This is a genomic window from Candidatus Vallotia laricis (assembly GCF_020541325.1).
Lineage (GTDB): Bacteria > Pseudomonadota > Gammaproteobacteria > Burkholderiales > Burkholderiaceae > Mycetohabitans > Mycetohabitans laricis.
The window spans coordinates 1-115,343 of record NZ_CP047399.1 but is presented as its reverse complement, the minus strand read 5'-3'; the positions used below and the strand labels follow the sequence as shown (position 1 = coordinate 115,343).

The window sequence follows — 115,343 nt, the reverse complement described above, 5'->3', positions numbered from 1 at the left end:
AGGCGGCTTTGCCGCCAGGAACATATATCCCAACGCGATCTAGTGGTATCACCTTTTGGCCGAGCACTGTTCCATCCATCTCGGTGTATTGCCAGCTATGGCTTCCACATTCTATTTTTTGTTTGTTGTGATACATACGAACGCGTCCTGCTGCCGCCTCTAACGCTGTTCGGCGCTTGGGCTCTAGCTCATCTAGTGCTGCTCGAAGCCGGGTAGCTGGTAATTCTAAGGATGCAACACTAGCAACATCTAGCCGGTCAAAACGCCTCGTATATTCTAGTACAGCGGCATCGCCACGTAATTTTACGTCAGCCAAAATCTGTACGACCAAACGCTCAATTGATTCATCCTCACCTGCCTCAAATTCGAGCACATTCGCTAAAGCTGTTTTGAAACCAGTATCGGAGGAATTGAGTTTTCGGATCTTGATCGCCATAAAAATCCCTTATATCTTATTGTGAGATATCATTTGCATGGCGTACAAGTATCCTTATAGTGCGCCTATGCTACAGAAGATTACACCTCGGCCTTGCTAGCAAGCTCAAACGCCTCAAGAATAGGTCTGAGTTTTGCTCTCTTGAGCTTAAGTGCCGCTTGGTTGACTACTAGTCGGGATGAGATCTCCATAATTTGCTCGACTTCAACTAAGTTGTTCGCGCGTAGCGTGCCACCAGAGCTCACCAGATCAACGATAGCATCTGACAATCCAACCAGAGGTGCGAGCTCCATCGATCCATATAACTTGATCAAGTCTACGTGCACGCCCTTAGCCGCAAAATGTTCTCGTGCGCTATTTACGTACTTTGTAGCTACCTGAAGTCGTGCACCTTGTCGTACTGCATTCGCATAATCCAAGCCTCGCGGTACCGCAACCGACAATCTGCAATGAGCAATATTTAGATCGATCGGCTGGTATAGGCCATCGCCACCATGCTCAAGTAACACGTCTTTGCCTGCTACACCAAAATCGGCGGCACCGTACTCGACGTAGATTGGCACATCGCTCGCCCGAACAATAATTACGCGCAGGCCTGGATCTGTCGTAAGCAAAATTAACTTTCGCGATGACTCCGGATCCTCTGTTACTGTGATCCCAGCCGCCGCTAGCAGCGGTAATGTCTCCTCAAAGATTCGGCCTTTAGATAATGCTAATGTTAACGGCACATCTGAGCGAACTTCTGGAGTCAAAACTCTTAGGATGTTATCCGTAACCGACACACTCATGTCGTCGCCCCATAGACAACCCCATCCTCAGCTGCAGCCATCGTTGGTCCGACGGTATCTTGCCAAGCTATAGAGGTGTCTTGAAAGACTGTTTCTGCAGCATTCTTCGCGGTATCGACAAACGATTTATTTTCTTTGATACGGCTGACACTTGCTCCCAGTGCACTCAGCTTAATCTCCATGTGTTCATAGCCACGATCAAGATGGTAAATCCGGTCGATTAACGTTTGCCCGTTAGCTACTAGTGCCGCGATTACGAGGCTGGCTGATGCACGTAGATCTGTAGCCATTACTTTCGCACCGGATAGCTTATTTACTCCGATTACTAGAGCGGTATTACCGTCGATCGTGATATTCGCGCCAAGTCGGTTTAGTTCCTGCACGTGCATGAATCGATTCTCAAAGATCGTCTCTACTACGTGTGATGTGCCTCTTGCAATGGCATTTAGCGCCATAAATTGCGCCTGCATATCAGTCGGGAACGCTGGATACTCGGAAGTACGAAATGATACCCCATGCACATGATTCTCCATCCGAAGGCGGATCCAATTATCTCTAGCCGAAACTTGAGCCCCCGCCTCGAGCAACTTATCAATAACGGTTTTCAAGATCAGCGGGTTGACACCGTGCAGCGTTATGTCACCACCTGTTGCAGCAGCTGCACACAGGAATGTGCCAGCTTCAATACGATCCGATATTATTACATGACATGCGCCGTGCAGACGCGACACACCATGTACTACAAGCCGGTTTGTACCAACCCCGTCAATATGAGCACCCATGGCAATAAGAAAATTCGCTAGATCGGAAACTTCCGGTTCGCGCGCCGCGTTTTCTAGCATCGTTTCCCCCTCTGCAAGCACCGCTGCCATCAATAGGTTCTCTGTACCTGTTACGGTAATCATATCAGTCATTACTCGCGCACCCTTCAAGCGTCGAGCCCGAGCATGAATAAAACCGTGCCTAATCGAGATCTCTGCGCCCATCGCAGTTAAGCCTTTAATATGCTGATCGACCGGACGAGCGCCGATCGCACAACCGCCGGGCAGCGATACTTGCGCATAACCGAATCGCGCCACTAGTGGTCCAAGCACAAGAATCGATGCGCGCATCCTTTTGACCAACTCATATGGAGCTACTAGGTTATCGACTTGCGATGCATCTAGAGTTACGGTGTCGCCGTTCATCTCTAAGTGCATTCCCATCTGACCGAGCAACTTTAACGTAGTATGCACATCTCGCAGGTTTGGTACATTTTTGAGTCGCACTGGCTCTGAACTTAACAGGCTTGCACACAAGATTGGTAACGTTGCATTCTTGGAACCCGATACCGAAATCTCTCCATTAAGGCGAATTCCGCCGTCGATCAATAATTTATCCATTATGGTTTACTTCCGAGTTGTACTGCTGGCAGACCCGCTGTATGAATTTCCTAGGCTGCCAGGATATCGTTATCATATCTAGGTAATCTTATTTATCGCGATTAAACCCCACTGCGTAGGCTTAGCTCTTAGTATGAGAGGTTTATCTCAATAAGTGAATATTGCGCACTCTTGATCAACGGTTTGTGGCAAATAATGCTTAGAAAGTTAGGGATCACTAATTTCACTAGCTCATGCGCTTTGGACATATCAAAATCCGGTATTTGCTAAACGACGTGGCTTGGATCGATATCAAGGCGGGCGAGGAAACTGAATTCTAAGTATCTCGATTACATATATCGCACATCAAAGATACTATCAGCTATGCTTGCGATAAATTGCTACATACTCAATCGGCAATTGACAAAGACTCTAGCGCATGGCGTGAATTATAAGAATTAATATGGAGTAGAAAGTAGTAACGCGCAGCATAAGCTCTTATCAAAAGCACTAGAATAGAATATAGAGCTAAAACAGCAGCTGATTGAAACCGCAATATTAGGTACGAAGAAAGGCGGATACATATCGCCTTCACGGCATAGTGAAACGACAAGTTACCTTAACATTATCATCAAATTTTGTTTGTATCGAAAAAAATGTTTTTTCGATATTATGTGCTTGTGTTATTGTTCGAACGATCGCAGCACTGCGCGCACACCGGTATAATGTCTAAGCCACATAAATCTTCCTGGCCTAGATGTACGCCATATGCGTATTCTTTTTAGGCTAGTTTCCAGTAATCATTAATAAACACGCACGCATTTTTATAGCTCCGACCGACTGTAACAGCCCGGCGCACATCGACCTGCAGGCCAGCTAAATTACGCGGATCCTCTATATCAACCTTGCATCCTCTATATCAACCTTGCGACGTAGTTGCACTATACATACTCCTAGTGATAAAAGTCGCTTGATCCAGTCTGCCGTAGGTACCACAGGATATAAACCAAGTGCCATCGGGCACTCAGCGAATGGCCTGTTCGGAGCATTTGGCAACTCTAAAACGCGCGGAAAACGAGACAGGTCAGTTAGCCACGGATCTAGAGCATGCTCATCGCCCGACCTTCAAGCTAGAGCAAGACACGGGCATCATGTGGCTCGTAGCCACAATCGATAAATGAGGCGAATGCCGAAATCCAGTCGTCGCATCGCGACGCTTCCAATATACAAATCGTATCGCCTTGATATAATCGTACAATAGTACGCGCCGACGCATCTAGCACCTGTAGCCCCAGAAGCTACCCAGCACGCTGTATCGGCCGAACTCGGCCGCGTATCAGTCATTACGATTACATCGTGATTTCTGATTGAAAACAGCGGTGGAATAAAACAAATACGCATAGGATGACGTACTCGAGGCCAATCACCCAAGCTTGATCGGATTTGATCTGCTGTCTGCAGTAGTTTATCTGAAGTCGGATAAAAAACCTCTCGCCCTTCCAGGAGAAAATTGCTCATACTCCCCACTAGAGAGTGCTGCTATTACTGGTGAGGGATGATCATCCTTATGATGCCAGAATGGCATTCTGACTACCGGTGTACTTGGATAAGCTCTATCGCGCTTCGGCATTGGCCCGGATAAATATGCTTCACGGGCCCGCATTAACAGCATCTGCGAACGCCCGAGCCATTACCTCGAGCTTGGCCCGCTTGCGATATTGCCGTGTTAAGAAGTACGGCTTCAAATCCCCACTCTATCACTTTACAAGCATGTGATGGGACCCAAGGCCCGAATCGACAATCAGAGGGGCGCCTTTCAAGCGCTCTCGTAGCAGCTTAAGTCCATACGGGTTTATCATACCCCCCTCTTCCAGCTCCAATCGGAGCACCCCACGGCATTAATATCTCGCAACCGATATTGATTAGTCGCTCGGCAACGACAAGATCTTCCGTACAATACGTACAGTACCTTGAAGCCATCCTGTATAAGGATTTTTGCGGCTTTAATCAAACCGACTGGATTAGGCTGCAAGGTATAATCATCTCCTATAAGTTCAAGCTTAATCTAGTCAGTTTCGAACATTTCACGAACCATCTTCGCGGTCGTTACTGACTCATTTACAGCATGATAACCGGCGGTATTGGGTAACAATGCAATACCCTGGCGCCTCAGAGCACCCAAAAAACCAATATCGGCGGGCGTCGCCTTTCATAGCAAACTAGCGTCCGTGGCGCGACAGTTACCATTGCTGGACATGCGGCCTTAATTGAGGCTTCAAGTGCATATAGTGAGGGGTAACGAGCGGTGCCGAGCAACAGTCGACTTGTAAAAAGTTGTCCATACAGGAATAGAACGTCAGCAGTGGCGTGCGAATTCATCCTTGTCTCCGTTAATTTCGGTGACTGATAAATTAGATTATCGCCACCCAAGGAATATTAATAATTTCTCATCCACCTGCTACTGGTTTTATGACGTCAATACAGTCACCCTGCTTCAGGGCGCGCACAGAATACTGTTGTGCGCGCGGCACAAATTCACTATTGATCGCAATTGCGTAGAGGGATAGAGCTGCACCATACGAAACTAACGAGTCAGTAAGGAAGGCATCGTCTGGCAAGGAGAGCGGCTGGTTATTGATTTGAATATTCATTTATGCGTTTTTCTGGCCTGGCTAGATGATAAAGCGTTGGCCAGCGTTAGCTGGCACGCCATGTGTTAAAACCATCTATATCTCTCACCCGCGTATCGAGCAATGCATTAACTAGCTTGACAGTTTCACGCGCTACCTCAGGTGCTATCATATAACCATGGCGGTACAAGTCATTAACGCGCAGAATAGACACGCCATCCCACAACAGCGCGGGGCGATGATCCGGTAGCGTAGGTCGACAATGCGTACTCAACTCAAGGATTCGGCCTTCGCCAAAAGCGGGATGTAAGGAATATGCTGCCGATAATAACTCGAGCGCCGATCGTATACTTACCGGCGACATATCTTCGCCCTCGATCTCAGTAGCTCCAATTACATAGTGATCATCCTGCTTAGGCGCGATATACAATGGATAACGCGGATGTAAGAGGCGTGCTGGACGGCTTAAACCAATGCCGGGCGCATAAACACGAGCAACTTCACCCCGCAAGCCGCGAAGACCGGGACCACACACACTTCGCTCCGAGCCCCCCCGGCAGTCTATTAGTAAACCGGCAATGGGCATAGCATCCTCAGACACGAAAGCATGCCAATATGTATCGACATGCATTTCATCAAGCGCATTAGCCAACGCTCATAGCAACTGCCGATTATCTAATTGCCCCCCCCTCCAACCAGGAGACGCGAATCGTGAAAACGAGTACCAAGCGCCGGCTCAGAATCGGTAACCTCGGAACCATGAAGTACAACGATACCATCGCGCAGTAGCGTAATAGGCGCATTCACGCGCACGCGTCGCTCAAACAAATAACCATTCTGCACGATCAGCTGCATGCCAGGCAACCAAAGTGCCGTTGCGATGAAAGAATACCGGTTGTGGAAGCTGCGGCAACCATTCGGCCAATCGATCGAGAGAGACAAAACTAACTTCCACTAGAAGTTGATCAGAACTAGCCGCCTCAGCTAGTGGCGCTAGCATGGCCGCAGCGACCCACGCTGTACCGCTATGGCCACTCAAGATCGCCCTGCTCATATAGCGCGCAACACGATAGCCGGTGCAGGCGAGGCGCCAAGCAATAAGGCGGGTCTGACAGGCCGCCGCCCAACACCGCAACATCGGGCGTTAGCACAGCATGACATGCTGTTTCTAAATGAGGGTTAGATTGGTGCACGGAAATTATAGACTTTCCTAGATTGGCAATACACGGTTTCTATACATCAACTTATAAACATATATCACCGCCGAGAAAAGCACTTTTTTAACTATCCCTATTAGATCACAAAACTGCTTTTAGCTGCAATGCGTTGCTCTGGCACAATGACGGCTGCTGGAGCGGCCCATCTCAGGCCTTAATCCGGAAGAAGCAGAAGTAGTCCGGGTATTTACTAGAACAAAGTGGCTGCCGTCGCGATGATCACGACACAATTAGACATATCAGTGAATAGATCGATTAAGGACCCACTACCCCATGAGTCAACCAGCATCAGTCGCTAATAAAAGAATTACGACATGGAGCCTAATTAAACCGTATTGGGTATCAAGCGAGAAGTGGATCGCTCGGGGACTACTCTCACTTGTAGTTGCAATAAACATGATCATGATAGCTGTCAATGCGTGGTTTAACACATGGCAGCGCGTATTCTTTGATGCAATCCAGCAGTATAACTATCCAGTGTTCAAGCACTCCCTGTTGCAATTTACTGCGATTGCAATAGCCCTGATTCTTCTTGGTTCATACCGCATGTATTTCCGGCAAATGATTGAGTTCCGCTGGCGTCAGTGGCTTACCACGCAATATATGCGTGAGTGGCTACTAGGCCGCGCTTACTATCACATCGAGCGCGATAAGCTCGTCGATAATCCTGACCAGAGGGTTTCAATAGACCTCCAGGAAATGGCAAGTACGACGCTAACTCTTTCACTCGATTTTTTATCTACATCTGTTACATTGCTTTGGTTTAGTAATGTCCTATGGCACTTAGCTGGCTCACTCAACCTTACCGTATGTGGCATTAATATAACGGTACCTGGATACATGGTTTGGACTGGCTTACTTTACGCGGTAGTTGGTTCATACATTACGCATCGAGTCAATAATCCGCTCGCGTCGATTAACTATCAACAACAACGTGTTGAGGCAGACTTTCGTTTTTCATTGATCCGATTACGAGAAAACGCAGACCAGATTGCCCTATACGAGGGTGAGCAATCTGAGGAGAAGGCACTGCAGGGCAGCTTCGAGCATATCCGCAACAATTGGCGGATGATTATGCGCTATACACGGCGCTTAAACCTTGTCATGGTTAGCTATTCACAACTAGCTATTGTATTCCCATTTATCGCTGCCGCACCGAAATACTTTGCTCAAGTGGTTAGCTACGGCGGTTATCAGCAAACAATCAGCGCGTTCGGTACAGTCAGTAGTTCGTTTTCATGGTTTATTAGCAGCTATCCGACTTTAGCCGCATGGCGCGCAGTGACTAACCGGCTAAAGGAGTTCCAGCGCATTATCCGGCCACAATTACTCGAGTCTGTCTCTAGAGCTAAAGAACACGACGGTATTTACACGCGAATAACCAACACAACTTCGCTTCGAGTACGGGCTCTCCGACTGTTGCGTCCGGATGGAACACCACTATCGACAATCGGTGCGATTGATATCTCACCTGGCTCTCGGGTGTTAGTACGAGGCGTATCGGGCTCCGGCAAGAGCATACTACTCCGCTCTATGGCTGGATTATGGCCATTTGGTAGCGGTACTATCGAGATTCCAGCTAACGCGAGGCTTATGTTTGTGCCGCAGAAAAGTTATGTGCCAATTTGCACGCTTAAGAGCGTTCTATCTTACTCAACTAACTCTAACACCTTTACTAATATAGACTGTATTAATGTTCTACGGGACTGTCGACTTGAAAAATTAATCGATAAGCTTGAGGTGAGCGCTCATTGGGAGCAAATTCTTTCTCCAGGCGAACAACAACGACTAGCTATTGCTCGCGTACTGCTGCAAAAGCCTGATTTCTTATTCCTTGACGAATCTACTAGTGCGCTCGATCTCGACACTGAGGCGGCGCTATACCAGGTGTTAAGGCAATATTTAGCGCACGCAGCTATCGTCAGCGTTGCACACCGAGAGTCAGTGCAGGCGATGCACGACGATAGAATCGAGGTGATTGGCGACGATTGACTATAGTAGCGTGATGTTAATAAATAGCCGGCGTCATTATAAATATGTCTTGGAGTGGATGATCCTCAGCTCCACTTACTCAGCAGAAGGCACCCCCCATCAGAAACGCACTAAAGCTGTTATAAACACATCATTCAATTCAATGTCTATTAGAAACCGACAACTGTTTTACACATACGTCGTATGTAGAAAACACTTTAATCAGATGAGTGATATGGTCTTCTGACCGACGACGCTATTATCGAACGTGACTATATCCGATCTCCATATAACAGTCGGTCTACTATTATTAGGCATAATGCTGAGTGTTTAAGGAGAAAAATCCAACACGTTTGTTGGTGTGTACTTTATTTCGATTTCTGATCTGCATGATCACCGCCTTCTTTCTGGTAATAATGTAGCTAAGGTACATGAGGTTCTAGTCTATGTTAGACTAAAAATCCTCTAGCACTTTAAACTCTATTTCCGAGCTCCTGACGCCCAATAATAAGGGTATCAACACAATAGTCACTTACTTGTGACATTGAAACAAAGCGCTGAATAGAAAATAGATATCTCCAAACATGCAGCCTATTCTTTATTTTAGATCTTTACACAGCTAAGATTATTTCTAGTTGATACTTCTCTCTTAGTAAATCTCGGAGCCTGGTATTATAACGGATCCACTTAAGGCTTAGACAATTTGAACGCGATTCCAGAGCTGTCTGATTAATCGCCTAGACTAGCCATGCGATGTCGACCGATTGTTATCTGTGATATTAACATTGTATCATTCTAAATTCGACGAGTTTATCCGGAGATACCTGATAATGAAGTGAGAATAAGTAGGTATCCAGCACTCTGTCTAAAATCTCTTTGTACGCGTGGACCTAGTAACGCTGAATAAGTATGATCATCCCAATTTCAAACCAGCAATATCGAATTTAGTCGATTTGCTAGCGGTTGATTAATTACACTATGTATTACTAATAATCCGCACCTATTCAGATAGGTTGGGAAGAATTGCGTTGCCTGTTCCGCTATAATTGCAAGTTCGTGTTTTAGTATTTCCATGCAATCGACGACACCTGACGCCCCCTTTCTTTCAGCTAGTACTAAGCATAAGCGCACGTCATGGTGTCGTCTTTTACTTGCACTAGTCAGCCTGCTAGTCGGAACGACCTTAGCACTGGGGTTAATGCTGTACTATGTTGTGATTATTGCTGGTCGTAATCTTCCACCATTAAACGCACTGACAGACTATCATCCTAAAGTGCCGCTTCGCATCTATACAAAGGACCATGTACTAATTGGTGAATTTGGCAAGGAACATAGAAATATTGTACAACTTACTGAAGTTACGGAGACAATGAAAAAAGCGGTACTAGCGATCGAAGACTATCGCTTTTACGATCATAGTGGCGTCGACTTAACCGGCATTCTTCGTGCTGGTATGACCAATTTCACTCGTGGTAGTAATGCGCAAGGCGCTAGTACAATTACGATGCAAGTGGCACGAAACTTCTTCTTGTCTAGCGAGAAAACTTACACTCGTAAATTATATGAAATCCTACTTGCGTATAAGATTGAGTCAGCGTTAACAAAGAATAAAATTCTCGAAGTTTATATGAATCATATTTACCTGGGACAACGAGCATACGGCTTCGCAAGCGCGGCCCGCATATACTTCGGTAAAGATTTAAAGAACTTAACACTCGCTCAGGAGGCTATGCTGGCTGGCTTACCTAAGGCACCATCGGCATATAATCCAATAGTGAATCCTCGGCGGGCTAAGATTCGTCAGGAATACATTCTGCAACGTATGCTTAAGTTGCACTATATCAATACAGATCAATATAATTCGGCGATACATGAGCCAATCGCACTTAAAACGGTAGGTACCTCATGCAGCGTACACGCTGAGTACGTAGCGGAGATAGTGCGACAATTAATATATTCTCAGTATCGCGATGAGACTTATACGCGCGGCTTTAATGTCATAACGACGATTCATTCATCGGATCAGGAAGCCGCATACCACGCCGTACACAAAGGCGTCATAGACTATGATCGGCGTCATGGTTATCGAGGACCAGAGGGGTTTGTTAAATTGCCGAGTAATTCCGTCGAGCGGGAACGGGCGATCGATGACGTATTACTTGAGCATCCAGATAACGGTGATCTAATTGCCGCTGTCGTCACTAAAGCTAGTTTACACGAAGTTAGAGCTTCTTTAATAAATGGAAATACCGTCATCATTCAAGGTGAGGGGCTACGTTTTGCAGCTGCGTCTTTATCTGGGCAGGCCAATCAGAAACAGCGCATCCATCCAGGATCCATTATTCGGATCACTAAAGATGCACATGGTTTTTTTAGTATTATTCAGTTGCCGCAAGTTGAGAGCGCACTTATCTCACTTACGCCCCAAGACGGCGCAATCCGATCGCTCATTGGTGGCTTTGATTTTAATCAGAGTAAATTTAATCACGTTACGCAGGCATGGCGCCAGCCCGGTTCAAGCTTTAAGCCATTCATCTATTCCGCTGCCTTAGATAAGGGTCTAGGTCCGTCAACAATTATCAGTGACGCACCGCTATACTTTGCATCAAGCACTCCTGGCGGCCCGGCTTGGGAGCCGAAAAACTATGGAGGTAACTATTCTGGTCCGATGACGATGCGCACTGCGCTACAGAAATCGCAGAACCTTGTGTCAATCCGAATCCTAGGCTATATCGGTATAAATTACGCAAAACAGTATATTATGTGTTTTGGTTTCGATGAAGATAAACATCCTGCATACCTTCCAATGGCGCTTGGTGCAGGAATCGTCACGCCATTACAGATGGCTGCTGGGTATGCGGTATTCGCCAATGGCGGTTACTACGTCAATCCACATTTAATTTCCGAAGTTACAGATGCACGCGGCCAGCTTATCGCGCAAGCGCGGCCGGTAGTTGCAGAGAAAAATGCGCCGCGTGTGATAGATGCCCGCAATGCGTACATTATGAATAACATGCTAATCGATGTTGCACAGAACGGAACAGGCTCTAAGTCGAATGTGTTGCAGCGTGTTGACATCGGTGGCAAGACCGGTACGACTAATGAATCGCGCGATGCTTGGTTCGCTGGCTACCAACACACTCTGGTAGCAGTCGTATGGATCGGTTTTGACAGCTCACATAGCTTAGGTCCTCGTGAAACCGGAGGTAAACTCGCATTGCCCATTTGGATTGATTACATGGGCCAGGCACTTAAAAATAAGCCTACATACACTATGCCCATCCCACCCGGCATAAAAGAAATTGATAGCGAGCTGTACTACGATAGTATGCTGCCAGGCGCAGGCTTTATTGAAACAGTAGGAATGTCTTCCTCGGTAAAGATTGGGGAATTAACAAGTGATACCCCTGACTTAGGTATCAATACGAGTGTTGATACCTTTGATCGAGTGTTGATAAATCCAAACGATAGTACATCCTAGAACTATTCTGGGACTAGTAAGCACACTTGTCCTGAACGTGATATGATGTATTCGCGGTATGCTTAGCTAATTTGAATTAGCTCTTGTAGATCAACTAAAGTTTTTATCTATCCTGTATTGATGCTGGAGAAAGTTACATCTATGATCACCCAGCATTTATATTTACGTAATTGTCTGTACAGTGCCAATTTAGCTGAGCTCAAAATAATAAATATTCTTCAAGCTAAATAGTTAAATCGAAAAAGTTTTTTATGCGCGTAGTTTTAAGGATTATTAAACATTGTAGTAGTTCTGCGTGTACGCGCTTTTAAGTAGCTTGTTGGGTATGTTTGTCTAGGCGGTTACTATGCGTCTGTGCGCAACGCGCGGCGGGCCTTGATACTTGCCGAGTGTGCACTACTACCTCTTGTGGGCATTATCACATACAATCAGAGTCTACTTGTGTCGTCGTCTAGGACGAGGCATACAACCCGCATCTACGATATCACCCTCCAATTCATTTGTGCTTAGCCATCGAATCATATCCGACCCCCCCTATTCCCCAGCCCACCCCCTCTCAATTGATTGATTATGGTCAATGCCTTTACCTATCTTGATAATCAACTTCATGCTGAAAGAGTCCCTGCTAGCATGCTTGCCGAACAATATGGAACGCCGCTCTATGTCTATTCACGAGCCGCTCTAACAGATGCATATCGCTCATATGCAGACGCATGCACTGGCCGTCGAGCGAAAGTACATTTCGCTGTCAAAGCCAATAGTAATCTTGCTGTCTTGAGTGTATTTGTACGTTTAGGCGCTGGATTTGATATCGTTTCTGGTGGCGAACTAGCTCGCGTGCTTGCTGCAGGTGGAAAGCCGAATGATGTGGTGTTTTCCGGCGTCGGAAAAAGTGCCGCTGAAATGCGTATTGCGTTAGATATGGGTGGATGCTGCTTTAACATCGAGTCTTTAGCTGAACTGGAGCACCTAAACCAAGTTGCTAGTGAATCTGGCCGAATCGCACCAATATCGCTGCGAGTAAACCCTGATGTTGATGTAAAAACTCATCAGTATATTTCAACAGGTTTAAAATCGACAAAGTTCGGTGTTGCCTTCGATGATGCACGAGCAACATATCGTGCGGCGCTAGGCATGAAATACTTGCGAATTACTGGCATTGACTGCCATATCGGCTCTCAAATTACTGAAATTTCGCCTTACCTTAATGCTATTGATAAGATACTCGAGTTAGTTGTCCAAGTAGAATCAGATGGCGCGCTAATCCAACATATTGATATCGGTGGCGGATTAGGGATTCGCTATCACGACGAAACGCCCCCAAATATTGGCATGTTCGTAAAGACAATATTAGACCATTTCACTCAACGCGGACATAGTCATCGTGAAATCTGGTTCGAACCTGGCCGTTCGCTGGTCGGAAATGCAGGAATCTTACTCACCCGAGTTGAATATTTAAAGCCCGGACCAGTTAAGAATTTTGCGATTGTCGATGCAGCGATGAATGATCTCATTCGTCCAGCTATGTATAACGCGTACCATACTGTTGACGCAGTTACGCCACGTAATAACCAGCCTTTGGTGACCTATGACATTGTAGGTCCGGTGTGCGAAAGTGGCGATTGGTTGGCTCGAGATCGTCCGTTTATCTTGGAAACTGGCGATCTGCTTGCAATACGATCGGTGGGAGCATATGGGTTTGCGATTAGCTCAAATTATAATAGTCGCCCCAGAGCTGCCGAGTTACTTGTAGATGGTGCTCAAGTGCATGTCGCTCGCCAACGTGAAACAATTACTAAGTTAATGGATGGGGAATTAGTATTGCCAGACTATATATAAAGTAACCACGTTGATACGTGTATGCAATGTTCACCTTTACTTTAGCGGGCGCAGTATACAGTTAGCACTGACTAGAGTTTGCCGTTGTTATGCAAGGAGATATACCAAGAAAATCTTTAACTATCTCTAGTATACCTATTTAATCTGGCATGACAGTTAATATGGCTAAGCTTCTAATGTGGTTATCGACTAAAGTTAATAACCACTCCCCTACCTCTATAACCAAGTAATCGTATTATTAAACGGTCAGTAATTTACTGTACCATACAATTAACTTTCCGTTCGTAACTACTCGTCTAGGATATCTCATCACTATCTCTTTCCCGCCTTAGTTGATTATTAGCGATCTTATGCACTTTCTATATCAATCCCGTTTTTTCACAACTGTCAACCATCTTCATGATCTTCCAGAAACAGTACAACCAGAGGTAGCATTTGCAGGACGCTCTAACACTGGTAAGTCTACTGTGATTAATGTGTTATGCAACCAGAAGCGGCTAGCATTCTCCAGTAAAACACCAGGACGTACGCAGCATATTAATTACTTCGCAGTTGGGCCATCGAGCATGCCTGTTGCGCATCTGGTAGATTTACCAGGATATGGGTATGCCAAAGTTTCTAACGCCACAAAGAGATATTGGGAAGCACTACTTAGTCAGTATTTGATAACACGGACACAGATCCGTGGCTTGATTCTTGTAATGGATTCTCGACGGCCATTCACAGAATCAGATCAGCATATGATTCGGTGGTTTAGCAAAACCACATATCCGATCCATATTCTGCTAACTAAATGTGATAAGTTATCGCATAGTGAAGGTATAAATGCGCTGCGTACTGCGCAGGAATCTGCGACTGTTTATCAGATTACTGGTCTGCATCACAAAATCACAATACAGCTATTCTCATCCATCAAGCGTATCGGCCTAGACCAAGCGCACACACTATTGAAACACTGGCTAGTGCCTAATATTAATTTATAATCGGACAAATATTTGATTTTCTATAAAAAATATGGATATAAAAACTGGTAAAAATTTAAATTCACTTTACTCAAGTTATACAATAGACTAAATTTTTTGTCAAATGACAGGAAAACACTCTGAAAAAGTAATGGAATTATCAATGATAATAATCCAGAAAATAAATAAGTAAATAAGCGCTTAATAACTTTTGTAATGCAGCCAGAACTGGTATGCATCGCAATAATTTTGTTGATGCATGAGAGTTTCTTAATAGAAGAAATGCTATTTTATAGTATATAGCGTCGAGGTATTTATTTTTTTAATTAGCACTGCTATTATAGACGTAGCACATGCGTTACTAGTTTATTAATTTTATAAGTATAGCTGAACAATAGCAGCATTTTATTAATCGTTGTTTATGGAGATTAAAGTCACAGTAAATATACTAAGATATAACACCGCTCATTCCACAGATTAATTAGCTTAGCTGAAGCATAATAAAATCATATTTAAACTCATTGGCATATATACTATACTAATAAATAGTGCAGTGCATACTACACTATTTATATGGGTGAACTTTTTTAAGTTATAGATACTATATCAACTATATCCTAATATATATTAAATTTAAAAGCTTCCCCGGAACTAGAAAAAACTTAATAATATATATTAAAATAATATACTGTGTTTATTATTGTGACAAATTTTCTAACTTATAAAAGTTAGTATATAATCACTGTTATGAATTTATAGCTAGCCTGAATTTCTCTAATGAAATGCACTTAAATATATTTAATATAAAAATATAGCTTTATATTAGAATATAACTATCAGCACAGATTACATAAAAATGTAATTATTGAAGCAATTTAGTAAATTAATTAAACATGTCAACTAATACTGTATTACCCGAGCGTAATACTCCATGTTAATCTAAAATGCATAGATAGGCGATGATGTATCAGACCAAAACAAAATTTCTGAATAGGGATGATTTTTAGCAAAAAATTTTTTTAACTTAGTGCATATTTTACCGCTACTCTCTTAATAAGAGAGTACTTGATTAGTATATCTAGCCTTTCTTGCTAGTGATAGATTGAATAAAGTGACGCAAGTTGCATCGCAGCTAACCTATTATTTAATACAGTGCTGGAAAGTGTTTCTACGGAATACATGTAATGTATGTCAATATAAGAATATTGGTTGATAACATACAACATTCAATGTTGTGAAAACTTAATGGTGTCTATATATTGCACTACTTTTGTTTTTTCCAAATATAGAGCTTATTTGTTTTCTACGGCTTTTATTGTGCTATTAATAATCGGACTCTCCACTAGCTCAACCAGAGCCATGGGTGCATTATCACCAACGCGAAAACCAAACTTTAAAATCCGAAGATAACCACCTGAGCGCGTTGCATAACGTGGACCCAATACTTCAAACAACTTTGACACAGACTTATCGTCACGTAATCGCGCGAAGACAAGTCGTCGGTTTGCAACGGACGATTTCTTGCTAAGCGTAATCAGTGGTTCAATAACTTTACGCAGCTCCTTTGCTTTGGGCAAAGCCGTCTTGATAGACTCGTGCTTAATTAACGAATTCGACATATTTCGGAGCATTGCTAATCGATGACTGCTCGTGCGGTTTAATTTTCGCAAACCGTGACGGTGACGCATTTTAATTTCCTTAATTCAGAGTTTTTACTCACCAAGAGTAGCTGGCGGCCAATTTTCTAATCTCATGCCGAGCATTAAACCACGCGAAGAAAGCACCTCTTTAATCTCGTTTAATGACTTTCGGCCTAGATTCGGTGTTTTTAGTAGCTCATTCTCAGTACGCTGAATTAGATCGCCAATATAGCAAATATTCTCGGCTTTTAGGCAGTTTGCAGATCGAACTGTTAGCTCGAGATCATCAACAGAGCGCAGAAGAATTGGATTAATCTGTGGTGTACGCAAAGGCGTTTCAGCTATTGCTTCAGTACCTTCAAGTGCTGCGAACACAGATAACTGCTCAACTAAGATGCGAGCTGATTGACGAATCGCTTCCTCAGGCGACATAACGCCATTAGTCTCAATATTCATTACAAGTTTATCTAGGTCTGTACGCTGCTCGACACGCGCACTCTCAACTGCGTAGCTAACCCGACGAACTGGTGAGAACGATGCATCGAGAAGGATACGACCAATAACCTTAGCACTTTCATCGCCATAGCGGCGTATGTTACCCGGAACATAACCACGTCCCCTCTCAACTTTAATCTGTATATCAAGCTTACCACCCTTTGAGAGATGAGCAATAACGTGATCTGGATTTACGATATCGCAATCATGAGGTACATTGATATCACTAGCAGTCACTATACCCTCGCATGCTTTTCGTAAGGTAACAGTAACTTCGGTGCGATTATGTAACTTAAATACTACACCCTTGAGATTTAACAGAAGATTAATTACATCTTCTTGAATGCCATCAAGAGTTGAATACTCATGAACGACCCCAGAAATCATTACCTCAGTCGGAGCATAACCGATCATTGATGATAATAAAACACGGCGGAGTGCATTCCCTAAAGTATGACCATAACCACGCTCAAACGGTTCCATAACCACTTTTGCATGGTTATCGCCAAGCGAATTTACCAAAATAATTTTGGGCTTTAACAGACTAGTTTGCATAGGTTTTTTCAATACCCTCGGCTCGTTACACCGATAAGGCTAGGCCCCGAGTGATAACCTGAAAACGAACAGCTGAAACACCTATATATACAGGTGTAAATAAGCAGCTCTACTATTAAGATGATTAGCGCGAATATAATTCAACAATTAAGCTTTCGTTTATATCGCCAGCAATATCGCTACGCTCAGGTACTTGTTTAAAAGTACCCTCAAATTTTTTTGTGTCAATCGATAACCAGCTTGGAAAGCCATTTTGCTCAGCTAGAGATAACGCTTCTTGAATTCGTATCTGTTTTTTTGCTGGCTCGCGTACAGTAAGTACATCACCAGCTTTTACTCGAAAGGATGGAATATTTACTACTTGAGTATTTATAAGGATTGTCTTATGACTGACTAGCTGCCGAGCTTCAGAACGCGTTGATCCAAAGCCCATACGATATACAACAGTGTCTAAGCGCGACTCAAGCAATTGCAATAGTGTTTCGCCGGTATTGCCTTTTCGGCGATCGGCTTCAGAAAAATAACGACGAAACTGACGCTCAAGTACACCATAAATCCGCTTGACTTTTTGCTTTTCGCGCAATTGCAGACCATAATCAGATGTGCGCGCACCCGACGTACGACCATGCTGTCCAGGCTTGCTATCGCTTTTACATTTATCGGTGAATGAACGACGTGCGCTTTTCAAGAAAAGATCAGTGCCTTCACGACGAGACAGTTTTGCTTTTGGACCGGTATATCGTGCCACTTTGCAATTCCTTAACATTAATTCACGAGGACCTGGTCGATCTCGCTAGTTTGTGCTTTTTAGACAAACGGTGGGCTTATTTAGTATTTATGTTAACAGTCACTTTATACGTAACAGCAAGCTTTTATGAGTCACTTTTTTAGATACGACGCCGTTTCGGCGGACGACATCCATTATGAGGCATAGGAGTTTCATCAGAAATAGTAGTTATTTTAATTCCGAGACCATGAAGAGCTCGAACCGCTGATTCACGACCCGGCCCAGGACCTTTGATCCGAACCTCGAGATTTTTTATACCGTATTCTATCGCAACGCGGCCAGCTGATTCAGCTGCAACTTGTGCGGCAAATGGAGTTGATTTTCTGGAACCCTTAAATCCTTGACCACCAGACGTTGCCCACGCTAGGGTGTTACCCAGGCGATCTGTGATCGTAATAATTGTATTATTAAATGACGCATGAACATGTACTACGCCCTCTGCGATACTTTTTTTGACTTTTTTTCGAACGCGTTGTGCTGTGCTGCTATTTGAAGCTTTAGCCATTAAGTTTTCCTATAACTATCAGTTCTGTCTACTTCTTTAGCGCTTGAGCTGCACGACGTGGACCTTTACGAGTACGCGCATTTGTGCGAGTGCGCTGACCACGCATCGGCAAACCCTTGCGATGACGAACACCTTCATAGCATCCAATATCCATTTTACGCTTAATATTCATCGTCATTTCACGGCGTAAATCGCCTTCGACAATAAATTTTGCAACTTCATCCCGCAGCTTTTCAAAATCTGCATCGGTCAGTTCTTTAACGCGTTTTGAGGTATTAACACCAGATAATGCACAGATTAATCGTGCACGCGAGATGCCAATACCAAGAATTGCCTGCAAGCCAATCACGGTATGCTTATGAACTGGAATATTTACCCCTGCGATACGAGCCATTGTTTTTCCTTAAATAAAAAACACCCAAGCGAAGCTTTAGCCTTGGCGTTGCTTATGACGAGGATTTAAACTACAAATAACACGTACAACACCTTTGCGCTTAATAACTTTACAATTGCGGCAAACGCACTTAACCGATGCCATTACTTTCATATATTATCTTTTTCTCAGTTACTTTGCCCGAAACACAATTCGCGCACGAGATAAATCGTAGGGTGTTAATTCCAGTGTTACTCTATCGCCGGGAAGAATTCTAATATAGTGCATACGCATTTTCCCCGAGATATGCCCCAATACAATATGACCATTTTCGAGTTTGACTCGAAATGTTGCATTAGGGAGGTTCTCAAGAACCTCTCCTTGCATCTGAATAACATCGTCTTTGGCCATATTTTTGTATTCAACGCATCGGAAAGTTACTACTCTTAAAATTAGCTTTCTTGAGTAGCGATTCATACTGTTGTGACATAACATACGACTGCACCTGCGTCATAAAGTCCATTGTTACAACGACAATAATTAGTAGCGAAGTACCTCCAAAGTAAAACGGTACGTTCCAGTGTAGCACTAAGAATTCTGGCAAAAGAGATATAAATACAATGTAAGCTGCGCCAGCTAGCGTTAGGCGAGTAAGAATTTTAGCAATATAACGCGAAGTGTGATCACCTGGACGCACCCCTGGAATAAAAGCACCACTTTTTTTTAGGTTTTCTGCCGTTTCTTTGCTATTAAATACTAATGCTGTATAGAAAAAACAAAAGAAGACAATAGCCAATGAATATAAAATTACATATAAAGGTTGTCCTGGTTCTAACATCAACATAAGCTTATGAAGCCAACGTATACTAGCACTAGTGCTTACCCAGTTAGCAATAGTCGTAGGTAATAAAATAATAGATGACGCAAAAATCGGCGGAATCACACCCGACATATTTAACTTTAATGGTAAGTGTGAAGATTGACTACTATAGACTTTTTTTCCAACCTGGCGCTTTGCATAGTTTACGAGGATTTTTCGTTGCCCCCGTTCGATAAAAACTACTAAATACGTGACTACAGCAATTAGTGCAATAATAATAATTGCAGAAATAATGCTGATTGACCCGGTATTTACTAATTCAAATAAACTAGAAACTGCATTCGGAAAGCCTGAAGCAATACCACTAAAAATAATAATTGAAATCCCATTTCCTAAACCACGCTCAGTAATCTGCTCACCAAGCCACATGAGGAACATTGTTCCTGTTACTAATGTTACTACAGCTGTAAAGCAAAACATTATACCTGGATTAATTACTAAATTTGGTCGACTTTCAAGAGCAAGCGTAATACTAAAAGCCTGAAAGACTGCTAACGCTACTGTAGAGTAACGTGTGTAGTAAGCAATCTTACGTTGACCAGTTTGCCCCTCTTTTTTTAAGGCTTCTAATTTCGGAGATACAATTGTAAGCAGCTGTATAATGATTGATGCCGAAATATACGGCATGATTCCCAGCGCAAATATCGTAAACCGCGATAGCGAGCCACCCGAAAACATGTTAAACATGTCTAAAATACCACCGGACTGACTTTGGAAAAGCTTGGCTAGCTGATAAGAGTTAATTCCCGGAACTGGGATATGCGCACCAATGCGGTAAACAATTAATGTTAGCAATAAAAAAATTAGCCGCCGACGTAAGTCACTAAACCGTTGCTTACCGCGACTAGTTTTTAAAAAAATGGGACTGTTAGCCAAAAACTCTCTCCGTAGTAAGTCTAAATAATCCTGTATTACAAAAAGACTTACTTAGCAAATAATCTGCCCACCTGCAGCTTCAATTGCGGTACGGGCATTTTTTGTGATACTCAGTCCTTTAATTATCACTTTTCGGCTAATTTTACCGGTTGCAATAATTTTTGCGTTTTTGATAAAGGCGCCGACAAGATTGCTTCGTTTCAATTCTAGTAGATCAATTTCTTCAGCCAATAACTTTTCTAGATCTCTTAAACGCACCTCACAAACGTATCTCTTCATCAGTGAAGTAAATCCGCGTTTAGGCAAACGGCGTTGCAATGACATTTGTCCACCCTCAAAACCTACCTTATGGAAGCCACCTGAGCGTGACTTTTGACCCTTGTGACCACGGCCAGCAGTTTTACCCAGACCGGATCCAATGCCACGTCCAGGGCGACGCTTGGCGTTTCTAGAGCCTAGAGCTGACTTGAGATTATTTAGTTGCATACTCACCCCTTAAGCTCGCATAGTACTTAGTCAACAATCTTAACAAGGTATGAGACTTTATTAATCATGCCCCGTATTGCGGGTGTATCCTGAAGTTCACTAACCGAATTTAAGCGACGCAAACCGAGACCGCGCACTGTCGAACGATGCGTATCTCGAGTACCAATTAAGCTTTTTACAAGTCGGACTTTGATAGTTTTTTCAGACATAGTGACTACCTTTGCCTCTTAGCTTAAAATTTCTTCTATACTTTTGCTGCGCTTAGCTGCAATTTCACTTGGAGTAGACTGACGGCGTAAACCATCGAGTGTGGCACGAACAAGGTTGTACGCATTCGTCGACCCGTGACTTTTTGCTACGACATTTGTTACACCCATTACTTCAAACACTGCGCGCATCGGGCCACCAGCAATTACTCCCGCACCTAGCTTAGCTGGTGCAAGTAAAACTTTTGATGCACCATGTTTTCCATCTACCTCATGTTGCAGAGTGCCGTTTTTTAGGGGCACCTTAAACATATTTCGGCGAGCCTGCTCCATTGCTTTTTGGACGGCGACCGGAACCTCTTTAGCTTTACCTTTTCCCATACCTATCCGGCCATCACCATCACCGACTACTGTCAGTGCAGCAAAACCAAGAATTCGGCCACCTTTTACAACCTTAGTTACACGATTAACCGATATCATTTTTTCGCGTAGACCATCATCACGCTCACTAGCCTGAATCTTCGCCTGCATTTTTGCCATAACGAATCTTATCCTTAAAACTTAAGTCCAGCATCACGTGCGGCATCAGCAAGCGCTTTGACGCGTCCATGATAGCGAAATCCAGAACGATCAAATGCAACAGATTCAATACCGGCAGCTTTTGCTTTCTCGGCAACGCGCTTCCCGATTAACCGAGCCGCATCAATATTACCACCTTTACTAGATTTTTCACTTAATTGTTGTCGTACTTCTCTCTCAACGGTTGACGCACCAACAACTACTCGCGTACCGCATGGCGAAAATACCTGAGCATAAATATGCTGGTTAGTTCGGTGTACGGCTAAACGCGCTACTCGTTGCCTTGCAATCTTAATATGTGTTTGACGAGCACGGCGCAGACGAGATTGAGTTTTATCCATAATTTTGCGCACTTTTACTTCTTTTTCGTTTCCTTAAGAATTACGATTTCATCAGCATAGCGTACACCTTTACCTTTATAGGGTTCTGGTGGACGGTATCGACGCACTTCTGCGGCTACTTGGCTGACTTTTTGCTTATCGATTCCTTTAATAATAATTTCTGTTTGTGACGGCGTTTCTACTATTACACCTTCTGGCATGTGATATGTAATCGGATGCGAGAAGCCTAATAATAGATTTAATATATTACCCTGCGCTTGCGCACGATAACCAACACCAACTAGCATAAGCTTGCGTTCGAAGCCTTTTGTAACGCCGATCACCATATTTGCAACGAGTGATCGCATTGTGCCAGATAGCGCTTTTGCCTCCCTAGATTCATTGATTGGGTCAAACTTTAGTTGACCGCCATGATTAGTTATCGTTACTAAAGGATTTAGCTTTTGAGAAATAATGCCTAATTGTCCTTTTAGCATAATCTGTACACTACTAAGCATTACTTCTGTATTGTTAGGCAGAAGAATAGGACTTTTACCTACTCGAGACATATTGTAACCTCCTATCTACCCTTAGGCGACATAGCAAACGACTTCACCACCTACGCCTATAGCACGCGCTTTGCGATCAGTCATCACTCCCTTTGGGGTAGATATTATGGCGATGCCCAGGCCATTCATAACTCGCGGTATCTCGTTATGACGACGATATACACGTAATCCAGGCTTAGAGATGCGCTCTAGATGTCCAATAACTGGTTGGCCGGCATGATACTTTAGTGCGATATCTAATTTTATCTCTGGGACGCTAACTTTTACGACAAAATCACTAATATAGCCCTCTTCTTTAAGAACATTCGCAATTGCGACTTTTACTTTGGATGAGGGCATCGTCACCGCTTCTTTTTCGACCATCTGGGCATTACGGATGCGAGTTAGCATATCAGCGATAGGATCACTCATACTCATTATGTTGCTCCTTACCAGCTCGCTTTTATTAAGCCAGGAATCTCGCCGCGAAATGCAATTTCTCGAATTTTGCTGCGCGCTAAGCCAAATTTACGGAACGTACCGCGTGGACGCCCAGTAATCGCGCAGCGATTACGCTTGCGAGTTGGGTTAGCATTACGCGGCAGTTGCTGCAATTTTAGACGTGCTTCATGGCGCTCTTCCTGAGACTTACTTGTATCATTAATAACAGATTTTAGAGCTTCGCGTTTTGGTGCAAACTTTATCGCAAGATAGGCACGTTTTTTTTCACGCTCGATTAATGCCAATTTAGCCACAGTAACCTCAATTTCTAAAAGGGAACTTAAAGCTGGCGAGGAGTTCTTTGGCTTCTTCATCAGCTTTTGCGGTAGTCGTAATACTTATATTTAACCCGCGCAGCGCATCGATTTTATCGTAATCAATCTCGGGAAAAATAATCTGCTCTTTTACTCCAATATTGTAGTTACCTCGACCATCAAATGCGCGACCTGAGATACCACGAAAATCCCGTACACGCGGCAGTGCAATCGTTATAAAACGATCAAGAAACTCATACATAACTCGACCGCGCAACGTAACCATTGCACCAATAGGATAGCCTTGGCGGATTTTAAATCCTGCGATTGCTTTACGAGCTTTCGTTATAACTGGCTTTTGCCCCGAAATTTTTGCCAAATCACTTACTGCACTATCAATAATTTTTTTATCAGCAACTGCCTCACCAAGACCCATATTTAAAGTGATTTTCGTAATACGAGGCACCTCCATAACAGACTTGTAACCAAACTTTTTAGTAAGTTTAGAAATAATTTGTTCTTTATACACTCGTTGAAAACGTACCATTTTGCCTCCAAACTTAGGCGCTTAGCATAGCACCGGTAGTTTTCAAGAAACGCACTTTTTGTCCATCTTTGACCTTGATACCTACGCGTGTAGCCCGACCATTTGCATCAGCTAATGCAATGTTAGAAACATGTAGCGGCATTAATTTACGTTCTATGCCGCCAGTAGCGTTTTTTATGGAGTTTGGTTTAAGATGTTTTTTTACAAGATTAATACCCTCAACCGTCACATAGTCGCCAGAAATTACTAGAACTGTACCGTGTTTGCTCTTATCTTTACCAGCGATAACGATAATTTTGTCGCCCTTTCGAATTTTATTCATTGCGATTCCTTACAATACTTCTGGCGCTAGTGAAACAATCTTCATAAAACGTTCGCTGCGCAATTCACGCGTAACTGGTCCAAAAATACGTGTGCCGATTGGCTCAAGTTTACTATTCAATAGTACGGCAGCATTATTGTCAAACTTAATAAGTGATCCATCGTGTCGACGCACACCTTTAGCTGTTCGTACTACTACCGCACTATAAACTTCACCTTTTTTTACACGCCCACGTGGTGTAGCTTCTTTAACACTAACCTTAATAAGATCACCAATACGTGCATAGCGACGCTTTGAACTACCGAGCACTTTAATGCATAATACTTCTCGTGCCCCTGTATTGTCGGCTACTTTAAGCCGAGATTCTGTCTGAATCATTATTTATTTTTCCCAACTTAATTCGGTATGTCATTTTTATTCAACCGATCAGTTTTGGTTCTGTCAGTTGATTTACTGACCTTATTATAAACTTATCGAAAGCAAGAACTGATTATGATATGAAATTTAAAATTCTTGCGGCTAAATAATAAATATCTATATGGTAGTGGCCAATTTAATTTTACTACTTAGTGGCTACTATTCTTGAGTATTAAGAAGTACAACTAGATTGTAACAAATAATTATAGTTTTGCAATAATTATTTGTTACACGTAGAATTGTGTTGCTTTTACTTAATTAAGTAACGCTTACTCCTCCAACTAAGTTAGATACAGTCCAAGCTTTTGTTTTTGAAATTGGACGATTTTCCTGAATTTCCACAAGATCGCCTTCGTTATACATATTTGCTTGATCGTGCGCGTGGTACTTTTTTGAGCGTACAACATACTTACCATAGATTGGATGCTTGACGCGATGTTCGACCAGAACAGTGACGGTTTTATTCATTTTAGCACTAATAACCTTTCCCACTAAGATCCGCTTAAGCGACGTTTTAACACTATCGTTCATTTAGTTCGCCTTTTCAGTCAATATTGAACGTACACGTGCGATATCGCGGCGGACTTTTTTAAGCTGACTAGTATTTTGTAGCTGCTGAGTTGCAAAACGCATACGCAACCCGAATTGGGCTTTTAGTAGGTCTGATAACTCTTTATTAAGCAAGACTTTATCCTTGTCACGAAGCTCAAAAGCTTTCATCTCCCAACTCCTTAAGCACCAATCTGTCGAGTAACAAATATTGTCTTTAATGACAACTTAGCTGCCGCCAGACGAAACGCCTCACGTGCTAATTTTTCGTTAATACCATCCATTTCATACAACATCTTACCAGGTTGAATTTCGGCAACGTAATATTCTGGATTACCTTTACCGTTACCCATCCGCACTTCAGCAGGTTTTTTTGAAATCGGCTTATCTGGAAATATACGAATCCAAATGCGACCACCACGCTTAATGTGACGAGTCATTGCTCGACGTGCGGCTTCGATTTGACGTGCAGTTAAACGACCGCGCCCAATTGCTTTCAGCCCAAACTCGCCAAATGATACTGCATTTCCACGTGTGGCAATTCCAGTATTACGGCCTTTTTGCTCTTTACGGTACTTTCTGCGTTTCGGTTGTAGCATATTCTATGCCCCACTTTTTACATCGCCGCTTACAGCAAAACCGCCACGACGTGGGCGACGATCACTTGGCCGGACATTACGACGTGAACGTTTATCTTCTCGAGGCTCTTCAGCAATTAGCGGATCACTGCGATCAAGCATATCGCCCTTATAAACCCATACCTTGACCCCGATAATTCCATAAGTTGTTTTTGCCTCGGAAGTTGCATAATCAATGCTAGCACGCAGTGTATGCAGTGGTACACGGCCCTCGCGATACCATTCTGTTCGCGCGATTTCGATGCCGTTTAAACGGCCTGCACTCATAATTTTAATACCTTGCGCACCTAACCGCATCGCATTTTGTATTGCGCGCTTCATCGCACGACGGAACATAATCCGCCGCTCAAGCTGCTGTGTAATTGAATCAGCAATTAGTTGCGCATCAGTTTCTGGCTTACGGACTTCCTCGATGTTAACGTGAACCGGCACGCCCATGCGGCGCTGCAATTCAGTTTTCAACAACTCAATATCCTCACCTTTTTTACCAATTACAACACCCGGTCGCGAACTAAAGATTGTGAGACGTGCATTTTTTGCTGGACGCTCGATTACAACACGGCTTACTAATGCATTCTTTAGTTTTTTCTTTAGATATTCTCGAACACTGATGTCTTCCTTGAGCATCCTAGAAAATTGAGTATTATTTGCGTACCAACGCGATGCCCAGTTATGGCTAACAGCTAGACGAAAGCCAGTCGGATGAATTTTTTGTCCCATCGTGTGATTCCCTAATTCCCGAGCGTCACAGTGATGTGACAGGATTGCTTTTCGATACGGTTACCACGACCCTTCGCGCGCGCAAAAAAACGCTTCAACGAAGCTGCTTTATCAACATAAATTCTCTTAATCTTTAGACTATCGACATCTGAGCCTTCATTGTGTTCCGCATTAGCAATTGCCGATAGCAGCACTTTCTTAATAATACCGGCCGCTTTTTTTGGTAAAAATGCTAAAATATTTAGCGCTTTGTCAACTGGTAAACCACGGATCTGGTCGGCTACAAGGCGCGTTTTTTGCGCTGAAATACGGGCGCCGCGATGAATTGCTTTTACTTCCATCTTAATTGTCCCTTATTTCCTAGCTTTTTTATCAGCTGCGTGCCCCTTAAATGTACGGGTCAACGCGAATTCTCCGAGCTTATGACCTACCATGTTTTCTGAAACATATACTGGAACGTGTTGGCGGCCATTATGAACAAAGATTGTCAAGCCGATAAAGTCGGGCAAGATAGTTGAGCGACGTGACCAGGTCTTAATTGGTTTTTTGTCACGTAAAGCTACAGCTATCCCAACTTTCTTGAGCAAATGGGCATCGCAGAAAGGACCTTTTTTAACAGAACGTGCCATTCCTACTCCTTAACGCTTATGGCGACGCTGGACGATCATCGTCCTCGTGCGCTTATTGCGACGCGTGCGGAAGCCTTTTGTTGGCTTACCCCACGGGCTTACCGGATCACGACCCGCTGCAGTACGTCCTTCCCCGCCACCATGCGGGTGATCAATCGGATTCATTGCAACACCACGGACTGTCGGACGAATACCACGCCAACGATTTGCACCAGCCTTGCCAATCTGGCGAAGACCATGTTCTTCATTACCGACTTCACCAATCGTGGCGCGACATTCAATATGTACACGTCGAATTTCGCCCGAGCGCAAACGCAGCTGTGCATATGCGCCCTTACGGGCTAACAACATCACTGACGAACCAGCAGATCGTGCAATTTGCGCACCTTTACCTGGTAATATTTCAACACAGTGAATAGTTGTGCCTACTGGAATATTACGAATCGGAAGTGCATTACCCGGCCGAATTGGTGCTTCTGAACCCGATAATAGCTGCGCATGAATTACTACGCCTTTGGGCGCAATAATATAGCGGCGCTCTCCATCAACATAGCACAGAAGAGCAATATTCGCACTGCGATTAGGATCATACTCGAGACGTTCGACTTTTGCTGGAATACCATCTTTATTGCGGCAAAAATCGACTACACGATAGTGATGTTTATGAGCACCACCTTTATGTCGTGTTGTAATGTGGCCATGATTATTTCGACCGGCGATAGAGATTTGCTTACTTAAAAGTGCTGCGTAAGGTTTACCTTTATACAGTTCTTTGTTAGATATCTTTACCATCGCACGACGGCCGGGCGAGGTCGGCTTAAGCTTAATAAGCCCCATAATTACTTAGCCTCCGTTTCAAAGTTAATCTCTTGACCCGGCTGTAGACTTATATACGCTTTACGAATACTTTTTCGATGGCCTATAAAACGGCCAGATCGCTTGATTTTACCCTTTATATTAAGCACATTAACCGAATTTACTACGACTTTGAATAATAACTCTACTGCTGCCTTAATCTCTTGCCTTGTAGCATTTGGCGCAACATCAAATACAACTTGTTTATTTTGATCGGATACTAACGTTGCTTTTTCAGAAATTACTGGCGCAAGCAGAACCTGCATTAAATGATGATCATTCTTATAAATGATACTCATGACAGTAGCCCTTCGATTTGCATAACCGCAGTTTTCGTGATTAGTACTTTCTTGAAGTAGACCAGCGATACCGGATTGGCATAACGCGGCTGAATTACTGCCACATGCGGTAGGTTGCGCGATGCAAGATATAAATTCTCATCAATAACATTAGTTATTATGAGAACTGACTCAAGACTCATCGCTTTAAACTTAGCTAATAGTAACTTTGTCTTTGGTGCCTCGATTTTAATATCTTCGATCACTAATAGACGATTTTCGCGGGCGAGTTGTGACAAAATCGATCGGACGCCAGCGCGAAACATTTTTTTATTGACTTTTTGGCTGAAATTTTCTTCTGGCGAGCTTGGGAAGATACGGCCACCGCCGCGCCATAATGGGCTTGATGACATACCAGCACGAGCGCGGCCTGTACCTTTTTGCCGCCATGGTTTTTTAGTTGTATGTCTAACTTGCTGTCGATCTTTTTGCGCGCGGTTGCCACCGCGTGCATTCGCTTGGTATGCAACGACGATTTGGTGAATTAGCGCTTCATTGTAGGCACAACCAAATACAAGATCTGATACGTTTACGCCCGCATTCTCCTGACCTTCTTCGTTTAGGAGCTTTAGTTCCATTGTCATGCTCCTTTCTTTGCGAGAGCCTTGACAGCTGGCGTCACAAAAACTTTTCCATTTTTTGCGCCCGGTACCGCACCTTTAATAAAGATAAGTTCGCGCGCTATATCTATGCGAGCAATCTCAAGATTTTGGGTGGTAACTGGTATATTACCGAGGTGACCAGTCATGCGCTTACCAGGAAATACACGACCTGGATCTTGCGCCATACCGATAGATCCTGGCACGTTATGCGAACGTGAATTACCGTGCGATGCACGACCTGAACTAAAGTTATAGCGCTTAATCGTACCAGCATAGCCTTTACCAAGAGAGACACCTCGAACATCAACTTTTTGACCCACCTCAAATAAATTATGATTAATTACTTCGCCTAGTAATAACTCAACTGTTTGATCGGTCCTCAACCGAAATTCTCTAAGAATTTCACCAGCCTGAACACCGGCTTTAGAAAAATGTCCTGCTTGCGGTTTAGTTACGCGCGAAGCGCGACGCTTTCCGAAGGCAAGCTGAACCGCCGCATAACCATCTGTTTTAACAGATTTAATTTGCGTTACTCGGTTGTTTGACACGTCTAGCACAGTTACAGGAATTGAATAACCGTCATCCGCGAAAATTCGGGTCATCCCAACTTTGCGACCTATGAGTCCAAGGCTCATTATTTTCTCCATTTCCGACTGCGATTGGTCGGGGCTGACTACTAATTACTAATGACTGACAAATATGTGATGGTTTGAGATATGTGGACTATACAAATTTTTAAAACGCAAATACGGAAGAATTTTAACAGAATTCTCGTTTTTTTAAAATAAAAATTATTTTCGAGCAGCACACAGGACTGCATAAAAAGCACTATACAGTAGTGTTACTGCAGTTTTATTTCGACGTCGACACCAGCAGGCAAATCAAGCTTCATAAGGGCATCGACAGTTTTGTCTGTCGGATCAACAATATCTAGAAGACGCAGATGTGTGCGGATTTCTAATTGATCACGCGATGTTTTATTTACATGGGGCGAACGTAGAATGTCAAAGCGCTGGATACGCCGAGGCAGCGGAATTGGTCCGACGAGAACTGCTCCGGTACGCTGTACCGTCTCAAAAATCTGGCGCGCTGATTGATCAACTAGTTTATAGTCAAAAGCTCTTAGCCGAATACGGATTTTCTGCTTTTGCATGACATTTCCTGTAAAGAGCGAAGCGATATTATATCGCCACAAAAGAACACAAAGCAGCCTCCCGTTTTCCTATTAACGGGAGGCTGCCCCAGACACTACGTATAATTTCTATATTAAAATCCCGTGATCTTATTTGATAATTTTAGCAACAACACCGGCACCAACAGTATGTCCACCCTCGCGGATCGCAAAGCGTAGACCCTCTTCCATCGCGATTGGCGAAATTAACTTGACTGTGATAGATACGTTATCACCTGGCATGACCATTTCTTTGTCGGTAGGCAACTCAATGGAACCCGTTACATCTGTTGTACGAAAATAGAACTGGGGCCTATAGTTATTAAAAAACGGTGTATGTCTCCCACCCTCATCTTTACTTAGCACATACACTTCTGCCGTGAATTGTGTATGTGGAGTAATTGTTCCGGGCTTAGCAAGTACTTGGCCACGCTCTACATCTTCACGTTTAGTGCCTCGTAGTAAGATACCTACGTTGTCACCTGCCTGACCTTGGTCTAGCAGCTTTCGGAACATCTCTACGCCCGTGCATGTTGTCTTCACCGTGTTACGGATACCTACAATCTCTATTTCTTCACCGACCTTGATCACCCCGCGCTCTACGCGCCCTGTGACTACTGTGCCCCGACCAGAAATTGAGAAAACATCTTCCACTGGCATAAGAAACGTACCATCAATCGCGCGCTCAGGTGTTGGAATATATGTGTCTAGCGCGTCAGCTAGACACATCATTGCTACCTCACCTAACTCCCCTTTATCCCCTTCTAGCGCTAGTTTTGCCGAACCTTTTATAATTGGCGTGTTATCGCCAGGGAACTCATACTTAGATAGTAGCTCGCGAACCTCCATCTCTACCAGCTCAAGAAGCTCCGCATCGTCTACCATATCGCACTTGTTGAGGAAAACAATGATATACGGTACACCTACTTGACGTGCTAGTAGAATATGCTCACGCGTTTGCGGCATCGGGCCGTCTGCAGCCGACACAACCAGGATCGCACCGTCCATTTGCGCTGCGCCTGTTATCATATTCTTTACGTAGTCTGCATGACCCGGACAGTCCACGTGTGCGTAGTGACGCTGTTCTGTCTCGTACTCGATATGCGCTGTGTTAATCGTGATACCACGGGCTTTTTCTTCTGGTGCTGCATCAATCTCATCGTACTTCTTCGCTTCTCCACCAAATTTCGACGAGAGCACTGTCGCAAGCGCTGCCGTCAGCGTAGTCTTTCCGTGGTCAACATGACCGATCGTACCTACGTTCACGTGCGGCTTGGTTCGTCTAAACTTGCCTTTGGCCATTTTCTCTTCTTCCAAAAGTGTTTCGTGAATACTTGCTAACTGTTATTTCGCTTTTGCATTAATAATTGCATCAGCCACATTTCTTGGGGCCTCGGAATAATGTTTGAACTCCATCGTATACGTTGCGCGGCCTTGTGTCAGCGAGCGCAGCGACGTGGAGTATCCAAACATTTCAGACATAGGCACCTCAGCACGGACAATCTTACCGCCGCCAGTCATATCTTCCATGCCTTGCACGATACCGCGGCGGCCGGATAGATCACCCATTACATTGCCCATATACTCTTCTGGTGTCTCAACTTCGACAGCCATCATTGGCTCAAGAATTACGGGACTCGCCCGACGCATAGCTTCCTTAAACGCCATCGATCCGGCTATCCGAAATGCGTTTTCATTTGAATCTACATCATGATACGAACCGAACGTTAAGTGTACCGTTACATCGACTACCGGAAAACCAGCAAGCACGCCGCTTTTCAGAGTTTCTTGAATACCTTTATCAACTGCAGGGATGTACTCACGCGGAATCACACCACCTTTTATCTCATCAAGAAATTCATAGCCCTTTCCCTGTTCATTAGGCTCTAGCTTGATTACCACATGACCATATTGACCTCGGCCGCCAGATTGCTTAATAAACTTTCCTTCAATATCGATTGCTGAGCTTCGAATTGTTTCACGGTAAGCAACCTGCGGCTTACCGACTGTCGCTGCGACGTTGAATTCGCGCCTCATTCTATCGACTAGAATTTCTAGATGCAACTCTCCCATACCTGAGATAATTGTCTGGCCAGATTCTTCGTCAGTATGTACACGAAACGATGGGTCTTCTTGCGCTAGGCGGTTTAGTGCAATACTCATTTTTTCCTGGTCGGCTCTTGTCTTTGGTTCGACGGCTTGCGAGATAACAGGCTCTGGGAATAACATACGTTCAAGCACAATTGGGTTGACTAGAGCACATAGTGTGTCACCAGTTGTCACTTCCTTTAGGCCGACCGCGGCGGCAATGTCTCCAGCGCGCACTTCTTTAATTTCCTCGCGCTGATTCGCATGCATCTGCAGAATCCGTCCGATACGCTCTTTCTTGCCCTTCGTCGAATTTAGCACTATATCGCCGGAATTTACTACACCTGAATACACGCGGAAAAAAATCAATTGACCCACAAACGGGTCTGTCATAATTTTGAATGCAAGTGCTGAGAATTTTTCGTCATCGGATGCCTTACGTTGTATACCCCCACCACCCTCCATCTCTCCCGTAACCGGCGGAATATCGATTGGCGATGGTAGGAAGTCAATCACCGCGTCTAGCATGCGTTGCACACCCTTATTCTTAAATGCGGTTCCACACAACATTGGTTGAATTTCACAGGCAATCGTGCGATCTCGTAACGCTTTAACGATCTCAGGTTCGCTTAATGTTTCTCCACTAAGATACTTTTCCATAAGTGTCTCACTGGCTTCAGCTGCCGACTCAATTATTTTCTCACGCCACTTTTGACACATATCTAAGAGTTCTGCTGGAATATCAACATATTCGAACTTCGTTCCTTGCGAAATATCCTCCCAAATAATCGCCTTCATTTTCAACAGGTCCACAACACCCTTAAACGACTCTTCTGCACCAATCGGTACTACAATCGGTACTGGATTAGCTTTTAGGCGTGCCTTTAGCTGATCATATACCTTAAAAAAGTTTGCGCCAGTACGGTCCATTTTGTTAACAAATGCAAGCCGAGGTACCTTGTATTTGTTAGCTTGCCGCCATACCGTTTCGGACTGCGGCTGAACGCCACCAACGGCGCAGTACACCATGCATGCTCCATCGAGCACGCGCATTGAGCGCTCGACCTCAATCGTAAAATCTACGTGACCTGGCGTATCGATAATGTTGATGCGATGTTCTGGGTAGTTATTACCCATGCCTTTCCAGAAAGCTGTCGTCGCAGCGGACGTAATTGTAATACCACGTTCCTGCTCTTGCTCCATCCAGTCCATCGTCGCAGCACCATCATGTACTTCGCCGATCTTGTGATTTACACCAGTGTAAAATAAGATACGCTCTGTTGTCGTGGTTTTGCCGGCGTCAATATGAGCACTAATACCAATATTACGGTAACGCTCGATAGGAGTCTTACGAGCCACTTTAATCTCTCAAGAGGATTGCGCAGCGGGAAAATCGCGATGCGCCTTAATATAAACGGGCGAGGCGCTTCGTAAGCGCACCCGCCCGAAATTTTTCGTTTATTACGGATCGCCAGACTAATGGCTATTAGAAACGGAAATGGGAGAAAGCTCTATTTGCCTCCGCCATTCTGTGTACTTCATCACGCTTCTTCATAGCACCCCCTCGACCTTCTACAGCTTCTAGTAATTCACCCGCTAGACGCAGCGCCATAGACTTCTCACTACGTTTCTTCGCAGCCTCGCGCAACCAACGCATTGATAATGCCATACGACGTGATGGCCGAACTTCAACTGGAACCTGATAGTTCGCTCCGCCCACACGACGACTCTTCACTTCGACTACCGGCTTCACGTTGCTCAGTGCGACTGTAAACACCTCTAGTGGGTCTTTCCCACCTCTTCCCTGTATTTGCTCAAAAGCCCCGTATACGATGCGCTCGGCGACTGATTTTTTACCTGAAAGCATCAATACATTCATGAATTTTGCAACATCAACATTACCGAATTTTGGATCTGGCAATATTTCCCGCTTAGGAACTTCGCGACGACGCGGCATTTTTTTCCTTTAACTATTCGATTGAATCGGTTTTTCTTTTCTCTCGAGGCTATCTACTAAATCTCGATCCATCTTACGATTAACTATATTAATCATCTAAGCGCTTACTCGATAGGGCCGACTAATTTTAGTATTATCGCCCATACATTGGCAGAAATATTACTTACTTACCTGTAATAGCGCGCTTTGCGCCGTATTTTGAGCGCGCTTGCTTACGGTTCTTGACTCCCTGGGTATCTAGGGACCCGCGCACTGTGTGGTAACGTACGCCCGGAAGATCTTTAACTCGGCCGCCACGAATTAGCACAACTGAGTGCTCCTGTAGGTTATGGCCTTCACCACCAATATATGAGATAACCTCGAAGCCGTTTGTCAAACGAATCTTTGCGACTTTACGAAGTGCTGAGTTCGGTTTCTTTGGCGTTGTCGTGTACACACGAGTACATACACCGCGGCGCTGCGGACAGTCTTGTAATGCAGGACTTTTACTCTTCGTATGCTCCGAAGCGCGGCCTTTGCGAACCAATTGATTGATGGTTGGCATCATGATTCCTGGAAGTGGTCAAAACCGGATAACGCTGGCCCGGGCAGCAGTATGCTGAAAATCAGCCGGCTTAGATATTGAATAAGTGGCTAGTAATGTTCGCGCAGCTTCGCCGATAGAATAACCCGCTATTTTATTCTAGACTTTTTAGGTACGTCAATAGATTTCGGAATTTTCTCGCGTCACCAACATAGCCAGTGCTATTATATATTATTTACTCTTGAGTGGTAGTGACTAAAATATATGTACTAACGATATGCTATCTTATACCGTATCGTGTAATTATATTGATATATAAAAGCCGCTAATTAATCTCAGAACATACGCCGGGACGGCGATACTCTGCGGGCTATGTCTAGGCCGTACGCTTACTATGATATGTACGGATATTTATCTTTACTTTACTTAGATACAGTATATTGACGAATCGTAACACTACACTCCCATTAGTGCTAATTTTACTTGGTTCTGTAAGAAGTGGTTCTCCATAGACTTGTAATATCTGGAAAGAGGGACATCGATGAATTTATGAATTTATTGCTATTACACCCCTAACAAGAAGTTAATAATACTAAAAGTTCTCATGGAATTAGATCCTCCTAGCGCTTAATCTATGAGATTATTACCTTATAATATATCGATTAAGTGCTCCCAAATCAAATCTACTAGCCCGATGTGCGCGGTATACTAACGGGATTATTTCAATGCTGCGCTTGTGTTATTAGGGGGTTTTGGCTAGATACGAGCAGGTTAGCTATCTATCTAAGTGGCTAAGCAGCTCTGTACACATTGATATTTAGTGTCTGCACAATACATGCAACACATCTCAAGCTTTCTGCCTATACTTGACTATGTAATTCGTTAGCCATACATAGACTCACGAATCATTCAGCTCCGCTGCATAACATCGTTTAGACAGCGGAATATATATGTATTCAAGGAAAGGTTATTATTAGCAGCCGCTAGTTTTCTAAGAAAGTCTTAATACTCTTAGGAAGAGATGCGGGATAAAATGCGTGCTTAGTTTACTAAGTTTTATTCTAAAGGGAATGTTGATATATTTATAATGCCCGCTCTCTGTTAACAAAGCCGAGTTACTAGCAGGGTGACGCCTGTATTCCCCACTAAATTAGCTAATTATTCATTTTTCCGGGGAGATAGGCGCAATACATAATACGCGAATCAACAGCGCTGTCTGCGTTAGCAGACTAAGCGTGAGTAAAGTATAATTTGTATATACGCATTATTTTTCTCAACGATTTGGTAATCAATGTTCGATCAATTAAAATTCGGAAAAAATACTCGAATATTGTTTGGTACGTTGTTTAGTGCAATAGCCACTTGATGATTATTCTCGTGCAAACGCGTCCTTGATATGGAGGTCTGGACAATGCAGCGTACATTCTAGAAATGCACGATAATATTGCAATATATATGCATACACATGTACTTGCACCGTAAACATAGCCTTACTGAGATATACAGAAGCTTTACTAATTGCAAATAACTTTACTGACTTCTCGTGAGCAGTTCTATGAAGTTCGCTGTTAACAATCCGCCCTAGTCTTTAGTATTACTAGCTCATCGGTCTATCTTTTTTCCTTACCCGCAACAGAAGCAGTGGTAGCAGTTTAAAAACGTCTCGTGTTTTGCTTGTACTTTATTGAAGAGTTGAAGAGCTGCATATAACTCTTCATTGTAAATGATAGGCACTTTAATTATTTGATTAGCATTATCTATAATAACTTATTACTACTTTTGTAAGTTAATCGGCGCTTCATTAGAAGATTTATGATGAAATACCTTCTGCTTCATAGAGTAATTACTCTATGAAGCAGAAGGTATTTTGGTTCTTCGGGGGACAAAAATTTAGTTTTTAACATTACAAAATTAGTATATCCAATTTTCTACCAAACCATTCATATGAATGGTAGCCTATCTGTCTGTGCTGATGGAGATATTGCACAACAGTGTTACTATTGATATTAAAGTTTCTTGTCTTATTTATAGGTTTTATAACCTCAAGTAAGTCGTAATTCTATGCTGCTTAGCAGAGTTACCTGCACTAAAAGTCAGTTATGCGATGAACTATTCTGCTACTGCACTAAGCACATGCATTCAAATAATTTAAGAAAAGTGGTAATAAGACATACTCTAGAAGATACTCTCATAAATTTTATGAGTATTTAGTCGACTAGAAATCTTAAACTACCCCAGTTTTATACTTTGCTTTTCATCATATATGCTGTTCTTATCTAAGACTTTGAATGTAAAACAAGCTAAATATCGGGCGAAAAGTAAAAAAATAAAACTTTTAACTATACAAATCTTTGTCGCTAACTGTTTCAGTCGATTTACATAAAAATAAATCTCACACACTCTTGTACATGTACACAAAAACACTCTTGTACATGTACGCAGAATTTATTGCCGAACTAATATTTGGTGCATAACTTGGCTCTCTAGAATCGTTAATTCTAAACTAGCGGGCTGGAGCATTATTTTTTTTCAGAAAACGGCTGTTCGACTGGTATTTTGGGCATAGTAAAGTCAAATGGACTCGAATTATCTTCCTCTTCTTTAATCTGCTGAAAACGTTCTCTATTAGCCATCTCCTTACTCTTTCTAGCTTTGTGGAATGCAAGCCCTGTACCAGCTGGAATCAAGCGACCAACAATCACATTCTCTTTTAAACCACGAAGATCGTCGCGCTTGCCCATAATCGCTGCTTCAGTCAGCACGCGCGTTGTTTCCTGGAACGATGCAGCTGAGATAAATGAATCAGTCGATAGTGACGCTTTTGTAATACCAAGTAGCACATTTTCATAAGTTGCTGGCCGTTTACTTTCCGCAATAATCCGATCATTCTCGTCAAGCATATCGGAACGCTCTACTTGTTCGCCCGGGATAAACCGAGTATCAGCATTATCCACGATTTGCACGCGTCGCAGCATTTGGCGCACAATCACTTCAATATGCTTATCATTAATTTTCACACCCTGTAAGCGATATACGTCTTGCACTTCATCAACGATATAGCGAGAGAGCGCCTCGACACCCTGCAGGCGCAGTATGTCATGCGAATCTGCCGGACCGTCGACGATCATTTCGCCCTTGTTAACAACTTGGCCATCGTGTACAAGTACTTGCTTTTCTTTAGAAATTAGAAATTCATGTTGATTTCTGTCTAGGTCTGTGATGATTAAACGCTGCTTTCCCTTCGTATCTTTTCCGAATGATACTGTTCCGGTGACTTCTGCTAGAAAGCCCGCATCTTTTGGAGAACGCGCCTCGAATAGCTCTGCAACTCGGGGTAAGCCGCCAGTAATGTCGCGAGTCTTCTGCGACTCAGTTGGAATCCGCGCAAGCACCTCACCGATCTGCACCTTCTGGCCATTCTTAACAGTGATTAATGCACCGACCTGGAAACCAATTTGCACCGCATGCTCTGTACCTGGAATTTTTACTTCGTCACCGGTCTCATATAGAAGCTTTACCTGTGGGCGTACATTCTTAGGTGATTGAGAGCCACAGTGCTTTGAGTCAATAACAACGAGAGTCGATAGGCCGGTTACTTCATCGATCTGTTTAGCGACGGTTACTCCCTCTTCAACATTTTCAAATTTTACCGTACCACCGTACTCGGTAATAATCGGACGTGTCATGGGATCCCACGTCGCAAGCTGTGTACCCGCTTTGATCTGCATGCCATCTAATTGTAGTAGCGTTGCACCATATGGAATTTTGTGGCATTCACGCTCACGACCGTGGTCATCTGCGATAATCATTTCTCCAGAACGAGAAATAACAATCTGCTCGTCTTTTGTGTTCGTAACATAGCGCATTGTTGGGGTAAAGCGTGCAGTTCCATTAGACTTCGCTTCAACACTAGAAGCTACAGCTGATCGTGATACAGCACCACCGATATGGAATGTGCGCATTGTTAGCTGCGTACCAGGCTCGCCAATTGATTGCGCGGCGATTACACCTACCGCCTCACCTACATTTACCAGTGCGCCGCGTCCAAGATCTCGACCATAGCATTTCGCGCATAAACCATAGCGTGTTTCGCAGGTAAGTGGCGTACGTACGCGCACCTCATCAATGCCGAGGCGCTCAATTTCTTCAACCGCAGCTTCATCTAGTAAAGTGCCTGATTTGTATAGCGTTTCCTGGATTTCTGGATTGACTATATCGGATATTGCTACTCGGCCTAAAATCCGGTCGCGTAGCGCTTCGATAACCTCACCGCCTTCGATTAGAGCTTTCATTACTACGCTCTGGCTAGTGCCGCAATCGTCTTCAACCACTACAAGGTCTTGTGTTACGTCAACTAAACGACGAGTTAGATAGCCTGAGTTCGCAGTTTTTAATGCAGTATCCGCCAATCCTTTACGGGCTCCATGCGTTGAGATAAAGTATTGCAGCACATTTAAGCCTTCGCGGAAATTTGCAGTAATTGGCGTTTCGATGATCGAGCCATCCGGCTTAGCCATAAGACCACGCATACCAGCTAATTGACGAATCTGCACTGCTGAACCACGGGCACCAGAGTCTGCCATCATATAAATCGAATTGAATGACTCTTGATGCGTTTTATTGCCATTTCTATCGATTACTGGTTCAGTTGAAAGTCGATGCATCATTGCTTTTCCAACTAACTCAGAGGTTGCTGACCAAATGTCGACTACGTTGTTATAACGCTCCTGGGCAGTAACCAATCCCGACATATATTGTCGATCATATTCCTTGACTTTTTTAGCAGCTTCACCGACGATTGCTCCCTTTTGTACTGGCACAAGCATATCGTCAACACAGATCGAGATTCCAGCTCGAGTGGCTAGCTGAAATCCGGATTGCATTAATTGGTCAGCAAAAATGACTGTTTCGCGTAAGCCGCAACAACGGAAAGCAGTATTAATTAGTCTAGAGATTTCCTTCTTCTTCAAAGGTTTATTTAGGACTCTAAATGGCAGGCCAGGTGGCAAAATTTCTGATAGAATCGCACGACCTACGGTAGTAGCATATAGGGAAATCTTGGATACGAATTTAGGCGAATCATTAGAATGATCCTCATTAGCCACCCTCTCGGTAATCCGTACATTAACGCGCGACGCTAGTTCTACTGTCTTATTCTCATATGCTCGAAGCACTTCTCCTACGCCAGTAAAGACCATTCCTTCGCCCTTCGCATGGATTGCTTCGCGCGTCGCATAGTACAAACCCAAAACGATATCTTGTGATGGAACGATAGAGGGATCACCGTTAGCCGGGAACAAAATGTTATTAGATGCAAGCATTAGTGTGCGCGCCTCCATCTGTGCTTCGAGCGAAAGCGGTACATGCACAGCCATTTGGTCACCATCAAAATCCGCATTAAACGCAGCGCATACGAGTGGGTGTAATTGGATTGCTTTTCCCTCTATTAGTACCGGCTCAAATGCTTGAATCCCTAGACGATGTAGCGTTGGTGCGCGGTTCAGCATCACTGGATGCTCACGGATAACTTCTTCAAGAATATCCCACACAATCGATGTCTGGCTTTCAACTTCCTTCTTTGCTGCCTTGATTGTCGTCGCAACACCCATTACTTCGAGCTTGTTAAAAATGAACGGTTTAAACAATTCAAGTGCCATTAACTTAGGTAAGCCGCACTGATGCAGTTTAAGTGTTGGACCGACGACAATCACTGAACGGCCAGAGTAGTCAACACGCTTGCCAAGTAAATTCTGGCGGAAGCGGCCGCCTTTGCCTTTAATCATATCAGCAAGTGACTTTAGGGGTCGTTTATTAGCACCAGTCATCGCCTTACCACGACGTCCATTATCGAGTAGCGAATCGACTACTTCCTGCAGCATCCTCTTTTCATTTCGAATAATTATCTCGGGTGCTTTTAGTTCAAGTAAACGCTTTAACCGATTATTACGATTAATCACACGACGATATAAGTCGTTTAGATCTGACGTCGCGAACCTGCCACCGTCCAACGGCACTAGCGGACGTAACTCCGGCGGCAGCACAGGCAATACCTCAAGAATCATCCATTCTGGCTTAATCCCGGAACGCTGAAATGCTTCAAGCACTTTTAGGCGTTTTGCGTACTTCTTAATCTTTGCTTCCGAGCCGGTGGTCTTTAACTCCGCTCGAAGTTGCTCAATCTGTGCGTCAATATCGATAGCTCGAAGCAACTCACGTATACCTTCTGCGCCCATTTCTGCTCGGAATTCTTCACCATCTTCTTCGGCTTTATAGTAATCTTCCTCGGTCATAATCTGCCGCGCTTTCAGCGATGTCATGCCTGGATCGATAACGACATATGCCTCGAAATAAAGCACGCGCTCGATATCGCGTAATGTCATATCGAGCACCATACCCAAGCGTGACGGCAGAGATTTTAGAAACCATATATGTGCAACCGGAGAAGCAAGCTCAATATGGCCCATACGCTCGCGGCGTACTTTTGTAAGTGTCACCTCAACACCGCACTTTTCGCAAATTACACCACGATGTTTTAAGCGTTTATACTTGCCACATAAACACTCGTAATCCTTGATTGGGCCAAAAATCTTCGCGCAGAATAAACCATCGCGTTCTGGCTTGAAGGTGCGATAATTGATAGTTTCTGGCTTTTTTACTTCACCAAACGACCAGGACCGGATCTTATCTGGCGAGGCCAGGCCTATCTTGATGGAATCAAAAACTTCTTCTTGTTGGACTTGCTTGAATAGATCGAGCAAAGCTTTCATTGCTTTTCTCCAGTAGTCCGATTAGTTCCGGTCTAGATCGATATCAATACCGAGTGACCGTATTTCTTTTACTAGCACGTTGAATGATTCCGGCATCCCCGCATCGATCATGTGATCACCCTTGACGAGGTTCTCATATACCTTCGTGCGACCCGTTACATCATCCGACTTCACCGTCAACATTTCTTGCAACACATAAGATGCGCCGTATGCCTCTAGCGCCCAAACTTCCATTTCCCCAAATCGTTGGCCACCAAACTGTGCTTTACCGCCCAATGGCTGCTGTGTTACTAGTGAATATGGACCAGTCGATCGGGCATGCATTTTATCATCTACTAAATGATGTAACTTCAGCATATGCATATAGCCAACTGTTACTGGACGTTCGAAGGCCTCACCTGTTCTTCCGTCGTACAGTGTCACTTGGTTCTTCGATTTCGTCATTCCCAATTGCTTCGCTATCTCATCGGGAAACGCTAGATCAAGCATGCGTGAAATCTCTCTTTCGTGCGCTCCATCAAATACTGGTGTTGCAAATGGCACCCCTTCTTTTAAGTTTTTGGCAAGCTCAATAATTTCATCATCAGACATCTCATCAATCGACTCTAGATGACCTGACTCATTATAGATCTTCGTCAAAAATAATCGTAGATCTTGGACTAGCGTTACTTTCTTGGCTTGCAACATTTCACCTATGCGCCAACCTAAGCCTTTTGCAGACCAGCCTAAGTGGGTCTCAAGGATCTGTCCAACGTTCATTCTTGATGGCACACCTAGTGGATTTAATACAACGTCGCATGGACGACCATCAGCCATATATGGCATATCTTCAATCGGAACGATCTTAGAGACGACACCCTTATTACCGTGGCGACCCGCCATCTTATCGCCAGGCTGCAATCGCCTCTTGACTGCCAGGTATACTTTAGCCATTTTTAGTACGCCCGGGGGGAGTTCATCTCCTTGCGTAAGTTTTTTTCTCTTTTCTTCAAATGCAAGGCTAAACTGATCACGCTTTTGCTCGATTGATTCTTTAATTGCTTCTAGTTGCGCTGCCGCCTCTTCATCGGAAAGACTGATGTCGAACCAGTGATAATGATCTAAATTATCTAAGTATTCCTGCGTAATCTTCGCATTTTTTACGAGCTTTTTTGGACCACCATTCGCAATCTTGCCGTGAAGCATACGCGCTAACCGTTCGAATGCATCGCTCTCGACAATACGTAATTGGTCATTTAAGTCTAGTCGATAGCGTTTCAGTTCGTCATCAATGATCTGCTGCGCGCGTTTATCTCGCTGGATTCCTTCGCGTGTAAATACTTGTACGTCGATTACTGTTCCGGTCATGCCCGATGGAACACGCAGGGAGGTATCCTTGACATCAGACGCTTTCTCACCGAAGATCGCTCGTAGAAGCTTTTCTTCTGGAGTCAACTGAGTCTCGCCTTTCGGTGTTACTTTACCAACCAATACATCACTCGATTCGACTTCAGCGCCGATATAAATAATTCCAGATTCATCTAGGCGATTTAGCTGCACCTCAGCTAGATTAGAGATATCTCTCGTAATTTCTTCTGGTCCGAGTTTTGTATCGCGTGCCACAATATTAAGCTCCTCAATGTGAATCGAGGTATATCGGTCATCGGAAACAACGCGCTCAGAAATTAAGAGTGAATCCTCGAAGTTATAGCCGTTCCACGGCGTAAACGCCACCAGCATATTCTGGCCAAGTGCAAGCTCACCCAAATCGGTTGACGCACCATCAGCAATTACGTCACCACGTGCAACACGATCTCCAACCTTCGCGATAGGCCTCTGGTTGATATTCGTATTTTGATTCGAGCGTGTATATTTAATTAGATTGTATATATCAACGCCAACCTCACCAGCTACCGCTTCGTCATCATTTACGCGAATGACTACGCGGCTAGCGTCAACATAGTCAATTACTCCACCACGGAAAACCTGCACTGTCGTACCGGAATCTACGGCAGTTCTACGCTCGATTCCAGTGCCAACTACCGCTTTTTCTGGCCGCAGGCAAGGCACCGCCTGCCGCTGCATGTTTGAACCCATTAATGCACGGTTTGCATCATCATGCTCAAGGAACGGAATCAGTGACGCAGCTACAGATACGATCTGTGATGGCGCGACATCCATATATTGAATGCGATCTGGTATAACCATCAGCGTTTCACCAGCTTCACGAGCCGAAACTAGTTCGTCAATTAGTCTACCTTCATCGTCAATTGCCGCATTTGCTTGAGCGATTGCATATCGCCCCTCCTCGATCGCAGATAGGTAATCAATTTGGTCGGTTACTTTGCTATCGATTACCTTACGATATGGTGTCTCGAGAAAACAATATTTATTCAGATGAGCATACAGTGCGAGTGAGTTAATCAGACCGATATTTGGACCTTCCGGCGTTTCGATTGGGCATACACGACCGTAGTGGGTCGGGTGTACATCACGCACCTCAAAGCCAGCACGCTCACGCGTCAATCCTCCAGGTCCTAGCGCCGATACACGCCGCTTATGCGTAATTTCAGATAGAGGGTTAGTCTGATCCATAAACTGCGATAGCTGCGAGGAGCCGAAGAACTCACGAATCGCTGACGAAATCGGTTTTGAGTTAATCAGGTCGTGCGGCATTAGATTTTCACTCTCCGCCTGACCAAGACGCTCTTTAACGGCGCGCTCTACTCGCACTAGTCCAGCGCGAAACTGGTTCTCGGCTAACTCACCGACGCAGCGTACACGACGGTTTCCTAAGTGGTCAATATCATCTACTTCACCCCTGCCATTACGCAACTCGACTAAAATTTTAATCGCCGAGAGAAGATCATCATCGGTTAAGGTCATTGGACCATGAACTTCCTCACGACCAACACGACGATTAAACTTCATGCGACCAACCTTCGACAGATCGTACGCATCCTCGCTATAAAAGAGACGGTTAAATAACGCCTCAACTGCGTCTTCTGTAGGCGGCTCACCTGGCCTCATCATTCGATAGATTGCAATTCTGGCGGCAGTTTTATCGGTGGTATCATCGATACGGAGTGTCGATGATATGTATGGGCCGTGATCTAGATCGTTCGTATATAGCGTCTGAATTTCTTGCACACGCATTTCTCGGAACTTTTCAAGTAAAGTCTCAGTTATCTCGTCATTTGCATTAGCAATCACTTCACCGGTATTAGTATCAATCACATTTTTTGCAAGAATACGGCTAATCAGATAGTCATCTGGCACCGAGAGGTACTTTATCTTTGCGTTTTCAAGATCATAGATGTGCTTAGTATTAATCCGCTTGTCTTTCTGAACAATAATTCTTCCATCCCGGTTGGTAATATTAAAACGCGCAATCTCACCTCGTAGACGATCCAGCACACACTCCATTTGCGCACCTTCGTTTATTAACGTGAAGTTATCGAATACGAAGAAATGAGCCAATATATGCTCTGGCGTTAAGCCAATAGCTTTTAGGAGAATTGTTACTGGCATTTTACGGCGACGATCAACTCGAAAATATAGAATATCTTTCGGGTCAAACTCGAAGTCTAGCCAAGAACCGCGGTAGGGAATAATTCTCGCCGAGAACAATAACTTACCCGAGCTATGTGTCTTACCCTTATCGTGTTCAAAGAACACACCTGGTGATCGGTGTAGCTGTGAGACAATTACACGCTCGGTGCCATTAATTACGAAAGAGCCGGTCGGCGTCATAAGCGGAATCTCGCCCATGTACACTTCCTGCTCCTTAACCTCCTTTACAACTGGCTTAGTTAACGATTCCTTGTCAAGGATTACTAAGCGAACTTTAGCCCGCAACGCAGAACAATAGGTTAATCCACGCTGCTGGCATTCCTTAACGTCAAATACTGGTGATGATAACGCATAGCTGACAAACTTAAGCTGGGCAAATCCATTATGCGAGACAATTGGAAAAACTGATATGAAAGCAGCCTGCAGCCCTTCTGGCTTACGTTGTGTAGCAGGTATATCCGCTTGTAAGAAAGCACTAAATGATTCAAGCTGAGTAGCCAGCAGGAAAGGAACCGGGTGAACGATAGGGCGTTTCGCAAAACTCTTGCGAATACGCTTCTTCTCGGTGAAGGAATATTGCATACGATCTCCGAATCACGGCGTAATAGTTCATTGTTCCAACAGCAGCGAACAAAATTGCCCGAGTGTTCACCGACTGAAACCATATGGTTGTTCAGACGCTTGAACAGACCAAGAAGCTTGGTGGTTGGCCGCTACCAACCGCTGGCTGACAGCAGCGGTTGCCTATATTCCTCGCCGCTACCCGGACCAAACTTGTCTTCTGCGGTCGCCTTAGAAGACAAGGAAAAGATAAATACATTATGCAAAGACTTTTCCCTTGATTTCCGTGGCAATTACATCGACACCTAACATATGGAGTGCTGCCAGATCTACAAAGCGCAAAAAGGCTGACGGTCTGGAACCGCCAGCCCTTCGCGCAAAAAACTGAAAATTATTTAATTTCAGCTTTTGCGCCAGCGTCTTCGAGCTTTTTCTTAGCTTCTTCAGCGACATCTTTTGGCACCGCCTCCTTAATAGGCTTTGGTGCGCCATCAACTAAATCTTTTGCTTCTTTTAGACCAAGACCCGTAAGTTCACGAACAGTTTTAATAACTGATACCTTATTCACACCGATTTCTAGTAGGTTTACTGTAAATTCTGTCTGCTCGTCTACTATCGCAGTAGTACCACTTGCACCTGTTGGACCCGCAATAGCAAGCGCAGTAGCAGCCGATACACTAAACTTCTCCTCAAAGGCCTTAACTAACTCATTTAGCTCCAGGACTGACATCGCGCCAACGGCTTCTAAGATGTCTTCTTTTGCGATTGCCATTTAAAATACTCCTAACTTGGAATTTGGATTTTAGCTAATGATCCGCAGTTAACCGAGCTCGTACTCGGCTGCCTGTCAGACGACCTCATTCATGCTGCTTGCTTTTTTACTAGAAGAGCTAAAGCGCACGCAAAGCCGGAAACAGGTGCTTGCATAACTCCCAAAAGCTTCGCAAGCAGTTCCTCTCGACTCGGAATAGAAGCCAACGCTTGCACATCAGCCTTGTTTATTACCTTATCGTTATAGAAGCCGGCTTTAATTTCGAGCTTGTCAGTAGTTTTACTAAAGTCATAGATAACTTTGGCCGCCGGAATTGCATCATCTGAAATGCTATAAATCAATGGACCTGTCATATGCTCGGCGAGCAAAGAAAATGGAGTACCCATGACCGCGCGACGTGCGAGTGTATTTTTTAACACGCGCAGGTATACCTGCTGCTCGCATGCCTTTGCGCGAAGATTATTTAGATCACTAACGGAAATTCCACGATATTCTGCTAATACAATAGTCTGAGCTCTTTCAACTTTAGCGGAAATTTTAGCCACGATGGCTCGCTTATCTTCACGATTAAGTGGCACGTTTAACCTCCAGATTTGGTCCGCTAGAGGGTCGTTCGACCACATCGCGCACCGCGTTTATAACCGGCTCCCGAGATTGTTAGAGTATTTCGGCTAGTACAAATAATTACAGTTTCTAGCTTCTATTCAGCAAAACTGTTTCGGGTTCGCCATCTGCGTTGGTTTTTAATTAAGAACGGGCGCTATAATCACCCTTTCACCAACGGTCTGTGACAATTACTATGTCGTTTTTTACAACAATAACACGGTTGCCTAGTCTATATTTAGTTAGAAATTACAACTTCTTGGGCACATTTTATAGATATCTCTTTTTATGCAACAATAGTATTTAGGTCGACCCGAATACCGATACCCATTGTGCTTGATATCGCAATTTTTCGTAGATAGACGCCCTTACTAGTCGTAGGTTTTACCTTTTGTAGCATACCGACTAATGTAGTTAGATTAGATTTTAAATCGGTAGATTTAAATGATGCACGGCCAATTGTCGCGTGAATAATTCCGGCTTTATCAACGCGGAACTGCACCTGACCAGCTTTCGCATTCTTTACTGCAGTTGCTACGTCTGGTGTAACCGTGCCCATTTTAGGATTCGGCATCAAACCGCGCGGACCTAGGATCTGACCAAGCGCGCCAACTACGCGCATCGTATCTGGTGATGCGATCACGCTGTCGAAATTTAGATTACCGGCCCTTACTTGTTCAGCTAAGTCTTCCATCCCGACAATTTCGGCGCCCGCAGCTTTAGCTTGCTCCGCTTTATCACCTTGTGCAAATACAGCAACACGCACACTTTTTCCCGTGCCCGCCGGCAATACAACCGAGCCACGAACTACTTGATCTGATTTTTTTGAATCAATACCAAGCTGCACCGCGACATCGATTGACTCATCAAATTTAGCAGTTGCACACTGTTTCACAAGTGACAATGCATCATCTACTGGATACAGCTTTAGGTGATCGACCTTACTTTTTAGTACTTTCAGGCGATTTGAAACTTTACTCATTTATACACCATCCACAGTAATGCCCATCGAACGAGCCGTGCCGGCGATTGTTCGAACTGCCGCATCGAGACTAGCTGCAGTAAGATCTGGCATTTTTACCTTAGCGATTTCTTCGGCTTGCGCGTATGTGATATTACCCACCTTATCCATATGCGGCTTATTTGATCCTTTATCAATTTTTGCTGCTTTTTTAATAAGCACAGCTGCCGGTGGAGTTTTTAGAACGAATGTAAAACTTTTATCTGCATAAGCGGTAATTAAAACCGGCGTTGGCAAACCTGGCTCGAGGCCTTGAGTTTGCGCATTAAATGCTTTACAAAACGCCATTATATTTAGTCCTCGCTGACCTAGTGCTGGGCCGATAGGCGGCGAAGGATTGGCCTTACCTGCAGGAATCTGCAGCTTAATAAAGCTAATAATTTTTTTTGCCATTTAAAACCTTGGATAAACACCTAACGTTCGGCGAGTAATAATGCGCTTCCTAGAAAATTATTATCAGCGCTTTTTAATAAAAGATGAACGCATTGAGTGTGCTTTAATTCTTCACAGAACTTTGTTACGTGATATGTGCATGTCAAGAATAAATCTTATTTTTTAGACTTTTTCAACCTGCCCGAACTCAAGCTCAACCGGTGTAGCGCGACCAAAAATAGTCACTGAAACACGAACTCGCGACTTCTCATAATTAACCTCTTCGACGCTACCATTAAAATCTGTAAATGGACCATCTTTAACTCGAATAAGCTCTCCAACCTCAAATAGAGTTTTTGGCCGCGGTTTCTCGACACCCTCACGCATTTGCGACATAATCTTACTAACTTCATGTTGAGAGATTGGGCTTGGGCGATTCCGAGCACCACCAACAAAACCAGTTACTTTAGCGGTATTTTTAACTAAATGCCATGTTTCGTCAGTCATGACCATTTCTACTAGCACGTAGCCTGGAAAAAATCTGCGCTCGGTTAGAGACTTGTGTCCACCCTTAATCTCGATGACTTCTTCTGTTGGGACTAAGATTCGACCAAATTTATCCTGCATGCCAGCGCGCCTAATACGCTCTTGGAGCGTATGCTGTACGCTTTTTTCCATACCTGAGTAAACGTGCACGACATACCAACGATTTTCACCTGATAACGCTGCGCTATCATTCATATCATTTTCAACCCAGAATTAGCGAAAAAATAATCCATTCGATAGTTTTATCGCTAATCCAAAGATAGATTGCCATCAGTAACACAAAACCAAATACAACTATAGTTGTTTGAATGGCTTCTTTTCGAGTTGGCCAAACAACTTTATAAATTTCGTGATACGAATCTTTCGCGAATGCGATAAAGTTTCTTCCTGAGGCGGAATAAAGCTCTACTGCAATACCCACAGAAATACTAAATACCAAAACTAAACTACGCACATACCAATTATATGTCTCTAGAAGATAAAAAGCAGAAATGCCGGCAATAACGAGCAATACGCTTAGTATAGGTAATAGTTTATCGCCTGTAGTATTTACAGTTTCGATGGATGAATGCGCCATAACACTCCAAACAAACGCACCGCATAAGCTGTGCTACATTGGCAGGGGCAGAGGGCATCGAACCCCCAACCTTCGGTTTTGGAGACCGACGCTCTACCAGTTGAGCTATACCCCTAAAATCTGCTATGGCAGCAATAGCCGCCATTACTGCAGTTCTTAAATCCCGTGATCTTATTTGATAATTTTAGCAACAACACCGGCACCAACAGTATGTCCACCCTCGCGGATCGCAAAGCGTAGACCCTCTTCCATCGCGATTGGCGAAATTAACTTGACTGTGATAGATACGTTATCACCTGGCATGACCATTTCTTTGTCGGTAGGCAACTCAATGGAACCCGTTACATCTGTTGTACGAAAATAGAACTGGGGCCTATAGTTATTAAAAAACGGTGTATGTCTCCCACCCTCATCTTTACTTAGCACATACACTTCTGCCGTGAATTGTGTATGTGGAGTAATTGTTCCGGGCTTAGCAAGTACTTGGCCACGCTCTACATCTTCACGTTTAGTGCCTCGTAGTAAGATACCTACGTTGTCACCTGCCTGACCTTGGTCTAGCAGCTTTCGGAACATCTCTACGCCCGTGCATGTTGTCTTCACCGTGTTACGGATACCTACAATCTCTATTTCTTCACCGACCTTGATCACCCCGCGCTCTACGCGCCCTGTGACTACTGTGCCCCGACCAGAAATTGAGAAAACATCTTCCACTGGCATAAGAAACGTACCATCAATCGCGCGCTCAGGTGTTGGAATATATGTGTCTAGCGCGTCAGCTAGACACATCATTGCTACCTCACCTAACTCCCCTTTATCCCCTTCTAGCGCTAGTTTTGCCGAACCTTTTATAATTGGCGTGTTATCGCCAGGGAACTCATACTTAGATAGTAGCTCGCGAACCTCCATCTCTACCAGCTCAAGAAGCTCCGCATCGTCTACCATATCGCACTTGTTGAGGAAAACAATGATATACGGTACACCTACTTGACGTGCTAGTAGAATATGCTCACGCGTTTGCGGCATCGGGCCGTCTGCAGCCGACACAACCAGGATCGCACCGTCCATTTGCGCTGCGCCTGTTATCATATTCTTTACGTAGTCTGCATGACCCGGACAGTCCACGTGTGCGTAGTGACGCTGTTCTGTCTCGTACTCGATATGCGCTGTGTTAATCGTGATACCACGGGCTTTTTCTTCTGGTGCTGCATCAATCTCATCGTACTTCTTCGCTTCTCCACCAAATTTCGACGAGAGCACTGTCGCAAGCGCTGCCGTCAGCGTAGTCTTTCCGTGGTCAACATGACCGATCGTACCTACGTTCACGTGCGGCTTGGTTCGTCTAAACTTGCCTTTGGCCATTTTTAGCTCCTAACAGGGATTTGATCTGTTGCTTCGCGCGCAAACGTATTACTGAGACTTACTGGTCTACTGGTGCCCATGGGCAGGATTGAACTGCCGACCTCTCCCTTACCAAGGGAGTGCTCTACCACTGAGCCACATGGGCAAACACTTAAACATTGGAGCGGGCGAAGGGAATCGAACCCTCGTCATAAGCTTGGAAGGCTTCTGCTTTACCATTAAGCTACACCCGCAATATAGTTTTGTCTCATACCGCTACCGCAAAATTTTGGTGGAGGAGGTTGGATTCGAACCAACGTAGGCGTGAGCCAACAGATTTACAGTCTGCCCCCTTTAACCACTCGGGCACCCCTCCTAGCCTAAGATGTGCATTGTCAGCTAATTGGATGCAAGTGTCAACCTCCCCTACTCGCCCGCTTACTTATAGCGCATTTTAGTTTTTCTATGGCCTAACATACGGGCTAGCCTGCCTATCTTGTATAGGCTATTTGGAGTATGCAACCTGCATGCAACCTTATGAGATACTTACTTCCAGTATCCATCCAATTTTCAGGAGATTTAAAACACGACGCCCGCTTCATTATTTAAAGCGGGCGTCGTGTTTTAAAAAGAAGAGCCTGACAATTACCTACTTTCACACGGGCAATCCGCACTATCATCGGCGTGGAGTCGTTTCACGGTCCTGTTCGGGATGGGTAGGGGTGGGGCCAACTTACTATAGTCATCAGGCAAAAAACTGTTGTTACGCTATAGCGCGTAACTAGTCTGGGGTAAAAGCAGTTAGTAGATAATAGCACAACATCAAAACGGACCAGTTATAGGATCAAGCCTTACGGGCAATTAGTATCGGTTAGCTTAACGCATTACTGCGCTTACACATCCGACCTATCAACGTCCTAGTCTTGAACGACCCTTCAAGGGGATCAAGTCCCCGGGGAAGTCTCATCTTGAGGCAAGTTTCCCGCTTAGATGCTTTCAGCGGTTATCTCTCCCGAACATAGCTACCCGGCGATGCCACGGGCGTGACAACCGGTACACCAGAGGTTCGTCCACTCCGGTCCTCTCGTACTAGGAGCAGCCCCTCTCAAACTTCCAACGCCCACGGCAGATAGGGACCAAACTGTCTCACGACGTTTTAAACCCAGCTCACGTACCTCTTTAAATGGCGAACAGCCATACCCTTGGGACCGGCTACAGCCCCAGGATGAGATGAGCCGACATCGAGGTGCCAAACACCGCCGTCGATATGAACTCTTGGGCGGTATTAGCCTGTTATCCCCAGAGTACCTTTTATCCGTTGAGCGATGGCCCTTCCATACAGAACCACCGGATCACTATGACCTGCTTTCGCACCTGCTTGACTTGTCGGTCTCGCAGTTAAGCACGCTTATGCCATTGCACTATCAGCACGATTTCCGACCGTACTTAGCGTACCTTCGTACTCCTCCGTTACACTTTGGGAGGAGACCGCCCCAGTCAAACTGCCTACCATGCACGGTTCCCGAACCCGCTTCAGGGTCCTAGGTTAGAACCTCAAACAAACCAGGGTGGTATTTCAAGGACAGCTCCATGCGAACTAGCGTTCACACTTCAAAGCCTCCCACCTATCCTACACAGATTTGTTCAAAGTCCAATGCAAAGCTACAGTAAAGGTTCATGGGGTCTTTCCGTCTAGCCGCGGGTAGATTGCATCATCACAAACACTTCAACTTCGCTGAGTCTCGGGAGGAGACAGTGTGGCCATCGTTACGCCATTCGTGCAGGTCGGAACTTACCCGACAAGGAATTTCGCTACCTTAGGACCGTTATAGTTACGGCCGCCGTTTACCGGGACTTCAATCAAGAGCTCGCACCCCATCATTTAATCTTCCGGCACCGGGCAGGCGTCACACCCTATACGTCCACTTTCGTGTTTGCAGAGTGCTGTGTTTTTATTAAACAGTCGCAGCCACCAGTTTATTGCAACCCTTTGACCCTGCTGGCGCTAGCCAGTTAGGCTAATAGGGCGTACCTTATCCCGAAGTTACGGTACCAATTTGCCGAGTTCCTTCTCCCGAGTTCTCTCAAGCGCCTTAGAATACTCATCCCGCCCACCTGTGTCGGTTTGCGGTACGGTCTTGTTAGACTGAAGCTTAGAGGCTTTTCTTGGGACCACTTCTAATTGCTTTGCAGCTTAAAACTGCTCGCCCCACACCCTTGAATTATGTACCCGGATTTGCCAGAGCACCTTCTTTAATGTAGGGACCGGGACTTCCGACACCCGGACAACCTTCCGCGATCCGTCCCCCCATCGCATCTAACAATGGTGCAGGAATATTAACCTGCTTTCCATCAGCTACGCATTTCTGCCTCGCCTTAGGGACCGACTCACCCTACGCCGATGAACGTTGCGTAGGAAACCTTGGGCTTACGGCGAGGAGGCTTTTCACCTCCTTTATCGCTACTCATGTCAGCATTCGCACTTCCGATACCTCCAGCACACTTTTCAGTGTACCTTCGCAGGCTTACGGAACGCTCTCCTACCATACGCACTTACGCACGTATTCGCAGCTTCGGTAATTAGCTTAGCCCCGTTACATCTTCCGCGCAGGACGACTCGATCAGTGAGCTATTACGCTTTCTTTAAAGGATGGCTGCTTCTAAGCCAACCTCCTGACTGTTTTTGCCTTCCCACTTCGTTTCCCACTTAGCTAATTTTAGGGACCTTAGCTGGCGATCTGGGTTGTTTCCCTTTTGACGTCGGACGTTAGCACCCGGCGTCTGTCTCCCGTGATTACACTCTTCGGTATTCGGAGTTTGCTATGACGAAGTAATCCGCAATGGACCCCTCAACCATGACAGTGCTCTACCCCCAAAGGTGATACACGAGGCACTACCTAAATAGTTTTCGGAGAGAACCAGCTATTTCCAAGTTTGTTTGGCCTTTCACCCCTATCCACAGCTCATCCCCTAACTTTTCAACGTTAGTGGGTTCGGTCCTTCAGTGCGTGTTACCGCACCTTCAACCTGGCCATGGATAGATCACTTGGTTTCGGGTCTACGCCCAACAACTTATTGCCCTATTCGGACTCGCTTTCGCTACGCCTCCCCTATCGGTTAAGCTTGCTATTGAACGTAAGTCGCTGACCCATTATACAAAAGGTACGCCGTCACCCTTTACAAGGCTCCGACTGTTTGTATGCATGTGGTTTCAGGATCTATTTCACTCCCCTCTCGGGGTTCTTTTCACCTTTCCCTCACGGTACTAGTTCACTATCGGTCGATCACGAGTATTTAGCCTTGGAGGATGGTCCCCCCATCTTCAGACAAGATTTCACGTGTCCCGTCTTACTTATCGTACCCTTAGTTCCACACTTTAGTTTTTACTTACAAGGCTATCACTTACTGCGGCCGCTTTTTCCAAAGCGTTCAGTTAACTAGAGAGTTACATGGTACAGGCTGATCCCATTTCGCTCGCCACTACTCTGGGAATCTCGGTTGATTTTTTTTCCTACGGCTACTTAGATGTTTCAGTTCGCCGCGTTCGCTTCACATGATCTATAGATTCAATCACGGATGACCTATGTAGGTCGGGTTACCCCATTCAGACATCTGCGGATTATAGCTTGTTTACCAGCTCCCCGCAGCTTTTCGCAGGCTACTACGTCTTTCTTCGCTTGTGATCGCCAAGGCATCCACCACATGCACTTACTTGCTTGATCCTATAACAAGTCCGTTTTGCAACGAGCAAGTTATGGGTGAGCTTTGTGCTGTGCCATACTTTTTGAGTATTTTGAGTTACTCAAGAAAATAAATTCTCTACCCATCTATTTTTGCATCCATCTCAAGATGCTCTAATAGATATACTGCTTTTTCCAGATTTTTAAAGAACGTTACAGCTAACAAAAAATTCTTGATACACAGATTTAATTACTAATACTCAAACTTGAATACTTGCAATTAAACAGTGGTGGAGGCAGACGGAATCGAACCGACGACCCCCTGCGTGCAAAGCAGGTGCTCTCCCAGCTGAGCTATGCCCCCAAGCTTCTTGGGTTTGATATTTATTTGCTAGACACGCATGGTGGGTCCGGTTGGATTTGAACCAACGACCCCCGCCTTATCAAGACGGTGCTCTAACCGACTGAGCTACAGACCCTTTGTCTGTCCCCCGTGACTTTACAGCCGATAAGTGTGGGTACTTGCAGATAGACATTTTCTCTAGAAAGGAGGTGATCCAGCCGCACCTTCCGATACGGCTACCTTGTTACGACTTCACCCCAGTCATGAATCCTACCGTGGTAACCGTCTTCCTTGCGGTTAGACTAGCCACTTCTGGTAAAACCCACTCCCATGGTGTGACGGGCGGTGTGTACAAGACCCGGGAACGTATTCACCGCGACATGCTGATCCGCGATTACTAGCGATTCCAGCTTCATGCAGTCGAGTTGCAGACTACAATCCGGACTACGATCGGTTTTCTGGGATTAGCTCCCCCTCGCGGGTTGGCAACCCTCTGTTCCGACCATTGTATGACGTGTGAAGCCCTACCCATAAGGGCCATGAGGACTTGACGTCATCCCCACCTTCCTCCGGCTTGTCACCGGCAGTTTCCTTAGAGTGCTCTTGCGTAGCAACTAGGGACAAGGGTTGCGCTCGTTGCGGGACTTAACCCAACATCTCACGACACGAGCTGACGACAGCCATGCAGCACCTGTGCGCCGATTCTCTTTCAAGCACCTCTACTTCTCAGTAGAGTTTCGACCATGTCAAGGGTAGGTAAGGTTTTTCGCGTTGCATCGAATTAATCCACATCATCCACCGCTTGTGCGGGTCCCCGTCAATTCCTTTGAGTTTTAATCTTGCGACCGTACTCCCCAGGCGGTCAACTTCACGCGTTAGCTACGTTACTAAGGAAATAAATCCCCAACAACTAGTTGACATTGTTTAGGGCGTGGACTACCAGGGTATCTAATCCTGTTTGCTCCCCACGCTTTCGTGCATGAGCGTCAGTATTGACCCAGGAGGCTGCCTTCGCCATTGGTATTCCTCCACATCTCTACGCATTTCACTGCTACACGTGGAATTCTACCTCCCTCTGCCATACTCTAGACTGCCAGTCACCTATGCAGTTCCCGGGTTAAGCCCGGGGATTTCACATTGGTCTTAGCAAACCACCTGCGCACGCTTTACGCCCAGTAATTCCGATTAACGCTCGCACCCTACGTATTACCGCGGCTGCTGGCACGTAGTTAGCCGGTGCTTATTCTTCCGGTACCGTCATCCAATTTAGGTATTAACTAAATTGCTTTCTTTCCGGACAAAAGTGCTTTACAACCCGAGGGCCTTCTTCACACACGCGGCATTGCTGGATCAGGGTTTCCCCCATTGTCCAAAATTCCCCACTGCTGCCTCCCGTAGGAGTCTGGGCCGTGTCTCAGTCCCAGTGTGGCTGACCGTCCTCTCAGACCAGCTACAGATCGTCGCCTTGGTAAGCCTTTACCCTACCAACTAGCTAATCTGCCATCGGCCGCTCTTTGAGCGCGAGGCCCGAAGGTCCCCCGCTTTTCTCTTGAGAGTGTATGCGGTATTAATTCGGCTTTCGCCGGGCTATCCCCCACTCTAAGACACGTTCCGATGTATTACTCACCCGTTCGCCACTCGCCGCCAGGCCGAAGCCCGCGTTGCCGTTCGACTTGCATGTGTAAGGCATGCCGCCAGCGTTTAATCTGAGCCAGGATCAAACTCTTTAGTTTAAACCTGTTACTTATTTAAGCTTTTTAAGCTTTGTCGCTCAACCCAAAACATTGACAAGTTTTTTAAAACTTGTTTTTTATTTTGCATGAGACTTGATGATTTTCTTTGATTTTCTACACCCAGTGTAGAACATAGGGTGTAGCTAGTCTAGCCATCAAGTACCCACACTTATCGGCTGTTACTTTTTTAAAGAACGTTGTACTGAGCTTACTTTAGCTCAGTTATTTGAGCTAAAGTACTCTCGACACTTTGCCATAGTATTAGCAAAGAACTAACATTCTCAATGTAATGCTGCGAAACGTCAAGAGCTTTCTTAAAAACTTTCTTAAAAATCTTATTAGGCTCTTTGGGGCATAATTATTTATTATCTTCCTGTATAACGCTATTTATATCACAAATTTAGTGACTTACTATCTTTAATTAATCCCAAAATTAGAGTCGATACTCTCTTTTTCTGAGTCTTCGGTAAAAAATAGTTGATGCCAATTGATAATCATTTTATTTAAGTTTCTTATTGTACTACTTTTGTATTTTTGCGGCTGTAAGAGAATGATTAATCTCCAGAATCTGGACTAACAACTACAGATTATTATGCTCTCAAAAATTTTATCTATCTTGATTCAATCGCTTATGCAGCTTTGGTTTTAAGATTCCTCGAAAACTTAGAGGCTATCATTAATTTCTATCTATTAGAGTATGCGAATGTGCTATACATCGCACCGTCGATAGCTAATATTTCTATAGATGCTTATATATTGACGTTTAGATAAAAGTTATTTCTATCGATTGATTAATTAAACTGCCGTAAGCTGCGCCGGATCGTCAAACAAGATATCACTGAATGGTCATAGCTAAGACATACCTAGTAAATTCACATTTGGTGACGGACCTTGCGGGAAGTGCGCTGAATAGACCTTTAGCAAAAGCACACTTACCACCTCGAACACCATAGATGAGTCACTAGAATTGCTGGAATAATAAAGATCGAATAAACCTAGTATATTTTTTGTATATTTCTTATATGTAAGGACATAATATTGGTAATACCACCCGCCCTATCTTAAAAATTTGGCTTCTTATACAAGAAACTGTGGTGCATTGACGATGATTAAAGCTATGAATTAACTAGTTAGTACGATTTCTCTAGGTAAAAAATCTTTGATAAAACTATTTATATATACGATCGTTCAGTTCTACTGAACACCCTCATAGCACTGCAGTAGGTCTTTTGAAATATAATGATGAAATCATCAAAACTTTACAGAATTATACAAACTAATCATAATCTGAGATTGAAATGAAAGAAGACTCTTTACTACTAAGCCCGGAATAGAAGGTAGCTGATTACACCGGAACAGTGCCGCAGAAACTATAGTTTTTTTGCTCGATCGAATAATCGATACGCTATTCTGCACGTCATCACTAGTCCAGTGTGCTCCCACAAATAAAATATATTATATGTACCGTACGAATAATCCTTATCATTGATAAGATCTGCATCTCCTATAATGCTATTAATACTTGGGCTTTTATATATTACTAGCTAATACACATAGATTCTGCAGCACAGTCTCTAACGAGAGTGCTTATCCAAAACAGGAAGATTTATTATCTATATACTAGATATGTTAGTATCAAATATAAAGCAAGGCTAAGTTTTTGATGTCACGCTGATCAAAAGACTTCCAATAGAGAAAGAGCGCAACCATTATAACTAAACGCAAATAAACTTGTAAAAGCTAGCGACCAGCTAGTTATCATCACCCACCCTATAAATAAGTTCGCAAAATCACATGAGAATGACACCTAAGTGTCACTTTAGTTATTCAATACTGAAGCAGCGCATCAATATTGAATGGTATTAGCAGCAACCATCCAGCTACACACATATCCGGCTGGCTAGTTGCCAATCAGTGCGCTGCAGACTGTTTTAGCCGGTCTAGGCGTATGCGCGCTCGATTTTAACTACTACACCAATAAGAAAACTCCTTATACTAGAGTCTATACGTCATTAAACTATGTTGTATACATTCCGATGATCAAGAAAGGGCAGTGAGTGACCTTACCGTCCAGATCTCGAAAGATAGCTTCGTGTTTAATTAACCAATACGATGGCATTGTAGTTCTATCAACCGACTACTGTTTGCTCTAGACATCGCCATTCTATTGCGCTGCTGCGCAATTCTTTAACTGAATTTTCTCTAGAGTCAGGGCTTATAATCACATAATCCGGCACGAGAAAGTTTTAAATTTAGTTATTAATAATATTCTTTCAATGACTATCTGAGCGTATCAATAGAGGGAGAGTCTAGACCGCGGACACACTCCGTAAACTCAACTGAGTAATTTGTGCGTCAAATGTCTCGCACCTCACTCATCTAAAGAGCTCATACGGGGGGGGGCTCAGTGAAATAATGCCCGCTATGAGTTACAAGCTTCGGCGCAGTGTTTACATATGTTATCTTACTTCAGTAATTCTCCAAGTCAATAGCCTGGTCAATACGAGCTCCTCGTTAATAACCTTAAGCTGGTCTGCATAGGTGTCCTATATATCTAACCGTCCATATCGGTCAAGCCCTGCGATGTGGAACGCGTAGTGCATGCCGTTAGCAGATCTGTCCTATATAGTCAGCTCGGATTTCTATCTATATATTCAATTAGGATATCAAGTCTGAAGAGAAAACATAGCCTCTCGAGCGTATCGAGAGCGTCTAGAATAGCGATTTCTAGCACGTATATTGCTCTATGCATATACTTCTAATATAGCCGCGTTTTCATAGTCGTCATTTATATTTTTATATAGCGACCAATGATCTGACACGAATATATCTTTATAGACAGCTTAAATATTGCGGATATATCTTCTAGGAATCGCAGCTTGCTACCAGGCAAGTTTGTGAGACGTTAGGCGGCACTTGAGCTCACACAAGTCATATTTAACATACTGATCTGTAGCTATCAGCTACTATCGACTGAAGTCTGAAAAACGCATAGAATCACTTGATTCTAATGCAAACAAGATGTTACGGTGATACATTGGACATATAGTATGAAACTACCTGGTTACTATCCTAACTTCATAATCCGATCGTATATTTAAGGTATACATGCCCAGGTCACATTTCGAATGCTTGCTATCGCATATGACAATAAAATCCTTATTTACATAAAAATTCCGTAATTTTTAATTACTAACTATTACTAACTTGTCCAGACAATTCCAGACAACGACTGGTATGTTATCGACATTAACTACTTTGCTTAGAAAGGTATAGATTTACGCATTATATAGCTCAGCATTAATTTTTATGTACGATTCAAGAATAATTGGTTGACTGGTTAATCTAATTGGATAGCGATTATTGCGGGATGACCAAGAGCTTGCCGGGATTTTAATTTCAATAATGGGTAAGAGTTCTGTTCTTTTATTATTTCTCTATAATGTGACGTATATAACCATATAGAATTAGATATAGTTGCAAAAAGATTTTTAATCTATCAACCATTGCTCAACAACTAGCCGGTTCGCATAGTAACTCAAAGCATAGTCAAGAAAAATAGTATCCTAATAATTTATAACCGTGAGTTATACGAAAGGTATGATTCTACATAGCCCACCTATATTTTAAGGAATTTCGATGATAGATATCGATCGTCAAACAATCTCCGACGCTACCTCTAGGATTCTGCTAGAGGTACGGGCTATTTACTTCAACGCCGAAAAACCGTATATCTTCACATCCGGATGGGCTAGCCCAGTCTATGTCGATTGCCGGAAACTCATCTCTTATCCACGAGTACGCAATGCATTAATGGACATGGCCGAATCGGTTATTTATACCCACATTGGATTCGAAAAAATTACTTCTGTAGCAGGTGGAGAAACTGCCGGAATCCCATTTGCTGCATGGATTGCCGATCGCATGGGCTTGCCGATGCAATATATTCGTAAGAAGCCAAAAGGTTTCGGCCGTAATGCACAAATTGAGGGGGTTTTGCAGGAAGGTTCGCAAGTTTTACTGGTCGAGGATCTAACAACTGATAGCCGAAGCAAGATTAACTTCATCAATGCACTACGCACCGCCGGCGCGAGTGTTGAGCACTGTTTTATACTATTCCACTACAATATTTTCAGAGAAAATATGTCGGCTCTTCAAGATATCGGTGTCGATCTACATGCATTAGCGACGTGGTGGGACCTGCTACGCGTAGCTAGAGATAAAAAATATTTTGACGCGAGAACACTAGATGAGATCGAGAAGTTCCTCCACGCCCCCGCCCAGTGGTCAGCGGAACATGGTGGCGTGATATCTGCGTCACAAGAGTGAGTAGAATCTATCGAAACTGGAAAACCTTCAGCCGTAATGGCTAGAATCTGCGGCTAGCATGTGAGAGTAGCAGATACTATCTAGTCCTATTCTATCTAGCCAATACTAAACGCATGTTTACATTTTGTTCTCACCCTATGCTTAGAATATCTACCGCTTGAACAGCCTATCAGAAGATTGCCCATAACACCCCCATGACTAACCTGAGTTAGCGCGTAGCACGAATCTCAACTACAACTAGAATATGCTACACACAATCTATAATAGAGATATAGATAGTAGAATAAATTATTCTACGGACTTTTTGGTATCTAATACTGCTGACCCGATTCTTGCGGTAGACGACGTACGCCATGCATTCAATCCCCGGCGTCTAAGGCTCTTTAGGAAAGTGTCTTATTTTGGCTTAATAGAACTCTACGTACCTAGACTGCCGCTAATCTTCAGGACCGCCTAACCACCGCTACGAATTAGCATAGCGCCCTCCCCAATAGAAATAGATTTCTCTTTAAAATCGCCGCATCTCTGTCGTACTTATATAAAGTATTTTTGGTGTCATTGTACGAAGTAGGCATGTATTGAAAATAAAAGTTTTTGTCGATAAACAGAATGATACAACTGGGCTAAACACTTCAATATCGAGCAAACGGCGCGATATTGAAGTGTTACGCGTTGATGAGGATAAGAGCAAAATTCTAATAAGTGATGGCAACTGATTAATGCTTCTGACGTTATCCTCTATTCCTACTAAATACTACCTCGCGCGCATCCGTATCGCTAGTTAAATTGACCATGTGTTTACGACCTAGCATGGCGTCCCGAGCGCAACAAGATAGGTCTACAGTTTACCCAAGCTAAACTGTAGACAGCGGAAGAAAATACATTGAGAAAGCCCATTGCAGTACTCAGACGCCATGCGTTAGCGTTCATTTTAGAAATGCATCCACTATCTCCGCAGATATTGAGCCGCCAGTTCGTCGAGACAAACTATTCGATTACTAGATGCAGTAGTGGCGGCAAAAATTAATCCTGCCGCATGAGAATTACTCTACCCATGCATTATTAAGTCCACTCCTTTGCACTTAGGCAGATATACAACACTTTCCAGAAATGAGGATCTATTCCGGGCTAATGCTAATGCTAGAGCTGATTGTCAATGCGCGTTATAAGGAGATAGTGGTTATAACCTACCCCCCAGGGGAAATTAAGATAGCAGGTAACCTAACTGATATTCATACCGTGCTGCCAACTACTATACCGGTGAAACGTTTGTTCGAGTTATGTCATTCGGTTCTCAAGAAAATCTAGACGATAAATTTTTCGATGCACAAGCTAATATGATATCAATCGAGTTGACTTTTTGTCTTTTGGAATGCAGAGAAAATTATAGCGATTTCGCAACTTGACAGCCAAAGAAAAGCTGCATCAGATGGAGTTTTGCTGTGTATGAACCTTATGATCGGTGTAGATGATTTCGTATGAGGCTTCTATAACAAACATCTTTTCCTATGCACCATAACATACCAACTAGTTAACTATATTAATAGTTTCAAACTCTGATTTCTACGACATTTATAACGCTAAATCCGACTTTATGCACTATCGTCTTGAAATTCATGCTAGCGGCAATATAAGTAATCTTTGGTATTATAAAGATATAGATCAATATCTAATTTCCAAAAACGTGAGTATTTACCTGTTTTTTGTCCGAGTGACATATATCTGAAGATAATACCACCACTAAGGGAAAATCCGAGGATAAATACACTCTTATTATAAGAAAAAGATAATCTAAGGCCAGCACTAAGTGGCCGTATAATAAGTGCGGCAGTTTTATATCGACTACGTTACTCAAAAAAAACCCGCCAAGCGGCGGGCTAAATTTGAATTTGTATGAGGAAGAACATAACCAGTCTAGCGCCTACCTCCTAAAAATGCAAGCTTATATTAAATCTCAAACAAGTTAGATAAAAGCCAGCGTCTAATTACTTTGATTAAACGCTAGTGCTTGGGTACAGTATACGCTGCTAATTCCAGGATATTTGTGCTTAATTATTTTAAATAAGGATGCTGAATAATAAGATGAGTCGCCCGATTGTTAATTTACCGGTGTCAATACAAATTCCCTGTGTTTATTAAAAACTCGAGGCATATCATCAAACTTTCCCTTCCATCCTACCTACTAGGTATAGCAGTATTCTTTATTTTAAAGATAGATACATATCGCTCGTGCTAGACATCGCAATATTTATTGCATGCATAAGTTATACTATAAAGTTTCCCAACTAACTTTTACTTTTGCCATCTAGCAAGATGCGTGTATAGCTATTTGAGCTGATTTAGTTTGTTATCTACTGCACGATACATAACTTTTAACCTAAAAAACTAAAAAACAGACGACTAATAATCTATAGTTGCTGTATTTCGGAACGCTCAACTATATAGTTAAGATCTGCTGTATCAAATATTATATAAAAAGTTTACAAAAAATCTAAAAACGCTAAATTTAAAAGATTAACAATTACCGTTATTACGATTTCACTATTGAATACCATCAGTTATACAGTACTCAGCATTTGTGAGGTGGTTAATTATCTACCAGCACTATAAAATTCCGAATCACCCTGCTGCACGTATGTCGGAACAGTTCCACGTGCTCTGGCATGGAAGATCAATCCAAGCAATGCACTTTATATTTATTCTGCACCTTTGTAGATTGGACACGCTGTATTTATAGCACATGATCGATCGATCTAGCCTGTAAGCTACTTCAGGCTATTATCCGCTTAACCTGAGAAGTGCAACACCTTGCGCACAATCTGCAAATCCACCGAATTGCAACATATAATAACCTTATAGATTATCATCTCGCATCGAAATATTTAATAACGCGTTTAAAAATATCTAATCTATTATTCTACCGTCACTGACTTAGCTAGATTACGAGGCTTGTCTACGTCGGTACCGCGTGCACAGGCAGTATGATATGCAAGCAATTGCAATGGAACTACATGCAAAATCGGCGATAACAGCCCATAATGCTCGGGCATCCGGATCACATGTAAGCCTTCATCGTTAACAATTCGCGTATCTGCATCAGCAAATACATAGAGCTGGCCACCTCGTGCGCGAACTTCCTGAATATTAGCCTTTAGTTTTTCCAGCAAAATATCATTAGGAGCAACGGTAACTACCGGCATTGCTTTGGTCACTAACGCGAGTGGTCCATGCTTGAGTTCGCCAGCTGGATATGCCTCAGCATGAATATATGAGGTTTCTTTTAATTTTAATGCGCCCTCTAGTGCAATTGGATAATGCATGCCCCTTCCAAGAAACAATGCATTTTCTTTGTGTGAAAATGCTTTGGCCCATGCAATGATCTGAGGCTCAAGCGCAAGCACGCTGTTGAGTGCGGCCGGAAGGTGTCGCAATTGTTTTAGATACTGCGTTTGAAGACCAGCATCAGTATTACTGCGCAACCATTTTAGCGTTACCGTAAGAACGAACAGAGCGACGAGCTGCGTTGTAAATGACTTTGTTGAAGCCACGCCAATTTCGGTACCCGCGTGCGTTAGAAAGCGCAGTGTGGTGAGTCGTACTATCGTGCTGCTTTCCACATTGCAAATCGCCATCGTATTCGAATGTCCAAGCGCATGCGCATGCTTCAGTCCAGCGAGGGTATCCGCTGTCTCACCAGACTGAGAGATGACTACAACTAATGATCGATGGTTTGGTACGGAGTCACGATAGCGATACTCGCTGGCGATCTCAACTTGAGTAGGAATTTTAGCGATTGATTCAAGCCAGTATTTCGCTGTCAGGCCGGAGTAATAGCTAGTGCCGCACGCAAGAATTAAGAGGCTATCGGTTTCCTTAAACACATCACTAGCGCCAGTTCCGAATAGTTCAGGATCAAATGCGTCGATATGCGCAATCGTATCTGCAATAGCCTGCGGCTGCTCAAATATCTCCTTCTTCATGAAGTGTCGGTAGGGCCCGAGTTCCACTGCATCACTATAAGTGTTGACGGTATGCACCAGCCGCTGTACAAGCTCTCCATTACGGCTTGCGATCCGAACGCTATCGAGCGTCAATTCGACCACATCGCCTTCTTTAAGGAAAATAAAACGATTAGTACTGCCTGCTAGGGCTAGCGTATCTGAGGCTAGAAAATGCTCGTGCTCTCCCAACCCCACTACCAGTGGTGAGCCACCACGTGCACAGCATAGTCGATGCGGTTGGTTCTTTGAAAAAACTGCAATTGCGTAGGCCCCATGAAGAAGCTTCACTGCTTCTCGTACAGCCGAAAATAGGTCATCACGATAAACGCTATAGATTAGATGGGCAATAACCTCGCTATCAGTCTGTGTGACAAACTTATAACCACTCGCTCGTAGGCTTTTACGAAGAGCCGCATAGTTTTCGATAATCCCATTGTGCACTAGCGCAATCATATTATGCGAGAAAATCGGATGCGCGTTATGCGTAACTGGTGCCCCATGCGTCGCCCATCGCGTATGCGCGATACCTGTTTCACCAAGAAGTTTTGTGTCGCGAATCTGTCGTTCGAGGTCCGCTACGCGTAATACGCTACGAGCACACCGGGCAACGCCATTGCCGTCGATAGCGGCTACACCACACGAATCGTATCCGCGGTATTCCAGGCGTCGCAACCCTTCGACAAGAACCGGGACAATATTACGTTTCGCTACCGCGCCAACAATGCCACACATGATATGTATCCGTCAAAATAGTGGTTACCAGATTCTACCAGCTTATCTAAGAGTATCTGTTTAAGCTTTTTTCTTGGCTGGGCGTACATACTCCAGCTTTTCGACCTGCGTTTTTTCATTTAGTACCAGTGCCCTGGCAGGCACATCATGCCATACAGTCGTACCGGCTGCGAGTGTTGCTCCAGAACCCACGGTAACTGGTGCAATAAGTTGAGTATCAGATCCTATAAACACATCATCGCAGATAATGGTACGATGTTTGTTTACCCCATCATAGTTACAGGTGATTGTTCCGGCACCAATGTTTACGCGCGCCCCGATATCGGCATCGCCTATATAGCTCAAATGATTAGCTTTCGCGTAATGTCCCAGCACTGCGTTCTTAACCTCTACGAAGTTACCTACATGTGCGTTGCTAGACAGAATTGTCCCGGAACGTAGCCGCGCATATGGGCCTAATACAACATTCTTCCCTAGATGAGCACCGTCGACATACGTGAACGCGTTTACGCGTACACCTTCGCCGATTGTCGTCTCTCGGATAACGCAGTTTGGCTCAATACTGACATAGTTACCCAGTACAACGTGTCCTTCAAATACACAGTTGACATCGATCAGTACTTCAGACCCGCACTCTAGCGTACCACGCACGTCGATACGAGACGGATCAATCAATGTGACTCCTGCGTCTAGCAATCGCTGTGCCTCATTACGCTGGTAAACGCGCTCTAGATCAGCTAATTGACGCTTGTTATTTACGCCAATCGCCTCCCAGATATCATCTGGCTGTACACCCACAATCTCAATACCGTCATTAATTGCTTGCTCGACGACATCTGTTAAGTAAAATTCGCGCTGAATATTATCGTTTTTCAACGAGCTGAGCCAAGCCTCGAGTCGTCTGCTGGGCGAGATAACGATACCAGTATTAATCTCGCAAATTTCTCGTTGCCACGAATTAGCATCTTTTTGCTCTATTATATTAATAATGCGTCCGGCGGAATTCCGTATTATGCGACCATAACCGAAGGGATCATCTACCGTTACAGTAAGCACCCCATAATGTCCGTTAGCGGCTGCCTTAACCAGCCGACGTAGTGTTGAAGCTCGCGTGAGTGGAACATCGCCGTACAGCACTAGAGTAGGCAGTGCTAGGTCAATAAATGGAAGCGCTTGTTGAACTGCGTGACCGGTACCCAGTTGATCAGCTTGTAGAACAAATTTAATATCGGGTGCGTCGATAGCCTTGCATACGGCGTCGGCACCATGTCCGACTACTACAATGAGTGGACTTGTCGCTAGTGTACGAGCTGTAGCAATAACATGCGATAGCACTGGTCGTCCGGCTAGTGGTTGTAATACTTTCGGTCGCTCTGAGTGCATGCGTTTTCCTATGCCAGCCGCAAGAATGACAATATTCACCGCATCAATATCCGGGGATATCTCAAGGAGATAATTTTTTGTACCGGGCTTACTTTATTCTGTAGCGTAACCAACGAACAGATATATTGAAAATATAGCTTTCGACGAGTTGAATTACCCAAATCGGGAGATACCACTACTAGTATAGGTATGGTATATGGTTTATCGTTGAACTCACTATCGCCCATAGATCGTCCCGGCTTATAGTGTGTTATTTGAAAATAAAACGATACGTCAGGCGCGATCACATAATATCGTCTAAGCGGTTTAACATGTACTCCGATTCTTTGGGGTAATTGCATTCCCAAAGTTAGATCTCCATCTCATTAAGTCGCAGGTTCGTACTAGCTACTGCGTACATTTATGGAATAACCTAAAATTCACGGAACTATGCATACTCTCTACAGAGCATTCTTTTTTACAGAGGTACATAACCGAATCACGGTATGCTAGTTTTTATCGAATTACAGTCTAGGAAGAGTAACTCTCGAACCATCTACTGAGAGCATGCTAGTAAAATCGTTTGTAGAATATCGCCGCAGCAAAACCTCAATCTTGGTCACGCCAAACTTACTCACAACACTCTACTTTCATAGAGTACTTTGATAAAAATACTAGAGCATTAGCCCACCCTTCGGTAGAAATGATAATACTGTACGTATCTTAATTGTTGATATAGATTTCAATAAGAAATGTTACTACAGCACTACACTAGTGTAGTATACATCCTTCTTTTCTTCAGATATAAACTATTGTTTTGCTTCTTTACCTTGTTATATTGTTATAGGTGTTGTAGAGAGTGATCTCGTTAAGTCTATCGGTTTGCTTACTTAGACACTTGTTTTTTGATGATCTATTGCTGTGGGTTAAGGTTCTTAATACATTAATATTAAATCTCTTTGATACGGATAATTTCGACGCCTACTGACTTGCAATCAGGATAAACGTCAGGCTTCTCGGTTGACACTCGCACTGCTCTAACATTCTGGTGAGACAGCATAGCATTAGCTATCTCATCGCATAACGTTTCCTGCAAATTAACATGTCCTCGCAAGACGCGCTGTGCAATTGTCGAGCGCATAAAATCGTAGTCAACAACTTCGACTAGCTCATCGGCGAGAGGCGTTGATTTGACCAGCGGTATAAACAAATCGATATTAACAATGACACGCTGTTCAGCATGTCTCTCAAAATCATGCACGCCAATGTTAATGTAAATTTCGTAGTTGCGTAAGAATAAGCGTCGACAGTTTATAAGTCTCGGATGAGAAAGAGCGGAAAGCATAAGATGATCTAAATTAATCTAGTTAAAAGTGAAGCGGAGTTGTGCAACACGCTATGGCAATAGATGGGCGGGAATTACGCTCAAGCTACTATGCATATTACGAGAATATCGGCGGCATGAGATACTACTTACTATCGATTAGTAATGCCGCACTTGTTATGCATCTGTCAAGTTACACCGCATTAATGTATTAGCTCTAGCCTCGATATTTATCTAGATGTTCATACTATTTCGTTTCGATAAAGCTTCTATCAAATTCTAGCACTCAGTGCTGTACCCGGTTCCGAAATGCCACAATACGCTGTGGCAAAATGAATAAGGGCGTTTTAGATGCTAATTAGCGCATCACAAGTTGCCTCTTTAAAATACCTAGATGCAAATAAACATAACGCAGCGATATGGATTACCTATTCCCAACGACACCGCGCTTGAGCACATGTGTTCTTTGGTACGATACATAATTCAACACATCGACGTATCTGGTGGTTGGATGCCATTCGACAGGTATATGAAACTGGCCTTATATGCCTCTGGCCTGGGCTACTATAGCAATAGTACGGTTAAGTTTGGTCATAGCCCAGATGATGGTAGCGACTTTATTACTGCCTCGGAACTCACGCCACTGTTTGCTCAAACATTCGCCAAGCCAGTGGCTGAGATACTTAATGCTACCAATACTAGCCACGTAGTCGAATTTGGGGCTGGTACAGGTAAGTTTGCTTCCGTCTTACTGCGTACTTTAGATGAGTTAGGTATCGAGTGTACACGCTACACGATCATAGAATTGTCCGACACGTTACGCGAGCGGCAGCATAAATATATTGCAGAGACTGCGGAGCGGTTTATCCCCTGCGTTCAGTGGGTCAATACAATCCCAGAGCGCGTGGATGGCGTTATTGTTGGCAATGAAGTTCTTGATGCAATGCCGGTGCGTATTTTTGCGCGTCAGGATAGCTTATGGTATGAACGCGGTGTCTCGGTGATAGATGCAAGTCGATTTGTATTCGCCGATCGCCCTTTGATTCCCGCCCTAATACCAGCCACGCTTGCGTATGTTCCAAACGAGCACGACTACGTCACTGAGACACATGAGGCGGCAACTAAATTCGTGTATACGGTGTGCTCAGCACTCGGACGCGGTGCCGCATTGTTCGTCGACTATGGTTTCCCGGCTGCCGAGTATTATCATCCGCAACGCACGGAGGGTACGCTAATGTGCCACTATCAACATCACGCTCATAGCGACCCATTCCTCTATCCAGGCTTACAAGATATTACCGCACACGTGCAATTCAGTGCTATTAAACAAGCAGCCCGTATCGCAGGCGCACATTTACTCGGATATACATCACAGGCGCACTTCTTAATAAACGCCGGTATTACAGATTTACTTATGCAACTAGATCCAACCGACTCAGTCCGATTTTTGCCAAAAGCTAATATAGTACAAAAGCTGCTGTCAGAGTCTGAGATGGGCGAGCTATTTAAAGTAATTGCATTTTGTCGCGGATTTGATGCTAGACTAGCCGCCTTCAAGGGCGGCGATCGTTCGCATACATTATAACTTGTAAGGCTAGAATAGAGCGTTTTCTGTTATTTACTGCACTATAAAATTTGCCGTCATCAAACCTTAACTCGATCAGCTAGAGTCAGGCGCCGATAGTAGTCGCTTAATCTCTCGGCTTCGGAGCTCTATAAAAGACACTATATCAGTGTTCTATTTATTCTAGCAAGTCGCTATTATGCCATTATCAGATATGCCATTATCAGATCATTTTTATGAGACACGGTAAAATGATAAATTACCTAATTTATTGGGGCCTAGGACTGTCTAAGTTTTAATCTAAACCGCTACTAATTCGGCTAAAATAGCATGAGTAACCTAACCCAACAAACTATTCTTAGTGTGCATCATTGGACTGATACGATTTTTAGCTTCACTTGTACTCGCGACCCAGGATTTCGTTTTGATAACGGTCAATTTACAATGATCGGCTTGAAGGTAGATGGTAAGCTGCTACTACGTGCATACAGTATAGCAAGTGCTAATTACGAGGAAAATCTTGAATTTCTAAGCGTTAAGGTACAGAGTGGCCCGCTTACTTCTAGGCTGCAGCACTTGAAAGTAGGTGATAAAATCTATGTCGGAAAGAAACCGACGGGAACGTTAGTACTTGATAACCTCCTTCCAGGTAAAACTCTATGGCTGCTGTCTACTGGAACCGGTCTGGCTCCGTTTTTATCTATCATAAAAGACTTAAACATCTACGATCGTTATGAGAAAATTGTGCTCACGCATACATGCCGTTTCGTTAATGAGCTCGCATACCAAGAATACATCACTTTGCATTTACCGATGCATGAGCATATAGGAGCGAGAATCCGAGAAAAACTGATATATTTCCCGACTGTAACGCGTGAGTCGTTCCAAAATCGTGGCCGAATTACGGAGCTCATTAAAACAGGTAGATTATTCGCTTTGCTTGGCATGCCAACGTTCTCGAGAGAGAATAGTCGAATCATGTTGTGTGGAAGTCCGCATATGCTTCATGAAACACGGAAGCTACTTGATAGCTTTAATTTTATGGAAGGCAGTAATTCAACCCCAGGTGACTATGTTTTCGAAAAAGCTTTTGTTGGTTGACGCGCAGATTTACGAGCGCATCTATCAAGATGCGGTACAATCCATCGCTCCTGTTAAAACTAGATAAGTTTGCACTAGCCTATACTAGATAGGCTGCATATTATGAAGTAAAATTGTTAGGATCCACAGTATTCAGTCGACCTAGTACACTCTAAATCTTAACACTTCTTGACTAGCTCCGTATTTTTAATAAATGGCTATTTCTAATAGCCGCGCAATTAGTCTTTATATGTGATGACATATATCCTGCTGTGCAATAACGAGAAGATCTGTTCCTATTCTCGTCGGATTACAGTAATGCAAGGCATGGGTAAGCTAAATGCGAACGTAAATCGTACGGACACCACTATTAACCTAGTTATCTTTACTCATCGCAGCCTCTGTTCTTGACACTTTTAAGTGTAATACGATACTGTTAGCCTTAACCCTAGATTACTCTCGCATACAAATCATTGTCTTAAGAAATCGACTACATGCGACAACCCATACTGAATACTGCTGTTTCCCCTAAGTCAACATGGCAGCGTCTTTAGTCTTTATTTATTGGTAAGATGTGTACGGGGGGTGGTAGGCTGTTAAGCGAAGCGATAATTTTGCACCGCAATATGCTTCTTCCCTGCCTTGTCTGCGCTATTAAAGCGAGCTTACTATCTTGAGAACTCTAGAATACTGTCTTCTACTGCATACTACGTGCTGAGTAGCAAGCGATATACCTAGTGCGTTGTTCTAAATTAGAATAAAACTAACTTACATAAGTTGACTAAGCTACGCATGAGTGGTTCACATACTTAGCGAATTAAAAACTCAAAACAATGCTTATTAGCAGAGGCTTCTAATCTAGCTTTTGTGTAAAAATGTCACTTTATATTAATAAAGTAGTAAAAAAATTTATAAAAACAGCTATTTAGTGCGCCCGGCTGGGATCGAACCAGCAACCCCTGCCTTCGGAGGGCAGTACTCTATCCATTGAGCTACGGGCGCTTTACACATAAGCAATTGAAACTTGAACGCTAAATGAGCTTGAACTATAAGCTACCTTAACCGCAATGTCTATTAAATAATAATTACCCTTATAGCCATTATTCCCCATGAATTTATTCCGTTACATATCATATTACCCTTTAATTTTTTTAAAAATTAAAGGGTAATATGATATGGGATAAAATATTGATGCTTGCATGCTCTATACTCAATTTCTAGTGCAACGCGAACTTTAGTGCTTCCTAGTTCTCAGGTATATATAAGTTTGTATTTCTTCTACCATATCTTTAGTGCGTACTAAATGCCATTAAATTCTTTGTGAGAGAGAAAATTCAACACAGTCCCAGCTTATTAAGCTAGGATCAAAAATAGATGGAGCTCATATCGTTCATAACTTCTAGTTAAAAGATTTTTTATCGCATCTTTACCCCTATCGGGCGGTAAATATCTTACTTTTAGTATACCAGTAATTAATGCTGACATTAAATACTGAGCAGGTTTAAACAATTCGAGACTATATTATATGGGATGGATATAATTTAACACTAATGCTAGATTTTAAAGATTATCATATAATTATCATTACCTAATAAAGGTATCTATTTTTTATATTCTATAGCTCAATTTATAATTGTAATATCTAAATTGCCACGGAATGTCATGCTGAATCCGACGATCCCCTGTACTTTATGGCTAAGCCGACCATATCTATCGCACCACTATCTGTTTTAGTACTTTAGGTCCATGCGGCGCTTGTCGTCGCTCTAGCTACGTCTATGTATGGTCTAAACCCTCAGCAAAGCGCCGCAGTTATTTACTGTGATGGCCCATGTCTCGTTCTTGCGGGTGCTGGAAGTGGTAAGACACGTGTTATTACCCAGAAGATCGCTTATCTCATCGAAGAAAAAGGCTTTGAGCCACGTCATATTGCAGCACTTACTTTTACAAATAAGGCGGCAGCTGAGATGCGCGAACGGGTTAGCAAGTTGCTTAAGGGAAAAATACTGACGATACCTAGTAAGGAAAGTCGAATATCCCCTATTAAGCAGCTTCAGATATGCACATTCCATGCGCTTGGCATGCATATCCTGCGGCAAGAAGCAATACATGTCGGCTTAAAACCGCAGTTCTCGATCATGAATGCGGATGATTGTTTTTCCTTAATTCAGGAGCAAGTTGGTACGACGGACAAGGCGCTCATTCGTAGAATACAGTCGATCATATCGTTATGGAAAAACGGTATAGTTACGCCAGAACAGGCAAGTGCACTTGCACAGAATGAAGACGAAATGCGAGCGGCAGTTATATTTCATGATTATGAAGCTATTTTAGATGCGTATCAGTCAGTAGACTTTGATGACTTAATTTTATTGCCTACAGAATTATTCCGGAAGAACGCACTAGTGCACGAAAAATGGAAAAATCGTTTTCACTACCTTCTGGTAGATGAGTACCAAGACACTAATATATGCCAGTATGAGCTACTAAAGTTGCTCACAGGATCACGTTCAGCATTTACGGCAGTCGGCGACGATGATCAGGCAATTTATAGCTGGCGCGGCGCAACATTAGAAAATCTCGGTCACTTGCAGGAAGATTTCCCTCTTCTAAAAGTTATTAAACTCGAGCAAAACTATCGCTCGACAGTACGCATTCTAAACGCCGCGAATAGTTTAATCACACAAAATCGAAAACTGTTCAAGAAAAAATTGTGGTCCGAGCATGGAATGGGCGATACTATTACTGTAACGCCATGTAATCATGAGGAGCATGAGGCTGAATCAGTAGTGTTCCGTCTATCGGCGCATAAGTTTGAACGGCGAACGCAGTTTCGCGACTATGCGATTCTCTATCGAGGAAATTTTCAAGCACGAATTTTAGAGCAGGTGCTGCGACGTGAGCACATTCCGTACCTAATTTCTGGTGGAAAATCTTTCTTCGATCGAGCAGAAATTAAAGATATCTGTGCCCATCTGCGACTTATCGCCAATCATAACAATAATCCAGCGTTCATACGTGCAATCACTACACCGAGACAGGGTATCGGCAAAGCAACACTACAAACTCTCTGTTTATTTGCTAGCCAGGCAAAGGCCTCATTATTTGAGGCGGTCTATATGGGTGGCGTTGAGACGTGGCTCTCACTGCGTCAAATCGAGCTATTGCGAGTATTCTGCGATTTTATTCAACGTATTGCGTCACGAGCTAGCACTGATCCAGCAACGATATTACTGGATAACCTAATGGAGGCTATTCATTATGAGCAACACTTATATAATACTTTTGAGGAGCAACACGCGCAGACTAAGTGGGCAAATGTTCTCGAGTTTATAAAGTGGCTCAAAAAAAGGGGTACAAAGCTAGAACTCGATACTGCGCTTGGTGTAGCGGATAAAGCAGGCGGTAAAAATTCTAATAATGACGAGCAATATGCATTCGCCCCTAATAGTTTAGATGGACTAGCTGATTCCGGTAAGAATCTACTTGAACTAATTCAGACAGTCGCACTGATGTCGGCGCTCGATGGAAAAGAAAAAAATCCAGACGCGGTACACCTGTCGACCATTCATGCGTCGAAAGGACTAGAGTACTCTCACGTATTTTTAGTAGGTGTCGAGGAAGGTATTCTCCCGCACTATAGTGACACCGATGACGAGCCTATCAACCCAGTACAGATTGAAGAAGAGCGCCGTCTAATGTATGTCGCGATCACACGCGCACAGCGTAGCTTACATCTAAATTATTGTAAGAAGCGAAATCGCTCGAAAATAGCGATCTTATGCAAACCATCTCGCTTTATTGCGGAAATGCGTTTAGATAATGCGCTATCACCCGTTCCGGATGAAACACCTATGACTCCGAAGGAGCGCCTGAAGAACCTGATGGCCCTGCTTCAGAAGCGTTTATAAAATATTACTCTATACAGAGACAATACACGGCCTCCTGATAACGTGGATTAGTTAAAATATTTCACTCGAAGTTGCATGCTAACTATCCATAAGAGTGTTGATAATAGATAGAAGAAGATAGCAAAAATATGCGAGTTGCCCCGGTGATTTTTTGTCCACCTAGTAATTGAGATTAAGATACACTCAATATACATATGCTTAGTAGCTATATCTAGCTTAGCCTGAGACTCGTGAAAGATAAACCTAAAGCAAAGCTTGCTGACGCAGCATAGTCAATGAGGGTGGTGGTGCGCCTAGAAAATTACACGATGCAAGTAATATAAACCCACTCAATTAATATAAAATTTTAGGATAGTGCCTTAATCAAAAATCACCAGTCTCGCGAAGACTGGTGAAAAATGTCTATCTGCTCAAAGATTTTAATCTAGCTAGGGGCGTAGTCTGATCATCCTCGAGAAATCTAGAAAAGACGAGTAACTGAGTACCTCTCGCATAGCAGACCCATTCGTATTCGCCGCTGTCGACTATAACGACGGCGTATTCCAATCTAGATCTTCGGGGATATAGACTGCACTAGTAATCAGCATCATGTTTATAACATTAAGCCAGTTTAATGGACACGGCAGGCACGTAGAGTGAAGTATGCTAATATGCGATTGCAACCTTTCTAGGTTGGTTACGACTCTCGAAAACTATGCATGTTATATTGACGACCCTCTTTTGTATTTCATCTCGATCAACGCGAAACTTTCAGGAGTAATAGTAACTATTATGCTCATGACAGTGCTCACGCAGATCATGTACTAAATAGATACAGCATACGCGGTATGCAAACAACATAGAACAGATATATGTTTAGGAATTCACGCCTTTAGTGCCTCCCGCATGTTTGCACGATTTTATGTTTTCGTCACCAAAATCTTTCATGATTCAACTCAAGACTTACCCAACTCAACGAGATCTATCACGCACTTCATGCTCGTATGGTTAATTTCGCAGGATGGGGGGACATGCCATTACACTACGGCTCACGATTAATGAGCATTGCGTCGTGCGCAGTGACGCTGGCATGTTCGACGTATCAATATGTTCGTTATAGATATAGCTGGTGCTAGCGCACGAGCGTTCTTACAAATAGTATTAGCTAAAATATTAATAAACCGAGAACACCGGGTCAGGCGCTATACTCGTGCATGCTAAACCAGAGAGGAGGTATTGTCGATGACCTCATCATATACTTTTTTCGAATTTCCGAATCGTGGTCAACACCAGTACCACTGACAAAGATATTTGCTGGCTACGAAATCTTAATATACAAGGTAGCTTTAGAGCTACTGTGACACCACGATAGGACTTAGTGATCTTTGCCGTACAAGGCCAGAACGCACAGGTGAAAGTTGAGCAAGCTAAATCGTAATCTATTTTAGTCCTGCGCGCCAATCTTTGACCATGACTCTGCACCACTTAATGCTCAATACTAATACATTAGATTAAATATTATTGGTTTATTACAAGCCTTTAATAGGCTTGCTCTATTAGTCAATAAAATCCTTATCAAGCTATATTTATTATTATAACGTTGCTGATGTGAGCATGACATGGGTAATTTACTTTCGATATTTGACTCTATTTAAAGTTTTATATCCTAGCACTAGTTTTTTCTCTATTTATATTTATCCGAATCGCTCTAGAAGCACCAAAGCTGGCATAAAATAGCCCTATCTTATAATAGCTGTCTATAGGTACCCCTCTTTAATCGATTAAAAGCGAAATATTCTCTAATATCAGAGTATCAATAAGTCTCGGTAGTCACTACGTGTAGCTAAACTACTATACATTTTAAATTTTTTATAAAAATGCTAATTATCTACTGAATTAGTTTTTTAAATATACTCTTTAAATATAGATACTTAAACGTAAGTATTGTTTTGTAAGGGTTATTTACAATGTATTAATTTTAATGCTAAAGTTAAATTTTTAACTATATTTTTTGCATCAAAGCCTCTTTTACTAGCTATCAAGACGTAAGGGGCATATCGTGATAGTTTGTAAATAAATCTATGGCTAAAATAGCATAAGCAGGTGTTAGATATGTTTGAATCGAGGTTCGAAATACCGAAAAATATGCGTAAGATTTAAGGAATTAGTATGCAGTTCTAATAATTTAACAGATTCGTATATTTAAGCTAGCATAAAAGTGCTTTTGCTGATTTCAGCTATTACCGGAAAACTTATCATTTGTTACACAAACCATTTTAATCAAACATAGTTGTTCGGTCTACTTTTCTTCCCCCAATAGACAGATTGAAAAATCTTATGCTTTTATGCTAGCTTAAATATTAAGCGGATCGACTTCTATACTCCAGCGATATACACCCTTAAGTATGTGCAGTTGCGGTACCCAAATGCGCATCGTACGCTGTAGAGCTATGCGCGAAGTGCTTTCAAGTAGCAGTTGCGCACGATGCACGTGCATCACTTTAACGATATTGAGAGGTACTGGATCATAGCGTGTTACGCACTCAGCGCCAGGTATTGTATAAAGTATAGCGGAGGCTGCATTTAAAAATCGTAGTGCATTATCTAAACTATGTGCGCTAGCTCGCAGCAAAGCCTGGAAAACGAATGGAGGTAAGTGTGCATCACGTCGCTCGGCTAGCGCTGCATCGGCAAATCCAACGTAATCGTATCGCTCCAGAGACGCGTATAACGGATGTTGCACATACTTAGTTTGAATTAATACCTCGCTCCGAACACCTGTTCGACCAGCCCGTCCTGAGACTTGTATTAACTGGGAAAATAATCGCTCTCCGGCGCGAAAATCATGTGAGAACAACGCGGCATCCGAATTTAATACTCCGACTAGAGTAACACGTTTAAAATTATGTCCTTTCGCAATCATCTGCGTGCCAACTAGAATATCGATATCACCGGCATGCACTTCTGACAATAAGGTATTTACACTGCCCTTACGTTTCGTATTATCGGCATCAATACGCAATACTCTCGCATTTGGCACCAGAGCACTAAGCGCCTCTTCAATACGCTGCGTACCAAAGCCAAGCGGCGCTAGATCAACGTTTCCACACGCCGGACACGTCTGTGGAATTCGGCTCTCCCCCCCGCAGTGATGGCATCGCATACGCTGCTCGATTTTGTGCAGTACTAAATATGCGCTGCAGCGCGAACAGTTTATAACCCATCCACATGCACTACAAGTTAGAACGGGTGCATATCCTCGGCGATTAAGAAATACTAAGCTTTGTTCACCACGCTCTAAACAATCCCTTAGCGATTGCACAAGTGACAGCGACAGCTCACCTGATCGATAGTGACCTACCTGTTTTTCTATTGTCATATCGATTAGACGAACCCTGGGCAACACCGCATCCCCCACTGCTCGCCGAGATAAAACCAACGTTGTATGGCAGCGTTGGCATGCATGCCACCACGTCTCGAGTGACGGCGTGGCTGATCCGAGCACGATAGGAATGCCTAACTGCTTGGCTCTCCACACTGCTAAATCTCGTGCCGAATAGCATAGTCCTTCTTGCTGCTTATAAGCAGACTCATGTTCTTCATCGACGATAATCAGTGCTAGACGAGGCAAGGAAGCGAACACTGCCATACGTGTACCTAATATAATCCGAGCCCCCCCAATATGGGCTGCTAGCCAATTGCGGGTGCGCTCACCATCGGCTAGAGAACTATGTAAGGTTACACAAGCAGTAGATGGCCAGCTAGAAAAACGCTCCCGTAATACCGCTTCGAACTGTGGGGCTAGGTTGATCTCTGGTACCATCACTAAAGCCTGTGCATCAGGTTGTCGGATAAACAACGCAGCTAATCCGTGCAAATATACTTCAGTTTTTCCACTGCCGGTCACACCATATAATACATATGGTATAAAACTACGTGCGGCATCAATTGCCTCGACAGCCGCATACTGCTCATCATTGAGATTTGGACCCTTACCCTGGTTTAGAGACGATATGATATTTGTAGATTGCTGCTCATAGATTGGGTGCGTTATGCCCATTTTCAGTGACTCAATAGCACTACACAATTGCATCTGTACCCATCCGCGATCTTTCCAGTGCTCAAGCACTACAGCGGCTTTAGAATAAAGAGATCGGACATCAGCCGAGCTAAGCAACTCTGTCCGAAAAAATGCCTTGGCAAGCCGACGTGCCCCCGTAGCTCGAGCTGGTAATATATCCGGTAATTTATCACGTCCAGATTCTGTTAACCGATAGATTATCTTCTGAGCAAATAACTTGGGCCAACGAGCAGCATCGCGCAGCGCCCGAGGCAGTGCTAGCAATGCTACTTCCCCATGACTATACTGATAGTAGCTTGCGGCAAAGGAGATTAATTGAAGCAACTCCTTGTTTAGAGGAGGACAATTAATGCATGCATTTTGCACATCTCGCAATTTATTCAGTGGCACGTTAGTCGTATCCACAACCTCGATGACAAGTCCTACTGTTTGACGACACCTAAATTGTACCTGGACAAGCATACCAGGCAGGGGTTGCAATGGCAGGGCCCAGCAATAATCGTATAGCGCTGAACGAGGGTAGTCTAGAGCAACTCTAACGTAACAAAAAGACATCGGTTACTAAATCGTGTATCTACAGAAACTAATACATTAAGCTGAGATGATAATAATATAGGAATTATCTAAAATAATATCGTTCAGCTATAAATTAATCGATTATATTTATTAATATAAAAGACCTTCAATTATAAGAATGTAATGCTATGGTTTTGTACCATCCATGATGTAAAAAGCTCCCGGAAGAATGTGTATAAGTTGGCCGTATACTTCTAAAAAGTTACAGAAAATGCCCCATAGTAGTCCGACAGGTTGAAATGCTATAAATACGTTCATTATCCAATTTGATTTAAAAGGTGTTTATGATAATAATTGTGGATGTCGCTCATCTGCTGGACCTATGTAGGTGAAGTACACAATACATTTGCACCCAAATTACTTTATCAAGTAATCTCTCTACTCGCATGCGTATTATACTCATCAGTAACGGGCTAGCATCTTATCGATAACTAGCACTGCTAGCTAAGTAACTTTTCTAAATGAGTAATTTTTCTAAACTACATAGGGCGTGTGCAATATCCCCTGACTAGGAATTAGATCTCAGGCCCATATTGTCTCAGGGATTGTGAATGTCTATAAATAGATCGCCTCTTTAGCGTGTGGTAATCAAACGGCTACTGCATAATATCTGCCGCATCGAGTGCTAGTAGCTACTCACGTAAACAATAACCCTCCCACGTACTATCTAAATATATTCTAGTTTTCTCCACTATACGCATAGAAAGTATCGTTAGCAAAATTGTGAATTACAGTGTAGTTTTTCAGAGAAAAAACTATTGAGTGATATAAGACTCGCATAGAGTCTGGTAATAGTTTATTCCATCAACAATAATCAATATTTATAAAATATAAAAGACTGTTAATAAATTCTCAGATAATTTATTGAAATTAGCAATAAATATTGCATTTATGCATTATTGCATAAAATTCTCACAATTTTTTTGAACAATTCAAGGAGTGATTCTTGGATTTTATAGGTACTGCTAGATAATCGAATGTTTATGTGATTAAAACTTAATATATTGTGCGTAATATGCATGCCACTTATAGCAGAAGACCAGCACTACACTAAATTAGTTGTCTCTATAAGCTCGGTGTTTTTATTTCTATAAAACTAGGGGAATTTAAATCTTGTTTTAAGGGAAATAAAATTTTTTTAACTACTAGGCTTGGTTAGTACTCAAGAAATTGAGCAACGCGTGCAGCTTAACACAGCACAACCAGTTATTAGCTGCTATAGTTAGATGCCGTGTATTGAAATAAATAAAATTACTATGTTTATAATTCTTATTAAGATAATTAAGTAGTCATTAAATTAATGTCAATAATATACAACTATCTTCAGTGTATTTTTAGAAAGCGACAGCTAGATAAATAACGAAGTAAATACTCCTATGCACGATTTCTTTATAAGGGTAGTAATTAAGTTGAGATTTTTAACATATTCAAGTAATTACTTATCTTGCGATAGAGGCAAAATAAGTGTTAGATTTTTTTATTTTTCAAGATATTTTCAATATATAAACAAGTATAAATTTAAACATCTTGCGGATATATTTTCAACGCCGTCGGTTACGACAGCGTAGTTGTGCGATAGCCGCGAGTTGGGCAGTAGCATAAGCTAACTTAGCTTGAGCTGTAGCATACTCAATATTCGAGTTAGTATTCTGCAAGATCTCTTCGGCGCACTTACGTGCCTGCTCAGCTTTCACCTCGTCTAATTCTGAGCTACGAATCGCAGTCTCTGCGAGCACTGTTACTGTTCTAGGCTGCACCTCAAGGATCCCGCCAGCGATAAATATAAACTGTTCATCACCATTCTCGTCCTCAATACGTACAGAGCCTAATCGGATACGAGTGATAAATGGAGTGTGGCCCGGTAAAATGCCAAGCTCACCCACTTCGCCCGGGAGCGAAACAAATTTCGCGTTTCCGGAAAAAATACTTTCCTCGGTACTCACTACGTCCACTTTAATAGTTGTCATATTAATTAATAGTGAGGTATAAATCTTCGAGATAAGAATAATGGGTTTTTATTATCTTAACGTTATTAATATTAATACAAGCAAAAAACTAATTAAATATCTTTTTTCTTCTCGAAAGATTCGTCGATCGAACCAACCATGTAAAACGCTTGCTCCGGTAGATCGTCACACTCGCCATTAACAATCATTTTAAATCCACGAATCGTTTCCTTTAGCGGCACATACTTTCCAGGTAATCCCGTGAACACTTCCGCCACATGGAATGGCTGTGACAAGAAACGCTGAATCTTACGCGCACGAGCTACTGTTAGCCTATCTTCCATTGATAGTTCATCAATTCCAAGAATTGCAATAATATCGCGTAGCTCTCTGAAACGTTGTAATGTCTGTTGAACACTCCGCGTTATTTTATAGTGCTCCTCACCAATCACGTTAGGGTCGACCTGACGTGACGTCGAATCAAGCGGATCAACTGCTGGATAGATACCTAGTGAAGCAATGTCACGCGACAATACAACGGTGGCATCTAAGTGACCGAACGTAGTTGCTGGAGATGGATCAGTTAAATCATCTGCTGGAACGTACACAGCTTGTACTGAAGTAATCGAGCCAGTTATTGTTGACGTAATGCGCTCTTGCAGCTTGCCCATTTCCTCAGCGAGCGTCGGCTGGTAACCCACTGCGGACGGCATTCGTCCCAACAGGGCAGACACTTCTGTACCCGCTAAAGTGAATCGGTATATATTGTCGATGAAGAACAGGATATCGCGACCTTCATCACGAAAGTGCTCAGCCATTGTCAGGCCTGTTAACGCTACGCGTAGCCGGTTACCTGGCGGCTCGTTCATTTGGCCATACACTAGCGCAACTTTATCTAAAACGTTTGAGTCTTTCATTTCATGGTAGAAGTCGTTTCCTTCACGAGTACGCTCACCCACGCCCGCAAATACAGAGTAACCTCCATGCTTCTTCGCGATATTATTGATTAATTCCATCATGTTTACCGTCTTACCTACGCCGGCGCCGCCAAATAAGCCTACTTTCCCACCTTTTGCGAATGGGCAAATTAAGTCAATTACTTTGATACCGGTTTCAAGCAACTCCGTCGATGGAGATAGTTCATCGAACGCCGGCGATCTCTGATGGATTGATCGTGTGTTTTCGTGCGAAATCTCACCCGCCTCATCAATTGGCCGGCCAAGAACGTCCATAATCCGACCAAGGATTGGCATACCAACTGGTACAGTAATCGGATTACCTGTATTCTTTACTATTAGCCTACGGCGTAAACCTTCTGATGATCCCAAACAAATCGTTCGTACAACGCCATCGCCAAGTTGTTGCTGGACTTCGAGGGTTAAATCACTACCCTCTAGAATTAGCGCGTCGTAAATCTTTGGCATATGAGCACGCGGGAACTCAACATCAATAACGGCACCGATGCACTGTATAATCTTGCCCTCTACCAAAGCATTAGTACTCATTGTATTTCCTTTAAATACTTAATTTTTTCTAAGCGAGTGGACTGTGGCTTTAGCTATACAATGCTCAGATCGCTGCTGCACCGCCGATAATTTCTGATAGTTCTTTGGTGATCGCTGCCTGACGGCTCTTATTATAGATAAGCTGGAGGTCATTAATAACCGTCCTTGCATTATCAGATGCCGCTTTCATTGCTACCATGCGCGCTGATTGCTCAGATGCCATGTTCTCAATAACAGATTGATATATAAGCGTTTCTACATAGCGAACCATTAAATCATCAATTACTAACTTCGCATCGGGCTCATAGATATAGTCCCACAATAACTTGGGGGGGGTGTCTATATCTAAACGCTTTTCGAATCGTTCATTTGTTAATGGCAGCAGTTGCTCGATTATTGGCTCCTGCTTCATCGTATGAATAAAACGCGTGTAAACCAGATACACTGCTAATAATTTACCCTGAGAATACCGATCAAGCTGTATTTTAATCGCACCGATCAACTGCTCTAGGTGTGGAGTATCGCCTAGGTTAGTAACCTGAGATAAGATTTCACTGCCAAGACCGCTTAAGAAGGCGACGCCTTTACTGCCGATTGCAGTTGATTCTGTTTTAATACCTTGCACAGCGAAACTTTTAAACTTCTGCGCTAGCGTGCGCAAAACGTTTGTATTCATACCACCGCATAAGCCCTTATCAGTAGTTACAACAATAATGCCCGCCCTCTTTGCGCCCCGGTTTTTTACCATAAATGGATGACAATATTCCGGATTCGCCTCACTCATATGTGTAATAATATCGCGCACCTTATTAGCATACGGACGTGCTGCTCTCATACGTTCTTGTGCTCGTCTCATCTTGGATGCAGACACCATTTCCATAGCTTTTGTGATCTTGCACGTGTTCTGAATGCTGTTGATTTTTCCGCGGATTTCTTTCATTCCAGCCATTGCTTACTCCTTCTCTGAAACAGCACGGCCAATCCTCATAATGCGTAATGTAAAGCAAACTTTGATTATGTTCTTAAGATCACGAATCAGTAGGTGCAAGATTTTTTAAAGCCTTGAATCACTACATGCAGCGCAGTTTCATCATCTTTACTTAAATCTTTATTATCTTCTATACGCTCAATAATTGGGGCATAGTTAAGCTTTAGAAAGTCATTCAAACTTTTTTCAAATGGTAGAACGTTCTTCACCTCTAGATCATCTAAGTATCCATGGTTCGCAGAGAATAGTGCGACAGCTAGTTCACAAACTCGCAGAGGCTGATATTGTGGTTGCTTAAGTAATTCTGTAACACGACGGCCCCGCTCAAGCTGTTTTCTGGTCGCTTCGTCCAGGTCCGACGAAAACTGCGAAAATGCCGCAAGCTCACGATACTGCGCTAAATTAGTCCGAATTCCACTAGATAGCTTTTTAATCACTTTTGTCTGAGCTGCCCCACCAACCCGTGACACTGAAATACCGACATTAATCGCCGGACGAATACCGGAGTTGAATAAATCAGTTTCCAAGAAGATCTGGCCATCAGTAATTGAGATAACATTAGTTGGAACAAATGCAGTCACGTCACCAGCCTGTGTCTCAATGATTGGTAGGGCAGTCAGTGATCCACTTCTATGCTTTATTTCGCTTTTTGTAAACTTCTCGACATATTCTTCGGATACGCGTGCCGCCCGCTCAAGCAAACGCGAATGCAGATAGAACACGTCACCAGGATATGCCTCTCGTCCCGGAGGACGACGAAGAAGCAGCGATATCTGACGATACGCCCATGCTTGCTTTGTCAAGTCGTCATAAATAATTAGCGCATCCTGACCTCTATCACGAAAGTATTCGCCCATCGTACAACCAGCATATGGTGCAATAAATTGCATTGCGGCGGAGTCAGATGCTGAGGCAGCTACGACTATAGTATAGTCCATTGCTCCATGCTCTTCGAGCTTGCGAACAACATTCATGATCGACGACGCTTTCTGGCCGATCGCAACATAGATACACGTCAGATTTTTACCCTTCTGGTTAATAACTGTATCAATGGCCAAAGCGGTTTTTCCGGTTTGCCGATCACCGATAATCAGCTGACGCTGACCACGACCGATTGGTACCATCGAATCGATCGATTTTAGGCCCGTTTGAACTGGCTCGGATACCGACTTACGCCAGATTACTCCTGGCGCGATCTTTTCAATCGCATCAGCGCTCTTTGCGTTGATCGACCCTTTGCCATCAATCGGATTGCCTAACGCATCAACGACACGCCCAATTAATTCGGGACCAATCGGAGCTTCGAGGATTCGGCCCGTTGTCTTGACTGTATCTCCTTCGGAGATATGTTCGAATTCACCTAAAATTACTGCTCCGACTAAGTCGCGCTCTAGACTCAGTGCTAAGCCAAAGGTATTTCTAGAAAACTCCAGCATCTCACCTTGCATCACGTCAGATAAACCGTGGATTCGCACAATGCCGTCTGCTACAGATACTACGGTTCCCTGATTGCGGATGTCAGCATTATCGGACAGCCCCTGGATCCGGCTCTTGATTAGCTCTCTGATTTCAGAGGGGTTAATTTGCATAATCACTCCTAATGTTTAATGCTATTGCATGACACGTTAGCTTGATGTAGCCGGATCATAATTTAGTTATGCAATCAACGCTGCTTGCATATCCGCAATCCGCGCGCGGACAGAGGTATCGAGTACCTCATCACCGACCGTCACCCGCACGCCTCCAATCAGTGCAGGATTAAGCTTCAATATTGGCTTTAACTTTCGTTGGAACTTGCGTTCAAGCGCCACAACTAGTTTAGACAGCTTATCCCCGTCGAGCGAGAATGCACTCTCAATAGTTACATTAGTTAAACCTTCCTCTGTGTTATCTAATGCGCTAAACTGGGTAGCGATCTCAGGCAACAACCGAACCCGGTGGTTTTCTACTAGCATCTGTACGAAGTTTCTCGCAGCGGGTACGCTTTTTAATGGTGACTTTAATTCGGAAAGTAGCAAGTCTACAATCTGTTGGCACTTCATCTTTGGGTTCGATACAACCGAGAGAACTTCTGGAAAATATACAATTTGCGATAACTCCTGAACTAATGTAATCCAAGACACACGATTAGTTGACGCAATATCTAATAGGGCTTTAGCGTACAGACGAGCAATAGTTACTAGTTCGGTCATAGTCAAAGCTGGGCTTGCAGCTTGTTTAGTAGTTCTGTATGTGTGTTCTGGTCAATTTCTCGCCTTAAGATCTGCTCCGCACCCTTGACCGCTAATATAGCAACATCTCTTCGCAACGCGTCACGGATCTTAATTACTTGTTGCTCAGCTTCCATTTTTGCTCGATTGATTATCCCTGCCGCCTCAGATTGTGCATTACGCTTAATTTCGTCGGCCACAAGTTGAGCTTGCTCTTTGGCCTCTGAAATACGCTGCTGTGCTTCATTACGCACTTTTGTTAATTCCTCTACAATCTGCCTGTGTACTGCCTCAAACTCTGCTTTACCTCTATCAGCAGCAGCAAGCCCATCAGCAATCTTCTTCGCCCGCTCATCAAGCGCGCCGATAAGCGGTGGCCAAACGAACTTCATCGTGAACCATGCAAGGGTCAGGAACACGATCATTTGTGCAATCAAAGTTGCGTTTAGATTCACGGTGTTTCCTTAACAACTATAGCTTTTCCGGAATTATTAAAAGCAGGAATATTTCCACAAGACCTAGCAAAGATTTCACCCGCTCTTTAATACGACGCACATCATGCAACGCGTGCTTAATCAAAAAACTTATCCAGCAAGCTTAGATAGTAATGGGTTCGCAAATGCAAATAGCATAGCTACACCGACACCGATCAGGAACGCCGCGTCAATTAAACCTGCAAGCAGAAACATTTTGGTCTGTAATGGATTTATTAATTCTGGCTGGCGGGCGCATGCCTCAATGTATTTACCACCCATCAGCGCAATACCAAGGCAGGCACCTATCGCACCCAAACCGATGATGATGCCTATAGCAATAGCAGTCAGTCCTTGGACGTTGGCAATGAAAGCTTGCATAATCACTCCTTTTTAAAAGACTTAAGAACTTGAAATTCAAACTTTTATGTTTGCAAAACCTTAGTGAGACTCATGTGCCTGGCCAAGGTAAACCAGCGTTAGCATCATGAAAATAAAGGCTTGTAACAATACGATAAGGATATGGAAGATTGCCCATATGCTCCCAGCAAGTACGTGACCAATAAAGCCAAGCACCGTTGTATCCATCCCAAATCCCCATATACCACCTAGCAACGCTATCAATAAGAATAGTAGCTCGCCAGCGTACATATTCCCAAATAATCGCATACCAAGCGAAATGGTCTTTGCAAGAAACTCAATTAAGTTTAGCAATAGATTAGGCAACCAAAGAAACGGATTCGAGCCAAATGGAGCTGATACTAACTCACGCATAAAGCCTTTAATCCCTTTTATCTTTACGCTGTAATACAACATCAGAATAAGCACGCCCAGCGAAATACCCAATGTACCATTCAAGTCAGCAGTTGGCACAAGCCGATGATGTGGAATCATATTTGACAATCCAATCCATTGGATAACACTTCCAGGTAGATCGACGGGAATAAAGTCTAGAGAATTCATTAATGCAACCCAAAGGAATAGGGTCAGTGCTAGTGGGGCGATAAAATGTCGATCTCCACAGACAATAGCTTTAGATTGGTCTTCAACCATCTCGACTAACATTTCGATCGCGCATTGGAAGCGGCTAGGAACACCCGTTGTTACTGTGCAAGCAGCAATAGCCAATATCACAATAGTAACTAGACCCATCGAAATTGACCAAAATAGCGTGTCGATATTAATAACCGAGAAATCGAGAATCAAGCTTTGATGCTTTGATGCAAAATTCTGCAAGTGATGCTGAATATACTCGGACGGATCCGGATGCGTTCTTACGCTAGCGATCATGACGTGTCAACCCAATAAATCGAAAATCTGCTTCGTCGGGTACCGCGCCAGTCAGCGCTATACCAGCATGAGCCAGTATGTTGCCTTCAACGTAACGAGGTAGGTGACAAGCAGCGCAAGCCAGCAGACGTTTTGATACAGTAGAACGGTGGAAATAAACAACACGATTGTTAATGCGATTTTCACTGCTTCGCTTAGCACCAAAGAAAATATGCTCTCAGTGCCTCTTTTTTCTCAGGAGTACCGCGAACAACGCACTTGGCACCCAGCATACTAACCCACCTAAAGACAAGGACATCACAGCATTACCTGGCGATTTTTTAAAAATCCACCACCCGAGCGCCGCTACTAATGATACAACTATTTGTACTATCACAATTTTTATTAGCTTAACACCTAATGTAGGGCTTCGCCAAAACTCGAATATGTGTTTAGCAAAAATCAATATCAGCTGCGCGCTGTTATTGTCCTTCAGTTTATCTCCATGATCATTACTCGTATTGGCAGGCCTTAGCTTCATGACTTATAAGAAATTTGCTTTTTCTAGGCTAGAATGCTAGTTGTCATTAAACTTCAGCGATACTAAAACCGATAAATACGGACGATTGTAGGCTATTGCTGTGGCGTATTCAATGACCTCTACCGGTACAAGCCTATCACCCTTATACGTGAAGGGTGTATATAAATGTTATCTGACCTAGGTTTTCGTGCATTGACGCCATATATATTTTATATGGCGTCAATGCACGTTATAGAAAGACTCTGATCGATCGAGATAATAAAGCCGCTAACGCTACTCTAAATTTACGGAAGAAGACCAATCCTATGGAGTCTTGTGAAGCTTAATAAGGTAGGTTAGCTGCAGCTATGCAAAATCCCTGCCATCCAAGTGCATCTATATATTTAAATGGGTACTAGAAAATACTATGCCTCGTATATTAAAGTCGCCAAGGTCAACCAATAGTCTTTCGAAGTTATAGCGATTGATTTTAATTTTACACTAGGCCGTTTATTCATATGTATCCTGAATACGTATACTTCTGACTGCATGCTGTGTTCTGCATGATCTCCCTCATTTAGGCGACCACACGATCAAGAAGAAACCTAATAGGATGTAGTTAGTATCCTCAACCAATCAAACTTTAGATAAAATAACCTCATTAATTTAATAAATACCTATATTGTTGTAGCATAATTCATCAGATTTAATTATTAAATATAAAGTGCATCACTCCTCGTGAATCTTATGACGGCATTAACTAGGCCAGAAAATATATTATCGAAGAGCATCAGCACAGGCATGTACCTTATATACTAGTCGATAAAAAATCATGTGCTCTCTTGCTCGATTAGTGATACGCATAGTTCTTTATTACCCAGATTTCAGCGGGGTTAACCAGTATCATCGATTTATAATTTTAGTAATCTAGTATCCCGATACAGTCGGGCTCTATAGCTATTTTAACAATATGCCGCTCGGCATCAAGCGATGGAACGGTAAGCCGAATAACCTGTTGCACTGTCACGCCAGCTGGTAACCGAGCGATCTCTTTATCTGGGTAAGTGCCTTTCATAGCCCATAACACCCCGCCTGGCGCGATCAAATGCCGAGAGAGCGCAACAAAATCAGCTAACTCCGAGAAGGCGCGCGATACAATTGCCTCAAATCGAGGTAGTACGTTAGTCTCGGCACGCAACCTTTCTACGTGTCCAGTAACTATAGATAAATTAGGCAGTCGAAGGACTGATTTAGCTTGCTGCTGAAACGAGGTTTTTTTTTGAACGATATCGTTATTTACTACAGCGCAGAATGGCATAGCAAACGCAATCACAATTCCTGGTAGACCACCACCTGAACCAACATCAAGCAACGAAGTTGGCAATAGAGCCGCAATATGCGGTACGATCGCCAGCGAATCGAGAAGATGCCGTATTACCATTTGACGTGGATTGCAGATCGCCGTTAAGTTGTAGACTGCATTCCATTTTGATAACAAAGCAACATAGTCTAATAATCCGACGATCTGCTCTTCTGATAGCACAACTCCCAGCTCGACAGCACCATCACGCAGCAACTTCTGAAGCTCTATCTGTTGCGCCGCATAATCTTCGTACCCACCTCGAATTCGGTCACTTCTAGTGCGGATCATGATACGGTATATCTGCTGGAAGAGGCACCTGTTATAGGATCGACAGCCTTTATTCAAAGATAAAAGTATTCTCTAGCACTGCACTTTTGTAAATATCAATCGACCTAAGCTTTTCTTTAGGTGCACTATCAATAGTGAAATGGAAGCTGGCGTCACGCCGGAAATCCGTGAGGCTTGGCCCATAGTTTCAGGGCGAAAATGATTCAGCTTTTGTTGGGCTTCAAACGACAATCCACTGACCTGTGTATAGTCTATATCTACTGGAAGCCTGGTATTTTCATACGCTTCATTCCGTGCGATCTCTCTTGCTTGGCGCTCAATATAGCCTTGATACTTTACTCCAATTTCGACTTGATGCTTGATTTGCGCAAGCATTTCCGGCTCGTCAGATAATACGTCAGATGGCGCATAGCGACTATCTTGTAGTGCCATCAACTTATCATAGCTAACTCCAGGACGGCGTAAAAAGTCCGCTAAACTATATTCATGCTCAATAGGCTTACCTAAAAACGCAATTGCGTCTTCTTTTAGTAAGGTTTGCGGGGTAACCCATATAGATTTTAATCGGACTGTTTCTCGTAAAACGGCATCGCGTTTATGCAAAAAAAACGAGAACCGCACTTTATCGACAACACCCAATTCCCAACCAATTTCAGTGAGTCGAGTATCTGCGTTATCTTCGCGCAAGCTTAATCGGTATTCGGCCCTGCTAGTGAACATCCGGTAGGGTTCAGAAATGCTCTGCGTTACAAGATCATCAACGAGCACACCTAAATATGCCTGGTCGCGACGTGGTACCCATGCATCACGTTGTTGTTGCACAAAACACCCTGCATTAATGCCAGCTAGTAGCCCCTGAGCAGCCGCCTCTTCATACCCAGTAGTTCCATTGATTTGTCCAGCAAAGAACAGTCCTGCGATTGCTTTTGTCTCTAATGATGCCTTTAGTGCCCGTGGATCAAAATAATCATATTCGATTGCATAGCCAGGTCGCAGAATATGGGCATGCTCAAGACCTTTCATCGAACGAATTAGGTTAAGTTGTGCATCGAATGGTAAGCTGGTCGAGACGCCATTTGGATAAAATTCATTTGTTGTTAGTCCCTCCGGTTCTAAAAAAATTTGATGGGAATCTTTGTTAGAAAATCGATGAATTTTATCTTCGATTGACGGGCAATAACGAGGTGCGACACCCTCGATCACTCCGGTATACATTGGTGAGCGATCTAGGCAGCTATGTATGATTTCATGCGTCTGAGGGTTTGTATGTGTTACCCAACATGGAACTTGCTGAGGATGCTGCTCAGGTCGACCTAAAAACGAGAATATCGGGATTGGGTTGAGATTACCTAATTGCTTTTCCAGTTTTGAGAAATCTATAGATCGACCATCTATCCTGGGTGGTGTGCCTGTCTTTAATCGCCCACCAGGTAATTTTAGTTCTTTGAGGCGTGCCGAAAGTGACACTGCTACCGAATCGCCATCACGCCCACCCGTATAGCTATTTAAACCTACATGAATTTTTCCGTTTAGGAATGTGCCTGTGGTCAAGACAACCGCACGGGACCTAAATCGAACTCCGATCTGAGTAACGGCTCCTGAGACACGATTTCCTTCAATAATGAGATCATCAACAGATTGTTGGAATATCCATAGATTTAGTTGATTTTCTAGACGACGACGGATTGCCGATTTATATAAGAGACGATCAACTTGCGCGCGCGTTGACTGAACAGAGGGCCCTTTAGACGAATTAAGAATACGGAATTGGATTCCAGCTTCATCAGCCGCTGTTGCGATGGCTCCCCCTAAAGCGTCGACTTCCTTAACCAGGTGTCCTTTACCAATACCACCAATCGATGGATTGCAGCTTATCTGGCCAATTGTTTCAATGTTATGTGTTAACAACAAAGTTTTAACGCCCATTCGAGCAGCAGCAAGTGCAGCTTCGGTGCCAGCATGTCCGCCACCAACTACGATAACATCAAATTCGGTGGGATAAAGCATAGTAATAACGCAACACCCTAAACACGTACCCCAGAAAAAAGAGCAGAAAGCCTACTCTACTGGCCTATCTACCTAAAATTACCCAAGAGACACTCTATACAGCCTTTTATTTTATTCGGCAAGTGAAGTGCTTTCAGTCACCATACGATATTTTTCTAGAATTTCAAACAATTTTGCATACAAACATAGTTGCAATACAGTGATGTATTGGATATGAAGTCATAGTATTTGATACTATACTCGCTATAGTCATGACCTTTACTAGTTCAACGCGTGATTGTAACAAATCATTCTCACAGTTGTACATGCTCCAATTAATATTGGTCAGCGTATATACGAGTGATTCGATATAGTGCATTAGAAAGAACACTAGATAGAGATCTCAAAACGACTGATGATATAGACGAGGTAGTGGTTTTCGGACGATATCTATTGCTCATTAAGTAATAAATTATAGAAATCTCTTAAGTATCTGACGCAATGAATCGCACCTAGGCTGATCGAATTTCTCTAATTAACTCGAGTCGCAGTAAAAAATAACCCGATGATGGATGCAATATACTACGATATCGAATGCAATTGAAATACTATACTCGCATATCTAAGCAGTTAGCATGCATGGTGCATATTGAACACTATAAATCTTTGAGTTCCATTATCGTTTAGTTCTAATAGATCTTGAGATCAAAAAACATGCCTAAAAATATGCTACTAGTTTCATGGCTTAAAATTATTGTTCTCGATCCATATTGCGCAGATCGAGAACAATACTTCGCATATCGGAATCGCTAATTCACAGCAGAAAAAATACTAGTTGATAACTTAATAGCAGTTTCTCTAATTTTGCGTAAATTAGGTTAATATCTATTGATAAAGAGTTTTATATCTATAGAAAACCTTTTGGTATTTCTTCTACAATTAGAAAAATCCAAATATCTCGTCTTCACAAATTTCAGCACTAGAATATATACATAGCTGCCTTCTATCAGAAGTAATACGGCTATGCACTAAGTTTCAGGCAAAACACTTATTTTGGACACAGACCATATAATCGTTCGAAAATTTCGTATTCGAACCAGCTGCTTTAAAGAGTCAATGAAGCAAGCAAAATTAACTTACTTATTATAATTCGTAACTTTCAAAAATAAAAAATCTAAACAGAACTAATATAAACGGACTATATGCAATTAAACCACATACTTTAGTTGCAACTAAAAAAGACACTCCAATTTAGATCACAACTGTAGAATTTTGTCTATTTTTAGAATTTTTAATATAAAAATTATCTATGATTTTAACAAATATTTATTTAAGAAAATTAAAAAATGAAGACTGCAATCGAATATATCGATGTGAGTGAGCTACTATATTTTTAGTTATACTAGCTAGATAGTAATTTTTAAAAAACACGCTCTCAAAATACGACGGAGACTCATTACTATATAGGCCAGAACTAAAAGCGATCAAATTTCGCCATAAAAATTAGCCAGGAAAATCGAATATAAAACCGCCCCAACATGGTATTACCACAGAAAAAAGAAAGGTCTGGTATAAGCACCCAGAAGTTTTCTAGAAATATTAAGCGGGAATATCTAGTGTGAAACACTAGTGTCTAAAGCTGATTAGTAAAACTATAGCTATTAAATACTAAGAATAAAATTAGTGTACCCAAACCAGAAAAACGATACTCAGAATATATTAGTATGCATCTTGCTTCAGATTTTTCAATACACGTAAATAACGTGGTTTCTATTATAGAATGCAATAACAAATTTGTGAACCTCATTATATGTATGAATACATAGTCTTTAGAGACTTGTAACTTTTACAAGTCTTGTATAAAAATTCTTTGTTATATCTAAATATAATAGCAGTTAACAAAGGAATGATTTTCCTGTGCATAACATTAATTATCTTAATTTAAACAGAGACTTACTGGAGTGAAAAAACCACATAAAAATGTGTGCCAAACACTATATTTTTGTCTCACTTATTGCAAGCATAAACTCGTGGTTGAAAGTATCCAGTGATATACTCTGGTAATTGATATTCTTGTCTACAGTACAATTTAGATAACTTCAGACGGTAATGCGTCCACTCAATGCGTTCACCAGCCCCCCCCACGCTTAGTAGCTTTAGCTTTCTATTGATCTGGCTATCGATACATTCATTCTCCATCACTGACAATACAAATCTTTATAAACTATCAGCGAACCGCCGTACAAACTCCGATGTTTCTAAAGTTAGTCACTTTCTCGACTAAGCATAAGATTATCATCTGTCTTCTACACCCCTCTCGAATCAATTAATACCATGTAACTCCCTCTAGCAGAGGGAGTTATCCTAATCCCCGCTGGGTTAGCGTCACTCATAGCGATAGCTGATTCCGATCATTAATCTAGTTTATCTAGTTATAGCGTATAATTAAAGTTGATCAATACCCAACAGCACTCCTGGTGTATAGAGAACGTCTATGCTCAGGAGCTACCAGATTCCATAATTATCTGGATAAAAACAAAAACCGAATTACCAAAGTTAAGCATACTCCTAACATCTTGCGATTATAATTTTGCACTTTTGAACGCTAATAGCGCAGCACTTCTAGCTGAATTAGGCAGACCAGAAAAATTCTATAATCGCATGTAAGTCTTACTTACTCACCCCGTAGATTATAATGCGCATCTCTCGGATTACAGTACAGAAAGTAGAAGCTATGAACATACTTTGATGATGCTAATCGAATAATAAATGATCAGCATAGTACTGATGTTTTTATCCTGATAGGAATTTTTAAGATATTCTACGGATAAAATGCCCAAATAAAACTTGGTAATTCGAGGTTTAAATTTGCAAAGCCTAACTAATATTAGGCCAGTTTCTATTAAGGTTAGAAGCTAATATTTTCTGAATCTCGTTGCATACTACATACAGCACACGAAAGAGCGAGTAAATTACTCCAAACTAATTTTAGAAAAATTTTCTATGGTTTTTACGGACGGTACTATTCACATACGCATAAAGAGCATTAACCCTAATCGGGAGGGTAGCAATACTAATACCGTATTAATGCAAGTGGTTCTCGGAATGCTTAAGGCAGAATCACAGAACTAGACGCAATGTCTAGTGCACGCACGTATAATCGGCGCGTTTGTAGCGTTCATAATTAATTAACTTCAAAAGGATACGTATGAACAAACAGGAACTGATCGACATAGTCTCTCTGAAGACTGGTACCAGCAAGCTGCAAACTAGTGAGACACTCGACGCTCTGCTCGAAGTTATTAAAAAATCTGTTTCCAGTGGCGACAGCGTTCAGTTGATCGGCTTCGGCAGCTTCGGCACCGGTAATCGCGAAGCACGCACCGGCCGAAACCCAAAGACGGGTGAGGCGATCAAGATTCCCGCTGCAAAGACCATCAAATTCACTGCTGGAAAAGCATTCAAAGACGCCGTCAATAATCGCTGATATTACGGGTGCACCTATGTTGCTCCACCTGTATAGGTGCACTTTTGAGCTATATCCACTGAATGTGCGGGGTGTAGCATACATTACACCCCCCCGCAAACATCGACGATATATAAAGTAACCTCGTTTTTATGAGGATAAGATCCTAAAAGTAAAAATCTTAATAATACAGACGAATTAAGGCTCTCTATTCACAGTTCTTTAATGTTTGGTGTAAGTTACCGTTGTAACTTTAGTTCATTAGAGCAATTTACATTAAATATGATAAGTCTTATTGTTCTATTCACTCACATGACTTATGGTTGTGCACTAAGTGAGCTCTTGCACCAGTGTTAAACACAACTTTCCAGTATCATAAAATTTCCCGCCCGGAAACTACCATATAAAGAGTGGTAGTTAGTTAATGCTGCTTATATTGATAGACAGACAGTTCAAGCGATGACTAGATTATTGTTAACTCATATACCAATAAATAATTAAAGTGTGTTTCTAAGTAGATGGTTTGAAGAAGGCGCATGCATGCTCTCAGAAAAAGTGTTACTCAAGTGGTCAGTGAGGTTACGAGCTAACTATCTGGACTGAATAAAATATTCCTGAGGGTCGAATAGCTATTTTCGTCTTAATGATAAAGCACCGACTATCTGATCACGAATTCGTGAAGACTATATAAGGTATTAACACTCGAGAATATATTTAGTGTGTATTTGAGCATGGAATCACACATTAGGCACTATAATCTCTCATAAAATAGTTACCATGTAACTCGCTTATCCTACGTATAAGCCTATAGTGAAAGTACAAATTTCGTTAAGAGTCTATCGTTAAAAAACAACATTATATGATGTCGTGCGCGCGATAGTAAGATTTATTAAGCATATTAAAGATAATAATTAAACGGGGCTATAGATAATAGATCTTAATGCGCTTTCGCAGTTTAATGATATATAAACGAAAGTTATACTGGTCTGAGAAATTTAGGACTTAAAACTGCGGATAGTAGTACAGCAGACATTACTGACTTAGTGGTCTATACCGGCATGTTGTATATAAGGGATAGATGTGATGATTTATTTACGATGTGAAGCTTTAGGGTTTGATCTGCTTATGGCAATCTAGTAAAACCCCAGTACAATAGAACATCCCATCGTATCTACTAAGGGCGAGAAGACGTCGCTAAATCTCAAGTAAGATTTGTACGTTAGCGCGTTTAATTATTAAATGTTTTATTAGATGATTCATGCTTTATAGCCATATACAGAAGTGTGAATATCTCCTTAGTATACTAATCTTAATAGCAGATTTAAATAGCTTTGAGTATAAAACGAGTCACCTGGATCTAATAGATGGTTTGTCGCATAGATTTTAGTTAATTTAAGTAATGAGGCAAGAATGCGATACACAAAACGAAAAATTCGGCGATTAGTCAATATACAGATGATACGCCATCGTGGTTTGACACTTATTGAAGTTATGGTCATGATCGCGATTTTAGGGATCTTGGCCTCTTTCTTAGCATCTAAAATCAAGAGTCATCACGACCGGAATCATCACGCTAAAGCCACCCATATTGTTACAATCATGAATGCATGCAAATCTGTACCGACTCGGTAATAACTGATATTTAACACAAGAATAGGGTTTATAAATGTTGATCCGGAAGCCGTCAAAGTATATTGGAAACTTAAAATAACGGGAGCATGTATACCCACCATCATAACTTCTAGAGTCACTCAAGCATCAGTTCTAGTCTTGTAGTGAAGGATTCTCATTTATATAAGATATCTACTGTAGTACTTAACTACGCAATTATTGTGTAGTAACGGATCATGGAAATACGAGGAAGAGTGCATATAATCTGGATCTCGACGAAATAACAGTCGAGGGTCGTGTTCGGTTTAAAAAGTAATGATATTACTAATGCAGATTATATTTATTGGGAAGTTACCTAAGTTGGTGTTATCAGACATACTGCTTCGAAGTTCGTTGAGTTGAAAACAAGATACTGGGTTCAGAATCTATACTTAGCAGCAATCACATTCTAATATGCTTTCTACCTTATTAAGAGTGTGAGAGCGTGGAAGTATTAGCTTGTTATATAAAGCCAGCTTACGAATTGGCTGGGCTATATTTTTCAAAGAAAGCAAAGGCAGGTGTCATCAGTATCGGCTCGTATCACCTGTCTCTGGGTGTCTATTACTTAGGAAGTACTGGAAGGTACTTATTACTGTTTAGCTATTTGCTAGCTACTGAGTGGATAGATGCAGTAGATAGAAACACACTATACTATGCTCCTAGTTTATTTTCGAAGGTCAGTACTAACTTCTAGCATTCTAGAAACCACTGTTAATCACTGTTATTGCTAAGATCAAATAATTCAATTGCAGATTTATGCCCCCCCTCAACGACCCCGAAAATGCATTTCAGATAAAAGCTCAGATATATCTGAATACAAGTAGCTGGATTGTTTATCTCGTAAATTATGAAGGCGGTGTTGAGTTCCAGGCGATCTAGGGTAGGTCTGATATGATATGCATTTATAAGGTTCGTTTAACCTGAGCATTTTACGTAGTGAGTTCTATATGTATATCCTCGACATTTTTTGATTTGAATGCTTTTTTAAATAAAGCTTTAGCTAATATGATGAACACTTGAATATAGTACTATCACCTGTAGATTATCCGATCTCTATCTGTACCGGTGTGAGTGGCATACATCTAATATTGTTAATATTAGTACAGTAGTGCGAGGTTTATAGTTTATATATAATCTTATTATGATGTAGAGCTTTTCAAAAACTATAAATCGCAGATAATTCGATTAAATCAATGTTACCCCCACTCGCTGAGTTGTTACCCACTGGTATCACCATACTAAAATTAGTGAAGCGTCAGCAGCAACTGACGCTAACTAGATCTTTGCGAAGTATCGACTAGTTGACATAGCTGAACTGGGTAGATTATGTGAATAGCTTTTATTTAGAGAACTTCGACATATAATAATCATGGTATGAAGAAGAATTTAACGTGAATGATGTGTTACTTGTAGTGCAAAAGAAATAAGAAACGGCAAAGTAAAGATAGCCAGTGCACATAATACATCTGAATAGATGACCAACAGTAGTACTGTTTACTATGACGCGTGTATGTATGCAAGCAAGTAAAGATAAGATAAAAAACTCGCTACGCGTTACTACACGTAAAATTATTCTAAGTCATTGAACCGGATATGCGATGGCGGAGTATTTATCAAATAAAGGCCAGATTGAGTTGCTAAGGCGGGATGGTTTTGTCATAGTACCTAGATTATTGCCGGCTAATCTTTGCGAAGCGATCAAGTATGCGGCCCGAACTGAGCTGACACGGCTGAATGGGGCCATTGAATTTGAATCAGATTTGCACTACTTAGGCGCACCAAAATCACGTATTGCACCTGGCGGAAATACTGTACGCCGTTTGCTAGACGCTTACGCACGAAGTAAAATATATCAGAATCTAGCAAAATCAGCAAAAATCCGGAGCCGGATAGCATTGTACTTTGACGAGCATATCGCGCTCTCTCTTGCGCATCATAATTGTTTGATGACGAAGCATCCAACATACGGAAGCCAGACAAGCTGGCACCGAGATGTCCGGTATTGGGCATTTGAGCGAGAGGACCTTATATCTGTATGGTTTGCGCTTGGTACTGAAACTGAAGAGAACGGCGCACTACGGTTTGTGCCGGGATCCCATATATTAGATTTATCCGCTGAACGTTTTGACGAATCGAAGTTTTTCCGCCTTGATACGTCGGAGAATGTGGCGTTGATTAGAACGGCTATTTCTCCAACTTTAAACTTAGGTGATGCAATATTCTTTCATTGCAATACATTGCATGCAGCGGGAAAAAACTTATCTGATGACATCAAGTTTTCACTAGTTTTCACTTATCATGGTATTAGTAATTTACCGGTTCCAGGCACTCGCTCAGCGGCTAAGTCGGAGGTTCTCCTATAAGGTAGAAATAGTGGTTGCGCATAAGTAAAGATCTATATGCAGCGCGTGATCTCCGCCTAGCATTATTTTTTATGCCTTACCGTTGCTAACTCAAAGCTCGTCTAAAAAATATACTAGTGCCACTAGCTCAGTAGCAAATAGCCACAATTATACTATTGGCCGGCATTCCTTCGAAAAAGTATAACGAATTTCATGAAAATAATGTGTGAAGTTCATACTCATACTCAAAAACTCATTTTTTTAATTAGATTAAACGGTACTTCACTATCTCGTTAGCAGAATACTATATGTGTATAGCAGAATATACGCGACAGAGTTCTAAAGAAAAGATTCAAAAAATATTTCTTGATGATCAGTCCGGTATTGTGAATCTAATTAACCACAAAATATCAAAGCGTAACAGGCTAAAACTACAAGGTTTCTTATTAAGAAGTTATATGAGCCAGTTCTACTACAAGTAGCTAGTATTTTACTCTGGAATAACTAGTCTAACAAAATAAACTCTATAGCTTATTTAGTTAAGAGTTGCGCATTTAGCTGCAGACTTGATGCATACGAACAGGTTTTAATTTATTAACATCACTTATGTATCTATAATGTTGGAGCGTTTTAGGATAAGTATCCCCTATCTCTACAGATTATCATGCTGCTCAATGTGAGAAAACAAAGTTTTCATATTTCAGGGAAAAGTAGCAAGAGCATAGTGTCATTACAACATTCTTTCGCATTATTTCAAGTATCCCATATTTTGAACGTACTGCCCGACACTCACACTGCTATGTGTTGCTATACTGCTACATAGCAGTGTGAGTGTCGGGCAAGCGCGACGAACGCACTAAGGTAGTCTGTGTCAATATCGGCTTCTCGCATGCCAACAAAGATCTGTTTAGCAATACCATCGCGTCCTAAGCGGACGGTATCAATCGGCATCTTATCTGCATATTCCCGCACTAACCAACAAGGTAATGCAGCAACACCGAGTCCGCTAGCAACCATTTGCACTATAATATCGGTAGTTTCGATTGTTTTGTGAAGCTTTGGCCGAACGCCAGCCGGCACTAGAAATTGCATATATACGTCTAGCCGATCAATATCAACTGGATAGGTAATGAGAACCTCGCTCGTTAACTGTATCGGATCTACATGAGTACCGCGTGTTAATACATGTCCACGTTGGACTACCAGCACTTGCTCGTAATCAAACACGGGCTCGAAATAAATACCCGCACGACGCAACGGATCAGGTGTAACTAAGATGTCTATATCGTAGACGAACAACGCGCCAACACCACCAAACTGAAACTTTTGTTTCACATCTACGTGAACGTCTGGCCACTGTGCTAGATAAGGAGATACTATCTTCAGTAACCATTGGTAACATGGGTGACATTCCATCCCGATGCGTAGCGTGCCACGAGCTCCTTGTGCATATTGGGATAGTCGCGCTTGTGCATGCTCTAGCTGTGGTAGTACGCGATTAGCAACTGCTAATAAATATTCTCCTGCTTGGGTAAGTCGTAAATTTCGGCCTTCACGACGCCAGACTGTCGTAGCCAGCATCTGCTCCATTCTCTTAACCGTATGACTGAGCGCTGACTGGGTCAGGCACAATACTTCGGCTGCAGCTGTTAATGAACCTCGCCTGTCAACCTCGCGCACAATCGCCAGGTGGATACGTTCGAGCATATTAAACCATGATAATAATTAATGCATATATGAAATATTATCACTTTTTCCCATGCAACTGCACTCATATAGTGAATTTACTTTTAACACCTCCCATTTAGAATTATGGCTATTACGCACAATCTAGGCTTTCCGCGCATCGGCGCGAAGCGCGAATTAAAATTCGCGCTCGAGTCCTACTGGAAGGGACAATCTTCGTTGGATGCACTGAAGGCAGTGGGCTCTGAATTACGTCAGCGGCACTGGGCTAACCAGTCGAAATTAGACTGGTCACCAGTGGGTGATTTTACATTCTATGACCAAGTACTCGATATGAGTTTTACTCTCGGCAACTTACCGGAACGAGTACGTGATCTATCTGGCGATTCACTCGATAATTATTTTCGGATTGCTCGCGGGCGTTCTGCCACGGATAGGGTATGCAATTATGATGTACAGGCCAGCGAGATGACTAAGTGGTTTGATACCAATTACCACTATATCGTACCAGAGTTAAGCACATCTACCGTCTTTACGCTTGATTCATCGCGACTTCTTAATGAGTTTAAACAAGCGCAATGCCTTGGTGTAAAAGCTAAGCCGGTAATTATCGGGCCACTGACATATCTCTGGCTCGGAAAAACTAAGGATGACTCAGATAAACTCGAATTACTGCCGCGACTGTTGCCGGTCTATACACAATTGCTAGCCAAGCTTGCCGAGCAAGGTGCTGAATGGGTGCAGATCGATGAACCAATCCTTGTGACTGAGCTGGATCCGACCTGGCAGCAGGCGTTTATACGTGCATACAATACGCTGCATACTGATCAAGTGAAGTTGCTATTAGCTACCTATTTTGGGCAATTAAGAGAGAATTTGTCGCTTGCCTGTCGCTTGCCAGTTCAGGGACTACATGTAGATGCGCTTAATGCGTACAATGAGATCCCTGATGTAATTATGGAGCTAGCTTCTGACCGCGTTCTGTCGCTTGGAATTGTCAATGGCCGTAATATTTGGAAAACTGATCTCCTCGCAACACTTGACTGGCTTGAGCCAATTCATAGACAACTTGGTCATCGCCTTTGGCTGGCTCCATCGTGCTCATTGCTGCACGTTCCGGTAGATATAACAAGTGAATGTGAGCTCGATACTGAACTCCGTTCATGGCTATCATTTGCACTTCAAAAACTCAACGAACTGAGTGTTCTGTCTGCTGCGTTAAATAACGGCAGGCAGTCTATGGAGACTGAACTTCGGGATAATCAGACCGCTATAGCGGCACGTAAAGTATCGACACGCGTTCATAATCCGGCCGTTAAGACAGCCCTTGCGCGTATCGACGCTAATATGGAGCGCCGCACTAGCCCTTATTCCGAACGAGCGTGCAAGCAACACGAGGAGTTGAAACTACCACTGTATCCGACCACGACAATTGGATCATTTCCACAAACTGAAGAGATTCGACATATACGTAATCTTTTCCGTCGAGGTGAATTAAATGAGTCGAGCTATAACACCGCTATGCGCGAGCAGATCGCGCGTAGCGTGCGCGAACAAGAATTACTAGGACTCGACGTTTTAGTGCATGGTGAGGCCGAGCGAAATGATATGGTCGAGTATTTTGGCGAGCAGCTCGAGGGTTATGCCTTTAGTCAATTCGGCTGGGTGCAGTCTTATGGTTCGCGTTGCGTGAAACCACCGATCATGTTCGGTGATATTATTCGGCCCAAGCCGATGACGGTTAAGTGGATTCAATATGCACAGTCGCTAACTAACAAGCCGATGAAAGGTATGTTGACAGGACCCGTAACAATCCTAAACTGGTCGTTCGTACGTGATGACCAGCCACGCGCTGTGTCGTGTCAGCAACTTGCTTTAGCGATTCGAGAAGAGGTGCTCGACCTGGAGAATGCGGGCGTACGCGTAATTCAGATTGATGAAGCTGCTCTGCGTGAAGGTTTACCTCTACGTAGAGCTCAATGGCATGAGTACTTGCAGTGGGCAGTCAGCGCGTTCCGGATTGCGGCTAACGGTGTACGAGATAACACGCAAATTCATACACATATGTGCTATTCTGAGTTCAATGATATCATTGAATCTATTGCAGATATGGATGCAGACGTTATCACAATCGAAACATCGCGATCGGATATGGAGTTACTCGATGCATTCGATCACTTTAACTATCCGAATGAGATTGGACCGGGTGTGTACGATATCCATTCACCAAATATTCCCACCCAAGATCATATTATCCACCTAATGCTACAGGCAGCTAAGCGTATACCAGCTCAGCGTTTGTGGGTTAATCCTGACTGTGGTCTAAAGACACGCGCATGGGAAGAGGTTGTCCCGGCACTACACAATATGGTAGCTGCAGCCCATAAATTGCGTAGCACTATATAGACGTGACCCCCAGTTAAACTTTAGCAAGCTAAACGCTAATTTGTAGTGTTTGGCGATCTAATTTAGTATGCACCGAATCCGGGGAAATTTCCGTTTTCGGTGCAGTTATAGGAATCCTACGAGATTATGCTAACATCATGCTCAAATAAACCGCATAGAGAATTCCATTGCATAGCAAGGCCCAAATTGGTAAGCCGCGATCGTGCAACAGTACTCGACACCATGCTGCCCCGATTAATGTAATGACGATGCTAGTTAGAATCTCGAAATGCCGCTCCCATGGGGTAAGCATAATGCCAAGCGCTGGGAGCACTGTCCCCTGAAACACCATAGCACCAGTAAGGTTCGAAAATGCGAGGGTATCTTTCCCGCGCCGCACCCACAAAATAGTGTTTACCTTTTCTGGTAACTCCGTAGCGATTGGAATAATTAGCAGGGATAATAGCAGTGGTGATACTCCTAACATCTGGGAGCACTTATCTACGTAATACATGAATCCTTTCGCGCCACTAATCAGTAAAACTAGCGAAATACTTAGCTGAAATAAAATCGTCATGAGACGCATAGGGATACCAATGCGCGATAGATACATGCGGTCTAGCACTGTCGTGCTGTGCTCGATGCTCACTAATGCTTGCGACGCTTTCAATGTCGCATACACGTAATATATATACATACATACAAGGGTAATGCTCAACCCTGCCCGCACCACTACATTTGTATGCGGCACGTACATCGTGACGGCTGATAACGAAAACCCACATAAAAAATAGTTAAGATCCCGTTTAATACCGCTGGTCTCTGGCTGTATACGACCACAAAGCCCACGCCGGCCTAGTATAGATAGTGTCATTAGACATGTGGATAGTGTCACAAGCATCAGCGGCGCACCCAGAATGGCCCCTATCCCAATTTCTTCGTTAAGGTGCTCTCCGCGCCCAGACAGAATAGCGATTATCGGGATTGACGTCTCCGGTAATGCAGTACCGACTGCCGCGAATAATGAGCCGGTTACGCCATCGGATAGTTTCATCCGCTTACTTAGGTGTTCTAGCGCATTTGTAAATAATTCAGCGGCAAGCAAAATTGCCGCAAGCATCAGAATAAGTTGGAGCACAATCCTAGTCATACGCGGCTCCCGGCATAACAGACTGCATAGAGAAATGAGCATGCAAGTAGAGGAAATATAGATGTTGCACGATATATCTCTACGGTTAGATATATGAAGATCTAAAGCATAGCGCCACAATCTGACTGAGTATGGGGCGCAGCGCTAGCTCTAGGCGAGCTTAGGTAAGTTAGTGATAAAGGAATCATTTAGAGGTAAAAACATAAGTCTATGCTACTCTAGCTACTAGAACTTACACGACGTAGTAACATAAAACAAACACTCGCCTAAATGCCGTGCATTCTAACTAATAGTTATCCGCTCACCTGGAATAAGACGAGTATGGAATATTTATCAATCTTGATCCGAGAGACAAAATATAGCCAGCGTTAGGCTTAGCCTATAAAAGTCATATATAGAGAGGGAGCCTATAGAAAAAACACGGGTAATATGCGCCTATCTAAAATAAGCGTGATTGCACTTAACTGGGATTTCGTTGCAGGTCTGATAAAGATATCTAATTAGAGGCGCGCAGAATTCGAAATTTTTGCTTTTTCGCAGACTTTTTAGGGTCTATCTATAAAAAAGTGGGGGAGGTAGCTGTCTTTTATTAGCTGATGAAATCAGATGCTTACATTAGTGCTACACCATGCTATTCAATTGACAAAACCTATGACATCGAGGATGTCGATGTACTACTTAAAATACGTCTTGTTTAATAGAGAGATTGTTGATGTTGCATACACAACATGCGTTGTAAGCGCTAAACTATAAGAATAGTTCTTATAATAATCCGACGCATATTATTGCTTAAGAAGTGCTTTATCATCCTATGATGTAATACTATGTAACTTTTATTATTCAAGTATCTCGCACTCATAATAATTGCGAGCCTTACCCATCTATTAGCGCTCAGCTAGTATCACACTGTGTGTGATACATAAGTGCGGAACCTATAATTTTTCTTGGAATAGCCTAAAGCGCTAGATTATACTTTCTTAGGTAAGAGTATAACTCTTTAACATGTTAATCTCAGATAGAATGGCTTTTTGTATATACTGGGTCTTGCCGCATTGCAACAGCTGTTATTATCGCTTATCGCATAGTATATTTTGGGGTATTTATAGGGGCATCGAGAATCTTAGCCTACGCGAACTATCGTCTAGTTATCAAGATACATTAGCACTATAGCTAACCAGATAAATTTTGAAAACAGTACTGAAAATAACTAATTAGTTTTATCTAGATAGAATCAGCAATCTTTAAGGTGCATCTAAAAGTATGTTGCTCGTGAATATATATCGTGGTAGAAAACCGATTACGGTATACTATACGATAATGTTCAAGAACACGCCTTCCTTCCAAACGACGGATACGTACGCTAGACGCCTGGCTTTATTGATGCAGCCCGCACATCGACCATTGCTGCTCAAAGGTTTACAGGGCATTGAAAAAGAAAGCCTAAGGGTACGGCGTGATGGAATGCTCGGGCTTACGCCACACCCTACCGCACTGGGCTCGGCGCTTATACATGCTCAGCTGACAACCGATTATTCAGAGTCATTACTTGAGATTATCACTCCAGCTCAGCATACTTCCGATGTAATGCTCGAGCAGCTTGATATGCTGCATCGTTATGTCTATGAGTCGATTGGTGACGAGTTACTATGGAATGCATCAATGCCCTGTGTGCTGCCGCCCGAGGAACAAATTCCGATTGCGCAATATGGCACATCAAATATTGGCCGGCTTAAGCATGTTTACCGGCGCGGGTTAGCGCTGCGTTATGGAAAATCCATGCAGTGTATCGCTGGTATTCACTATAACTTTTCGTTGCATGAAGATATTTTTCGATTATTGCAACAGCACGAGCGCACTGATGGCTCCCCGCTTCAGTATCAGTCGAATTCATACCTTGCCCTCATCCGAAATTTCCGGCGTAGCAGTTGGCTACTAATGCTATTGTTCGGTGCCTCGCCTGCACTCTCACGCAGTTTCGTGCGTGGATGCCTGAATGGGCTAGATACTTTCGATGCAGATACGTTATTTCTGCCCTATGCAACTAGTCTTCGAATGAGCGATTTAGTTGGCTACCAAAATACTCCTGGACAGTCATCAGTTAGTGCAGATTATAACAATTTAGATAACTATCTAAATACTGTAGCGAATGCAATTAGTCAGCCTTATCCTCCCTATAAGCAACTCGGCACGAAACGAAATGGCGAGTGGTTGCAAATCAACACTAACGTGCTTCAGATGGAAAATGAGCTGTATTCGACGATCCGTCCGAAGCGCATTACGCAATCAGGTGAACGCCCCCTTCATGCTCTTGCATCTCGCGGCGTTCAGTATATTGAAGTGCGATTACTTGATATCGATCCCTTTGAGGCTATCGGAATCTCGTCTAATACCGCGCGTTTTCTTGAGGCGTACTTATTATACTGCGCGCTCGATGAAAGTCCGTTACTCTATGCGGCGGAGCATATAGAAGCAAATAATAACTTTGCTTGTGTAGTAATGCAGGCACGACGTCCTGGACTTGAGTTATCTCGCGATGGCCGACTAGTTTCTTTGCAAGACTGGGCCATTGAATTGCTTGAGAAGATCGAGCTGGCTGCGGTATTACTTGATACACAGGATGGTGGAGGTCGATATTGCGCCGCACTATCTGCACAACGCACAAAGGTTGAAAACTTTGCGTTGACTCCTTCGGCGCGTATATTAGACGATATGAACACAACAGGTCGTTCGTTTATTCGCTTTGCACTCGAGCAGAGTGCAAAGCACGCCTCAGCTATGCGTGCTCGGCCGCTATCAAGAGAGATGCATGATCACTATGCAACACTTGCAGTGCGTTCGTTGCAGCAACAAAATGAGATTGAGCAGGCTGAACTAGGTCAATTTGATCAGTTTATGGAATCCTACCACGCGTATACGCCGCACCGAATCAACGTCTGATACCTCGGTCTTATAATTAGCATAGTCTGTAAAATGTGCCTGGAGCTTATATTGCGAGTGTTGCGAGTTAAAGACTCGGCGCACCATTCCCGCATATCATACGTTGATAGTCCATAGTATGGCCAGCTTCAGGGTTTTTATATACTCACAGTATATTTCTAATGCTTAACTATATAGCAGAAATCTAATGACAAGCGAGGTGTTCAGGGATGAGGTAAGTACCTGTAATTTAGTAATGTATGAACTTTAGATAAAGATAGCAAAGCTTACATCATCGAATTATATCTATAATAAAGCGACTTTTATTCTCTGATCCCAAATATTCATCCTTACAAAAGAAGGTATGCTCATCGACATCGAATAGTCGCAAAAAACCAGCATTATTAGGATGAATGTCCTGTCTATCGCTTATGCCTTACTCCAATTCCTAAACGAGGAAGTACATAAAGATCTCCCTAAAAAACACCCCGTTATTGACCAGTAGATCTAACCATCCAGAATATACGGAGTATTATGTATAATACTCCGATTAATCTATACGATTACCTGTTATACAGAACATTACGACTTTATTACTATCGTTATTTACATTTTAATATGTAATATATACGCTTGTACATTAGCGCGATACTTATTCTTGCTAGACGTTAGAAAATATAGCAGTATTCTTCTGAGCTACGTTGCTTACTAAGATTACTTTATTCACAATAAGCAAAATCAACGCACTAGAATTTTAGTGCTGGTCCTCTATAATCTAGTATCTGCTTGGGCATGGCTGTATGTTTAGTAACGTGCGAGAGATATCGAAAGCGATAATATTGCTACCTAAAATTGGAGTAGATTATTAGTTGACGTAGTTTAGGTAAACTACTGTACGATACCGATCGGGTCCAATAGAAATATCTCTGAAAACTTAATGTTTCCAGAGATATTTAGTACTTGTATTTCGAATGACACAATGAAATATAATAAGATTTTTACTTTTTAATTTCTTAATTCAATTTAGAGTTACTCTATGGTAATAAATACTGTCGATAGAAAAGATGAAATATGCATTAATTTCATACAATAGTATATTTTTGCTTAAGACAGCATGTAATTTATATACAATAGTATATGCCGGCTCGCACTAAAGAATAAGAATATCTCTATATAAATCTTGACGCTAAGATTGCATTCGGTAGAAGAAAATTTTTGAGTATCCACTATCACTTACAGTTGGTAAGAATTCGGTAAAAATTTTCCTTAGATTATTCTTTTGTATAAAATAAAAATGGGGTGCCAACCGATTTCAGTGTAGCAAAGATCATGGTTGCGCGAGAATACCGATGCATGTTGAAAACTTTTGATTTCTCTAATACAATTGATTATAATCTGATTTCTCTAAATACCCCCCTAAGGAAAATAAGATTAAACCATTGCAGAATTATATATTCTACTATGTATAGAAATATTAATTTATTTATATTAAATACGCCGAGATTTTCTAAATTGATACTTCCTAAGTCATTATCTTCAAGAGCTAGATGAGGGCTATACTGTATAGCTAGAGCTAGGCAATAATTATTGATATTAATCAATAGATAGCTTAATGAGTCTTCAAGACTATCGAGTCGATATTAATTTTGCAATTTACCCCCCATATCTAAATAGTACTTTAATAAAATGTATGAAATAAGTGGAAGATGCAGTGGCGGAGAGCTAAATCTAAATATTTTATTCTTTTAAATAACAGTATCGATACTGCAGTCGGTTACTAAATTTTAGTACTATTTGATAGTATGCGGTTATTCCATTTTATTATTTTGTCTTGCAGTTTACAAAAAAGAAATACTGAAGTTTCTAACTAACTGATAGAAAGAGATCTTTGGGATAGTGTAATCTACATATAGTAGGCCTTAAATATCTAAGTTCCCTGCTTGCGGGGCATTGCTCTCGATAAACGCTCGTCTCGGCTCGACTTCATCACCCATCAATATTGTAAAAATTCTATCTGCGGCAATTGCATCTTCAATCTGTACGCGTAGTAAAATCCGATTAGCTGGATTCATCGTAGTTTCCCACAGCTGCCCAGGGTTCATTTCGCCGAGCCCTTTGTAGCGTTGCTTAGATACGTTTCGTTCTACATCTGCGATTAGCCACTTCATTGCGCTCTTAAAGTTTTTTATAGCCATCATCCGATCACCACGCTTGATTATTGCGCCGAAGCCAATTAGCCCCTTGAATATATTGGCAGTATTCGTCAGCTGTTGGAAATCTGTAGTTAGTAAGAATTTTTCGTCGATGATTGAAGTTTTAGTATTACCATGATACTGCCGATCGATGCGTAGCGAATATAACTCATATGTGGCATCATATTGTGGTGAGATTGATACGCCTAGAATAATATCATGCATTTTGCTCCGCATTGCTTCTGCGGATTTACGTGTTGTATCGGCAGACGTCAAGTCAATAGTTACCCCCTCTATAATTGCTTCAAGCGAATCTTTATCATAGATGGGGCTAAGCCTATCTACTACTGCTTGCGCAAGAAGGTACGAGCGTGCGAGCTTATCTAGCGCAGTACCATGAATCGGTTTTCCACCTTCTGATGGTATCAGCTCTGCACCATATAACGCTAGCTTAAGCATATAATGATTTAATTCGTTCTGGTCTTTTAAATAAAACTCATCTTTTCCAGTCTTTAGCTTGAAGAGGGGGGGTTGTGCGATATAGACATACCCGCGTTCAATTATCTCGGGCATTTGCCGGTAGAAGAATGTCAGCAGTAGCGTTCGGATATGGGCGCCATCCACATCTGCATCGGTCATAATAATGATGCGGTGATAGCGAAGCCTCTCGGGGTTGTAATCATGCTTTCCGATGCCGCAACCCAGGGCAGTAATAAGTGTGACAATCTGCTCAGACGATAGCAGTTTGTCGTATCGTGCTTTCTCGACGTTTAGCACTTTTCCGCGCAGTGGCAAGATCGCCTGAAATTTTCGATCACGTCCCTGCTTTGCGGAACCCCCGGCAGAATCACCTTCTACAATATGAATCTCAGATTTTGTTGGGTCTTTTTCCTGGCAATCAGCTAGCTTTCCAGGTAAACCGATACCATCTAGCACACCTTTTCGGCGTGTCATTTCACGAGCCTTGCGTGCGGCATCTCGTGCTCGCGCCGCATCTACGATTTTACCGCAAATAATCTTCGCGTCGTGTGGTGTCTCTAGCAAGTATTCCTCAAGCGCTTTTGCCACGACTTCCTCGACTGGAGCACGTACTTCTGAGGACACTAGTTTATCTTTCGTCTGCGAACTAAACTTTGGCTCCGGAGCTTTAACGCTAAGTACACATGACAGTCCCTCGCGAATGTCGTCTCCAGTTGTTTCTATTTTTGCCTTTTTTGCTATATCGGTGTCGGTAATATATTTATTAATTACACGAGTCAAAGCCGCTCGCAATCCGGTTAAATGGGTTCCGCCGTCTCGTTGTGGAATATTATTTGTAAAGCACAAGACATTTTCATTGAAGCTATCGTTCCACTGCATTGCAATCTCGACACCAATGCCGTCTTTCTCGCCGCTAACATAAAATATATTGTGATGCAGTGTTTGTTTCGTTTTGTTGATGTATTCTACAAAACCCTTCACACCACCAGAGAACTCAAAATTTTCTGATTTCCCGCTACGCTGGTCTGTTAACCGAATTCTTACGCCATTATTTAAGAACGACAACTCGCGTATGCGCTTGGAGAGAATATCATAGTGATACTCAATAGTACCAAAAATTGCCTCATCTGCTAAAAAGTGCACTTCAGTGCCGCGACTCTTGGTATCCCCTATAATCATCATAGGAGATACTTGTTGATCATCGCGTTTTTCAAGTACGCGATCTAATACAACGCCACGATGAAATTCTAGGAAATGTTTTTTACCGCTACGGCGCACAGTGAGCCGTAGCCATTTAGATAGTGCATTAACACACGATACACCAACGCCGTGTAGTCCACCTGATACTTTGTAGCTGTTCTGATCAAACTTACCCCCGGCGTGTAACTCAATCATCACGATTTCAGCTGCACTGCGCTTCGGTCTATGCTTGTCATCACGCTTAATATCAGTTGGGATCCCCCGACCGTTATCAATTACAGAGATTGAGTTATCTGTATGGATAACTACGTGAATGTCATTACAGTGTCCAGCAAGTGCTTCGTCAATCGAATTATCGAGTACCTCAAATACAAGATGATGAAGACCGGTGCCATCGGAAGTGTCCCCAATATACATTCCTGGGCGCTTGCGTACAGCTTCGAGACCTTCTAGAATCTGGATTGAGGACTCGCCATAGCCATTATCCGTATCTGACTTCGATTGCGGATTTTGCTGTTCAATCATAAATTTTCCGGTTTTTTATGCTGCTTTAATACCCAATAAACATTAAATTGACTGGCCTATACTAGAATCCTAGTCATTATCCTAATCATATTCGCATTGGCATTACTACATACTTAAATTTTTTGTTCTCTGGAATGGTAATTAACGCGCTTGATGTTGAATCGCTGCCTAATGCGATTTGGATCATACGGACTTTCAAGTTCGCGAGTACGTCTAATAAATATATAACGTTAAAGCCAACATCCAGCGTATCACCATGGTATGCGATTTCTAGTTCTTCCTGCGCTTCTTCATGATCGGCATTGGTAGACATAATTTTTAGCTGGCCTGGTGCAATAATACATCGAACGCCTTTAAATTTTTCCGACATCAAAATCGCAGCCCGCTGCAAGGAATGCTGTAATTCGTTACGGTCTATTACAAATATGTTTGTATAGTTCCTCGGAATCACGCGCTGGAATTCCGGGAACCTACCCTCGATAAGCTTAGATACTAACTCTACCTGGCCAAATATAAATTTCACCTGCGTAGGTGCGATATCAATTTTTAGTAGATGATCGCTATCATCTAGAAGTCGCTGAAGCTCAAGAATTGTTTTTCTTGGAATAATGACCTCCTGTCGCGCGAATGCGCTATCCGTCTTCATTGATGCGAACGCAAGGCGGTGACCATCAGTCGCTACGGCTATTAACTGATCACCATCGATTACCAGAAGCATACCGTTCAAGTAATAGCGAATATCCTGCTGCGCTATCGCAAAGTACACCATCCCAAGCAATTGCTTAAACGTTTTCTGTGAAACTGATAAGCTGGCGCCGAAGTTTTTTATTTGTGCTAGCATCGGGAATTCATCGGCTGGTAGAGTTTGCAGTGCAAACCGACTCTTTCCGAACTGAACGATTAGCCGCTTTGCAGACAATGCAAGTGTGACATTGCCAACTGGAATCGCGCGCAAGATATCGACAAGTTTTCGCGCAGCTACTGTCGTAGCTACTTTTTCGTTACCGACGCCAAAATCGGAACGCGTGGTAATCTGCAATTCAAGATCGGTAGACAGGAATGATACGTCTAGGCCATTCTTAGATATAAGCAGATTTGCGAGAATCGGCAGTGTATGGCGGCGCTTGACAATGCCGCTAACCATCTGTAGCGGACGCAGCAAAGTATCCCGTTCGGTCTTTACCAATTCCATAGAATTCCTTCTTGATATGATATGATGGTTTATACACTCCACATTGCCTGCGTAGAAACTAAGTTTCGGCTGTTTCCTTAAACTGCCATTGTGCCTGAAAACGCACAAGTGTACCTGATGCATATAGGCACAATCATGCCTTTTTACGTAACATTTACTAAAGTGTAGTAATAGCTAGAGCACAATATAGTGCTGTGTCGCTTATCCTTTAAGAGTTTGTTCGAGTACGTGTAGCTCGTGATTCAGTTGTATGTCTTTGCTGCGCTCATTAGAGATTTTACGCACTGCGTGTAACACTGTTGTGTGATCGCGGCCACCGAATAGTTCCCCGATCTCAGGCAGGCTCTTCTGCGTAAGCTCCTTAGCTAAGTGCATTGCAATCTGACGCGGCCGAGCAATATTAGTCGGCCGTTTTTTGGAATACATATCAGCGGCTTTTATGTTATAGAAATCGGCAACGGTTTTCTGAATACTTTCAATTGAGATTTGACGATTTTGAATTGTTAGTAGATCTTTTAGTGCCGCTTTAGTGAGATCAATCGTGATTCCTTGTCCACGGGATTTTGAATACGCGAGAATTTTCTGAATCGCCTCTTCAAGCTCTCGCACATTTGATCGCAGGTGCTTAGCGACAAAAAATGCAACATCCTCATTTACCACAACGTCTTCAGACTGCGCCTTACGTATTAAAATCGCAACTCGCATCTCTAGTTCAGGCGGCTCGATTGCTATGGTCAAGCCAGAGTCAAATCGCGAGATCAATCGGTCATCAATACCAGATATTTCTTTCGGATACGTATCGCTTGTAATGATAACTTGCGCTTTATTTGCGACAAGCGCCTCGAAAGCATAGAAAAATTCTTCCTGCGTACGTGACTTACCAGAGAAGAACTGAATATCATCGATCAAGAGTAAGTCAAGCGAATGGTAGTATTTCTTGAACTCGTCGGATGCCTTGCGCTGGTATGCCCTCACGACATTGGAGACATACTGCTCCGCATGAATGTATCGAATTCGAGCACTAGCCCGGCCCCGTAGAAGTTCGTTTCCAATCGCATGGATCAAGTGTGTCTTGCCAAGACCGACGCCGCCGTATAGAAATAGTGGGTTATACGATATACCGGGGTTATCAGCAACCTGGATCGCCGCAGCATGAGCGAACTGATTCGCTTTACCAGTAACAAAATTTTTTAAGGTGAGCACTGGATTAAGTTTAGAACACTCGTATGTGGACTCCGTATCAGTTAAGGACGTAAGAGCTCCGAGGCTGGGGTAGCGCCATACTGCCATAGCTTCTTTCACGTCTAGGTTGAGCTCACCCATATTCAAGTTATTATTCACAGTTGAGGAGCTGCATATGCTAAGCGCATGATCTATCGTTGGATAAGGTACTGAGCTATTAGCGGGTGCAGCAGCCGACGCGCTCGAAGTCGCTGCAATAACCGCGTCTATAGCGTTAGCGAGTGCGCTACCGCTCATGAGTTGCGCTGGAGATGCTTTTAGGCAATCCTTAGCATGAAGGACGAACTTCACTTGCACTGGATGCTGCCAAAAATCGCGTGCTAAATCGGTTATACGACTAGAAAATTGGCTTTTCACCCAGTCAAGCTTAAAGCGATTCGGCGCGGCAATACGCACCGTGTTCGCCTCAACATCGAAGCCGACAGGCGAGAGTGGCTTAATCCATGTTACGTACTGCTGAGGCGTTAGCTCACGCGCCAGTAGAGTTGAGCAATGTTCCCAGAAATCGTTCAT

Annotated in this window: 81 protein-coding genes, 7 tRNA genes, 3 rRNA genes and 4 pseudogenes (1 of these 95 running past the window's edge); 14 read left to right on the top strand and 81 right to left on the bottom strand. The window is 43.0% G+C overall.

The genetic code is table 11. The features are described 5' to 3' along the window. The 9 genes and pseudogenes from hisD to GKR41_RS00585 all read right to left on the bottom strand — a co-directional run. Nucleotides 1–436: the 5' end (the start) of a histidinol dehydrogenase gene (gene hisD / locus GKR41_RS00615; RefSeq protein ID WP_226809920.1), read on the bottom strand. 887 nt of this gene lie to the left of the window's left edge; 436 of the gene's 1,323 nt are visible here — the first part of the coding sequence; its start codon is at nucleotides 434–436; its stop codon lies beyond the left edge, outside the window. 80 nt (nucleotides 437–516) lie between these two features. Beyond that, nucleotides 517–1,224, bottom strand: coding sequence for an ATP phosphoribosyltransferase (gene hisG, locus GKR41_RS00610; RefSeq protein ID WP_226809919.1), 708 nt, complete (start codon nucleotides 1,222–1,224; stop codon nucleotides 517–519). Between the two features lie 122 nt (nucleotides 1,225–1,346). Next, nucleotides 1,347–2,606: pseudogene (gene murA / locus GKR41_RS00605) on the bottom strand (UDP-N-acetylglucosamine 1-carboxyvinyltransferase); the annotation flags it as partial. A 1,128-nt stretch (nucleotides 2,607–3,734) separates the two neighbouring features. Then, nucleotides 3,735–4,103, bottom strand: coding sequence for a hypothetical protein (locus GKR41_RS00600; protein ID WP_226809918.1), 369 nt, complete (start codon nucleotides 4,101–4,103; stop codon nucleotides 3,735–3,737). Between the two features lie 144 nt (nucleotides 4,104–4,247). Beyond that, a pseudogene (locus GKR41_RS04045) lies at nucleotides 4,248–4,490 on the bottom strand (hypothetical protein). Beyond that, nucleotides 4,441–4,737, bottom strand: a pseudogene (locus tag GKR41_RS04040) (hypothetical protein). Before GKR41_RS04040 ends, GKR41_RS04045 begins: the two co-directional pseudogenes overlap by 50 nt. Nucleotides 4,738–4,754: 17 nt before the next feature. Then, nucleotides 4,755–4,964 carry a hypothetical protein gene (locus GKR41_RS04035; protein WP_420885659.1) on the bottom strand — a complete coding sequence of 70 codons (210 nt, stop codon included), beginning with the start codon at nucleotides 4,962–4,964 and terminating at the stop codon, nucleotides 4,755–4,757. A 68-nt stretch (nucleotides 4,965–5,032) separates the two neighbouring features. Further along, on the bottom strand, nucleotides 5,033–5,236 hold the full coding sequence (thiS, locus tag GKR41_RS00590) for a sulfur carrier protein ThiS (protein WP_226809917.1): 204 nt from the start codon (nucleotides 5,234–5,236) through the stop codon (nucleotides 5,033–5,035). 46 nt (nucleotides 5,237–5,282) lie between these two features. Then, nucleotides 5,283–6,366, bottom strand: a pseudogene (locus GKR41_RS00585) (FAD-dependent oxidoreductase). Nucleotides 6,367–6,705: 339 nt separating this feature from the next. Here GKR41_RS00585 and GKR41_RS00580 point away from each other — a divergent pair. From GKR41_RS00580 to yihA, 4 genes are all read left to right on the top strand, one after another. Next, nucleotides 6,706–8,424 (top strand): ABC transporter ATP-binding protein/permease, encoded by a 1,719-nt coding sequence (locus tag GKR41_RS00580; RefSeq protein ID WP_226809916.1) that lies wholly within the window; start codon nucleotides 6,706–6,708, stop codon nucleotides 8,422–8,424. A 1,051-nt stretch (nucleotides 8,425–9,475) separates the two neighbouring features. Beyond that, nucleotides 9,476–11,884, top strand: a complete 2,409-nt coding sequence (locus GKR41_RS00575) for a penicillin-binding protein 1A (RefSeq protein WP_226809915.1) — start codon at nucleotides 9,476–9,478, stop codon at nucleotides 11,882–11,884. Nucleotides 11,885–12,454: 570 nt separating this feature from the next. Then, the gene (gene lysA / locus GKR41_RS00570) at nucleotides 12,455–13,723 is read left to right on the top strand and encodes a diaminopimelate decarboxylase (protein ID WP_420885658.1); all 1,269 of its coding nucleotides are present in this window, start codon (nucleotides 12,455–12,457) and stop codon (nucleotides 13,721–13,723) included. A 350-nt stretch (nucleotides 13,724–14,073) separates the two neighbouring features. Then, on the top strand, nucleotides 14,074–14,706 hold the full coding sequence (gene yihA, locus GKR41_RS00565) for a ribosome biogenesis GTP-binding protein YihA/YsxC (RefSeq protein ID WP_226809914.1): 633 nt from the start codon (nucleotides 14,074–14,076) through the stop codon (nucleotides 14,704–14,706). Nucleotides 14,707–15,977: 1,271 nt separating this feature from the next. Here the strand turns inward: yihA and rplQ are convergent. The 51 genes from rplQ to GKR41_RS00310 all read right to left on the bottom strand — a co-directional run bounded on the left by rplQ (nucleotide 15,978) and on the right by GKR41_RS00310 (nucleotide 56,914). Continuing rightward, entirely contained in the window at nucleotides 15,978–16,373 is a 396-nt protein-coding gene (gene rplQ / locus GKR41_RS00560; protein ID WP_226809913.1) for a 50S ribosomal protein L17, read from the bottom strand. 24 nt (nucleotides 16,374–16,397) lie between these two features. Then, the gene (locus GKR41_RS00555; RefSeq protein WP_226809912.1) at nucleotides 16,398–17,375 is read right to left on the bottom strand and encodes a DNA-directed RNA polymerase subunit alpha; all 978 of its coding nucleotides are present in this window, start codon (nucleotides 17,373–17,375) and stop codon (nucleotides 16,398–16,400) included. 124 nt (nucleotides 17,376–17,499) lie between these two features. Further along, complete coding sequence (gene rpsD, locus GKR41_RS00550; protein ID WP_226809911.1) at nucleotides 17,500–18,123, bottom strand: 30S ribosomal protein S4; 624 nt, start codon at nucleotides 18,121–18,123, stop codon at nucleotides 17,500–17,502. 139 nt (nucleotides 18,124–18,262) lie between these two features. Beyond that, nucleotides 18,263–18,667 (bottom strand): 30S ribosomal protein S11, encoded by a 405-nt coding sequence (gene rpsK, locus GKR41_RS00545; RefSeq protein WP_226809910.1) that lies wholly within the window; start codon nucleotides 18,665–18,667, stop codon nucleotides 18,263–18,265. Between the two features lie 28 nt (nucleotides 18,668–18,695). Beyond that, the gene (rpsM, locus tag GKR41_RS00540; RefSeq protein WP_226809909.1) at nucleotides 18,696–19,061 is read right to left on the bottom strand and encodes a 30S ribosomal protein S13; all 366 of its coding nucleotides are present in this window, start codon (nucleotides 19,059–19,061) and stop codon (nucleotides 18,696–18,698) included. 36 nt (nucleotides 19,062–19,097) lie between these two features. Then, entirely contained in the window at nucleotides 19,098–19,214 is a 117-nt protein-coding gene (gene rpmJ / locus GKR41_RS00535; protein WP_216797222.1) for a 50S ribosomal protein L36, read from the bottom strand. 18 nt (nucleotides 19,215–19,232) lie between these two features. Continuing rightward, nucleotides 19,233–19,451, bottom strand: coding sequence for a translation initiation factor IF-1 (gene infA, locus GKR41_RS00530; protein WP_216797223.1), 219 nt, complete (start codon nucleotides 19,449–19,451; stop codon nucleotides 19,233–19,235). A gap of 10 nt (nucleotides 19,452–19,461) precedes the next feature. Beyond that, on the bottom strand, nucleotides 19,462–20,796 hold the full coding sequence (gene secY / locus GKR41_RS00525) for a preprotein translocase subunit SecY (RefSeq protein WP_226809908.1): 1,335 nt from the start codon (nucleotides 20,794–20,796) through the stop codon (nucleotides 19,462–19,464). A gap of 51 nt (nucleotides 20,797–20,847) precedes the next feature. Continuing rightward, nucleotides 20,848–21,282 carry a 50S ribosomal protein L15 gene (gene rplO / locus GKR41_RS00520; RefSeq protein ID WP_226809907.1) on the bottom strand — a complete coding sequence of 145 codons (435 nt, stop codon included), beginning with the start codon at nucleotides 21,280–21,282 and terminating at the stop codon, nucleotides 20,848–20,850. A 26-nt stretch (nucleotides 21,283–21,308) separates the two neighbouring features. After that, a complete protein-coding gene (rpmD, locus tag GKR41_RS00515; RefSeq protein WP_226809906.1) occupies nucleotides 21,309–21,491 on the bottom strand; it encodes a 50S ribosomal protein L30 in 183 nt (60 codons plus the stop codon). 18 nt (nucleotides 21,492–21,509) lie between these two features. Then, on the bottom strand, nucleotides 21,510–22,028 hold the full coding sequence (gene rpsE, locus GKR41_RS00510; protein WP_226809905.1) for a 30S ribosomal protein S5: 519 nt from the start codon (nucleotides 22,026–22,028) through the stop codon (nucleotides 21,510–21,512). 14 nt (nucleotides 22,029–22,042) lie between these two features. Next, nucleotides 22,043–22,408: a 50S ribosomal protein L18 gene (rplR, locus tag GKR41_RS00505; protein WP_226809904.1), complete on the bottom strand. Its 366-nt coding sequence runs from the start codon at nucleotides 22,406–22,408 to the stop codon at nucleotides 22,043–22,045. Between the two features lie 14 nt (nucleotides 22,409–22,422). Beyond that, nucleotides 22,423–22,956 (bottom strand): 50S ribosomal protein L6, encoded by a 534-nt coding sequence (rplF, locus tag GKR41_RS00500; RefSeq protein ID WP_226809903.1) that lies wholly within the window; start codon nucleotides 22,954–22,956, stop codon nucleotides 22,423–22,425. Between the two features lie 21 nt (nucleotides 22,957–22,977). After that, complete coding sequence (rpsH, locus tag GKR41_RS00495; RefSeq protein WP_226809902.1) at nucleotides 22,978–23,373, bottom strand: 30S ribosomal protein S8; 396 nt, start codon at nucleotides 23,371–23,373, stop codon at nucleotides 22,978–22,980. An 11-nt stretch (nucleotides 23,374–23,384) separates the two neighbouring features. Beyond that, nucleotides 23,385–23,690, bottom strand: a complete 306-nt coding sequence (gene rpsN / locus GKR41_RS00490; RefSeq protein WP_226809901.1) for a 30S ribosomal protein S14 — start codon at nucleotides 23,688–23,690, stop codon at nucleotides 23,385–23,387. A gap of 7 nt (nucleotides 23,691–23,697) precedes the next feature. Continuing rightward, the gene (gene rplE / locus GKR41_RS00485) at nucleotides 23,698–24,237 is read right to left on the bottom strand and encodes a 50S ribosomal protein L5 (protein ID WP_226809900.1); all 540 of its coding nucleotides are present in this window, start codon (nucleotides 24,235–24,237) and stop codon (nucleotides 23,698–23,700) included. 13 nt (nucleotides 24,238–24,250) lie between these two features. Further along, nucleotides 24,251–24,559, bottom strand: a complete 309-nt coding sequence (rplX, locus tag GKR41_RS00480) for a 50S ribosomal protein L24 (protein ID WP_226809899.1) — start codon at nucleotides 24,557–24,559, stop codon at nucleotides 24,251–24,253. A 9-nt stretch (nucleotides 24,560–24,568) separates the two neighbouring features. After that, entirely contained in the window at nucleotides 24,569–24,937 is a 369-nt protein-coding gene (gene rplN, locus GKR41_RS00475) for a 50S ribosomal protein L14 (protein WP_226809898.1), read from the bottom strand. Between the two features lie 297 nt (nucleotides 24,938–25,234). Then, complete coding sequence (rpsQ, locus tag GKR41_RS00470; RefSeq protein ID WP_226809897.1) at nucleotides 25,235–25,507, bottom strand: 30S ribosomal protein S17; 273 nt, start codon at nucleotides 25,505–25,507, stop codon at nucleotides 25,235–25,237. Continuing rightward, a complete protein-coding gene (rpmC, locus tag GKR41_RS00465) occupies nucleotides 25,508–25,696 on the bottom strand; it encodes a 50S ribosomal protein L29 (protein WP_226809896.1) in 189 nt (62 codons plus the stop codon). It lies immediately after the preceding gene. A gap of 11 nt (nucleotides 25,697–25,707) precedes the next feature. Continuing rightward, a complete protein-coding gene (gene rplP / locus GKR41_RS00460; protein ID WP_226809895.1) occupies nucleotides 25,708–26,124 on the bottom strand; it encodes a 50S ribosomal protein L16 in 417 nt (138 codons plus the stop codon). 3 nt (nucleotides 26,125–26,127) lie between these two features. Beyond that, nucleotides 26,128–26,883: a 30S ribosomal protein S3 gene (gene rpsC / locus GKR41_RS00455; protein ID WP_226809894.1), complete on the bottom strand. Its 756-nt coding sequence runs from the start codon at nucleotides 26,881–26,883 to the stop codon at nucleotides 26,128–26,130. Between the two features lie 11 nt (nucleotides 26,884–26,894). Then, nucleotides 26,895–27,224 carry a 50S ribosomal protein L22 gene (rplV, locus tag GKR41_RS00450; RefSeq protein ID WP_226809893.1) on the bottom strand — a complete coding sequence of 110 codons (330 nt, stop codon included), beginning with the start codon at nucleotides 27,222–27,224 and terminating at the stop codon, nucleotides 26,895–26,897. 12 nt (nucleotides 27,225–27,236) lie between these two features. Beyond that, nucleotides 27,237–27,512 carry a 30S ribosomal protein S19 gene (rpsS, locus tag GKR41_RS00445; RefSeq protein ID WP_226809892.1) on the bottom strand — a complete coding sequence of 92 codons (276 nt, stop codon included), beginning with the start codon at nucleotides 27,510–27,512 and terminating at the stop codon, nucleotides 27,237–27,239. Nucleotides 27,513–27,521: 9 nt separating this feature from the next. Then, nucleotides 27,522–28,349 carry a 50S ribosomal protein L2 gene (rplB, locus tag GKR41_RS00440; RefSeq protein WP_226809891.1) on the bottom strand — a complete coding sequence of 276 codons (828 nt, stop codon included), beginning with the start codon at nucleotides 28,347–28,349 and terminating at the stop codon, nucleotides 27,522–27,524. Nucleotides 28,350–28,351: 2 nt separating this feature from the next. Beyond that, complete coding sequence (gene rplW / locus GKR41_RS00435; RefSeq protein WP_226809890.1) at nucleotides 28,352–28,666, bottom strand: 50S ribosomal protein L23; 315 nt, start codon at nucleotides 28,664–28,666, stop codon at nucleotides 28,352–28,354. Further along, on the bottom strand, nucleotides 28,663–29,283 hold the full coding sequence (rplD, locus tag GKR41_RS00430; protein WP_226809889.1) for a 50S ribosomal protein L4: 621 nt from the start codon (nucleotides 29,281–29,283) through the stop codon (nucleotides 28,663–28,665). The genes rplW and rplD overlap by 4 nt, the downstream gene beginning before the upstream one ends. A 2-nt stretch (nucleotides 29,284–29,285) precedes the next feature. Further along, the gene (gene rplC / locus GKR41_RS00425) at nucleotides 29,286–29,942 is read right to left on the bottom strand and encodes a 50S ribosomal protein L3 (RefSeq protein WP_226809888.1); all 657 of its coding nucleotides are present in this window, start codon (nucleotides 29,940–29,942) and stop codon (nucleotides 29,286–29,288) included. 206 nt (nucleotides 29,943–30,148) lie between these two features. Further along, entirely contained in the window at nucleotides 30,149–30,460 is a 312-nt protein-coding gene (rpsJ, locus tag GKR41_RS00420) for a 30S ribosomal protein S10 (RefSeq protein ID WP_216797270.1), read from the bottom strand. Between the two features lie 129 nt (nucleotides 30,461–30,589). Further along, a complete protein-coding gene (tuf, locus tag GKR41_RS00415; RefSeq protein ID WP_226809876.1) occupies nucleotides 30,590–31,780 on the bottom strand; it encodes an elongation factor Tu in 1,191 nt (396 codons plus the stop codon). 42 nt (nucleotides 31,781–31,822) lie between these two features. Then, entirely contained in the window at nucleotides 31,823–33,925 is a 2,103-nt protein-coding gene (fusA, locus tag GKR41_RS00410) for an elongation factor G (RefSeq protein ID WP_226809887.1), read from the bottom strand. A 127-nt stretch (nucleotides 33,926–34,052) separates the two neighbouring features. Beyond that, on the bottom strand, nucleotides 34,053–34,523 hold the full coding sequence (gene rpsG / locus GKR41_RS00405) for a 30S ribosomal protein S7 (protein ID WP_226809886.1): 471 nt from the start codon (nucleotides 34,521–34,523) through the stop codon (nucleotides 34,053–34,055). Between the two features lie 163 nt (nucleotides 34,524–34,686). Further along, the gene (gene rpsL, locus GKR41_RS00400; protein ID WP_226809885.1) at nucleotides 34,687–35,067 is read right to left on the bottom strand and encodes a 30S ribosomal protein S12; all 381 of its coding nucleotides are present in this window, start codon (nucleotides 35,065–35,067) and stop codon (nucleotides 34,687–34,689) included. A gap of 2,498 nt (nucleotides 35,068–37,565) precedes the next feature. Then, nucleotides 37,566–41,813, bottom strand: coding sequence for a DNA-directed RNA polymerase subunit beta' (rpoC, locus tag GKR41_RS00395; protein ID WP_226809884.1), 4,248 nt, complete (start codon nucleotides 41,811–41,813; stop codon nucleotides 37,566–37,568). A 21-nt stretch (nucleotides 41,814–41,834) separates the two neighbouring features. Next, entirely contained in the window at nucleotides 41,835–45,947 is a 4,113-nt protein-coding gene (rpoB, locus tag GKR41_RS00390; protein ID WP_226809883.1) for a DNA-directed RNA polymerase subunit beta, read from the bottom strand. 370 nt (nucleotides 45,948–46,317) lie between these two features. Then, complete coding sequence (gene rplL / locus GKR41_RS00385) at nucleotides 46,318–46,698, bottom strand: 50S ribosomal protein L7/L12 (protein WP_226809882.1); 381 nt, start codon at nucleotides 46,696–46,698, stop codon at nucleotides 46,318–46,320. An 89-nt stretch (nucleotides 46,699–46,787) separates the two neighbouring features. Further along, nucleotides 46,788–47,276 carry a 50S ribosomal protein L10 gene (gene rplJ / locus GKR41_RS00380; RefSeq protein WP_226809881.1) on the bottom strand — a complete coding sequence of 163 codons (489 nt, stop codon included), beginning with the start codon at nucleotides 47,274–47,276 and terminating at the stop codon, nucleotides 46,788–46,790. Between the two features lie 311 nt (nucleotides 47,277–47,587). Next, complete coding sequence (gene rplA / locus GKR41_RS00375) at nucleotides 47,588–48,283, bottom strand: 50S ribosomal protein L1 (protein ID WP_226809880.1); 696 nt, start codon at nucleotides 48,281–48,283, stop codon at nucleotides 47,588–47,590. Next, nucleotides 48,284–48,715 (bottom strand): 50S ribosomal protein L11, encoded by a 432-nt coding sequence (gene rplK, locus GKR41_RS00370; protein WP_226809879.1) that lies wholly within the window; start codon nucleotides 48,713–48,715, stop codon nucleotides 48,284–48,286. 162 nt (nucleotides 48,716–48,877) lie between these two features. After that, nucleotides 48,878–49,435, bottom strand: a complete 558-nt coding sequence (nusG, locus tag GKR41_RS00365) for a transcription termination/antitermination protein NusG (protein ID WP_226809878.1) — start codon at nucleotides 49,433–49,435, stop codon at nucleotides 48,878–48,880. Between the two features lie 7 nt (nucleotides 49,436–49,442). Continuing rightward, nucleotides 49,443–49,817: a preprotein translocase subunit SecE gene (gene secE / locus GKR41_RS00360; protein ID WP_226809877.1), complete on the bottom strand. Its 375-nt coding sequence runs from the start codon at nucleotides 49,815–49,817 to the stop codon at nucleotides 49,443–49,445. Nucleotides 49,818–49,856: 39 nt separating this feature from the next. Then, nucleotides 49,857–49,932, bottom strand: a tRNA-Trp gene (locus tag GKR41_RS00355). 56 nt (nucleotides 49,933–49,988) lie between these two features. Beyond that, on the bottom strand, nucleotides 49,989–51,179 hold the full coding sequence (tuf, locus tag GKR41_RS00350) for an elongation factor Tu (RefSeq protein ID WP_226809876.1): 1,191 nt from the start codon (nucleotides 51,177–51,179) through the stop codon (nucleotides 49,989–49,991). Between the two features lie 70 nt (nucleotides 51,180–51,249). Further along, nucleotides 51,250–51,324: transfer RNA gene (locus GKR41_RS00345), tRNA-Thr, on the bottom strand. A 14-nt stretch (nucleotides 51,325–51,338) separates the two neighbouring features. Beyond that, nucleotides 51,339–51,412: transfer RNA gene (locus GKR41_RS00340), tRNA-Gly, on the bottom strand. A 36-nt stretch (nucleotides 51,413–51,448) separates the two neighbouring features. Further along, nucleotides 51,449–51,534: transfer RNA gene (locus GKR41_RS00335), tRNA-Tyr, on the bottom strand. Nucleotides 51,535–51,794: 260 nt separating this feature from the next. Then, a 5S ribosomal RNA gene (gene rrf / locus GKR41_RS00330) occupies nucleotides 51,795–51,908 on the bottom strand. Between the two features lie 90 nt (nucleotides 51,909–51,998). Continuing rightward, nucleotides 51,999–54,880: ribosomal RNA gene (locus GKR41_RS00325) — 23S ribosomal RNA — on the bottom strand. Nucleotides 54,881–55,126: 246 nt separating this feature from the next. Continuing rightward, nucleotides 55,127–55,202: transfer RNA gene (locus GKR41_RS00320), tRNA-Ala, on the bottom strand. A 38-nt stretch (nucleotides 55,203–55,240) separates the two neighbouring features. After that, nucleotides 55,241–55,317 (bottom strand) — tRNA-Ile (locus GKR41_RS00315). 66 nt (nucleotides 55,318–55,383) lie between these two features. Further along, a 16S ribosomal RNA gene (locus tag GKR41_RS00310) occupies nucleotides 55,384–56,914 on the bottom strand. Together the 16S, 23S and 5S rRNA genes with 5 tRNA genes alongside form the textbook arrangement of a ribosomal RNA operon. Nucleotides 56,915–60,553: 3,639 nt before the next feature. On the opposite strand from GKR41_RS00310, the gene GKR41_RS00305 reads away from it, so the two are divergent. Both GKR41_RS00305 and GKR41_RS00300 read left to right on the top strand, forming a co-directional pair. Beyond that, nucleotides 60,554–61,243 carry an orotate phosphoribosyltransferase gene (locus GKR41_RS00305; protein WP_226809875.1) on the top strand — a complete coding sequence of 230 codons (690 nt, stop codon included), beginning with the start codon at nucleotides 60,554–60,556 and terminating at the stop codon, nucleotides 61,241–61,243. A gap of 578 nt (nucleotides 61,244–61,821) precedes the next feature. Then, a complete protein-coding gene (locus GKR41_RS00300; RefSeq protein WP_226809874.1) occupies nucleotides 61,822–61,959 on the top strand; it encodes a hypothetical protein in 138 nt (45 codons plus the stop codon). 2,196 nt (nucleotides 61,960–64,155) lie between these two features. On the opposite strand, the gene glmS is transcribed toward GKR41_RS00300, so the two are convergent. The 3 genes from glmS to GKR41_RS00285 form a co-directional block, all read right to left on the bottom strand. After that, on the bottom strand, nucleotides 64,156–65,976 hold the full coding sequence (glmS, locus tag GKR41_RS00295) for a glutamine--fructose-6-phosphate transaminase (isomerizing) (protein WP_226809873.1): 1,821 nt from the start codon (nucleotides 65,974–65,976) through the stop codon (nucleotides 64,156–64,158). Nucleotides 65,977–66,036: 60 nt separating this feature from the next. Further along, complete coding sequence (glmU, locus tag GKR41_RS00290) at nucleotides 66,037–67,398, bottom strand: bifunctional UDP-N-acetylglucosamine diphosphorylase/glucosamine-1-phosphate N-acetyltransferase GlmU (protein ID WP_226809872.1); 1,362 nt, start codon at nucleotides 67,396–67,398, stop codon at nucleotides 66,037–66,039. A gap of 889 nt (nucleotides 67,399–68,287) precedes the next feature. Further along, complete coding sequence (locus tag GKR41_RS00285; RefSeq protein WP_226809871.1) at nucleotides 68,288–68,683, bottom strand: dihydroneopterin aldolase; 396 nt, start codon at nucleotides 68,681–68,683, stop codon at nucleotides 68,288–68,290. Nucleotides 68,684–69,056: 373 nt separating this feature from the next. Here GKR41_RS00285 and GKR41_RS00280 point away from each other — a divergent pair, with 373 nt between their 5' ends. Both GKR41_RS00280 and GKR41_RS00275 read left to right on the top strand, forming a co-directional pair. Further along, a complete protein-coding gene (locus GKR41_RS00280; RefSeq protein ID WP_226809870.1) occupies nucleotides 69,057–70,247 on the top strand; it encodes a class I SAM-dependent methyltransferase in 1,191 nt (396 codons plus the stop codon). A gap of 309 nt (nucleotides 70,248–70,556) precedes the next feature. Next, nucleotides 70,557–71,327 (top strand): ferredoxin--NADP reductase, encoded by a 771-nt coding sequence (locus tag GKR41_RS00275; RefSeq protein WP_226809869.1) that lies wholly within the window; start codon nucleotides 70,557–70,559, stop codon nucleotides 71,325–71,327. Nucleotides 71,328–72,235: 908 nt separating this feature from the next. Here GKR41_RS00275 and GKR41_RS00270 read toward each other — a convergent pair. Then, nucleotides 72,236–72,308 (bottom strand) — tRNA-Arg (locus tag GKR41_RS00270). A 776-nt stretch (nucleotides 72,309–73,084) separates the two neighbouring features. Here GKR41_RS00270 and GKR41_RS00265 point away from each other — a divergent pair. After that, nucleotides 73,085–75,217: a UvrD-helicase domain-containing protein gene (locus GKR41_RS00265; RefSeq protein WP_226809868.1), complete on the top strand. Its 2,133-nt coding sequence runs from the start codon at nucleotides 73,085–73,087 to the stop codon at nucleotides 75,215–75,217. Between the two features lie 2,332 nt (nucleotides 75,218–77,549). Here GKR41_RS00265 and GKR41_RS00260 read toward each other — a convergent pair. The 12 genes from GKR41_RS00260 to mnmG all read right to left on the bottom strand — a co-directional run bounded on the left by GKR41_RS00260 (nucleotide 77,550) and on the right by mnmG (nucleotide 92,422). Beyond that, nucleotides 77,550–79,832, bottom strand: a complete 2,283-nt coding sequence (locus tag GKR41_RS00260) for a primosomal protein N' (RefSeq protein ID WP_226809867.1) — start codon at nucleotides 79,830–79,832, stop codon at nucleotides 77,550–77,552. Between the two features lie 1,562 nt (nucleotides 79,833–81,394). Further along, on the bottom strand, nucleotides 81,395–81,820 hold the full coding sequence (locus GKR41_RS00255; protein ID WP_226809866.1) for a F0F1 ATP synthase subunit epsilon: 426 nt from the start codon (nucleotides 81,818–81,820) through the stop codon (nucleotides 81,395–81,397). Nucleotides 81,821–81,912: 92 nt separating this feature from the next. After that, nucleotides 81,913–83,304, bottom strand: coding sequence for a F0F1 ATP synthase subunit beta (gene atpD / locus GKR41_RS00250; RefSeq protein ID WP_226809865.1), 1,392 nt, complete (start codon nucleotides 83,302–83,304; stop codon nucleotides 81,913–81,915). Between the two features lie 64 nt (nucleotides 83,305–83,368). After that, nucleotides 83,369–84,253, bottom strand: coding sequence for a F0F1 ATP synthase subunit gamma (gene atpG, locus GKR41_RS00245; RefSeq protein WP_226809864.1), 885 nt, complete (start codon nucleotides 84,251–84,253; stop codon nucleotides 83,369–83,371). A gap of 86 nt (nucleotides 84,254–84,339) precedes the next feature. Continuing rightward, the gene (gene atpA / locus GKR41_RS00240) at nucleotides 84,340–85,881 is read right to left on the bottom strand and encodes a F0F1 ATP synthase subunit alpha (RefSeq protein WP_226809863.1); all 1,542 of its coding nucleotides are present in this window, start codon (nucleotides 85,879–85,881) and stop codon (nucleotides 84,340–84,342) included. A gap of 66 nt (nucleotides 85,882–85,947) precedes the next feature. Continuing rightward, nucleotides 85,948–86,484, bottom strand: a complete 537-nt coding sequence (locus tag GKR41_RS00235; protein ID WP_226809862.1) for a F0F1 ATP synthase subunit delta — start codon at nucleotides 86,482–86,484, stop codon at nucleotides 85,948–85,950. A gap of 2 nt (nucleotides 86,485–86,486) precedes the next feature. Continuing rightward, nucleotides 86,487–86,957, bottom strand: coding sequence for a F0F1 ATP synthase subunit B (locus tag GKR41_RS00230; protein WP_226809861.1), 471 nt, complete (start codon nucleotides 86,955–86,957; stop codon nucleotides 86,487–86,489). A gap of 129 nt (nucleotides 86,958–87,086) precedes the next feature. Next, a complete protein-coding gene (atpE, locus tag GKR41_RS00225) occupies nucleotides 87,087–87,356 on the bottom strand; it encodes a F0F1 ATP synthase subunit C (RefSeq protein WP_226809860.1) in 270 nt (89 codons plus the stop codon). A 60-nt stretch (nucleotides 87,357–87,416) separates the two neighbouring features. Next, entirely contained in the window at nucleotides 87,417–88,265 is an 849-nt protein-coding gene (gene atpB / locus GKR41_RS00220) for a F0F1 ATP synthase subunit A (protein ID WP_226809859.1), read from the bottom strand. A 217-nt stretch (nucleotides 88,266–88,482) separates the two neighbouring features. Beyond that, the gene (locus GKR41_RS04030; RefSeq protein WP_420885657.1) at nucleotides 88,483–88,785 is read right to left on the bottom strand and encodes an ATP synthase subunit I; all 303 of its coding nucleotides are present in this window, start codon (nucleotides 88,783–88,785) and stop codon (nucleotides 88,483–88,485) included. Between the two features lie 898 nt (nucleotides 88,786–89,683). Further along, entirely contained in the window at nucleotides 89,684–90,340 is a 657-nt protein-coding gene (gene rsmG / locus GKR41_RS00210; RefSeq protein ID WP_226810268.1) for a 16S rRNA (guanine(527)-N(7))-methyltransferase RsmG, read from the bottom strand. 147 nt (nucleotides 90,341–90,487) lie between these two features. Further along, a complete protein-coding gene (gene mnmG, locus GKR41_RS00205; RefSeq protein WP_226809858.1) occupies nucleotides 90,488–92,422 on the bottom strand; it encodes a tRNA uridine-5-carboxymethylaminomethyl(34) synthesis enzyme MnmG in 1,935 nt (644 codons plus the stop codon). A 3,187-nt stretch (nucleotides 92,423–95,609) separates the two neighbouring features. Between mnmG and GKR41_RS00200 the strand changes: the two genes are divergently transcribed. From GKR41_RS00200 to GKR41_RS00190, 3 genes are all read left to right on the top strand, one after another. Further along, nucleotides 95,610–95,888 (top strand): HU family DNA-binding protein, encoded by a 279-nt coding sequence (locus tag GKR41_RS00200; RefSeq protein ID WP_226809857.1) that lies wholly within the window; start codon nucleotides 95,610–95,612, stop codon nucleotides 95,886–95,888. Between the two features lie 1,389 nt (nucleotides 95,889–97,277). Then, complete coding sequence (locus GKR41_RS04025; protein WP_420885656.1) at nucleotides 97,278–97,499, top strand: type II secretion system protein; 222 nt, start codon at nucleotides 97,278–97,280, stop codon at nucleotides 97,497–97,499. Between the two features lie 1,619 nt (nucleotides 97,500–99,118). Beyond that, nucleotides 99,119–99,883 carry a phytanoyl-CoA dioxygenase family protein gene (locus tag GKR41_RS00190; protein WP_226809856.1) on the top strand — a complete coding sequence of 255 codons (765 nt, stop codon included), beginning with the start codon at nucleotides 99,119–99,121 and terminating at the stop codon, nucleotides 99,881–99,883. A 786-nt stretch (nucleotides 99,884–100,669) separates the two neighbouring features. On the opposite strand, the gene GKR41_RS00185 is transcribed toward GKR41_RS00190, so the two are convergent. After that, nucleotides 100,670–101,569, bottom strand: coding sequence for a LysR family transcriptional regulator (locus GKR41_RS00185; RefSeq protein WP_226809855.1), 900 nt, complete (start codon nucleotides 101,567–101,569; stop codon nucleotides 100,670–100,672). 105 nt (nucleotides 101,570–101,674) lie between these two features. Here GKR41_RS00185 and metE point away from each other — a divergent pair, with 105 nt between their 5' ends. After that, nucleotides 101,675–103,954, top strand: a complete 2,280-nt coding sequence (gene metE, locus GKR41_RS00180; protein ID WP_226809854.1) for a 5-methyltetrahydropteroyltriglutamate--homocysteine S-methyltransferase — start codon at nucleotides 101,675–101,677, stop codon at nucleotides 103,952–103,954. Nucleotides 103,955–104,078: 124 nt separating this feature from the next. Here the strand turns inward: metE and GKR41_RS00175 are convergent, their stop codons facing one another. Further along, nucleotides 104,079–105,083 (bottom strand): sodium:calcium antiporter, encoded by a 1,005-nt coding sequence (locus tag GKR41_RS00175; RefSeq protein ID WP_226809853.1) that lies wholly within the window; start codon nucleotides 105,081–105,083, stop codon nucleotides 104,079–104,081. Between the two features lie 1,317 nt (nucleotides 105,084–106,400). On the opposite strand from GKR41_RS00175, the gene gshA reads away from it, so the two are divergent. Next, entirely contained in the window at nucleotides 106,401–108,020 is a 1,620-nt protein-coding gene (gene gshA / locus GKR41_RS00170) for a glutamate--cysteine ligase (RefSeq protein ID WP_226810266.1), read from the top strand. A gap of 1,898 nt (nucleotides 108,021–109,918) precedes the next feature. On the opposite strand, the gene gyrB is transcribed toward gshA, so the two are convergent. The 3 genes from gyrB to dnaA form a co-directional block, all read right to left on the bottom strand. Then, complete coding sequence (gyrB, locus tag GKR41_RS00165; protein ID WP_226809852.1) at nucleotides 109,919–112,396, bottom strand: DNA topoisomerase (ATP-hydrolyzing) subunit B; 2,478 nt, start codon at nucleotides 112,394–112,396, stop codon at nucleotides 109,919–109,921. An 85-nt stretch (nucleotides 112,397–112,481) separates the two neighbouring features. Beyond that, nucleotides 112,482–113,588: a DNA polymerase III subunit beta gene (gene dnaN / locus GKR41_RS00160; protein WP_226809851.1), complete on the bottom strand. Its 1,107-nt coding sequence runs from the start codon at nucleotides 113,586–113,588 to the stop codon at nucleotides 112,482–112,484. Nucleotides 113,589–113,789: 201 nt separating this feature from the next. Then, nucleotides 113,790–115,343 carry a chromosomal replication initiator protein DnaA gene (gene dnaA, locus GKR41_RS00155; protein ID WP_226809850.1) on the bottom strand — a complete coding sequence of 518 codons (1,554 nt, stop codon included), beginning with the start codon at nucleotides 115,341–115,343 and terminating at the stop codon, nucleotides 113,790–113,792.

What these genes read in the sequence shown, in the direction of transcription:
- rplQ (WP_226809913.1), bottom strand. Translation starts at nt 16,373, where the DNA reads ATGCGTCACCGTCACGGTTTGCGAAAATTAAACCGCACGAGCAGTCAT.
- GKR41_RS00235 (WP_226809862.1), bottom strand. Translation starts at nt 86,484, where the DNA reads ATGACCGAACTAGTAACTATTGCTCGTCTGTACGCTAAAGCCCTATTA.
- rpsH (WP_226809902.1), bottom strand. Translation starts at nt 23,373, where the DNA reads ATGAGTATGAGTGATCCTATCGCTGATATGCTAACTCGCATCCGTAAT.
- rplK (WP_226809879.1), bottom strand. Translation starts at nt 48,715, where the DNA reads ATGGCAAAAAAAATTATTAGCTTTATTAAGCTGCAGATTCCTGCAGGT.
- dnaA (WP_226809850.1), bottom strand. Translation starts at nt 115,343, where the DNA reads ATGAACGATTTCTGGGAACATTGCTCAACTCTACTGGCGCGTGAGCTA.
- GKR41_RS00255 (WP_226809866.1), bottom strand. Translation starts at nt 81,820, where the DNA reads ATGACAACTATTAAAGTGGACGTAGTGAGTACCGAGGAAAGTATTTTT.
- GKR41_RS00260 (WP_226809867.1), bottom strand. Translation starts at nt 79,832, where the DNA reads ATGTCTTTTTGTTACGTTAGAGTTGCTCTAGACTACCCTCGTTCAGCG.
- rplF (WP_226809903.1), bottom strand. Translation starts at nt 22,956, where the DNA reads ATGTCTCGAGTAGGTAAAAGTCCTATTCTTCTGCCTAACAATACAGAA.
- metE (WP_226809854.1), top strand. Translation starts at nt 101,675, where the DNA reads ATGGCTATTACGCACAATCTAGGCTTTCCGCGCATCGGCGCGAAGCGC.
- GKR41_RS00275 (WP_226809869.1), top strand. Translation starts at nt 70,557, where the DNA reads ATGAGTAACCTAACCCAACAAACTATTCTTAGTGTGCATCATTGGACT.
- atpE (WP_226809860.1), bottom strand. Translation starts at nt 87,356, where the DNA reads ATGCAAGCTTTCATTGCCAACGTCCAAGGACTGACTGCTATTGCTATA.
- rplR (WP_226809904.1), bottom strand. Translation starts at nt 22,408, where the DNA reads ATGGATAAAACTCAATCTCGTCTGCGCCGTGCTCGTCAAACACATATT.
- yihA (WP_226809914.1), top strand. Translation starts at nt 14,074, where the DNA reads ATGCACTTTCTATATCAATCCCGTTTTTTCACAACTGTCAACCATCTT.
- atpG (WP_226809864.1), bottom strand. Translation starts at nt 84,253, where the DNA reads ATGGCTGGAATGAAAGAAATCCGCGGAAAAATCAACAGCATTCAGAAC.
- rplA (WP_226809880.1), bottom strand. Translation starts at nt 48,283, where the DNA reads ATGAGTAAAGTTTCAAATCGCCTGAAAGTACTAAAAAGTAAGGTCGAT.
- gshA (WP_226810266.1), top strand. Translation starts at nt 106,401, where the DNA reads ATGTTCAAGAACACGCCTTCCTTCCAAACGACGGATACGTACGCTAGA.
- rplX (WP_226809899.1), bottom strand. Translation starts at nt 24,559, where the DNA reads ATGAATAAAATTCGAAAGGGCGACAAAATTATCGTTATCGCTGGTAAA.
- GKR41_RS00265 (WP_226809868.1), top strand. Translation starts at nt 73,085, where the DNA reads ATGTATGGTCTAAACCCTCAGCAAAGCGCCGCAGTTATTTACTGTGAT.
- GKR41_RS00305 (WP_226809875.1), top strand. Translation starts at nt 60,554, where the DNA reads ATGATAGATATCGATCGTCAAACAATCTCCGACGCTACCTCTAGGATT.
- GKR41_RS00200 (WP_226809857.1), top strand. Translation starts at nt 95,610, where the DNA reads ATGAACAAACAGGAACTGATCGACATAGTCTCTCTGAAGACTGGTACC.
- rpsE (WP_226809905.1), bottom strand. Translation starts at nt 22,028, where the DNA reads ATGGCAAAAATGCAGGCGAAGATTCAGGCTAGTGAGCGTGATGATGGT.
- atpB (WP_226809859.1), bottom strand. Translation starts at nt 88,265, where the DNA reads ATGATCGCTAGCGTAAGAACGCATCCGGATCCGTCCGAGTATATTCAG.
- rplC (WP_226809888.1), bottom strand. Translation starts at nt 29,942, where the DNA reads ATGAGCCTTGGACTCATAGGTCGCAAAGTTGGGATGACCCGAATTTTC.
- rplN (WP_226809898.1), bottom strand. Translation starts at nt 24,937, where the DNA reads ATGATTCAGACAGAATCTCGGCTTAAAGTAGCCGACAATACAGGGGCA.
- rplP (WP_226809895.1), bottom strand. Translation starts at nt 26,124, where the DNA reads ATGCTACAACCGAAACGCAGAAAGTACCGTAAAGAGCAAAAAGGCCGT.
- rplL (WP_226809882.1), bottom strand. Translation starts at nt 46,698, where the DNA reads ATGGCAATCGCAAAAGAAGACATCTTAGAAGCCGTTGGCGCGATGTCA.
- glmS (WP_226809873.1), bottom strand. Translation starts at nt 65,976, where the DNA reads ATGTGTGGCATTGTTGGCGCGGTAGCGAAACGTAATATTGTCCCGGTT.
- rpsS (WP_226809892.1), bottom strand. Translation starts at nt 27,512, where the DNA reads ATGGCACGTTCTGTTAAAAAAGGTCCTTTCTGCGATGCCCATTTGCTC.
- gyrB (WP_226809852.1), bottom strand. Translation starts at nt 112,396, where the DNA reads ATGATTGAACAGCAAAATCCGCAATCGAAGTCAGATACGGATAATGGC.
- dnaN (WP_226809851.1), bottom strand. Translation starts at nt 113,588, where the DNA reads ATGGAATTGGTAAAGACCGAACGGGATACTTTGCTGCGTCCGCTACAG.
- rpoB (WP_226809883.1), bottom strand. Translation starts at nt 45,947, where the DNA reads ATGCAATATTCCTTCACCGAGAAGAAGCGTATTCGCAAGAGTTTTGCG.
- tuf (WP_226809876.1), bottom strand. Translation starts at nt 51,179, where the DNA reads ATGGCCAAAGGCAAGTTTAGACGAACCAAGCCGCACGTGAACGTAGGT.
- nusG (WP_226809878.1), bottom strand. Translation starts at nt 49,435, where the DNA reads ATGAATGATAGCGCAGCGTTATCAGGTGAAAATCGTTGGTATGTCGTG.
- rpmD (WP_226809906.1), bottom strand. Translation starts at nt 21,491, where the DNA reads ATGTCTGAAAAAACTATCAAAGTCCGACTTGTAAAAAGCTTAATTGGT.
- thiS (WP_226809917.1), bottom strand. Translation starts at nt 5,236, where the DNA reads ATGAATATTCAAATCAATAACCAGCCGCTCTCCTTGCCAGACGATGCC.
- GKR41_RS00555 (WP_226809912.1), bottom strand. Translation starts at nt 17,375, where the DNA reads ATGCAAACTAGTCTGTTAAAGCCCAAAATTATTTTGGTAAATTCGCTT.
- atpD (WP_226809865.1), bottom strand. Translation starts at nt 83,304, where the DNA reads ATGAGTACTAATGCTTTGGTAGAGGGCAAGATTATACAGTGCATCGGT.
- rpsQ (WP_226809897.1), bottom strand. Translation starts at nt 25,507, where the DNA reads ATGAACGATAGTGTTAAAACGTCGCTTAAGCGGATCTTAGTGGGAAAG.
- rplD (WP_226809889.1), bottom strand. Translation starts at nt 29,283, where the DNA reads ATGGAACTAAAGCTCCTAAACGAAGAAGGTCAGGAGAATGCGGGCGTA.
- GKR41_RS04030 (WP_420885657.1), bottom strand. Translation starts at nt 88,785, where the DNA reads ATGAAGCTAAGGCCTGCCAATACGAGTAATGATCATGGAGATAAACTG.
- GKR41_RS00280 (WP_226809870.1), top strand. Translation starts at nt 69,057, where the DNA reads ATGCAAATAAACATAACGCAGCGATATGGATTACCTATTCCCAACGAC.
- rpsK (WP_226809910.1), bottom strand. Translation starts at nt 18,667, where the DNA reads ATGGCTAAAGCTTCAAATAGCAGCACAGCACAACGCGTTCGAAAAAAA.
- rplO (WP_226809907.1), bottom strand. Translation starts at nt 21,282, where the DNA reads ATGCAACTAAATAATCTCAAGTCAGCTCTAGGCTCTAGAAACGCCAAG.
- rpsL (WP_226809885.1), bottom strand. Translation starts at nt 35,067, where the DNA reads ATGCCAACCATCAATCAATTGGTTCGCAAAGGCCGCGCTTCGGAGCAT.
- atpA (WP_226809863.1), bottom strand. Translation starts at nt 85,881, where the DNA reads ATGCAAATTAACCCCTCTGAAATCAGAGAGCTAATCAAGAGCCGGATC.
- GKR41_RS04035 (WP_420885659.1), bottom strand. Translation starts at nt 4,964, where the DNA reads ATGAATTCGCACGCCACTGCTGACGTTCTATTCCTGTATGGACAACTT.
- GKR41_RS00575 (WP_226809915.1), top strand. Translation starts at nt 9,476, where the DNA reads ATGCAATCGACGACACCTGACGCCCCCTTTCTTTCAGCTAGTACTAAG.
- GKR41_RS00175 (WP_226809853.1), bottom strand. Translation starts at nt 105,083, where the DNA reads ATGACTAGGATTGTGCTCCAACTTATTCTGATGCTTGCGGCAATTTTG.
- secE (WP_226809877.1), bottom strand. Translation starts at nt 49,817, where the DNA reads ATGGCGCATTCATCCATCGAAACTGTAAATACTACAGGCGATAAACTA.
- rpoC (WP_226809884.1), bottom strand. Translation starts at nt 41,813, where the DNA reads ATGAAAGCTTTGCTCGATCTATTCAAGCAAGTCCAACAAGAAGAAGTT.
- lysA (WP_420885658.1), top strand. Translation starts at nt 12,455, where the DNA reads ATGGTCAATGCCTTTACCTATCTTGATAATCAACTTCATGCTGAAAGA.
- hisG (WP_226809919.1), bottom strand. Translation starts at nt 1,224, where the DNA reads ATGAGTGTGTCGGTTACGGATAACATCCTAAGAGTTTTGACTCCAGAA.
- GKR41_RS00600 (WP_226809918.1), bottom strand. Translation starts at nt 4,103, where the DNA reads ATGAGCAATTTTCTCCTGGAAGGGCGAGAGGTTTTTTATCCGACTTCA.
- GKR41_RS04025 (WP_420885656.1), top strand. Translation starts at nt 97,278, where the DNA reads ATGCGATACACAAAACGAAAAATTCGGCGATTAGTCAATATACAGATG.
- GKR41_RS00190 (WP_226809856.1), top strand. Translation starts at nt 99,119, where the DNA reads ATGGCGGAGTATTTATCAAATAAAGGCCAGATTGAGTTGCTAAGGCGG.
- rplE (WP_226809900.1), bottom strand. Translation starts at nt 24,237, where the DNA reads ATGGTACGTTTTCAACGAGTGTATAAAGAACAAATTATTTCTAAACTT.
- rpsC (WP_226809894.1), bottom strand. Translation starts at nt 26,883, where the DNA reads ATGGGACAAAAAATTCATCCGACTGGCTTTCGTCTAGCTGTTAGCCAT.
- mnmG (WP_226809858.1), bottom strand. Translation starts at nt 92,422, where the DNA reads ATGCTTTATCCCACCGAATTTGATGTTATCGTAGTTGGTGGCGGACAT.
- rplV (WP_226809893.1), bottom strand. Translation starts at nt 27,224, where the DNA reads ATGGAAGTAAAAGCAATTCATCGCGGCGCCCGTATTTCAGCGCAAAAA.
- GKR41_RS00580 (WP_226809916.1), top strand. Translation starts at nt 6,706, where the DNA reads ATGAGTCAACCAGCATCAGTCGCTAATAAAAGAATTACGACATGGAGC.
- rplB (WP_226809891.1), bottom strand. Translation starts at nt 28,349, where the DNA reads ATGGGGCTTATTAAGCTTAAGCCGACCTCGCCCGGCCGTCGTGCGATG.
- GKR41_RS00185 (WP_226809855.1), bottom strand. Translation starts at nt 101,569, where the DNA reads ATGCTCGAACGTATCCACCTGGCGATTGTGCGCGAGGTTGACAGGCGA.
- rpmJ (WP_216797222.1), bottom strand. Translation starts at nt 19,214, where the DNA reads ATGAAAGTAATGGCATCGGTTAAGTGCGTTTGCCGCAATTGTAAAGTT.
- GKR41_RS00285 (WP_226809871.1), bottom strand. Translation starts at nt 68,683, where the DNA reads ATGCTTTCCGCTCTTTCTCATCCGAGACTTATAAACTGTCGACGCTTA.
- rpsG (WP_226809886.1), bottom strand. Translation starts at nt 34,523, where the DNA reads ATGCCGCGTCGTCGCGAAGTTCCTAAGCGGGAAATATTGCCAGATCCA.
- infA (WP_216797223.1), bottom strand. Translation starts at nt 19,451, where the DNA reads ATGGCCAAAGACGATGTTATTCAGATGCAAGGAGAGGTTCTTGAGAAC.
- rplW (WP_226809890.1), bottom strand. Translation starts at nt 28,666, where the DNA reads ATGAGTATCATTTATAAGAATGATCATCATTTAATGCAGGTTCTGCTT.
- rpsM (WP_226809909.1), bottom strand. Translation starts at nt 19,061, where the DNA reads ATGGCTCGTATCGCAGGGGTAAATATTCCAGTTCATAAGCATACCGTG.
- tuf (WP_226809876.1), bottom strand. Translation starts at nt 31,780, where the DNA reads ATGGCCAAAGGCAAGTTTAGACGAACCAAGCCGCACGTGAACGTAGGT.
- rpmC (WP_226809896.1), bottom strand. Translation starts at nt 25,696, where the DNA reads ATGAAAGCTTTTGAGCTTCGTGACAAGGATAAAGTCTTGCTTAATAAA.
- rpsJ (WP_216797270.1), bottom strand. Translation starts at nt 30,460, where the DNA reads ATGCAAAAGCAGAAAATCCGTATTCGGCTAAGAGCTTTTGACTATAAA.